Origin of the sequence: Methylobacterium sp. yr668 (genome assembly GCF_900116245.1) — a bacterium.
Classification (GTDB): Bacteria; Pseudomonadota; Alphaproteobacteria; order Rhizobiales; family Beijerinckiaceae; genus Methylobacterium.
Map to the genome: position 1 here is coordinate 1 of NZ_FOZY01000002.1, position 111,464 is coordinate 111,464.

A 111,464-nucleotide genomic window follows, 5' to 3' on the forward strand; every position below is an offset into this window, starting at 1 on the left:
CGAAGGTCTCGTTGACCGGCGCGCGGTTGCCGCCGGCGGCGGCGATGACGTCGAGGATGCGGTCGCCGTGGCCCGAGAGCGGCAGGCGGGCGCCGGCGGCGCCCTCGCCGGTGACGGTGACGGCCTGGGAGATCGGGCGGGTGACCGAGACCAGCACCTGGGGCTGGATGGCCTTGCCGGCGAGCTCGTTCTCGATGAGCGCCTGGACGTCCTGGGTGCGGCGGCCGGCGACCTTGATGCGGCCGGCATAGGGCACCGAGATGGCGCCGTCGCGCCCGACGGGCTGCTCGGGGATGAGGGCGGACTTGGATCCGGCGGAGAAGCGGTCGGCGACCAGCGGCCCGGAGAACAGGCCGCCGGATCCGGCCTCCCAGATGGAGACCGAGACCATGTCGCCGATGCCGATCACCGGCTCGGAGGAGGGGCGATGGTCGCCGAAGGAGGCGAGCAGGCTGTCGAGGGGGCGGCCGCGCAGGGCCTCGACCACGGAGGGGGTGACGTCGATGATCTCGTAGCGGGCAAGGATCCCGCCGTCGGCCGTGGCGACCTCGGCCCCGGCCTGGATCGCGCTCGCCGTCGGACCCGCCGCGGGCATGTACGTGCAGCCGCCGGCAGATCCAGCCGCGAGGGCGGCCATCAGGGCGGTGCACGCCGTCTTACGCAGCATCACAAAGATTTCTCCTCGCCGAGCCCGCGCCATCGCTGGCCCGGGCCGGGATACCCAGTTTGACCGCCAAACGCTGCGATCGCTTTAACGACCGCGCCGGTGCGGCGGCCGCCGTGCGGACGGTCGCGCTATCCGCGGGCAATGCGTCACCAGCGTGGCACGGCCACGCTTATGCCGCGCAAGCTTAACCGTATCATGTCCCCGCGGCGATGTCCGCAGGTGCCGTCGCGAGGGCCCCGCGGAGCGCCCGACCGAGCTCGTCGGCGGCGATGTCGGCGCGGCGCGGGACCGCCTGCGGGCGGCCGAAGCGGAACAGGGCGTACTCGGTCGTCCGCCCGCCGAAGCCCGGCTTGCAGCTCGGCAGCGACGGTGCGTGGTCGCCGAACACGCAGAGCGTGATGGTCTGGCCGCGTTCGCGGGCGACGGCGTCCAGGCCCGCGACGAGATCCTCGACCATCCGCCCGGTATTGGCGACGTGATGGAGGTACTGCGCCTGCGGATCGTCGATGCCCGGCAGCCGCCCGGGCTTCCAGGGGCCGTGGTTCTCCATGGTCACGCAGAACAGGAACAGCGGCGCGCGCCGGGACCGGACTTCCGCGAGGAGGCGCGCGCCGAGGGCGACGTCCCCGACATAGGGCCCGACGCGCGGCGCCTCCGCGAACGCCTCGCCCATCACGAGATCGGCGAAGCCGAAGGCCTCCATCACCCGCGCCCGGCGGAAGAAGTCGCGGTGGAACGGGTGCAGGAACAGGGTCCCGAAGCCCCGACTCCCGGCGAGCCGGGCGAGGCTCGTCGGCTCGTCGCCGCTGCGGGACGTGTAGGGGTCGTAGCGGCCGAAGCCGAGGCTCTCGGACGGACGGCCTGTGAGCACCGCGTGCTCGCTGCGCATCGTGTAGGCGCCGTGCGCCGGAACCCGCAGGCGCCCGTACTGCGCGGCCCGGGTTCGGAACAGGTCCATCGCCGGCAGTTTCGCGCCGCCGAGCCGCTCCGGATCGACGAAGGATTCGAGCTGGATCACCACGACGACATCGTCGCCCGGGCCCTCCGGCAGCGCCGGCGCCGCGGGCACCGGCACGCCGCCCGCCATCGCGCGGGCGGTGTAGCCGAGGAGGCTCGCCGGGAGGCCGACCCGGGTCACGTCGGCCTCCAGGTCGGGCTCGGGGAACCAGCGGGCGATCAGCCGGGCGAGCGGCGGCCGCGGGGCGGCCTTGACCAGCAGCCAGAGCGCGAGCGGGAGGCCGAGCATCGCCAGCACCCGCGGCAGGGTCGCGGCGGGCAGCACGCTCGGCTCGATCCAGTACCACAGCGCGGTGAACGCCGCGGTGAGCAGGACCGGCACGGAGATGCGCGGGTCCCACAGGGGCGGGATGTAGTAGAGCTGCGGATGCCGCGGCACCTGGGGCAGCAGGGCGAAATCGCTGAACAGCAGCGGCTCGCCGATCACCGAGCGCTTCGCGCGGCTGACGACGATCAGGATCGCCACGGTGATCACGCAGGTCAGCCCGGCGAGCCAGGGCCGCCAGGAGAACTCGAACCAGAACAGCAGGATCAGCAGGTAGCCGAGCAGCCGCAGGCCGAGATCCCGGGGCGCGAGGCTCGCCCGCGTGATCGAGTCGCCCGCGAACGCCTCCAGGGCGAGGCACACGGCGAGCGCGAGACCGGTGGCGATGAGGAACGTCGTCAAGACACGGGCACTCGGCGTGGGGCGGGCCTGCTCGCCGCCGGCATCCGGTCCGGCAGGAAACAGCGCGCGGGAGCAAGGGCTTGCGAGCCGTTCCTGATCCGGAATGATCGGAAACGGTCCCGGGGCGGGCGGTTGCGGGCGGACTCTAGCAGCGCGCGCTATCGCTTTGGTGTCACATCAGGGTCTCGCGGAACCGGATTCGCGCCGCGCGCCGCGCCCTAGCGCGGTCCGCCGCCGGCCTCGCGGCCGACGCCGCGCCGGCTGCGCAGGGCCCGCACGACGGGATTGAGGAGGCCGTAGCGGGCACGCATCACCAGGTGGGCCGTCCGGCCGAGGGAGAGGGCGTTGCGCGGCGCCGCCGCCCGGGCCGCGCTGAGGCGGTCGAGGAGCTGTTCCGGCGTGCACGGCTTCATCGCCACCGGGTCGAGGTAGCGCGCGTAGAGGATCATGGCGCCGGCCACCAGCTCATCGAGGCTCAGCCGGCGGCCGCGGTCGGCGCCCGGCGCGAGATCCTCCGACAGGCCCCAGCCGGAGTAGAACGGCCGGCCGTGGGTCGCCACGGTGAGGCCGCGGATCAGGGCCTCGAACCCGGCGAGGGACGTCATGGTCTCGACGTGATGCACCCGGTCGAGGAGGTCGACGATGCTGATGCCGCCCACGATCCGGTCGGCCAGGGTCAGGGCCTCCGCCTCCGGGATGATGCCGGGACGGAACCCGGCCTCCACGTCGGGATGCGGCTTGTAGAGCAGGAACGCGTCCGGGTTGCGCCGCCGCGCCGCCTCCAGCAGCGCCCGGTTCGAGCGGACCAGCGGCGAGCCGTGGCGCACCGAGGCGTCGTCCTCCACCTGGCCGGGCACGAGCACGATCCGCCGGCCGGCCGGCCAGTCGAGCGCGGCGGCGTCGAGGCCGACATTGTACTTGCTGAGCCGGCGCGCCACGACCTCCTCGCGCAGGCGCCGCGCCCGGGCGACGAGGTCCGGCGTGAAGTCGGCCTCGGCGAGCAGCCGCTGCAGGCGGCTCTCCCGGCGCGGGTCGTAGTAGATGCCGAGGTCGTCCACCACGATGGAGGCGCCGGGCTGCAGGCTGGCGCCGAGCCCCACGGAGCGCAGGAACCCGTCCTCCACGCGGGCCAGCGGCAGGCCGGCCCGCGCGCAGGCTTCCTCGAGCTGACCGGGCGCCCGCGTCGCCCAGGCGAGGAGGCGGCCGCCGTGGCGCTGTCCCGCGGCGATCGCGGCCTCGGTAGTCATGGTGTGGATCGGCCGTCCGGCGGGGCCCGCGCCCAGGACGTCGAGGGCGGGCCGCTTCCAGCGCGACATCCCGACATAGACCACCCGCCGGTCGTTCTCGGCGAAGCGCGTGGCGAGCCACGCCACCCGCTCGGCGCAGGTCGCGCGGTCGATCGGCGCCCCGGTCCAGGGGTCGAGGTAATGGACGCCGCCCTCCCCGCCGAGAGGCGCCCCGTCGAGGGTGATCCGCAGGGAGGCGAAGCCGGACTCCGGCGAGTCGTAGGGGCTCAGGAGCGGCCCGGGCGCGACCACGAGCCGGCGCCGCCCCGTCAGCGCCAGCAGGCGCCCGGCGAGGCCCCCCGCGCCCCAGGTCGCGCCGACGGCGCCGGGGCGCGCCGGACCGAAGGCGAGGCCCGTCGCGGCCTCGATCTCCGCCCGCAGGCGGCGGATCGTGCGGCCGGTCGCGTAGAGCGACGGGGTCGGGTCTGCGGGCATGGTCGGTGCGTCCGGCTCCGGTCGGGTGAGGTGCGGAACAGGCCTGTAGCGCATTTTCGCCGGCATGGGATGGTGATGCAACGCGGGGACAACCTGAGCGCGCGTCGCCGTCGCCACGTCCTGGAAAGGATTTGGACATATCGTCGCCGCGATTGCCCGCCTATTCCGGAGGCTAGGCCGCAGACGCGGGACCGTTGCAGACGGGCCACGCCGGCGCGGAAACGCCATGCCGCGGCATGGCTTCGGATTGCGGGCTCGCCGGGCACCGTGCCACCTCAAGAGTCTCTCGCCGGTTCTGTTCATCCGGCCCAGGGTCAAGGACAGAAGCGCCGCGGAATGCAACAGCCCGCCCCCGACGCCCTCCGCGACCGCCCCGCGACCTTCCTCTTCCTGCAGGGCATCGCGACGCCGTTCTTCTCCGATCTCGGACAGGCGCTGCGCGCGCGGGGACACTCTGTCCGGCGCATCAATCTCTGCCCCGGCGACTGGCTGTTCTGGAGCGGCGAGGCCGATAATTACCGCGGTCGCCGCGAGACCTGGGGCGAGTATCTCGACGCCTATCTCGACCGCGAGGGCGTGACCGACATCGTGCTGTTCGGCGATTGCCGGCCGTTCCACAAGGCGGCCCGCATGATCGCCGAGTATCGCGGCCTGCGGGTGCACGTGTTCGAGGAGGGCTATATCCGCCCGAACTGGATCACCTGCGAGCTGGGCGGCGTGAACGGCTTCTCGTCCCTCCCCCGGACGGCCGCCGAGATCCGCGCCCTGGCGCGGCGCCTGCCGCAACCCGGCCGGGCGATGCCCTCCACGGGCGACATGGCCCGGCGCAGCGTCTGGGACGTCGGCTACAACCTCGCCAACGTCCTGTTCCCCTACCTCTTCCCCCATTTCCGCAGCCACCGGCCGACCCATATCGCGGCCGAGTATGCGGGCTGGATCAAGAAGTTCGCCCGCCGCGCGCATACCCGCCGCGAGGCGGCGCGCTGCGACGAGATCTACCGCGCGGTCGGCTGCGACTACTTCCTGCTGCCGCTGCAGCTCGACAGCGACTACCAGATCCGGGTCCACTCGCCGTTCCTCGGCGTCGAGGGCTTCATGGACCGGGTGATCAAGTCGTTCGCGGACGGCTCGTCGGCGCCGACCCGGCTGCTGGTGAAGCTGCACCCGCTCGACAGCGGCCTGATCAACTGGCGGAAGTTCGCCCGCGCCTCGGCCCGGCGCCACGGCGTCAGCGACCGGCTGGACTTCATCGACGGCGGCGACCTGCCGGCCCTGATCAAGGGCGCCCGCGGCGTGGTCATCGTCAACTCGACGGTGGGGATGCTGTCCCTGGAGATGGGCTGCCCGACCCACGCGGTCGGCACCGCGATCTACAACATGGCCGGCCTGACCCATCAGGGCGACCTCGACAGCTTCTGGAAGAATCCGACGCCGCCGGAGACGGACCTGATGGCGGATTTCCGCCGCGTGGTCCTGCACCGGACCCAGGTCAACGGCGGCTTCTTCTCCAAGGAGGCGATCGACCGCGCGGTGGCCGGCTCGGTACCGCGGATGGAGGCCGCCCTCCCCGACGCGATGCTGGCGGCGGCGCGGGCGGTGAGTGAGGCGGCCGAGCGCGACGGCGAGCTCGCGCCGGTCTACTGACCGGGCTCGCCCGGCTCCCGAGCCGTCGCCATTCGGCGGCCTTTGAAGCGCGTTTAACCGCCGGTGAGCCGTTCCCGGCCTTGATCTTTCCCCGCGCGGCGGCGTAACCCGCCCCATGCCCCGCATTCTGATCACCGGCGCGTCGAGCGGCATCGGCGCCGCGCTGGCGCGCCACTACGCGCAAACCGGCGCGAGCCTCATCCTCGTCGGCCGCAACGCCGAGCGGCTGGAGGCGGTCGCCCGGGACTGCCGCGCCAGCGGCGCCGCCGTCGAGACCGCCCGCCTCGACACCCGCGACCGGGCCGCCACCGTGGCGCTGGTCCACCGGTCGGATGCCGAGGCCCCCCTCGACCTCGTCATCGCCAACGCGGCGGTGAACGGCGGCAACCAGGAAGGGCAGGTGGAGGCCGAGGACGTGGCCTTCGAGACCGCCGACATCAATTACACCGGCACGCTCAACGTGATCCTGCCCGCCCTGACGCTGATGCTCCAGCGCGGGCGCGGCCAGATCGTGCTGCTGTCGTCGCTCGCGGCCTACGCGCCGCTCCAGGACGCGCCGGCCTATAGCGGTGCCAAGGCCGCGCTCGTCGCCCACGGTCTCGCCCTGCGCCAGAAGGTCGCGCCCCGCGGCGTGAAGGTCAACGTCGTCACCCCGGGCTACGTGAAGACGCCGATGGGCGGCGAGCTCAAGGGTTGGCGGCCGCTCGAGATCAGCGCCGAGGAGGCGGCCGTGCGGATCGCCAAGGGCATCGCGGCCAACCGCGACGTGATCGCGTTCCCGTTCATCCTCACGGCGCTCGCCCGCACCGTGCTGCTCCTGCCCGAGAACGTCCGCAAGGCCGGCCTCTACGCCTTCCGTTTCCAGCGCCGGAAGCGGCGCTGATGGCGCAACCCCGGATCGCGCTGTTCGTTCTGGAGGCGCTGCCGAACGCCCGCGCGGTGCGCCGGCTCGTCGCCGATCTCCGGGCCGACATCGCGCTGGTCGGGCTTTCCAACGCCGAGCGGCCGTCGAGCGGCGGCCTCACGGGACAGATCCGGCGGCACCTCGCGCGCTCGGGCCCCGGGATCCTGCCCTACCTCGCGGTCAATTTCGGCCTGCCGGACCTGCTGCGGCCCCTGGCGCCCCTGACCCAGGCGGCGTCGAGAAGCGGCGACGCGCCGGAGGCGACGCCGCTCAGGACCCTGTGCCGCCGCCTCGGCGTCCCGACCCTGACGGTCGACGACGTCAACGGTCCCGACGTCGCGCGGGCCCTCCGGGACGCGGCGCCGGACCTGATCCTCACCTACCATTTCGACCAGATCCTGAAGCCCGAGACCATCGGGCTGGCGCGGCTCGGCGGGATCAACGGGCATCCCGGCCTGCTGCCCCGCCACCGGGGCCCGGTGCCGACGATCCACGCGCTGGCCGACGGGCCCGGGCAGTTCGGCATGACCCTGCACCGGCTGGCCGCCGCGATCGACACCGGCGCGATCCTCGCCCAGGAGGCGCTGGCGCTGCCCGAGGGTACCACCGCGACCCGGGCCTCGGTGGCGCTCCACGCCCACGGGCGCGGGATGCTCGACCGGTTGCTCGAGGACGTCACCCGGAGCGGAACCCTGCCGGAGGGGCGGTCCGAGCCCGTTCTGCCCTACTGCCCGTTCCCCGACCGCGCGATGCTGGCCGCGCTGCGCCGCCGCGGCCTTCGCCTGACCGACGGGCAGGATCTTCGGGACGCGCTGAGCCTCTCCGCGCGGGCGTCTTAACCCCCGGTTAAGGCTGTTCGGCAAGGATTCGGTCAGATCCTCGCCGTCGACAGGGCCCGCGCATGCCGGATACCAGCGCCCTCAACTCGGCCGCTGGCGCCCTGGCCGCCGGCCGGCAGGTGCAGAGCGGGCGGATCCGCGCGATCTCCGAGAACCTCGCCAACGCCGATTCGGTCCCGACCACCCCGGGCGGTGCCCCCTACGCCCGCAAGATCGCGGTGTTCGCCCCGGTGGCGGCCGACAGCCCCCGCGACCCGGTCGGCCGGATCGTCCGCGACACCACCGGCTTCCGCACCCGCTACGACCCGACCAATCCCGGGGCCGACCCGACCGGCTATGTCCGTCTGCCGAACGTCAACGTCGCGGTCGAATCGGCCGACCTCCAGCGGGTGGTCCGGAACTACGAATTGAGCCTGAGCGCCTCGGCCTCGATCAAGACGCTCGCGCAGGCCACCATCAACCTGATCAGCTGAGCCGGCCGTGCTGCCGGCCGTAGCCGGCGTAGATCGCGAGGCCGATCGCCAGCCAGACCGCGAGGCGGATCCAGGTGTCGGCCGGGAGCGACGCCATCAGCGTGACGCAGGACAGGATCCCCAGTCCGGCGATGAGGGTCACCGCCGGCACGCGGAACGGGCGCGCCCGGTCCGGATCGGTCCGGCGCAGGATCAGCACCGTCGCGCAGACGAGGCAGAAGGCCAGGAGCGTGCCGATACTGACGATCTCGCCCAGGACGTCGATGGGCACGAGCCCCGCCACGGCCGCCGTGAACAGGCCGATCACCAGCTGGCTCGCCACGGGCACCCGCGTCACCGGATGGACCCGGCAGAAGATCCCCGGGAGGAGCCCGTCGCGGGCGATGGCGAAGAAGATCCGGCTCTGCCCGTAGAGGGCGGTCAGTGCCGAGGTGGTCAGGCCGATCAGGGCGCCGGCCTTGATGATCGTGGCGAAGCCAGTCAGGCCGATCACGTCGACCGCCTTGGCGACCGGGTCGGCGACGTCCAGGTTGCGATAGGGCACGAGTCCCGTGAGGACGGCCGCCATGGCCACGTACAGGATCGTGGTGATCAGCAGCGACCCGATCAGGCCGACCGGCGCGTCGCGCTGCGGCGCCCGGCACTCGCCCGCGGCCGTCGCCACGGTCTCGAAGCCCACGAAGGCGAAGAACACCACCGCGGCGCCGCGGAACACGCCGCTCCAGCCGTAGGCGCCGAAGGTCCCGGCATTCTCCGGCACGAACGGGTGCCAGAGTTCGGGCCGCAGATGGGCCACGCCGACACCCACGAAAGCCAGGATGATCGCGACCTTGCAGGCGACCAGCAGGCCGTTGACCAGGGAGGCTTCCGCGGTGGCGCGCATCAGCAAGGCGCTGAGCAGCAGCACGATCCCGGCCGCCGGGAGGTTGACGAGGCCGCCGGCGCCGGGCGCCCCGGCCAGGGCCGGCGGCAGATGTAGGCCGAACTCCGCCGCGAGGGACTGCGCGTAGCCCGACCAGCCCACCGCCACGGTCGCCGCCGCCACGGCGAACTCGAGGACGAGGTCCCAGCCGATGATCCAGGCGGGAAGCCGCCCGAGGCTCGCGCGGGTGTAGGTGTAGGTCGATCCCGGCTCGGGGATCATGGCGGCCAGCTCGGCGTAGCACAGGCCGACGAGGCCGCAGGCGACGCCGCCGATCACGAAGGAGAGGCTGAGCGCCGGGCCCGCGTACTGCGCCGCCGCCGTCCCGGTGAGCACGAAGATGCCGGCGCCGATCGTGGCGCCGAGGCCGATGGCGACGAGGCCCGGCGCGGTGAGGCTCCGGGCGAGTCCGCGCCCCGCGCCCGCCCGTTCACCCGTGGTCACCGCGGACTCCGCCATCGCGTCCGTTCTCCCTCGCCCAGATCGTCACCCGGCACTTTTCATGCCCGGACGGCGGCCTCCGCGGAACCGCCCGGACCGGCGCCGCACCGTCCTCATCCCGAGTCGATACAGCCTACCGCCGCACCGCGCCCACGGGATCGGGTTCAGGGGCCCCGCCGCGCGCTTCCGGGTCGCCCCCGCCGGGCGGGGACGGTGCGGCGGCGATCATCCGGGTGTCGGTCCGGAACGCCCGGGCGACGAGGCCGCAGAAGCGGATGAAGGCGCTGCCCTGCGGGGTAATGACGTAGCCGTCACCCGCTCGCGCGACGTTGCCGGAGGCCTGCTGCTCGGCCAAGCGCCGCTCCATCTGCCGGAACTCGCCGAGATAGACCCGCTCGAACACCGCCCGCGCGCGCTCAGGCGTGAAGCGCTCCCCGGGATGGGCAGCCATCTGGCCGAGCAGGAACACGCTGATCGACCGGTCGACCGTCACCGGCAGGATCACGAAGGCGCTGAGGTTCAGGGACAGCGACAGGACGCAGGCGCCGAGGGCGTCCCGTCGGCGCAATCCCCAGGCCCGGCCGAGCCCGGCCAGCGCCGCCGTGACCGCCAGGGTCAGCAGGAAGGCCACCGCGAGCAGGATCAGTCCGCGGTAGAACAGGATCGTCACGCCGGACCACAGATCCGTCTGGAACAGCAGCACGAAGCAGGCGAAGCCGACGACGACGGCGCCGGCCTGCAGCAGCGCCTGGGCGCAGAGCCAGCGCAGGACCTGCCCGGCGCGCGGGTGGGTGGGTGCCGCGGGACTGGGTTCAGTCACGGAGATCCTCCACGGAGATCTTGGACCCGCAGGATCCGGACGAGCGGATCGGCGTAGACCGCGGGGCTGCGCCAGACCCAGGAATCGGGGCTGCTCCAGGGGGCGTCCTGCGCGGTGACGACCAGGGCGCCGATCCCGGCCGAATCGGCGCGCCGCCGCACCTCGGCGCCGTCCAGGCGGTCGCGGAAGACCGGCGCGACGTCGGCGAGCCGCGACGCCACGGCGTCCGGCGGGGCGCCGAACAGCCGCGCCTCCGCGTCGGCCACCCCCGTCGGCTGGAGGCCGTAGAGCCCGAAATCGAACACCCGGTGCGGCACCGGCGACTGCTGCAGCACCAGGTCGTGGGGCATGTGCGTGCCCGCCCAGGCGTAGGCCGCGCGCAGCGCCCGGTCGATATCGGGACGGCCGGCGAGGCGGGCGAAGGCGGGCCGGTCGGAGGCGGGATAGGCGCGCATCCCGACGAAGCCGTAGAGGGTCGTCGCGTAGCCGAGGATCAGCAGCGCGGCGAGGAGGCCGGGGAACCGGAGCCGCCGCGCCTCGCTCAGGCGGGTCAGCGCCACCACGGTCCAGACCAGGGTCGCGACCTGCGCGAGCAGGACCACGCGCGCGCCGAGGTCGTTGTTGAGGATCGCCGAGCGCAGGAAACCGCCGAGGAGCAGGCTCGCCGCGGCGCAGAGCGTGAGCAGGCGCCCGGCTTCGCGCCCGTGCGCCTCCCGGCGCGGCACGAGGCGCCAGAACAGCAGCGCACCGGCGGCGCAGACCCCCAGGGCCGTGTAGTAGTTCAGCGGCAGGAGGATCAGGCGGAGCGCGCTCAGGGCCGGCTCGTCGACGAGGCCGTCGAGCGGCCCGAATCGCCGGATCGAGAACCGGATCGGCGCGCCGCCGTCGGTCCGGTTGGCCAGGACGCTCAGCAGATAAGGGGCGGCCAGCGCGGCGCTGAGCAGGCCGGCAACCGCCAGCCGGGCCGCGGCGCGCCAGCGGCGCTCCAAGCCGAGCAGCACCAGCCAGGCACCGGCCGCACCCGCCGTGCCGAGGCAGACCCAGACGGACAGGCCCGCGCAGGCCGCGAAGGCCAGTGCCGCGACGCCGATCGCCGCCGCCTCCGCGCGCCTGTCCGGTCGCGCCCGGTCCGCGACCTCCGCCAGGGCCAGGAGTCCGAGCCACCCGGCGACGGCGCCGGCGACGTGGTGCGGCACCCAGACCAGCGAGGCCGGCCAGTTGAGGACCTGCTCGTTCAGCCATTCCGGGACCGGCAGCCAAGTCCCGGACGTCGTCCGGTCGGCGAGGACCAGCAGGATGTCGAGGCTTCCGGCCGGCAGCAGCAGCAGCACCGCGCGGCGCACGAGCCGGGGCACGGCGTCCGCGACGAGTCCGGTCGCGGCGAGGAGACGGTCGATCAGGCCGAGGAGCGCGAGGCCGGTCCAGAAGGCGAGGCCCGCGAAGGCGGTCCGCCCGTCGACCAGCCGTCCGCCCGCCCAGTCGACCAGGGCGGTGAGCGTGTAGAAGCCGTAATAGTAGCCCGCCCGCTCGGGCCGGGCGAAGAACGGGTCCACCGGCGGCAATCCGTGCTCCACGATCGCGCGGGTCAGGGCGGCGTGCTTGACGAGGTCGATGATCGTCACGGGCCGGTAGAGGGCGGTGCCGGTATCGACGTCGATCAGCGCGTAGGCCACGACGCCGAGCCAGAGCAGCGCGAGGGCGAGCGCCGCCCGGTCGAGGGACGCGCGCAGGCTCCGCGCGACCGGCCGCAGCGCGGCGAGTCCGAGGGTCCCGGTCGCGAGGGCCGCGACCGGGACGCCGCCCGCCTGGATCAGCAGGCTGTCGAGGGCCGGCAGCAGCCCGATCCCGAGGAGCGCCCCGCACAGGAGGCGGTCGCCGGGCGCGAGCGTGCGGAACCCGAGGATGCCGGTCAAGCCGCCCAGGGCGTAGCCCGGCAGGAGAACGAGGGGGATACCGAGCAGCGTCGCGACGGCGACGCCGCACGCATCCGAGAAGGTGCCGTTCATCGCCGGGCCGCGTCGCGTGAGCGGTTCCGGGTAGCACGGCGGCCTTAACCGTTCTTTGGACGGGCCCGGACAGCCGCGACGCGCCACCGCTGCGGCCCGCCCGGCTCGGGACTGGCATAACCGTCGGTTTCGTGTATGGATCGCGCGGCCTCGACCCGGGTTGCCGGGCGGGGCTTGAGCCGCTTGGCGCTGTGACCGTGCTGGACGACATCCCGGCACCGGCCGAACGCCGAGCCCGCGCGCGCCCGTTTGGGGCGCCGCATCCGACCAGCACAACCCGAAAGGCACGCGATGTCGATCACGGCAGAGCGCAAGACCGCGCTCATCAAGGAACACCGCAAGGACGCCAAGGACACCGGGTCCCCCGAGGTCCAGGTGGCGATCCTCACCGAGCGGATCACCAACCTGACCGGCCACTTCAAGACCCACGGCAAGGACAACCATTCCCGCCGCGGCCTCCTGAAGCTGGTCTCGCAGCGCCGCTCGCTGCTCGACTACGTCAAGCGCAAGGATGAGGCCCGCTACCGCGCCCTCATCGAGCGTCTCGGCATCCGCCGCTAAGGCACCCTCGCGCGGTTCCGGGCCCGGCCCGGGGCCGCGTTTCACCATCGCGGGCTGCCGGAATGGGTCCGGCCTCCCGACAAACGGGCCGCTTCGAGGCGCCAGCGTCGGGGCAGGATCGCGAGACACTTCGCCGAGGATGTTCCGGCGCAGTGTCTCGCCGTCTTGCCCCCGGGCGGCGCCGGGCTTGGGCCCGCCGCAGGCAAGGAAGAGATTGAGAATGTTCGACGTTCAACGCGAAGAGCTGATGTGGGGCGACCGCAAGCTCGTCCTGGAGACCGGCAAGGTCGCGCGCCAGGCCGACGGCGCCGTCATCGCCACCTACGGTGAGACCTCGGTGCTCGCGACCGTGGTCGCCGCCAAGGAGCCGAAGCCCGGCATCGACTTCATGCCGCTCACCGTGAACTACCAGGAGCGCGCCTACGCCGCCGGCCGCATCCCGGGCGGCTACTTCAAGCGCGAGGGCCGTCCCTCCGAGAAGGAGACTCTGGTCTCCCGCCTGATCGACCGCCCGATCCGCCCGCTCTTCATCGACGGCTGGCGCAACGACACGCAGGTCGTCGTCACCGTCCTGACCCACGATCTCGAGAACGATCCCGACATCGTCGCGATGGTCGCGGCCTCCGCGGCCCTGACCATCTCGGGCGTGCCGTTCATGGGCCCGATCGGCGGCGCCCGCGTCGGCTACATCAACGGCGGCTACCGGCTGAACCCGCTGGTCACCGAGACCAAGGAAGAGTCGAGCCTCGACCTCGTCGTCGCCGGCACGCAGGACGCGGTGCTGATGGTCGAGTCGGAGGCCAAGGAGCTCTCCGAGGAGGTGATGCTCGGCGCCGTGATGTTCGGCCACAAGCACTTCCAGCCGGTGATCGAGGCGATCATCCGCCTCGCCGAGAAGGCCGCCAAGGAGCCGCGCGACTTCAAGGCCCCCGAGAACGCCGACGTCGAGAAGGCCGTCCTGGAGGTCTGCGAGGCGGAGCTCCGCGCCGCCTACACCAAGACCGTCAAGCAGGAGCGCTACGCCGCCGTCGACGCCGTGAAGGCGAAGGTGATGGCCGCCCTCTGCCCGGAGGGCGCCGAGAAGTTCCCGGCCGAGAAGGTCAAGGCCGCCTTCAAGGAGGCCCAGTCGAAGGTGGTCCGCTGGAACATCCTCGACAGCGGCGCCCGCATCGACGGCCGCGACGTGAAGACGGTCCGCTCGATCCTCTCCGAGGTCGGCGTGCTGCCCCGCGCCCACGGCTCGGCCCTGTTCACCCGCGGCGAGACCCAGGCTCTCGTGGTCGCCACCCTCGGCACCGGCGAGGATGAGCAGTTCATCGACGCGCTGGAAGGCACCTACAAGGAGCGCTTCCTGCTCCACTACAACTTTCCTCCCTACAGCGTCGGCGAGACTGGCCGGATGGGCTCGCCGGGCCGCCGCGAGATCGGCCACGGCAAGCTCGCTTGGCGGGCGATCCGCCCGGTCCTGCCGCCGGCCCACGAGTTCCCCTACACGATCCGCGTCGTGTCGGAGATCACCGAGTCCAACGGCTCGTCCTCGATGGCCTCGGTCTGCGGCGGCTCGCTGTCGCTGATGGATGCCGGCGTGCCGCTGCGCCGTCCGGTGGCGGGCATCGCCATGGGCCTCATCCTCGAGGGTGAGCGCTTCGCGGTCCTGTCCGACATCCTCGGCGACGAGGATCACCTCGGCGACATGGACTTCAAGGTGGCCGGCACGGACGAGGGCGTCACCTCGCTCCAGATGGACATCAAGATCGCCGGCATCACCGAGGAGATCATGAAGATCGCCCTCGCCCAGGCGAAGGACGGCCGCGCCCACATCCTGGCCGAGATGGCCAAGGCCCTGACGGCGGCCCGTCCGGAACTCGGCGAGTACGCCCCGCGCATCGAGACGATGCAGATCCCGACGGACAAGATCCGCGACGTGATCGGCACCGGCGGCAAGGTGATCCGCGAGATCGTCGAGAAGACCGGCGCCAAGATCAACATCGAGGACACGGGCGTCGTGAAGATCGCCTCGGCCGACGGCAAGGCGATCAAGGCGGCCTACAACTGGATCCGCTCGATCGTGGCGGAGCCGGAGGTCGGCGTGATCTACGACGGCACGATCGTGAAGTGCATGGAGTTCGGCGCCTTCGTGAACTTCTTCGGCGCCAAGGACGGCCTGGTCCACATCTCGGAGCTCGCCGCGAACCGGGTCGCCAAGGTGACGGACGTCGTCAAGGAAGGCGAGAAGGTCAAGGTGAAGTTCCTCGGTCAGGACGACCGCGGCAAGATCCGCCTGTCCATGAAGGTCGTCGACCAGCAGACCGGCGAGGACATCACCGAGAAGGTGAAGGCTCAGCGCGACGCCGACCGGGCCGAGCGCGGCGACGAGCCGCGCGAGCCCCGCGAGGGCGGCCGCCACCGTGGCGAGCGCCGCCGCGAGGCCGGCGAGTAAGCACGCGGGACGCCCGCGCCGGCCTCGGTCGGCAGGGATGTCTCAGACGGGCGCGGTCCTCCGGGGCCGCGCCCTTTTTGTTGCCCCGTCGAGGTCGGGTCACACCGGTCGTCGGCCGGGAACGGGGCGCCGGATGCCGCGTTCCCCCGCGACTTCCCAATCGGAGACCCTCATGGCCAACGACATGATGCACGACATCTTCAGCGGGCAGCCGAACCTGTCGACGACGGAGCGCGCCGTCTCGGTGGCGCTGGGCCTCGGCATCGCCGCCGCCGCCGCGCAGCCCCGTCCCAACAAGCTCCTGAGCCTGCTGGCCCTCGTGGTCGGCGTGGGCCTCGCCGTGCGCGGCGCCACCGGCCACTGCGCCGTGAAGGCCGCGTCCGAGCATCTCTGAGCCTCAGCCCTCGGAGGGCTTCGGCGCCTCCGTCTTTGCGAGCGCAGCGAAGCAATCCAGGCAGCGCGACGTCCGACCTCGTTGGGCTGGCCAGGGTCACGTCGCTGCGCTCGTGATGACGGAGGGCGCCCGAGTTGGCGCTCCCGACCGGAATGTGCAGACCGACAATGAGAAAGGGGCGCCCCGCGGGGCGCCCCTCGTCGTATCCGGACCTGTCGGACGGATCAGTAGGTGGTGGTGCGGCGGCCGGCGATCAGGCCGTAGATGAACAGCACGACCACGGCCCCCACGATGGCGCCGATGAAGCCCGCGCCCTGGTTCGGCCCGTACCAGCCGATCGCCTGGCCCAGGAAGGTCGCCACGAAGGCGCCGACGATGCCGAGGATCGTGGTCAGGATGAAGCCGGCGGGCTCGTTCGGGCCCGGCATGAGGAACTTGGCGATGACGCCGGCGAGAAACCCGATGATGATGGTCCAGAGAATACCCATGACTGACCCCAAGGCGTGATTGTCGATGGCGGCAGAACGCTTCGAGGCCCGCGACGGTTGCCCGCACCCCGACCGCCGATGACGATTTTCCTCGGGTTCCCGCGGCGCGTGCGCGCGCGGCCCTTTACGGCCGGGCCGGTGCGGCGGCAGATACGCCGGTTCTCGAGGATGTGGAGACGGGTATGGACATTCAGCGGATCGAGCCGGGCAAGCGGATGTCGCAGGCCGTCACCTTCGGCGACATGGTCTACCTCGCCGGGCAGGTCGCGTCCGACACGGTCGGCACCGGGGTCACGATCCAGACCCAGCAGATCCTGTCGGAGATCGACCGGCTACTCGCCGCGGCCGGCAGCGACAAGGCGCGGATCCTCTCGGCCACCATCTACCTCGCCGACATCGCGACGTTCGCGGAGATGAACGCCGCCTGGGACGCCTGGGTGTCTCCGGAGAACGCGCCGGCCCGCGCCACCGTCGAGGCCAAGCTCGCCGCGCCGGAGTACTTGGTCGAGATCGTGATCGTGGCCGCGAGGAGCCGGTGATCGGCCCGCGTCGGACCGTCCTGGCGGCGGCCGCGGCCGTCCTCGCGGGAGGGCTCCTGGCGGTCCTGCCCCTCGTGCGGCCGGCACCGGCCGCCGAGGAGCGGGTCGTCAACATCTACAACTGGTCGGACTATATCGACCCGCAGGTGCTCGAGGCCTTCACCCGCGAGACCGGGATCAAGGTCGTCTACGACACCTACGACAACAACGAGATCCTGGAGACCAAGCTGCTCGCCGGCCGGTCGGGCTACGACATCGTCGTGCCGTCGGGACCGTACCTGCAGCGGCTGATCCGGGCCGGCGCGTTCCTGCCCCTCGACAAGTCCAAGCTGAAGAACCTCGGCAACCTCTGGCCCGAGGTGACCAGCCGGCTGGCAGCCTACGATCCCGGCAACACCTACGCCGTCGACTACATGTGGGGCACGACCGGCATCGGCTACAACGTCGCCGCGGTGCGCGAGCGCCTGGGCGCCGGCGCGGCGGTCAATTCGTGGTCCGTCGTCCTCAATCCCGCTTCGGCCAACAAGCTGAAGGAGTGCGGGATCATGGTGCTCGACAGCCCCGAGGACCTGATCCCCAGCATGCTCCCGGCCTTCGGCGCCAAGGCGGATTCCAAGCGCTGGGACGACATGACCCTGGTGACCGACGCCCTCTACAAGGTGCGCGGCGCCGTGCGGAAGTTCCACTCGTCGGAATACATCCAGGCGCTGGCCAACGGCGATATCTGCCTGGCCGTCGGCTATTCGGGCGACATCATGCAGGCCAAGCGCCGCGCCGAGGAGGCCAAGAACGGGATCGACATCGCCTACGTCGTGCCGAAGGAAGGCGCGCTCATGTGGTTCGACACCTTCGCGATCCCGAAGGATGCCGCCCACCCGGCCGAGGCGCTGGCCTTCATCGACTACATGATGCGGCCCGAGGTGGCGGCGGCCAACACCAACTTCGTCTCCTACGCCAGCGGCAACCTCGCGGCGAAGAAGTTCGTGAAGCCCGAGATCCTGAGCAATCCCGGCATCTACCCGGACGAGGCGACGATGCAGCGCCTGTCCATCAACACCGCCTGGGACGACCGCACCCAGCGCTTCGTCACCCGCCTCTGGACCCGGGTCCGCACCGGGCGCTGACGCGGATCGGCGTCGGAGGGGGCCGTCAGCCTTCCGGATCCGCCGGCACGCCGCTGCGGGCGAGCCACGCGCGGACCGCAGCGCGGGTCTCGCGCCCGGAATCGTTCAGCAGGCGCTCGGGGGTGGTGAAGAAGTACGGCTGGAAGGTCTTTCGCTGCGCGTTGCGCAGGGTCGGGTCGATCCCGGCCTCGAGCAGCCTCAGCACCCAGGGATTGGCCGCGCCGACCTGCGCGGCCACGTGCAGCAGCGAGTTGCCGGTGGCGTCGACCCGGTTCAAGTCCGCACCGGCCCGCAGCAGCAGCGCGATCTGCGCCTCGCGCCGGTTCTGTACGGCGCGGAACAGCGGCGTCCACTGACCGCGCGGGCTCACCGGGTCGACCGGCGCGCCGTGGCGCAGCAGGATCTCCAGGTAGGTCGGATCCTCGACCATCGCCGCCATGTGCAGCGCGGTCTCCTGATCGAGCCCCGGCACAGACGGGTCCGCCCCCGCGTCGAGCAGGGCCGACACCGCGCGCGGCCGCGCGTTCCAGATCGCCCATTCGAGCAGGGTGAAGTTCCGGCCGCCGCGGACGGAGAGATCCAGGCCGGGCGCTAGCGCGGCGATGCGCGCGACGTCACCGCGGGCGACCGCCGTGGCGATCGCGGCGAGAGGGGACGCCTCGAAGGCGCCGCTGTGGTCCCCGGTCGGGGTCTCCATGACCGTTCGCTCCTCGGCGCCGCCTGATTCGGCGCTGCGCGACGCGGGCCATGTGACCGATAAACACGGAGGCGCCGCAAGGCCCCTTCCGCAAGTGTCGCCGCCGGGGCGCACCGCCGGCGCACGACGTGGTCAAGAAGCGATCTCGCCGCGGCGCCGGTCGAGACCGTCCGCGGCGAGCCTCGTCGATCCCGGAATCGATGACCTAGTGCTTCAGATCGTCCGGAACCTTGCCGCCGTTCTCGGCGAGCTTCTGCATGACCTGCTTGTGCAGCCAGATGTTCATGCTGGCCGAATCGTCCTTGTCGCCGGTGTAGTGGAGCTCGTCGGCGAGCTGCTTGCGCGCGGCGAGGCCGGAATCGAGGCCCAGCAGCTTCATCAGGTCGACGATCGAGTGCCGCCAGTCGAGCGTCTGCGGGTTCTTCTCGGCGAGGCCGGTGAGCACCGCCGCGACGTCCACGGGCTCGCTGCCGCCGGCCGAGCCGGGGGCCGACGTGGAGGGCGTGCTCGTGCCGGCCTGGCCGCCGGAGCCGGCGTTGGGCGCGGGCGCGGCGTCCGCGGTGCCGCCACCGAACGGATGGAGGATCTTGCTGACGATGCTGCCGAGGAGGCTCATGGATCCGCTCCGATAATCGAGGCCCGATCTCCGCGTCGGGCGGCCATTCAACTGGCTGTGAGCCTTGGCGTTCCGCGATTCGGCAGGCTCGGGACGGTCGGCGCGGCGCGGCCCGGAGCGATCACGACCTCGGCCAGAGGGCGAGGACGAGCGCGGCCCGCTCCTCCGCGAGCGTGCCGTCCGGGACCGGGCGGCCCGCGCGGGCGTACCAGTAGCGCGCGTTGCCGTCGTCGCCCTCGACCCGGTGGAGATGGGCGTGGACCCAGGCCGCGTCGGACCCGCCGGCGTCCTGGACGAGGCGGTGCGCCCGCTCCCAGGCGGCGGAGGCCGGGCCGGACGCGTCCCGGGCGAGCCACCAGAGCGCGGCGAGCGGGGCGTCCCAGACGCTCGGCGGCTCGGACGCGGCGAGTGTCGCGGCGAAGGCGGCGGGGAGGCTCTCGGTCACGGCTGTCTCCTTCCCGGGCGTTTCAGCGGCCGGCGGCGCGCTCCGGCTGCCAGCGCCCGCGGCGCTGCCGGGCCGACCACGCGTAGCGGGCATCGCCGTCGAGGCGGTCGAGATGGTCGGAGAGGCGGTTGCGCTCGAGCCACGACAGGGCCGCCTCCAGCTCCGGGAGGGTCATGGTCGCGCGGCCCTTGCCGAGCACGCGCTTGAGAACGGCGTTGTAGCGGTGGGCGAGATTGCCGCCGCGGGGCACGCGCAGCGAGGTCTCGTCCTCGACCGCCTGGGCGGCCACCGCGGCGGCGAGCCGCTGGCGCAGGGTCCGCTCGGTGACGGAGGGCGGTTCGGGCGCGGGCGCCGCGGCGACCGGTTCGGGGAGGCGCGGGCGCAGCAGGGCGTAGCGCATCCCGATCGCGTTGCTCTCCAGGGGCGTGATCCCGCCCGGCTCGTCGTCGCGCCAGCGGGTCCGCTCGGGCACGACGGCGCTCGCCGGCCGCTCGCGGGGCGGCCGGACGCTGCTGCCCTGCTCGGTCTCGAGTTCGAGGCGGAACCGCGCGAAGAGCGGGTCGTCGGGGTGGAAGATCAGCGCCTGCTGCCCGTTGTAGGGGCCGGCATGGGGATCGACCCGGGTGGCCCGGGCGAGCATCTGCTCGAGCCAGGGCCGGGAGCGGATATGGGTCAGGGCCGCGACCACCGCGACCTCCGGGGCGTCGAGCCCCTCGTACGCCATCGCCACCGTCACCAGCACGGCCGGTTCCGGCGTGAGCCGGAACGCTGCCAGAGCCGCGTGGGCGTCGCCTTGACCGGAGGTCGCGAGACGGACATCGCGCGCGCCCTGCCCGGCCGGCATCCAGTCGCGCAGGGTCGCGAGATAGGCCCGCGCGCTCGCCTGATCGGGCGCCACCACGAGGAGCTTGCCGAGCCCCCGGGCCGGTTCGCCGGGCGGGAGATCGCGCTCCGCCCGGCGCCGGGCGCGCAGGCGCTTCGTGGCGAAGAACGCCTCGCTCAGAAGGTCGCGGGCGAAGCCGGTCCGAAGGGCGGTGAACAGCGCCGGCCGGGTGGTGATCCGGACCGCGCCCGCGCCGAGCCGGTGCGGCCCGACGCGCGGGCTGTCGCCGGCGATCCGGCCGCCCTCCAGCCAGCTCGCCTCGCCGTCGAGGGCGCCGAACGTCACCGGCAGCACCGCCCGCTCGGCCAGCGCCTGCGCCCGCGAGTAGCCGATGACCGCGAGGCCGGTCGCGTCGAGGTCGAGTTCCGGCCCGCGGCCGGGTGCGGCGGGCTGGTAGGGCAGCCCGAGGATCCGCCGCCCGTCCGCCCGCTCCAGCGTCCCGGACAGGTACAGGCGCACGGTCGCCGCCTCCATGACGGGCAGCATCGCGCGGGACCACGCCCCCGCCTCGGCATCCTCCGCGGAGGCTTCGTCGGCGCCCGGGCGACCGGGGACCGGCAGGTGATGAACCTCGTCGACCACCAGCAGGGTGCGGTGCGCCCGCGCCTCCGCGAGGTGGAGCGCCGGGGCGGCGGCGACCGCCTGATAGGTGGTGACGTAGCCGGCCAGCCCCCGCGCCGGGTCGCGCTCGTTGTCGGCGGCCCGGACGCTGAGGGCGTGCCCGAAGGCCGCGCGCCACAGCGGGTCGGCGAAGGCCTCCTCGGCCTGCAGCCGCAGGGAATCCCGCGGTACCACCCAGACCACGCGCTCGACGAGCCCCGCCTCGATCAGCCGGTGCGCGGCGATGACCGGCAGCAGCGACTTGCCCCCGCCCGGCGTGACCGCGGCCAGGATCTTCCGGACATGGGCCGCCTCCCCGCTCGCCATGGCCGCGACCAGGGCCATCAGCGTGCGCTGGTGCGACCGCAGGGACGGGGCGGGACGGGTCAAGGGCCGGCGAAGCAGGGCGACATCGCCACACCGTGGCCGATCCGGATTCCTTTGTGAATCCCCGGAGTCGCGGAACGTTCGCGTTTTCGTCCCAATGGCGGAGCCGCGGGCACCGCGAGGCCGGAAGAGGGTCGACTCTGCAAGCGCGGCCGCCCGGATCGCGGCGACGCCGAGCGAAACCGTCCCGCTCTCCACGATTGCCGCGTCCGGCGAGGCGGATCGGTCCACCATAAGCGTTGACACCCGGCCCACCCCTCACCATAAGGGCGCCGCGGGCGATGCCCGCCTTGGGGGAATGTCCCGAGCGGCAAAGGGGGCGGACTGTAAATCCGCTGCGTAAGCTTCGTAGGTTCGAGTCCTACTTCCCCCACCAAGTTCTTCCCGATCCCGTCAGCCTTGTTTCGCCAGCGCGGCCTCGATACGCGCGGCCGCGGCGGCCGAGAAGCCCTTCCCCTCGAGCCCTTGTCCCGCGGCCGCCTGACCGGTGAGCGAGCGGCGCTTGCCCCCCGGTAGATGCGCCTGCCGCAGGGCGTGGGCGTCTCGGTGACTGGCATGGGTGATCGCGATGGCCAGCGCGTCGGCGGCGTCCGCGACGCGGAACTCGGCCTTCGGCAGAAGGAAGCGGACCATCGCCTGGATCTGCACCTTCTCGGCGTGGCCGGAGCCCGCGACGGTCTTCTTGATGAGGTTGGGGGCGTACTCGAACACCGGCAGTCCGGCGAGGGCCGGCACGAGCAGCGCCATCGCCCGCGCGTGGCCCAGCTTGAGCGTCGCCTGGGCGTCCTTGTTGACGAAGGTCTCCTCCACGGCGACCTCGTCGGGCCGAACGGCCTCGACGACGCGGCCGATCCCCTCGAACAGTTCCCGCAGCCGCAGGGCCAGCGGAAGCTCCCCGTCCGAAGTCACGACCCCGCAATCGCCGTAGGTGAGCTTCGTGCCCTGCGCGGTGATCAGGCCCCAGCCGGTGCGGCGGAGTCCGGGGTCGATCCCGAGAATGCGGACGGCGCTGGTCATGGGGCTCCACGGCTCGGTGAACGGCCCGAGGCTGCCGTACGTATCGTGAACGCTTGGTTTCACCAAGGTTCCGGGCGCGGAAGCGGTCGGCCGTGGCCGGCCCGGCACGGTGCCGGGTCGAACTCACCCCCGGCGACCGAGGAGGATCAGCGCCGTTCCGGCGAGGCAGACCGCGCTGCCCGCGAGGTCCCACCGGTCGGGCCGCTGACCCTCCGCGAGCCACAGCCACAGGACCGAGGCCGCGACGTAGACGCCGCCGTAGGCCGCGAAGGCGCGCCCCGCCGCGGGGCTGTCCACGAGGGTCAGGAGGGCCGCGAAGGCCGCCAGCGAGGCGAGGCCCGGCAGCGCCCACCAGGCCGACCGCCCGAGCCGCAGCCAGGCCCAGAACGCGAAGCAGCCGGCGATCTCGGCGAGGGCGGCGGCCGCGTAGGCGAGGAGGGTCATCGCGTCAGCTTGGCACGGCGCACCGCGCGGGACGAGTCCAGCGCCGGGGACGGACCGCGACCGGCATTAAGCTCCCGGCAAGGAGGATCCGGTCGAGTGTCGCCATGAGCACGCATGTGAGCACCCGCGAGACCCAGGGCGACCGGCTGCTGTTTCCGGGGGACGCCCGCCTCCGCGACGCCGTCCTCGCCTGGATCGAGGCGCTGGCGCGGGAGCGGCGGATGTCGTCCAACACCGTCGAGGCGTACGGGCGCGACCTCCGGCAGTTCCTCCACCACCTCGCGTCCCGTCAGGGGACGCCGACGATCCCGATGCTGATCGGCCTCAAGGTGCGGGACATCCGCGGCTTCATGGCCGCGCGCCGGGCCGACGAGGTCTCCGGGCGCTCGCTGATGCGCATGCTGGCGGGTCTGCGCTCCTTCGCGCGCTTCCTCGAGCGGGAGGGCTTCGGCACCGTCTCGGCCCTGGGCGGTGTGCGCTCGCCCAAGGTCCCGCGGCGGCTTCCCCGTCCCCTGCCCGTCTCCGCCGCGGTGGCGCTGACCGATACCGCGATCCGCGCCGGCGAGGAGCGGGAGCCCTGGGTCCTCGCCCGGGACGCCGCCGTGCTGGCGCTGCTCTACGGCGCGGGGCTGCGCATCTCCGAGGCCCTGGGCCTGACCCGCCGTGACGCACCCCTGCCCGGGGTCGATCAGGTCACCGTGCTCGGCAAGGGCGGCAAGCAGCGCATGGTGCCGATCCTGCCCGTCGTGGCGCAGGCCGTGGCGGACTACGTCGCCGCCTGTCCCCTGCCGCTGCCGCCGGAGGGACCGCTGTTTCTCGGTGCCCGGGGCGGCCCGCTCTCGCCGCGCATCATCCAGTACACGGTCGCGCGCGCCCGCGGCGCCCTGGGCCTGCCCGAGAGCGCCACACCGCACGCCCTGCGGCATTCCTTCGCAACCCATCTCCTGGCGCGCCAGGGCGAACTCCGGGCGATCCAGGAACTCCTGGGCCACGCCTCGCTCTCCACGACACAGCTCTACACGCAGGTCGACGCCGCCCGCCTCATGAGTGCCTACGCGGCGGCCCATCCGCGGGCTGGCCATTGAGCAAGATTGCTAAAAACTTCGACTTCGAGAGCCTTCATCATCGTCTATAGGCGCGTGTTCCGGTTCGCCCAGTGCAGAATCCCGCTCTTTAAGAGCTTCGTCACGATCTTCAGCCAATATGGGCAACGAACGGGATGGGGTTGGGCGGGCGTCATGGATCTTCAGGATGGGAGGGCGCCGGCACGTGTCGTAATCGCGGATTGCGATCCGGGCCGCCGCGTCTCCCTGAGAGAGATCGTCCTGCGATTCGATCCCAGCGCGGTGATCGATGAGGCGACCTCGGGTCAGGCGCTCTGCGACATCCTCCTCCGCCACCGTCCCACCCTGGCCTTCGTGGGAATGCAGCTCGACGATCTCAGCGGCCCCGAAGCCGTCGCCGTCGCGCGCCGGGCGGGTGCGGAGCCCCCCTGCCTGGTGCTGGTGGCGACCCGCGTGCTGCCGCACTGGCAGGAGATCGCCACGAGCCTCGGCGCCTACGAAGTCCTGAAGACGCCCCTCGACCCGAGCCATATCGAGCCGCTGCTCCACGCGGATGCCCGCCGTCGCGCACCGACCCGGGCCCTGCTCGCCTGCTCGACTCCGGCCGGGCGGTCGGCCATCAGCCGCGTCGTGGCGCGCAGCGGGTTCGCGATCGAGCTCGACGAGACGGATGACGGCCGCCACGCCCTCAAGCAGCTGAAGCTCGCCGCCTACGACTTCGCCTTCATCGACGTGAAGCTCGGCGGCATCGACGGGCTCGAACTGGCCTGTCAGATCCAGCCCCTCGGCCTCCCGACCCGGATCACCCTGCTGACCACGTCCGAGCTGGAGCCCGTCGCTCAGGCCGGCCGCTACTTCGGCGTCGACGCCGTGCTGCGGATGCCGTTCTACGCCCGCGACATCGACCTCGCCCTGCACAACGCGCTGGGCCTGCGTCGGCCGTATCTGCTGAACGCCCTGACGGCCCCGCCCGCGCCGAGCGCGCTGCTGCGGATCGCCGACCTGCCGAATTCCAGGCGCAAGATCGCCTGACCCCGCGCCGGGCCGTCGCTCTGCGGGCCAGTCAGGTTCGAGGCGCGCGGTGTGTGACGGAACGCGAAGGCCCCTTTCCCGCACGGGAGAGGGGGCCTTCGCGCAGGCGGTCGAGCCCGCCGAGGTAGCAATCTGCGCAGCCGTGGGCCTTGGCCCGTCAGACGTGGATGGCGCGCTTGTTGACCGCCAGCGCGGCTTCCTTGACGGCCTCGGTCAGCGTCGGGTGCGCGTGGCAAGTGCGGGCGATGTCCTCCGACGAGGCGCCGAACTCCATCGCGACCGCCACCTCGGCGATCAGGTTGCCGGCATCCGCGCCCACGATGTGCACGCCGAGTACCCGGTCGGTCTGGGCGTCGGCCAGCACCTTCACGAACCCGTCGGTGGTGCCGTTCGCCTTGGCCCGGCCATTGGCCGTGAAGGGGAATTTGCCGGCGTTGTAGGCCACGCCGTCCTTCTTCAACTCCTCCTCGGTCTTGCCGACCGAGGCGACCTCCGGGAACGTGTAGACCACGTTCGGGATCACGCCGTAATTCACGTGGCCGGACTGGCCGGCCAGCATCTCGGCGATCGCCACGCCCTCGTCCTCGGCCTTGTGGGCGAGCATCGGGCCGGCAATCACGTCGCCGATGGCGTAGATGCCGGTGACGTTGGTGGCGTAGTGGGAATCGGTGAGGATCCGGCCCTTGTCGTCCCGCTGGACACCGACCGTGTCGAGGCCGAGGCCCTCCGTGTAGGGCGTCCGGCCGATGCAGACGAGGACCACGTCGGCCTGCAGCGTCTCCGCCGCGCCGCCCGCGGCCGGCTCGACCGTGACCGTCGCGCCGCCCTTCTTGCCGACCTCGACGCCCGTCACCTTGGTGGACAGCCTGAAGGCGATGCCCTGCTTCGTCAGGATCCGCTGGAACTGCTTGCCGACCTCGCCGTCCATGCCCGGCAGCACCCGGTCGAGATACTCGACCACGGTCACCTCGGAACCGAGCCGGCGCCAGACGGAACCCAGCTCCAGCCCGATCACGCCGGCGCCGATGACGAGGAGCTTCTTCGGCACCCGGTCGAGTTCCAGGGCGCCGGTGGAGGAGACCACGACCTTCTCGTCGATGGTGACGCCGGGCAGGCGCGCCACGTCCGAGCCGGTCGCGATGACGATGCTCTTCGTCTCGAGCATCTGGTTGCCGCCGTCCTCGGCGATGACCTCGACGCGGCCGGCGCCGGCGATCCGGCCGGTGCCGTGGAAGGTGTCGACCTTGTTCTTCTTGAGCAGGAACTCGACGCCCTTGGTGTTGCCGGCGACGCCCTCGGCCTTGAAGGCCATCATCTTCTTGAGGTCGAGCTTCGGCGTGCCGACGTCGATGCCGAGATCGGCGAAGTGCGTGTTGGCCTCCTCGAAGGCCTCGGACGCGTGCAGCAGGGCCTTGGACGGGATGCAGCCGACATTGAGGCAGGTGCCGCCGTGCGTCGCGCGCTTCTCGACCACCGCGGTCCGCAGGCCGAGCTGCGCCGCGCGGATCGCGCAGACGTAGCCGCCGGGGCCGGTGCCGATGACGACGAGATCGTAGGACATGAGGCTTCGCTTCCGCTCGGTCGTGCCGCGTGCGAGACGGGCAGGGAATGTCAGGTGGGGCTTGGCCTCAGCGGCCGCCGCCGATGTCGAGGATGGCGCCCGTGGTGTAGGAGGCCTCGTCCGAGAGGAGCCACACGATCGGTGCGGCCACCTCCTCGGCGGTGCCGGCCCGCTTCATCGGGACGCCGGGGCCGAGACGCTCGACCCGGTCCGGCTCGCCGCCGCTGGCGTGGATCTCGGTGGCGATGATGCCGGGCGCCACCGCGTTGACGCGGATGCCGTCGGCGGCGACCTCGCGGGAAAGCCCGATCGTCAGCGAGTCGATGGCGCCCTTGGAGGCCGCGTAGTCCACGAACTGGCCGGGGCCGCCGAGGCGCGCCGCCACCGAGGACAGGTTGACGATCGCGCCCCCTGCCCCGCCGCGCTTGATCGACATGCGCCGCACCGCCTCCCGCGCGCACAGGAAGCTGCCGACCACGTTGGTGGTCATCATGCGCTGCAAGCGGGCGACGCTCATGTCGGCGACGTCAGACTTCACGTCGACCACGCCGGCATTGTTGACGAGCGCCGCGAGGCGGCCGAGGCCGTCGGCCGCCTTGAACAGGGCGATGACGTCGGCCTCGTTGCCGACGTCGCCCTTCACGGCGAGCGCCCGTCCGCCCTTGGCCGCGATCGCGTCCACCACGCCCTGCGCGGCGGCGGCGTCCGACACGTAGCTCAGGCAGACGGCGTAGCCGCGCTCCGCCAGGAGGAGCGCCACCGCGCGGCCGATGCCGCGGCTACCACCCGTGACGATCGCGACCCTGTTCTCAGCGCTCGACATGGCTGCCTCAGAGGTCCAGCACGAGGCGCGCCGGATCCTCCAGCGCCTCCTTGACCCGCACCAGGAAGGTCACGGCCTCCTTACCGTCGACGATGCGATGGTCGTACGACAGGGCGAGGTACATCATCGGCCGCGCCTCGATCTTGCCGGCGCGGACCACCGGGCGCTCCTCGATGCGGTGCATGCCGAGGATGCCGGATTGCGGCGCGTTGAGGATCGGCGTCGACATCAGCGAGCCGTAGATGCCGCCGTTGGTGATCGTGAAGGTGCCGCCCTGCATCTCCTCGATGGAGAGCTTGCCGTCGCGGGCCTTCTTGCCGAAGCCGGCGATCTTCTTCTCGATGCCGGCGATCGACAGGTCGTCGGCGTCGCGCACCACCGGCACGACGAGGCCCTTATCGGTGCCGACCGCGATGCCGATGTGGTAGTAGTTCTTGTAGACGAGGTCCTGCCCGTCGATCTCGGCGTTGACCGCCGGCACGTCCTTGAGGGCGCCGATCACCGCCTTGGTGAAGAAGCCCATGAAGCCGAGCTTCGTGCCGTGCTTCTTCTCGAAGATGTCCTTGTACTGGCTGCGCATCGCCATCACGGCCGACATGTCGACGTCGTTGAACGTCGTCAGCATCGCCGCGGTGTCCTGCGCGTCCTTCAGGCGGCGCGCGATGGTCTGGCGCAGCTTCGTCATGCGCACGCGCTCCTCGCGCGCGGCGTCGTCCGGCGCCGAGGGGGCGCGCGGCAGGGTCGGACGGGCCTCCTTGGCGGGCGCCGACGGGGCCGACCCCTTGGCGATGGCGCCGAGCATGTCGCCCTTCGTGACGCGGCCGTCCTTGCCGGACCCGCTCACCGACGACGGGTCGACACCCGATTCCCGGGCGAGCTTGGCCACCGCCGGGCCGTTGTCTCCGACCGGGCGCTGCTGGGCCGCGGGGGCGGCGGCATCGCCGTGGTTGCCGTAGCCGGCGGACGATTCCTGGGCCGGGGCCTCGGCCTTCGCGGGCGCGGCGGCCTTCGGGGCCTCGCTCCGGCTCTCGGCCTTGGTCTCGGCGGTCTCCTTCGGGGCGGCCTTCTTGGCCGTGCCGCCGCCGGCTCCGGCCTCGACGATCGAGCCGAGCAGGGCACCGGGCTCCACGGTCTCGCCGTCCTTGACCAGGATCTCGCCGAGCTCGCCGGCCGCCGGGGCGTTCACCTCCAGGGTGACCTTGTCGGTCTCGAGCTCGACGATCGGCTCGTCGGCCGCGACCGTGTCGCCGGGCTTCTTGAACCAGCGGCCGATCGTGGCCTCGCTCACGGATTCGCCGAGGGTCGGGACGAGGATGTCGGTTGCCATGCTCTCTTCTGCCCCGCGGGGGGCCTCCTCTGGATGTCGGGCCGCGACGTCAGCGCCGCAGGATCAGGGATGGAACGGGCGAGACGGTGTACCGGAAGCCTGCCTGCGCCATCAGGACGGGATCTGCTTCGCCGAGCGCCTCGGCCCGGGCCGCGTCGTCGGCCTCGACCAGGGCGAGGCCCCAGGTGCCGCCGGACTCGAAGACGGGTCCGACCGCGATGGCGGTGCCGGCGGCCGCCTGCTCCATCCAGTAGCCAGAATGCGCCGAGAACAGCGCCTTCTCGGCCTCCGTCGCGTCGAACGGGAAGCTCGGGCGGGGTGGTTCCAGGCGGAGCAGGAAGTAGGCCATGGCCGGACGATCAGACCGCCAGGGCCTCGTTGAGGAAGGCCTGGAGCTGCGCCTGGTGCTTCGACATCTGGCCGACCGCCGTGGAGGCGGAGGCCGGACGGCCGACGTAGCGGGCGCGCTTCACCGCGGAGCCGGCCTGGCCGAGCACCCACTCGAGGTAGGGCTCGACGAAGGACCAGGCGCCCATGTTCTTGGGCTCCTCCTGGCACCAGATCACGTCGGCGTTGCGGAACCGGGCCATCTCGTTGGCCAGCGCCTTCAGGGGGAACGGGTAGAGCTGCTCGACGCGCATCAGGTAGATGTCGTTGAGGCCGCGCTTCTCCCGCTCCTCCAGCAGGTCGTAGTAGACCTTGCCGGAGCACAGCACGACGCGGCGGATCTTGTCGTCGCGCACGAGCTTGTTCTGCGCCCCCTCCTCCTCGGCGTCGTCCCAGAGGACGCGGTGGAAGGTCGAGCCCTCGGCGAGCGCGTCGAGGTTCGACACGGCGCGCTTGTGGCGCAGCAGCGACTTCGGCGTCATCAGGACCAGCGGCTTGCGGAAGTCGCGCTTCAACTGCCGACGCAGGATGTGGAAGTAGTTCGCCGGCGTCGTGACGTTGGCGACCTGCATGTTGTCCTCGGCGCAGGCCTGGAGGTAGCGCTCCAGGCGGGCCGAGGAGTGCTCGGGCCCCTGGCCCTCGTAGCCGTGCGGCAGCAGCAGCACGAGGCCCGACATGCGCAGCCACTTGCGCTCGCCGGACGCGATGAACTGGTCGATCACCACCTGGGCGCCGTTGGCGAAGTCGCCGAACTGGGCCTCCCAGAGGACCAGGGCGTTCGGCTCGGCGAGCGAGTAGCCGTACTCGAAGCCGAGCACCGCTTCCTCGGAGAGCATCGAGTTGATGATCTCGATCGCGGCCTGCCCCTCGCGGATGGCGTTGAGCGGCGTGAAGCGCTGCTCGTTCTCCTGGTCGATCACCACCGCGTGGCGCTGCGAGAACGTGCCGCGCTCCACGTCCTGACCCGACAGGCGGACCCGGTTGCCGTCGAGGAGCGTCGCCCCGAAGGCCAGGGCCTCGGCGGACGCCCAGTCGATGCCGACCCCCGTCTCCACCGCCTTGGCGCGGTTGTCCATGAAGCGCTGGATCGTGCGGTGCAGGTGGAAGCCGGGCGGCGCCTGCGTGATCCTGCGCCCGATCTCCTGCAGGGTCCCGGCCGGCACGGCGGTGCGGCCGCGGCGCGGGTCGTCCACGTCCTCGTGCACGGCCTTCACGCCGGACCAGCGGCCGTCGAGCCAGTCGGCCTTGTTGGCCTTGTAGTTGTTGGCGACGTCGAGCTCGCTGTCGAGCATCCCGCGGAACTCGGCCTTGCGGGCGTCGAGCGCCTCCTGGGTCACCGAGCCGTTCTCGACGAGCTTGCGGCCGTAGCTCTCCAGCACCGACGGATGCTTGCGGATCCGCTGGTACATCTTCGGCTGGGTGAAGGCCGGCTCGTCGCCCTCGTTGTGGCCGAAGCGGCGGTAGCACAGCATGTCGATCACGACCGGCTTGCCGAACTTCTGCCGGTACTCCACCGCGACCTTGGCGGCGAAGGTGACGGCTTCCGGATCGTCGCCGTTGCAGTGGAAGATCGGCGCCTCGACCATCTTGGCGACGTCGGACGGGTAGGGTGAGGAGCGCGAGAAGCGCGGATCGGTCGTGAAGCCGATCTGGTTGTTGATGATGAAGTGCACCGAGCCGCCGGTGCGGTGGCCCTTCAGGCCCGACAGGCCGAAGCACTCCGCCACCACGCCCTGGCCCGCGAAGGCGGCGTCGCCGTGGATCAGGAGCGGCAGCACCGTGCGGCGCTCGATGTTGGGCTTGGCCCACTGGTCCTGCTTGGCGCGGACCTTGCCGAGCACCACCGGGTCGACGATCTCGAGGTGGGACGGGTTGGCGGTGAGCGACAGGTGGACGTTGTTGCCGTCGAAGGCGCGGTCCGAGGACGCGCCCAGGTGGTACTTCACGTCGCCCGAGCCCTCGACCTCGGCCGGGGAGGCCGAGCCGCCCTTGAACTCGTGGAACACCGCCCGGAAGGGCTTGGCCATCACGTTGGTGAGCACGTTGAGCCGGCCGCGATGGGCCATGCCGAGCACGATCTCGCGCACGCCGAGCGCGCCGCCGCGCTTGATGATCTGCTCCAGCGCCGGGATCATCGCCTCGCTGCCGTCGAGGCCGAAGCGCTTGGTGCCGGTGTACTTGAGGTCGAGGAACTTCTCGAAGCCCTCGGCCTCGATCAGCTTGTTGAGGATCGCGCGGCGCCCCTCGGGGGTGAAGGAGATCTCCTTGTCCTTGCCCTCGATGCGCTCCTGGATCCACGCCTTCTCGGCGGGATCCGAGATGTGCATGAACTCGACGCCGAGGGTCTGGCAGTAGGTCCGCTCCAGGATGCCGACGATCTCGCGGATCGTGCCGAACTGCAGGCCGAGGACGTTGTCGAGGAAGATCGGACGGTCCCAGTCGGCCTCCTCGGTGAAGCCGTAATGCTGCGGGTGCAGCTCCTCGTGATCGCCCCGCGGCGCGAGCCCCAGCGGGTCCAGCTTGGCGTGCAGGTGGCCGCGCATCCGGTAGGAGCGGATCAGCATGATCGCCCGCACCGAATCCTTGGTCGCCTGCTCCACCGACACGCCGGTGGTGGCGGTGACGCTGTCCTGCGGCTTGCCGGGCTTGGGCTCCTTGGCTTCCCGCGCGACGATCTTGTCGCCGATCGCCTTCTCCAGGGCGCCCCAGTTGCCGTCGAGCGCCGAGACCAGCTCGCCGTTGAGCGGCACCGGCCAGTGCGGCTTCTCCCAGGAGGCGCCGGCGGCGTTCTTCTCGACCAGGGTCTCGTCCTCGCCGAGCCCCTTGAAGAAGGTCTGCCACTCCGGATCCACCGAGGACGGGTTGCGGGCGTAGGCCGCCTGCAATTCCTCGATGTAGGCGGCGTTGGCGCCGTACAGGAACGAGGTTTCGAGGAGCGCTTCGTTCACGTCCTGGCGTGCCATGGTGCGTCCATCCTGATCGCGCGGGCAGGCTCCCCTGCCCTCCGGGCTCCCCGTCAGCGCGGCGGAGCGCCCTCGAACCGAAACGGGGCGGGTGACCGCCCCGCTGAGATCGTCTGCACGCCCGATATGGGCGTCGCGGCCCTGCGATGGCCGCGACGCAGGCGCGCGGGCCTTTAGCCCTTCAGCACTTCGACGAGCGTCGAGCCCAGCCGGGCCGGCGACGGCGACACGCGGATGCCCGCGGCCTCCATGGCGGCGATCTTGTCCTCGGCGCCGCCCTTGCCCCCCGAGATGATCGCGCCGGCATGGCCCATGCGGCGGCCCGGAGGCGCCGTGCGGCCGGCGATGAAGCCGACCATCGGCTTCTTGCGCCCGCGCTTGGCCTCGTCCTTGAGGAACTGCGCCGCCTCCTCCTCGGCCGAGCCGCCGATCTCGCCGATCATCACGATCGACTCGGTCTTCGGGTCGGCGAGGAACAGCTCCAGCACGTCGATGAACTCGGTGCCCTTCACCGGGTCGCCGCCGATGCCCACCGCCGTGGTCTGGCCGAGGCCGGCATTGGAGGTCTGGAACACCGCCTCGTAGGTCAGCGTGCCCGAGCGGGACACGATGCCGACCGAGCCCGGCCGGAAGATGTTGGCCGGCATGATGCCGATCTTCGATTCGCCCGCCGTGACGATGCCCGGGCAGTTCGGCCCGACGAGGCGCGACTTCGAGCCCGTCAGCGCCCGCTTCACCCGCACCATGTCGAGCACCGGGATGCCCTCCGTGATGCAGACGATCAGCGGCACCTCGGCGCTGATCGCCTCGCAGATCGCGTCGGCGGCGCCCGGCGGCGGCACGTAGACCACCGAGGCCTCGGCGCCGGTGGCGTCGCGCGCCTCCGCGACCGTGTCGAAGACCGGCAGGCCGAGATGGCTGGAGCCGCCCTTACCGGGGCTCGTGCCGCCGACCATCTTGGTGCCGTAGGCGATGGCCTGCTCGGAGTGGAAGGTCCCGTTCTTGCCGGTGAAGCCCTGGCAGATGACCTTGGTGTTGGCGTCGATCATCACCGACATGATCAGGCTCCCTTCACGGCGGCGACGATCTTCTGGGCGGCGTCGTCGAGGTCGTCCGCCGGGATGACGTTGAGGCCGGAATTGCGGATGATCGCCTTGCCCTGCTCGACGTTGGTGCCCTCGAGGCGCACCACCAGCGGCACCTGCAGGCCCACCGCCTTCACGGCCGCGATCACGCCGTTGGCGATCACGTCGCACTTCATGATCCCGCCGAAGATGTTGACGAGGATCCCCTTCACGTTCGGGTCGGCGGTGATGATCTTGAACGCCGCCGTGACCTTCTCCTCCGAGGCGCCGCCGCCGACATCGAGGAAGTTCGCCGGCTCCTCGCCGTAGAGCTTGATGATGTCGAGCGTCGCCATGGCGAGGCCGGCGCCGTTGACCATGCAGCCGATCGTGCCGTCGAGCGCGATGTAGGCGAGGTCGTATTTGGACGCCTCGATCTCCTTGGCGTCCTCCTCGGTCTCGTCGCGGAGCGCCATGATGTCCGCGTGCCGGTAGAGGGCGTTCGAATCGAAGGCCATCTTGGCGTCGAGGCACTTGAGGTGCCCATCGGCGGTCAGCACCAGCGGATTGATCTCCAGAAGGCTCATGTCCTTGGCCACGAAGGCCGCGTAGAGCTTCTCGGTCAGCGCGGCCGCTTCCTTGGCCTGGGCGCCGGACAGGCCCAGCGCCTTGGCGACGGCGCGGCCGTGGTGGGGCATAACGCCGGTGGCCGGGTCGACCGCGATCGTGTGGATCTTCTCGGGCGTGTCGTGGGCGACCGCCTCGATGTCCATGCCACCCTCGGTGGAGACCACGAAGGCGACGCCGCCCGTGGCGCGGTCGACCAGCATCGAGAGGTAGAACTCCTCGGCGATCTGGGCGCCCTCCTCGATGTAGAGGCGGTTGACCTGCTTGCCGGCCGGGCCGGTCTGGATGGTCACCAGCGTCTGGCCGAGCATCTCGCCGGCGAACTGCTTGACCTCGTCGATCGACTTGGTGACGCGCACGCCGCCTTTGGCGCCCTCGGGCGCGCCCTTGAAGGTGCCCTTGCCGCGTCCGCCCGCGTGGATCTGGCTCTTGACGACCCAGACGGGGCCGCCGAGCTCCTTGGCGGCGGCCTCGGCCTCCGACGGGTTGAAGATGGCCACGCCGCGGGAGACGGGCAGGCCGAACTCCTTCAGCACGGCCTTGGCCTGATATTCGTGGATATTCATCGGAGCCTCGTAAGGAGGAGCGAATAGGTGGCAGCGGGCGGCGCGTAGAGAAATCGAGTGATCGAGATGCGAATCTCCGACCGCTACGCGCTGCCCGGTATCCGCTTACCGGTCAGGCGAGGCTGCTGTCGACGCCCTTGCAGGCCTCGATGAGTCCCGTCACCGAGGCGACCGACTTGTCGAACATGGTCTTCTCGGCCGCGTCGAAGGTCACCTCGAGCACGCGCTCCACGCCGTTGGCACCGATCACGATCGGCACGCCGATGAACATGCCCTTCACGCCGTACTGGCCGTCGAGGTAGGCGGCGCAGGGCAGGACCCGCTTCTTGTCGCGCAGGTAGCTCTCGGCCATGGCGATGGCGGAGGCGGCGGGCGCGTAGAAGGCCGAGCCGGTCTTGAGCAGGTTGACGATCTCGCCGCCGCCCTTGCGGGTGCGGTCGACCATGGCGTCGAGCTTCTCCTGGGTGGTCCAGCCGAGCTTGACGAGGTCGGTCAGCGGCACGCCCGCCACCGTCGAGTAGCGGGTCAGCGGCACCATGTCGTCGCCGTGGCCGCCGAGCACGAAGGCCGTGACGTCCTCCACCGACACCTTGAACTCCTCGGCGAGGAAGTGGCGGAAGCGCGCCGAATCCAGCACGCCGGCCATGCCGACGATCTTGTTGGTCGGGACGCCCGAGAACTTCTGCAGCGCCCACACCATGGCGTCGAGCGGGTTGGTGATGCAGATCACGAAGGCGTCCGGCGCGTGGGTCTTGATGCCCTCGCCGACGGCCTGCATGACCTTGAGGTTGATGCCGATCAGGTCGTCGCGGCTCATGCCGGGCTTGCGCGGCACGCCGGCGGTCACGATCACCACGTCGGCGCCCTTGATGGCGGCGTAGTCGCTGGCACCCGCGTAGGTCGCGTCGAAGCCCTCGACCGGGGCGGCCTCGGCGATGTCCAGCGCCTTGCCCTGCGGCACGCCGTCGACGATGTCGAACAGCACCACGTCCCCGAGATCCTTGAGGCCGGCCAGAAGGGCCAGGGTGCCGCCGATCTGGCCGGCGCCGATGAGCGCGATCTTGTTGCGAGCCATGTCGGATGTGTCTCCGCTGCGTTCGACTTCGGTGATGCGTTGCGCGAGGCCGGAGCTCCTCGTCCGTCAGGGTCCGAGGCCGGATTCGCCACTCTGAAATCTGCGCGGCTGTGTGGCCGAAAAGCACCGTGGCTTCAACCCGATGAGGGCCGCGCGGGCGGCGTGTCCAGGCCGTCGGATCGCCCTCGAGCGTCCCGACGGTGCCTCCGAAACGTCAACGTCGCGAGTGTTTTAGGTGCAGTGCACCCTGGCGCGGGACGGTCGCGAAGCCGCGATGACAGATCTGGAATCCTGTCATTTCGGGTCGCGGCGGGCGGCGTGCGGCGCGGGAGGGCGCACGAACGACGAAGGCCCGGACAGTCTGTCCGGGCCTTCGAGAGAGCCTGTGGGTGCGCGCCGGATCAGAGGATGCCGGAGCGCAGGACCCGCTGGATCGCGTGGATGACGGCCCCGAACCGGGCCTCGATCAGGTCGCGCGGCACCTCGGCATCGTGCTGGATCGCCAGCGGATGCGTGAAGCGGTAGCTCGCGTCGAAGATGTAGGCGATCGCCCGTTCCCGGTCCCGGGCCGAGAAGATCCCGGAGGTGATGCCCTCCTCGACCACGCGCTCGACGAGGCTGCGCAGCCGCACGCGGTGCCGCCGGGCAATCGGCCGTGCCGAGACGGTGGCGTCGAGATGGACCGCGAACAGGTTCGGCTCGTCGAACAGGGCGTCCCGCTGGACCGTCGCGAGGGCGGTCAGGAGCCGCTCGATCTTGTCATCGGCGGGATCGGGCGCGTCGGCGATGCCGGCTAGCCGGGCTTCGACCTCGCGCAGCCAGCGGCCCGCCACCGCGTCGAGGAGCGCGTCCTTCGACGGGAAGTAGCGGTACACGTTCGCGTGCGTCATGCCGGCCTCGGCGGCGACGGCCACGACCGTCACGCGCTTGGGCCCGAGCCGCGAGAGGTGCTCGGTGGCGATCCCGAGGAGCCGCACGTCGGCCGCGACCGGCGCCCGCGGGCGGGCGGGACTGGCCGCCTCACCGCTCTCGCGGAGTGTGCCGGATTCGGCGTCGGCGACGGTGATCTTGGCCTTGGCGCTGAGCGCCTCCTCCTTGGACCCGTCGGACTCTGGCTTGAGGAAAGGAAGCGGAAGGCGGGAAGTGGACAGGTGGTAGGGCGAGACGGACCCCCATCATACCGGCTGAAGCGTCCCGGCGCTTCGCGTTGACGTTACGGCTTCCCCCCGGGAGCCCGGTTACCTGAGCGGATTAGGACCGCTTAAACACCCCTATGTGTCAGTTTGCCTTGAGAAGGCAACAAATTTTTCTCGTTATCACCTGCGTCAGAAGCGGTTCTTCCACGCCCGCAAGGCGACGAACACCGCTTCGGGATCGCTTTCCGGCGGAAGGTCGACGGATCGCGCCAGGGCCGGCTGCCCGCTGCGCAGGAACGGGTTGGTCGCCCGCTCCGCACCCATGGTCGAAGGGATGAGGAACCGCCCCTCCGCCTGGGCGCGCTCGGCCTCGGCGAGGCGCTTCCTCAGCTCCGGGTTGTCCGGATCGGCCGCCAGGGCGAAGCGCGCGTTGGAGAGTACGTAGTCGTGGCCGCTGAAGACCTGCGTGGCGTCGGGCAGGTCGTCGAAGCGCCGCAGGGAGCGGTAGAGGGTCTCGGGCGGGCTCTCCATCACGCGCCCGCAGCCGAGGGTGAACAGGGTGTCGCCGGCGCAGACGAGGCCGGCTTTCGCGAACCAGTAGGTCACGTGGTCGGCGCAGTGGCCCGGCGTCTCCCAGACCTGCGCCTCTAGGCTGCCGACCGTGACCGTGTCGCCCTCCCGCACGGTCACGTCCACCTGTGGGACCGCGTCGCCGGCCCTGGCGGGGGCGACCACCCGGGCGCCGGTCGCCCGCTTCACCTCCGGGATGCCCTCGACATGGTCGGCGTGCCGGTGGGTCACGAGGATGTCGGTCAGCCGCCAGCCGGTCTCGTCGAGGGCCCGGAGGACCGGTCCGGCCTCCGGCACGTCGATCGCCGCGCAGGCGCCGGTCTGCGGATCGCGGATCAGCACGCCGATGTTGTCGCTGCGGCAGAGGAAGGTGCGAATCTCGGTCTCGGCGGCCATCGGACGGGGTCTCCCAAGAACGCGAACGGGCGCGAAGCGGCGCGAAATCTGTTGCCGTGAACAGGTGATGGTCCGGCGAGGTTCCTCCGGCGCTTGCCGCGCGGCGCGCGGCTCACCATTGAGTACGACGACCGTTCCGTCCGCGATCTCCTGTCCCTCCATGCGCCTCGACGTCAACGGCTTGCGGGCCTTCTACGCCAGCCCTCTGGGCCGCACGACGCACCGCGTGGTCGGCCGCGCGCTCCACGACTTCCTCGGCTCGGTCTCGGGGCTGCGCGTCCTCGGGATCGGCTACGCGACGCCGTATCTCGGGCCGGTCCACTGCATCGCCGAGCGCACCCTCGCCTTCATGCCGGCCTCGCAGGGCGTGGTGAACTGGCCGGGCACCGGGCGCTCCTGCGCAGCGCTCGCCGATCCCACCATGATGCCGCTGCCGGAGGCCGCCATCGACCGGGTCATCCTGGTCCACGCCCTCGAATCGGTGGAGAGCCCGACGGAGCTGCTGCAGGAGGTCTGGCGCACCCTGACGCCGGGCGGCCGCATGATCCTCGTCGTGCCCAACCGCCGGGGCGTCTGGGCCCGCCGGGAGGCGACGCCCTTCGGCCACGGCCAGCCCTACAGCCGCTCGCAGCTCGGTCGGCTCATGCGCGACACGCTGTTCTCACCGGTGAGCTGGGCCGAGACCCTGTACATGCCGCCGGCCCGCTCGCGCCTGATGCTGCGCACCGGGCCCGCCTGGGAGTGGCTCGGCACCGGCCTGTCCCTGCCCTTCGCGGGCCTGCACGTGGTCGACGCGACGAAGCAGCTCTACCGGCCGGTGGCCGTCCAGCAGGTGCGTCGCGCCCGCCGCCTCGCGCCGGCCCGGGTGCTGGTGCCGGCCCCCTCCCCGGGTTGACCCCGATGAGCCTCGACTTCACCACCCAGCAGTTCCTGCTCGCCCTGTCGGCGCTGTTCTCGATCGTGAACCCGGTCGGGGGCGCCTTCATCTTCGCGCAGGTGGCGGGCGCCTTCAGCCACGCCGAGCGCGTGCTGCTGTCGCGCCGGATCGGCGTCTACGCCGCCCTGGTGATGCTCGGCGCCCTCTGGGCGGGCACGCCGATCCTGAACTTCTTCGGCGTCACCCTGGGTGCGCTGCGCATCGCCGGCGGCCTCGTGGTCATGTCGTCGGCCTGGACCCAGCTGAACCGGCCCGAGGCCCGGGAGGCGCGCAAGCAGGCCGAGGCCTCCGGGTCGGCGGGTCGCGGCCCGGCCCCCGCGGAGCCGCCGGGCGACCCGGCCCCCGGCCCCCTCGCCGACATCGCCTTCTTCCCCCTGACGCTCCCGTTCACCACCGGGCCGGGGACGATCGCGGTCGCCATCACCCTGGGGGCCAACCGGCCGGAGGCCTACGCGGAGCGCTTCGGCTTCTACATCGGCGTCACGCTGGCGGCCCTCGCGGTCGCCGCCACGGTCGCGGTTCTCTACGCCTCCGCCGACCGGGTCGTCGCCTTCATCGGCCCGGCCCGCGCCCGGGTGATGGGCCGCCTCTTCGCCTTCCTGCTCCTGTGCGTCGGGACCCAGATCCTGGTGAACGGCCTCATCGACGTGTTCGCGTCCCTCGCCGCGGCGCGGTGACGACCGGGTCACCGCCGACAGGGCAGGGCAAGGCCCGCGGCCCAGATGACCCGCGCGGATTCCGGCCGGCCGAATCGATCGAATTGCGGACGATGTCCGGGATGTTGTGTGTTCATCCAGATATAATAGTCGTACTTCGCTCATCATTGCATATTTTATAAATATAAATCTTCATTAACGATCTCATTCTAGAGCATTCGTCGAGGAGAGATCCGATTTTTCGAGGCTTGCGTCCTCCCTAGGTCCGAGCATGATCATGCATGGCCCTCGGCCGCGGCGAGGAAGACTTGCGGCCGGAGCCGTCGGCGAAGCGGATCCAGCAACGGAGTGCAGATCGTGGCGACGGACGTCATCGCGGAACCCGAGCGTCGGCCGTCCACATCCGGGCCACGAGCACGAGGCGGCCGCGCCTCTGCCGACCCGTGCACGACCGGATCCCGCGCGTGATGCGACCGGCATCCCGGGCGCGCCGTCGAGCCGGCGCGCGCCGCGTCCCGCCCACGCGGGCCGTGCGGCCCGGCCCGAGCCCGTGAACCCCCGAGATCCCGCAGCCCGGTGCCGCGCGCGGAGCGCGCGTCCGGCGGCCACCCCGCGCGTATCAGCAAGGAGACACCGCATGACCGACACGACGCAGAGCAAGGTTCCGGCCTGGTACAGCCCGGACGAGATCCAGGACATCCAGCGCGATCTCCTGGGCGCCGCCGCGAAGGTTCTCGTGCTCTGCCTCGGCGGCAAGGGCGGCGTCGGCAAGACGACCATCGCCCTCCAAGTGGCCGATCTCTGCGCGGAGGTCGGTCCGGTGCTGGCAATCGACACCGACCCGGCCAACCGGCACTTCCACACGGCGCTCATGCAGGAGACCACGCCCGGCAGCGACAACTTCGTCCCGCGCCGTCCCGGTATCACCGCCATCCGGCAGCGGCTGCGCGCCGAGGACAGCACGGGCTGCGTCGACCCGACCCTGTGCCAGGACCTGATCGAGCGCGTGACCGAGGCGGCCGAGCGCCTCGTCGTGGTCGACTTCCCGGCCGGCGACACCGAGACGACCCGTCGGTGCACCGAGATCATCGTGGAGAGCTGCCGGGAGGCGAATGTCCGCCTCGCCGTGGTCGTCGCGGCCGGCGCGGTGGATCCCACAGCCCTGGAGGTCCTGCGCGAGCTCCGGCCCATGCTGATCGAGTGCGACCGGGCGATCCTGGCGAAGAACACCGCCCAGGCGACCAATTTCGACTATCTCGAATCGTCCGATCTCGTGCGATCCCTGCGGAAGCAGTCGAACTTTCGCGTCATCGAGATCGAGCGGATCGGCGAGCGGCTGATCGAGGCCCTGCGGGTGCAGAACACGACCTGGCAGGCCTTGGCGAACAGCGCGCCGATGCGCCTGCGGGTCGAGGGCCGCCGCCTGCGGCGCAACTTTCACACGGCGTGGCGGGATGCCCTCCGGCCGTGACCAACCTCGAGCGGTTCTACCGGTCGGTCCACGGCCGCGATCTCCAGCCCTGGGAGCGTCAGCTCGCCGTGCGGATCGCGGCCGCCCTCAACACCACGACGGACGACGACTTCGTCGTCCACCTGCTGCTGGTGTACATGTCCACCAACGCCATCACGAACATGTACAACGAGCTGGTGGCGGCGCGGAACGGTCTCGCCGAACACAACCGGGACCTCATCGGGTCGCTGACGGCGGACCTGCGGCGCAACAGGCTGATCACCGCCGTTCTGCTCGGCGCGGCCGCCCTCGGCGTGCTCGTGAGCGTCGGGATCCTCTCCACTGTCCTCAACCTGTCTTACGGGTCCGCGGCCAGCGCGGCGCGCCTCGCCGCGGCGCTGGAATCCTGCGAGGCGCGCGGCCCGGCCGGCGCCCAGCGCGGCCTCGGGATCGGCCGCTGAGCCGAGGGAACCCGCCGTCGGCTCACTCGAGGCGGACGGACACGCTGTCGGTGGCGCCGGTCGTGTCCAGGACCGAGATCCGCGCGAAGCCGGCGCCCCCCGGGGCCCACTCGGCCTTCCGCCGCGGCGTCTGCACGACCGGCTGACCGTCGACCAGCCAAGTGAGCGGCGGCACGCCGCCCAGGGCCTTGAGGGCGAGACCCGGGCCGCCCGCCGCGGCGCCGTGCCGGTCCGCCGCGAGGCCGAGATCGATCCGCGCCCCGTCCGGCGGATAGGCGATCCGCAGCGACGGTCCCGCCGCCTCGGCCGCCTCGCGCCGCAGGTGCCGCAGCGGCGGCGGCAGGCCCGCCGTCCCGACCACCAGCGCGTCCCGCGGCTGGGGCACCGGCTCGGTCTCGATCCCGAGGCGCGCGAAGGCGTCGAACAGGATCGGCGCCGCGACGGTGCGGCCCACCAGCCCCGGCACCGCGGCACCGTCCGGGCGCCCGGCCCAGACGACGATCGTCGCGTGGCGGTCGAAGCCGGCGGCCCAGGCGTCGCGGTACCCGTAGGAGGTGCCGGTCTTGTAGGCGATGCGGTTCGGAAGGGCGTTCTCCGGCGGCGGTGTCCCGCGCAGGATGTCGGCGATGTACCAGGCCGCCACGGGCTCGGCGACGCGGTGCCGGGATTCGGCCGCGACCCCGTCGGCGCGGCGCAGCAGGTCCGGAACCGCGCCGCCGCGGGCGAGCCCCGCGTAGAGCCGAGCGAGGTCGGTGACCGTGATGCCGAGGCCGCCCAGCGCGACCGGCAGCCCCGGGGCCGCCTCCCGCGGGAGCTGGATCCCGGCCCCGGCGGCGCGCAGCCGGGCGATGAAGCGGGCGGGACCGACCGCGTCCATCAGCTCGACCGCCGGCACGTTCAGCGAGAACTGCAGGGCCCGCCGGGCCGTGACCGTGCCCTGGAAGGTCAGGTCGAAATTCTCCGGCGCGTAGCTCGCCGAGAAGCGCGCCGGGCGATCCTCCAGCAGGGTCTCGGGATGCGCGAGACCGTCCGCGAAGGCCATGGCGTAGACGAAGGGCTTCAGCGCGGAGCCGGGCGAGCGCACCGCCAGGGTCATGTCGATGGCGCCGCGCCGGGCGGGGTCCAGGTAGCCGGCGCTGCCGACCTGGGCGAGCACCCGGCCGTCGCGGTTGTCGAGGACGAGGATCGCGGCCGAGAGGTCCGGGCCGGCGGCGGCGGCGCGCTCGGCCGCCAGGGTTTCCAGCCGCTCCTGCAGGCGCCCGTCGATCGCGAGGCGGATCGTGGCGGCACCGGGATCGGCCGCCACCGCCTCCTCGGCGGCGTGCGCCGCGAGCATCGGGAACGGCTTGCGCGCCGTCGGCACCGGCTCGGCCCGGGCGGCCTCGGCCTCCGCCGCCGTGAGGATGCCCCGCGCGACGGCCACCGCCAGGACCCGGTCGCGGGCGGCGCGGGCGCGCTCGGGGAACCTGTCCGGACGGCGGGTCTCGGGCGATTGCGGCAGGGCGACGAGCAGGGCCGCCTGCGCGGCGGTCAGCCGGACCGGCTCGCGCCCGAAATACGCGACGCTCGCCGCGCGCACGCCCTCCAGCGGGCCGCCGTAGGGGGCCAGCGCCAGGTAGAGGTCGAGCAGCCCGGCCTTGCCGAGGCGCCGCTCCAGCGCGACCGCCCGCACCATCTGGCGGAGCTTGGCCTCGAGCGACCGCTCGCGCCGCGGCTCGACGAGGCGCGCCACCTGCATCGACAGGGTGGAGGCGCCGGACACGATGCGGCCGCGCGTCAGCCACTGGCCGGCGGCGCGCAGCACCGCGGCCGGGTCGATGCCGGGATGCGCGGCGAAGCGGCGATCCTCGTAGGCGAGCAGCATCGCCCGGTAGCGCGGATCGACCGCCTCCGCGGTGACCGGCAGGCGCCAGCGCCCGTCCGTGGTCGCGAAGGGGCGCAGCAGCGTGCCGGACCGATCCAGCACCACCGTCGAGCGTGATTCGGCCGCGGCCAGGTCGAGGGGCGGCAGCGCGTCGGCGTAGCGCCAGAGCGCGGCGGTGCCGGCCCCCAGGAGGCCGAGACCGAGCGCCGTCGCCCCGAGCGCCGCGCGCAGGCCCCTCGCCCGCTTCCGGGGAGGCGCCGACGCGCGCGGATCCGACCCGTCGTGCGGCACGCATCCTCCCGGTCTCGGCTCCGACGGCGCAGGATCCCGTGTTCCCGCGCGCCCGGCAAGCCCCCGGCGGAGCCGGCCTCTAGGCCGTGCCGACGCCTCGCAGGTCCTCGAAGGCGGGTCGATCCGGCCGATTCATCCGGATCGGGAACGGCACGACGTTGGAGGGCATCGCGGCTGCCGGTGTCTCAGGGGGCTGCGCCGCCTTGCGCGCCTTGCCGGGCTTCGCCCAGCGCTCGATCCGCTTGAAGTAGGTCCGCCTCGCCAGCCAAGCCGGAACTCGCCTGCCCTTCCGCATGATCTGTCCCTCGCCGTTGCGTACCGAGTCCCCCTCAGACCCGCGCCCCGAACGCGTCAAGCGGTTCGAATCACGGCTGTATTCACGATACGAGCGGATCCCGGGGAGCACCGCATCCCCCGTTTGGGTGACGCGGGAGGCCCGGCCGCGACCGTCAGGCCGCCGCGTTCTCCTTCGCCCGCTCCAGCGCGAGCTTCGTGACGGCCACTTGGTCGACCTTGCCGGTGCCGAGCATCGGGATCGCGTCCAGCACCACCACCTCGGCGGGGATCGCGACGTCGGAGGCGCCGCGGCCCTTGGCGAAGCTCTGGTAGGCGGCCCGGGTCGCGCCCTTCTCCTGCGTGAACAGGATCAGCCGCTCGCCCTTGCGGGCGTCCGGCACCGCCGCGACGGCGCTCGGGCGGTCGGGCCAGAGTTCGGCGGCCAGGGACTCGATCCCGGCGAGCGACACCATCTCGCCGGCGATCTTCGCGAAGCGCTTGGCCCGACCCTTGATGGTGACGAAGCCCATCGGGTCGATCGCCACGATGTCGCCGGTGTCGTGCCAGCCGCCCGGCGGCGGCTCCAGCACGCCGGGCTTCTCGGCGCGCAGGTAGCCCAGCATGATGTTCGGCCCGCGCAGGGACAGGCGGCCGCCCTCGTCGATTCCCGGCACCGGCTCGAGGCGGGTCTCGATGCCGGGCAGGATCCGCCCGACTGTGCCGAACCGGTTGAACATCGGCGTGTTGAGGGCGACGACTGGCCCGCACTCGGTGACGCCGTAGCCCTCCAGGATGCGCAGCCCGAACTTCTCCGCCCAGGTCTTCCGGGTGGTCTCCTTCACGGCCTCGGCGCCGGCCACGACGTAGCGCAGGGAGCGCAGGTCGTAGGAATGGGCCGACCGGGCGTAGCCCGTGAGGAACGTGTCGGTCCCGAACAGGACGGTGCTGTTCGAGCCGTAGATCAGCTCCGGCACGATCCGGTAGTGCAGCGGCGACGGGTAGAGGTAGACCGGCACCCCCGAGACCAGGGGCAGGACCAGCCCGGCCGTGAGCCCGAAGGCGTGGAACACCGGCAGGACGTTGAACACCTTGTCCATCGGGCCGAAATCGATCCGGGCCGCCACCTGCGCCACGTTGGCGAGCATGCAGCGGTTGGCGAGCACCACGCCCTTCGGCGTGCCCTCGCTGCCCGAGGTGAACAGCACCGCCCCCGGATCCTCACCGGCGCGCGCCACCAGGGGGCGGCGCGGCGCTAGGAGGCCGCGGATCTTGTCCCCCGTCGTGATGCCGGCCCGCACGTCCTCCAGGTAGATCAACTCGACCGAGCCGCGGATCGCCTCGACGAGCGGGCCCAGCCGTCCCTTCTCGATGAAGGCCCGGGAGGTCAGGATCTTGCTGACCTCCGCCGCCCGGCAGGCCGAGAGCACGTTGGCGGGCCCGGCTGAGAAATTGATCATCGCCGGCACCCGGCCCGCGGAGGCGAGGGCAAACAGCGTCACCGCGGCGCCGTTGGCGTTCGGCAGCATGACGCCGATCCGGCCGCCCACGGGCGCCAGCGGCATCAGCTTGCGGCCGAGGATATTGGCGCCCATCACGAGCCGGCTGTAGCTGAGGCGGCCGCCGACCGGATCCTCCAGGGCGTTGCGGCCCCAGCCGTGGCGCTCGCCCGCCTCGATCAGCGCCGCCATCAGGCCGCGGTCGATGTCGGCGGTGCGGAACACGAGGTCCGACATGATCCCGTAGAGGGCGGCGCCCGCCGCCTGCCGCCGCGCCTTGCCCTTGAGCGCGGGGTCCACGATCAGCCGCACCGGCGGCATCACCGTCACGGTCACCTTGGGCCACCAGCGGCGGCGCACCTGCCCGCGCGACAGCCGCGAGAAGACGGTGCGTTCCAGGCCGTCGAGCTTCACCGGGACGACCATCGCGCCCGACTTGTCGCCGATCAGCCCGGCGCCGTCGTAGACCTTCATCAGGCTGCCGGTGACCGTGAGCCGGCCCTCGGGGAAGATGATCAGGGTCTCGCCGCTCTTGACCGCGTTGATCAGCGTCCGGGTGGCGAGCGGCCGGGTCGGGTCGAGCGGCATCGCCTTGGTGATGCGCAGGAACGGGCGCACCCACCAGCGCTGCGCGATCCCGCTGTCGATGGCGAAGACCGGCTCCTGCTCGAGGAGCGACAGCGCGAGCGGCGCGTCGAGGAACGAGACGTGGTTGAGGGCGATGATGGCGTTCGGGCCGGCCGCCGCGAGGTTGTCGAAGCCGCGAACCTCCAGCCGGTAGAAGGCCCGGAACAGGATCGACAGGAAGTCGCGGAACGGGCTCGTCGGCAAAGTCGCGAACACGAGCGCGCCGACGATCAGGTTCAGCACCGCCACCACCGCCAGGAGGCTCGCGATCGTGAGGCCAGCGCCCTGCAGCGCCGCGAGCGCCAGGGTGCCGGCGACCATGAAGGCCGCCGTCATGACGTTGACCGCGCCGATGATCCGGGCACGCATCGCCTTCTCGGCCCAGGCCTGCACGGCCGCGAAGGACGGGACGATGTAGAGGCCGCCGGAGATCGCCAGCCCGAGGAAGTCGATCCCGGTGCGCAGGCCGTGGCCGGTCTGCAGGAAGCCGAGGGGGCCGATCGGCTCGGCGGGCGGGGCCGGCAGGTGGCCGATCGTCCACGCGAGGTCGAGGCCGAACAGGCCCATCAGCACCGCGCCGACCGGCGTCGGCAGCAGCACGATCCGTCCGCTGGCGAGCCACGAGGCGAGGCCGGAGCCGACCGCGATGCCGATCGAGAACAGCGCCAGCAGCAGCGTGATCACCGTCTCGGTGCCGTTGAAGGCGCCGCGCACCAGCACCGGCAGCAGCGACAGCACCACCACGCCGACCAGCCAGAACCAGCTCACCGTGAGCGAGCCGCGCCACAGCCGCGTGTCGGCCCAGAGGTCGCGCAGCAGCGCGTAGGTCGAGCGGGCGACGTTCGGGTCGACGCGCAGGTCCGGGGCGCCCTCGCCGGTCGCCGGGATCATCCGGGCCGAGAGCCAGCACAGGACGGCGAAGCCCATCACCAGGACGCCGAACACGAGTCCCGAGCCGCCCATCGCCGAGGCCGCGCCGGCCGCGATCGTGCCGAGCAGGATCGCCAGGAAGGTCGCCGCCTCCACGAGGGCGTTGCCGGCGGGCAGCTCCTCGCGCCGGAGATGGTCCGGCAGGATCCCGTACTTGATCGGGCCGAACAGCGCCGCGATCGTCCCGAACAGGCCGAGCGCCACGAACAGAACCGGGATCGAGTGCAGGAGGAAGCCGAGCACGGCGGTGCCGGCCGCGAAGATCTCGGCGAACTTGAGCCGCCGCGCCATCAGCGCCTTGTCGTAGCGGTCGGCCCACTGGCCGCCGAGACCCGACAGGATGAAGAACGGCCCGATGAACACGGCGCTCGCGAGTGTCACGAGGACGCCGGCATGGGCGTCCGCCTGGCCGCCGATCCCGAACAGGATCAGGAAGGCGAGCGCGTTCTTCAGGAAATTGTCGTTGAACGCCGAGAAGAACTGGCACCAGAACAGCGGCGCGAAGCGCCGCGCAGACATCAGGGTACGGAACATGGCGATCTCTCGGTTCCGAACCTGACTGGCCCACGAGAGACCGTCAGGTCAAATCGGACCGAGGCGAACGCACAGGGATCGCGGGGGCCGCGCGGCCGGGCCGTGTGGACCGGCACGGCTCAACGCCGCCCGGCCGTCGATCCGCTCCCGCGCGTCAGGCCTTGTGGACGAGCCGGCCGCGCCGCGCGACGGCGGCCCCGGCATGCCGGGCGATGAACGCGTGGAGGGAGGCGCCGAGATCGTAGGACCAGTACACGTGGGCCGCGAGCGTCGTGAACACGAGGAGCGCGGCCCCGACCGCGCAGGCCGGCACGAGCAGCAGGCCGGTCAGGACCATCCCGACGGCGGTCCGCTCGGCCAGGGACGCCTGCGGCCAGGGATCGATCGGGAGCGAGAAGAGGGAGAAGCGTCGTCCAGTGCGCATGGCTGCGACCCTCGATGGTTCGGCATGACGCGGTACAGGCAGTCAACAGCGGCCGCGGTCGGACGTTGCGTCCCGGTCCGCGAAATCGGCGTCGCGATCGGTATCCCCGTGACGTTCCGGCCCAATCGGGCGGCGCAACCGAGCGCGCCGCACCGTGTTGCCGGTTCGGTCTGTCGCGGATGAGGTCGGTATGGCACGGGTTGCGGTCGTTACGGGGGGCACGGCCGGAATCGGGCTCGCCACCGCGCATGAATTCGCCGCGCGCGGCTGGTCGGTCGCGGTGATCGCGCGGGATCCCGGCCGTCTCTCCGCGGCCGAGCGGGCGCTCGCCGCCTACGGCCAGCCGGTGCTGGCGATCGGCGCGGACGTCGCCGACCCGGAGGCCGTGGACGCGGCCGCCGAGCGGGTCGAGCGCGAGCTCGGCCCGATCCGCGCGTGGGTGAACAATGCCATGTCGACGGTGGTGAACCCGGCCGACCGAATCACCCCGGACGAGTACCGGCGGGTGACCGAGACCACCTATCTCAGCCAGGTCTACGGGACGCTCGCCGCCCTGCGCCGCATGAAGCGGCGCGACCGCGGCGCGATCATCCAGGTCTCGTCGGGCCTCGCGATACGGGCGGCGCCCCTGCAGGCGCCCTACTGCGCGGCCAAGTTCGCGGTCTCGGGCTTCACCGACGCCCTGCGCTGCGAGCTGCTGCACGACCGGGTCAATGTCAGCCTCAGCGTGATCTACCTGCCGGCGGTCAACACGCCGCAGTTCAACTGGGCGCGCAACCGCACCGGCCACCGCCAGTACGCGCCGGACCCGGTCTTCGACCCGCGGCTCTGCGCCGACGCGATCCTGTACGCGGTCGAGCACCCGCGCCGGGAGGTCTGGGTCGGCCGGTCCTCGGTGATGATGGCGGCCGCCCAGGCGCTGGCGCCGGCGCTCGCCGACCGCAAGGCCGCCTCCATGTGGTCGGCCCAGCTCTCCGAAGAGACCATCCCCGAGATGGCGGGCAATCTCGAGGCCCCCGTGCCCGGCCCGGCCGGGATCGACGGGCGCTTCTCCGGTCGGACCAAGGCGAGCCGCGCCGAGTTCGTCACGAGCCGCACCCGCGACGTCGTGGTCGGCGGCCTCCTCGGCTTGGCCCTCGTCGGCCTCGCCGGCACCGTCCACGCCGCCCGGTCGGCGCGCCGCCTGCCCGGGCGGACCTGACGGCTGCCGAGCCCGATCCCGTCGACAGGCCTGCCACCGTCATTGCGAGCGGAGCGAAGCAATCCACGGTGACGCCCTGCCCGGAGAACGCCCTCTGCCCTGGGTCGCTTCGCTGCGCTCGCGATGACGGGGACGGCGAGTTCAACTAGGGCCGTATCGCACGCACCGCCCCCGAGGAAGGTCCCAGACGATGCCCGGCTATCTGCCCTTCGCGGGCGCCCTGAAGCTGCCCGCCTACACCTGCGACAATTGCGGGTTCTGGCAGCGGCACTTCGAGACGCCGGCCGCCTGCCCGATGTGCCTCGACGCCCGCCACGTCGTGCCGCAGGACGGCTGGCGCTTCCGCACCGCCCGCGAGGCGCAGGACGCCTTTCCCTGCCACTGGCAGGAGCTCGAGCCGGGCGTCTGGCGCTTCTGGAACGAGCCGGTCTCCGGCATCGGGCCGTCCGCCTACCTAATCCAGACCGAGCACGGGAACATGGGCTTCGAGGGCTGCCCGGTCTTCAGCGAGGCCGCCCTCGACCAGATCGAGCGGCTCGGCGGGATGGCTGTGCTCTCGGCCTCGCACCCGCATTCCTACGGGGCGCTGACGCAGCTCCAGGACCGGTTCGACCCGGAACTCTGCCTGCCGGCGGCCGACTTCACGTGGAGCGCGGCGCTGCAGGTGAGCTGGCCCTACGACGATTTCCTCGAGCCGTTGCCGGGGCTGGAGCTGCACCGCACCGCCGGCCATTTCGATGGCCACGCGATCCTGTACGACCGCGGGCGGAAGATCTGCTTCTGCGGCGACGCCCTGAAGTTCGAGCTCGACCCGGCGGATTTCCGACGCGCCACCACGATCTCGGCCCACAAGGCCTTCGTGCGCGGGGTGCCGCTCACGCCGAGCGAGCTGCGCCGCTACCGCGACGTGTTCGAGCGCCTCGACTTCACCCAGACCTGGACGCCGTTCGAGCCCGCCCGCAATTGCGGGCGGGCCGAGGTTCTGGCCCTGCTCGACCAGCTGATGAGCGGCCGATCGCACGCCGCGCCGGTGCCGCTCGACAGCCTGCGGGCTCAGGGCCGGTAGAGCGGGTCGTTCTCCAGGCGGATCGGCTGGCCGTGGGGCGTGGCCTCCGCGGCCCGCAGGAAGGCCTCGGTCCGCGCCGCGACGCTCTCGGGCCCCGCCACGCCCCGCTCGGCCAGGAGCGCTTCCAGCGTCGCGAGCCACGCGCCGTAATCGGCCGCCTGCTCGGGGGCCTCGGTGGGGCGGATCTGGCGGCCGAGGCGGTCCGCCCATTCCGACCACGTGAACAGCCCGGATTCGCGCAGGGAGACCACCAGGGCGAAGACCTGCGCCTCCCAGGGCGCCGCGAAGGGGCTGGGCGACGGCGCGGTCACGAGGGGTCCAGGTACGGTTCGAAGGCCGCCACCGTGACGACTCCGCCCGGGTCGCCGCTCTCGCCCCACAGCTCCTGCGCGGTGAAGGCGACCGTGTAGAGCCAGGTCGGGTTCTCACCCGACCCGTAGGCGTTGGTGTCGGGGAAGACGTAGACCCCGTCGACGCGCACGATCCGGCCGCGCTTGCCGCGCACGTAGCGGGGCAGCCGCGTGTGGCCGGTCGGGTGGCTGTTGCGCGCCAGGACGGCGTCGCCGACCGCGAAGCGCGCCGGGGCATCGGCGGCGCGGCTGCTCGGGAAGCCGGCCCGGAAGCGCTGCTCCAGGCCCTCGCGGGCCAGGACCCGCGCGACGGGCTTGGCCTTCTCCGCGGATCGGCCGCTCGCCAGTTCGGCCGGCGTCACCAGCCCGGTGCCGACGACCTGCTTCTCCAGCGCCCTGAGCCAGATCTCGTAGTAGCTCGACGCGAGATATTCCGCCGGCGGCAGGGATTCGCGGTTGGCCCGGCTGCCGTCGAGGTTCCAGGCGCCCGTGTAGCCCATGGCCATGGCCAGCGCGAAGACGCGGCGCTCCCACGCGGCGTGGAAGACTGGCTCGTCCGGCTCCGGCACCACCGGCCCGAAGCCGTGCGCCCCGCCGAGATCCTGGGCTCCGTTCATACCGGCATCTCCGCGGGCGCGACCGGGATCGCCCTGGGCAGGCCCGTACCGATCATGGAATCGCGGGTGACGAGGGCGGCCAGGGCCTCCTCGGAGAAGCCCTCGGTCTCGGCCGGGCGCATCGGCAGGACCATGTAGCGGGTCTCGGCCGTCGAGTCCCAGACGGTGATGCGGGTGGTTTCCGGCAGCGTCACCCCGAACTCGGCGAGCACGCCGCGCGGGTCGATCACCGCCCGCGCCCGGTAGGGCGGCGCCTTGTACCAGACCGGGGGCAGGCCGAGCACCGGCCACGGGTAGCAGGAGCACAGGGTGCAGACGACGAGGTTGTGGATCTCCGGCGTATTCTCGACCACCACCATGTGCTCGCCGCCGCGGCCGCCGATATCCAACTCGGCGATGGCCGGCGTGGCGTCGGCCAGGAGCCGCGCCCGGAAGGCGGGATCTGTCCAGGCCCGGGCCACGACCCGGGCCCCCGCGTGGGGGCCGACCTTGGTCTCGTAGAGCTCGACCAGGGCATCGAGGGCCGCCGGGTCGACGTAGCCCTTCTCGGTGAGCAGCGATTCCAGGGCGCGCACCCGGGCCTCGACCGGCGACAGGTCGCTGCCGTGGTGATGATCGTGGTGGTGATCGTCGTGGCCATGCGCGTGCTGCGCGTGATCGTGGGTCATCCCGCTCTCCTGACGCTGCGCACTCTGCATCGACCGGCCCGCCGCTGCCAGCCCGGGGGGCCGGATCCGGCCGCCGTTGTCACCCCGGTCACCATGCTTAAATTCCCTGTCACAATTGGGAGCGTTTGGCATCGGTTCAGGATTCCACCGCTACCGACGTTAGAGCTATTCCAGTATACCAGCGTTGGAGGCGGAACCGTTCATGACTGAGGACGCTGCGGACCGGCCAGACGGAGGCGCGGGCACCCGGGACGGGGCCGGCTACGCCGCTTCCATCGGCCAGCACCTCGCCCTGCCGATCCGGGAGTATTTCAAGGTCGTGGAGCTGGAGCCCCTGCCGGCGCAGCTCGCGGCCCTGGTGTCCCGCTTCGAGGCGGCGGTCACGGCGCACGGCGAGACGGTCCCCTTCGACTTCCGCGGCGACATCATCAAGGCCCTGCCGGCCCTGCGCACCTTCGCCCTGTCGCTCGTGGGCGACGTGAGCCGCGCCGACGACCTGGTGCAGGAGACCTTCGTGAAGGCCTGGGCCAACCAGCAGCGGTTCCGGCCCGGCACCAACTTCACCGCGTGGCTGTTCACGATCCTGCGCAACCAGTTCTACACCGACCTGCGCAAGACGCGGCGGGAGGTGGAGGACGTGGACGGGACGCATGCCGGGCAGATGACCAGCCCGTCCGACCAGGAGGATGCCAGCACCCTCAAGGTCGTTTGGGAGCGTCTCGGAGACCTGCCCTCCGCGCAGCGCCAGGCGCTGCTGCTGGTGGGTGCCGAGGGCCACACTTACGAGGAGGCCGCGGTCATGCTCGGCTGCCAGGTCGGCACCGTGAAGAGCCGGGTCAGCCGTGCCCGGTCGTCGCTCCTCGACACGCTCGGCGTCGTCGTAGCCGGGCAGGTTCCGGCCGCGTGATCGATCCGTCCCCGAACGGCGCAGCCTGACACGGCCGCGCTCCAGCACCGCCGCACGCAGGATGTGGATCCGCCGCCGGGCCCGCGCCGATCCTGTGCGCGTCGTCACGAGAACCGGACGCCGCGGCCCTTATGGTCGATGTCAGTCATCGATTCGGGGGCGCACATGCAGCACGTGTCCGCAGACAACGACAGGGTGGCGCAGTGGTGCGCGGCGCATCCCGTCCTTCTCGCCTTCGGCCTGTGCGCGTTCGGCCTCGCCGTCGTCGCCGCGGTCTGGGGATTCGGGATCCTCACGCCGGCCACGGCCACGGTCATCGCCTTCATCTATGTGGCCTGCCTGGGCGGCTTCCTCATGGAGTACCTCGGGATCAATGAACTCATCAGAGGCTTGAGATTCCTCTGGTTCATTCTGACGGGCGTCTGGTGGCTGTTGACCTTCTGGCGGGCGTGACGGGGCCGTGGATCCCGTCTCCGCGTCTCCGGATCGCCCGCGGTCTCCCGCAGGATGGGGGCGTCGGCAGGTCCGCTGCCGAACGCCGGAGGCGCCGAGACTCCGCGGGTCTCACACCGGCGGCCGGCGCAGGTGCCAGTCGGTCGCGCGCTGGTAGGCCTGTCCGATCCGCAGCGCCGTCGTCTCCTCGTAGCCGCGGCAGACGATCTGCAGCGAGAGCGGCAGCCCGGACGCGGTGAAGCCGTTCGGCAGCGCCAGGGCACAGAGATCGAGCAGGTTGCCGAAACGGGTGAAGCGCGACGGGAGGTGCGCCTCGTCGACGGCGTCGAGCGCGACGGCCGCGCTCTCCGTGGTCGGCGTCAGGAGGGCGTCGATGCCCGCGAGGGCGGCGTCGTACTGCTGCTTCATTGTGGCCCGGCGGTGGAGCGTGCCGAGATACTCCTGGGCCGAGACGTTCGCGCCGGCCAGGATCCGGGCCCGGACGGCGTCGCCGAGCTGGGCGGACGGATCCTCCGCCAAATCCCCGTTGACGAAGTAGGCCTCCGCGTTGGTGATCTGGCTCATGGCCACGCAGTCGCTGAACCGGAACGGCAGGACGACGTCGACGATCTCGGCGCCCTGCCGGGCCAGGAGGTCGAGGGCCGCGTCGTAGGCGGCCAGCATGTCGGGGGCGACCCCGTCCCGCTCCGAGGCCGGCATCCGGCCGAGGCGCAGGCCGCGGACCCCGCGGTTCAGCGCCGGCCAGGGCGCGTCCGGTGCGACCCCGCGGGTCGTCGGATCGCGGGGATCGGGGCCGGAGATCGCCTCGTAGAGCAGCGCCGTGTCCTCCACGGTGCGGGCCAGCGGTCCGGGCGTGTCGAGGGTCATCGAGAGGGGCACGATCCCCCAGGTCGAGACGCGCCCGACCGTCACCTTGAGGCCCGTCAGCCCGCAGAAGGAGGCCGGCAGGCGCACCGAGCCGCCGGTATCGGTGCCGATGCCCCAGGGCGCCATCCGGGCCGCCACCGACACGCCGGTGCCGCTGCTCGACCCGCCGGGGGTGCGCGGCGTCTCGGCGTCCCAGGGATTCCACGGCGTGCCGAGATGCTGGTTCGTGCCCCAGCCGCCGTAGGCGAACTCCACCGTGTGGGTCTTGCCGAGCACGATCATGCCTTGGCCGATGAGGCGCCGGGCGATCGTCGCGGTGCGCGCGGCCCGGCGCGCCCGGTGAGCGGCCGAGCCGCCCATGGTGATCCGGCCCTCCAGGTCGATCAGGTCCTTGAGCACGACCGGGACGCCGTGGAGCGGCCCCACGGCGTGGCCGGACCGGATCGCCCGGTCGGCCCCCTCGGCGGCGAGGCGGGCATCGGCGGCGAAGACCTCCGTGAAGGCCTGGAGCTTCGGCTCCAGCCGGTCGATCCGGCCGAGGAGGGCGTCGACGGCGTCGACCGGCGAGAGGGTCCGCGCCTGGATCGCGCGGCCGAGCTCGGCCGCGGAGGCGTGTACGGGATCGATGTCGGGCATAGGGTCACTGCACGCTGACGAGGGTGAGGTCGACGAACCAGGATTGCGGCGAGACGAAACCCTGGACCTTCTTGGACATCCCGCGGGGATTGAGGTCGTGGACGACGAACAGCCAGGGCGGATTGTCCACGAGGCGCTCGTGGGCGACCTTGGTCTGGGCGTCGATCACCTTGGCGTCGGTGGTCTCGGCGAGCGCCTTGAGGGCCGCGTCGAACGCGTCGTCCTTCCAGTTGGGGAAGTTAAAGCCGGCCGGCGGGAACCGGTCCCCCGCGAAATAGCGCGCCATCACGGCGGCGTCCGAGGAGGGCGAGGAGACGTTGAGCGCCATCGCGCCCTGGAGGCTCTGCGCATCCGGCAGCGCCCGGCTGGAATTCAGCAGCACCTGCCACTCGACCACGTTGAAGCTCAGATCGACGTTGCAGGCCTGCTTCAGATTTTCCTGCAGGTACTCGTTCATCGGCATGGGCAGCATCTGGCCCGAGCCTGAGGAGGAGATCATCACCTTAAGCTTCAAGGGCTTGGCATCGGTGAAGCCCGCATCGGCGAGCAGCGCCTTTCCCTTGGCGGCATCGAACGTGTAGCGATTCTTCGGGGACCCGAAATTCGGGTCCTTGTCGTTGAGCCAGCCCGAGGCCGGCTCGGCCGTGCCGTTCAGCAATTCGACGATGCCGGCGCGGTCGACGCAGTAGTTCAGCGCCTGCCGGACGCGGACGTCCTTCAGCGGGCTGTCCTTCGCACCGATATTGTAGATGTACGGCCAGACATGCGGGTACGAGCCCGTGGTGATGGTGAAGCCCGCCTGCTTCATCGACGGGATCGCGTCGGGCGCCGGCACCTCGATCCAGTCGACCTGGCCGGCCCGCAGGGCGGCGACGCGGGCATTCGCCTCCGGGATCGGCAGCAGCCGGACCTTGTCGACCTTGGCCATCCGGTTCGGGTCCCAGTAGCCGTCGAACTTGGCGAGATCGACCGCCTCCCGCGGGGCGACGCGGGTGATCCTGAACGGGCCGGTGCCGGCCGCCGGCAGGGCCGCGACCTTGCTCCAGTCGCGCCCGGCCTTCTCGAAGGAGGCGGGCGAGGTGAAGAGCAGGTAGACCACCATGTAGGGGAAGTACGAGGCGACCTGGGTGGTGGTGATCTGCACGGTCGACTCGTCGATCTTCCTGTAGCTCCCGACCAGCGGCGCCCGCGCCCGGGAGATGCCCGCGCCCTGCGGCTCGAATTGCGGGCTGTCGTTCTTGAAGTAGCGGTCGAGGTTCCAGATCACCGCGTCGGCGTTGAACGGCGTCCCGTCGTGGAACTTCACGCCCTGGCGCAGGTGGAAGGTCCAGACCGCCTTGTCGTTCGGGTCCTGCTCCCAGCGCTCGGCCAGCGCCGGGACGATGCCGGCGAGCTTGGTGGTGCTCTTGAGGTCCCACTGCACCAGCCCCTCGAAGATCGGGTAGCCGAGGAAGCGCATCCCCTCGAAACCGTTGTTGGGCATGCCCGTCGTGGTGGGGATGTCGCTCGCCGTCATGGCGATGCGCAGGACGCTCTCGGCGCTGGCCGATCCCGTCAGGGCCACGGTACCCGCCAGGGCGGCGGCAATCAGGCGGCGAAATGTCATCCGGATCCCAATCGTCGAAGTTGCGGCGCGCCGGGCGCAATTCCCGCGCCACGCTCAGGCTTAGGCCCTGCGTCCGGCGAACAGAAGATGCCGGACGTCGCCCCTTGCGCGTGGCGCCCGCTGCGCCACGATAATAAAAAATGCGAGTCGCCAGCCCGGACGGCCGGCCCCCGAAGGAGACGCCCGTGACCGACGAGACGCCGCGCGCCATGAACGGGGCCGAGAGCTTGGTCCGGACCCTCGTGGAGGGCGGGGTCGAGGTCTGCTTCACCAATCCCGGCACCTCCGAGATGCACTTCGTCGCCGCCCTCGACCGGGTCGAGGGCATGCGCTGCGTCCTGTTCCTGTTCGAGGGCGGGGCGACCGGCGCCGCCGACGGGTACGCCCGCATGGCCGACAAGCCGGCCTCGACCCTGCTCCATCTCGGGCCCGGCCTCGCCAACGGGCTGGCCAACCTCCACAACGCCAAGAAGGCGCGCACCCCCGTCGTCAACATCGTCGGTGAGCACGCCACCTACCACCGCGAGTACAACGCGCCGCTCACCTCGGACATTGAGGGGCTGGCCCACCCGATGTCCTCCTGGGTGCGGACGGGCATGAGCGCGACCGAGATCGGCTCCGACGGCGCCGCCGCCATCGCGGCCGCCCGGACCGCCCCGGGACAGGTCGCGACCCTGATCCTGCCGGCCAACACCGCCTGGGATCCCGGCGCCGGCCCCGCGCCGGTGCCGCCGATCCCCGAGCGGGCGCGGGCCGGCGACGACGCAATCGCGGCGGCCATGAAGGCCCTCCAGAGCGGCGAGCCGGTGCTCCTGCATCTCGGCGACCGGGCCGTGCGGGGCGAGGGCCGGGTCATCGCCGATCGGATCGCCCGCAAGACCGGCGCCCGGCTGATGGCGATGACCTCCAACGCCCGGATCGATCGCGGCGCCGGCACCGTGCCGATCGAGCGCCTCCCCTACCCGATCGACCAGGGCATCGACGCCCTGAAGGGCTTCCGCCACATCATCCTGATCGGCGCGACCCCGCCGGTGGGCTTCTTCGCCTACCCGGGCAAGCCGAGCCTCCTGGCGCCGGAGGGCAGCACCACGATCACGCTGGCCACACCCGAGGAGGACCAGATCGACGCCCTCGAGCGGCTCGCCGAGGCCGTCGCGGCCCCGCCGGCCGAGCCGGTCGCCGTCGGGCCGCGCCCGAAGCTCCCGACCTCCGGTCCCCTCGACCAGGACACGATCGGACAGGTGCTCGGCGCGCTGATCCCGGAAGGTGCGGTGATCTGCGACGAGTCGATCACCACGGGCCGCAACTTCTTCGCCCTGACCCAGGACGCCGCGCCCCACACCTGGCTGCAGCTCAGCGGCGGCTCGATCGGCCTCGGCATCCCGATGGCGACCGGCGCCGCGGTGGCCTGCCCCGACCGCAAGGTCATCAACCTGCAGGCCGACGGCAGCGGGCTCTACACGGTGCAGGCGCTCTGGACCCAGGCCCGCGAGCACCTCGACGTGGTGACGCTCGTCTGGTCGAACCGCTCCTACGCGATCCTGCGGGCGGAACTCACCAATGTCGGCGCGCTCAATCCCGGTCCGAAGGCGCTGGGCATGCTCAGCCTCGACGATCCGGCCATCGACTGGGTGAGCCTCGCCCGCGGCTTCGGCGTCGCGGGGCGGCGGGTCGAGACCCTGCCGGACTTCATCGAGGCGTTCCAGCACGCGCTCGCCAGCAAGGGGCCGCACCTCATCGAAGTGGCTCTGTGAGCGGGACGGCCTACGCCCTCCCCGGCCTCGACGGGCCGGCGGAGATCCGCGTCGACCGCTGGGGGCTGGCGCATATCCGCGCCGGCACCGCGCTCGACGCGTTCCGCGCGCAGGGGTTCAACGCCGCCCGGGACCGGCTCTGGCAGCTCGACCTCTGGCGCAAGCGCGGCCTCGGCCTGCTGGCGGCGGATTTCGGACCCGGCTACCTCGCCCAGGACCGGGCCGCCCGGCTGTTCCTTTACCGCGGCGACATGGCGGCCGAGTGGGCGGCCTACGGGCCGCAGGACACGCGGGCGATCGTCACCGCCTTCGTAGCGGGGATCAACGCCTACGTCGCCCTCACCGAGGCGCGGCCCAACCTGCGCCCGCCGGAGTTCGCCGTGACGGACACGCGCCCGGCGCTGTGGCAGCCGGAGGACGTGGTGCGCATCCGCAGCCACGCGCTGATCCGCAATGTCCTCTCCGAGGTCGCCCGCGCGCGGGTGCTCGCCCGGGCTCGGAGCCCGGCGGACGGGCTGGCCGTCGACGACCTGCGCAAGCGGATCAGCCCGCCCCACCAGCCGGTCATCCCGGACGGGCTCGACGCCGCCGACTGGCCCGACGACCTCCTCGACGCCTTCCGGCTGGCCACGGCGACGGTGGGGTTCAGCCCGGAGCGGATGGCGGCGTCCCGCGCGGAGGCCTGGGACTGGTCGAAGGTCGACGCGCACGGGACCGTCACCCGCGGCCCCCGCGGCGCGCCGAAGGAGCCGGCCGAGGGTTCGAACAACTGGGTGGTCGGGCCAACCCGCACCGCCACCGGCCGGCCGATCCTGGCGAGCGACCCGCACCGGGTCTACCTGCAGCCCTCGCTGCGCTACGCCGTTCACCTGACCGCGCCGGGGCTCGACGTGATCGGGGCCGGCGAGCCGGCCCTGCCCGGCATCTCCATCGGCCATAACGGCCGCGCCGCCTTCAGCCTCACGATCGCGCCGATCGATCAGGAGGACCTGTTCGTCTGCGAGACCGACCCGGCCGATCCCGACCGCTACCGCTACCGCTCCGGCGACGGCTGGGCCCCGATCGCGCGCGTCGCCGAGCGGATCCCGGTACGCGGCGGCCCGGACGAGACCGTGATCCTCGGCTTCACCCGGCACGGGCCGGTCCTCCGCGAGGAGAGGGGCCGCGCCTTCGCGCTGCGGACCGTCTGGTCGGAGCCCGGCGCTGCCGCCTATCTCGGCAGCCTCGCCTATCTCGGCGCCACGACGCCCGAGGGCTTCGGCGAGGCCCTGCGCCACTGGTCGGCGCCCTCGGTGAACCAGCTCTACGCCGACGCGTCGGGGCGGATCGCGTGGTTCATGGCCGGCAAGGCGCCGGTGCGGCCCGGCCACGACGGGTTGCTGCCGGCGCCGGGCGACGGCCGCTACGACTGGGCCGGCTTCCACGATCCCGCCGCCCTGCCCCGGAGCGTCGATCCGGAAGCGGGCTGGCTCGCCACCGCCAACGAGATGAACCTGCCGCCGGACTATCCCGCGGAGGACCGGAGGGTCGGGTTCGAGTGGGCCGAGCCCTGGCGCGCCCGCCGCATCCGGGCGGTCCTCGGCGGGCAGGACCGGCACAGCCTCGCGGATTCGCGGGCGCTCCAGGGCGACGTGGTCTCCGAGCCGGCCCGGCGGCTGGCCGACCTGATGCGCGCCCTGCCGGCGGCGGACGATCCCGACGCCGCCGCGGCCCAGGCCCTGCTGGCCGCGTTCGACGGCGCGCTGCACCACGGCTCCGCGGCGGCCGCCCTCATCGAGGTGGTCTGGGTGCGGCACCTCCGCCCGGCCCTGGTCGCGGCGCTCGTGCCCGATGCCGGGACGCGCCGCCTCCTCCCGCCCGGCGACACGCAGAGCCTGATCGAGCGGCTGGAGACCGGTCTCGACCCGGCGACCCGCGCGTCCCTGCTCACCGACGCCCTCGGCGCCGGCCTTCGCACCTGCCGGGAGCGGATGGGCACCGATGCCGCGGGCTGGTCCTGGGGCCGCCTGCACCACGCGCTGTTCGCGCACCCGCTGACGGCCCTGGCGCCCGGATCCGGCTGGGACGTTGGCCCGCTGCCCGTGGGCGGCGCCGCGGCATCGGTCATGCACGCGGAGTACCGGACCGACACGTTCCGGCTCACCCACGGCGCCTCGTTCCGCATGGTCGTGGACGTGGGCGACTGGGACTGCTCGGTCTTCATCAACGTGCCGGGCCAGTCGGGGGACCCGGGCAGTCCGCACTACGCCGACCTGGCCCCGGTCTGGGGGCGCCAGGACTACGTGCCGATGCTCTACGGCCGCGCGGCCGTGGACGCGGCGACCGAGACGGTCATCACGCTCACCCCGAGCCCCGCCTGACCCGGCGGCCGGGACGGATTGGGACAGGACCTTGAAGATCTTCATCGCCGGCCTCGCCACCGAGACCAACACCTTCGCGCCGCTGCCCACCGGACGGTCGGCGTTCCACGCCGACTACGCCCGCCGGGACGGCAGCCGGAACCCGCCGAGCCTCAGCAATATCGGCCTCAAGGCCTGGCGCGCGCTGGCCGAGGCGGACGGGCACACCGTCGTCGAGAGCCTCTCGACCTTCGCGCAGCCCGGCGGGATCACCCTGCGGGCCGTCTACGAGGAGCTGCGCGACGCCCTGCTGGAGGACCTGGAGGCCGCGATGCCGGTCGACGCCGTGCTGCTGTTCATGCACGGCGCCATGGTGGCCGAGGGCTACGACGACTGCGAGGGCGACACCCTGGAGCGGGTCCGCGCCATCGTGGGGCCGGAGGCCACGATCGGCGTCGAGCTCGACCTCCACTGCCACCTCACCGAGACGATGCGGGCCAGCGCAGACGTCATCGTGATCTACAAGGAATACCCCCACACCGACATCGTCGACCGCGCCCGCGACCTGTACCCCCTGGTCGTCCGGACCGTGGCGAAGGACATCCGGCCGGTAATGGCCTACGCCGACTGCCGGATCGTCAACATGTGGCGCACCAGCCGCGAGCCGGTCGCGGGCTTCGTTCGCCGGATGGAGGCGCTGGAGGGGCGCGACGGCATCCTGTCGGTCTCCTTCGGGCACGGCTTTCCCTGGGGCGACGTGGCCGACGTCGGCGCCAAGATGCTGGTCGTGGCCGACGGCGATGCTGGCAAGGCGCAGGCGCTGGCCGACGAGCTGGCCGGCGCCGTCTGGGCGATGCGCGAGGAGGCGGCGAGCCACTGCGACACGATCGACGCGGCCATCGACCGGGCGCTCGCCTCCGGCGACCCGCGCCCGATGGTGCTCGCCGACTTCGCCGACAATGCCGGCGCGGGCGCACCCTCCGACAACACCGCGATCCTCGCCCGCCTCGCCGAGCGAGGCATCGCGGACGTGGCGCTCGGCCTGATCTGGGATCCCGGCGCGGTCGGCATCTGCCACGAGGCCGGCCTCGGGGCGACCTTCACCCTCCGGATCGGCGGCAAGTGCGGCGTGACCTCCGGGAACCCGGTGGACCTGCGCGTCACGGTCCGCGGCCTGTCGGACGACCACAGCCAGACCGGCCTCAGCGGCGGCCGGGCCCAACTCGGCCCCGCGGCCTGGGTGGAGGCGGACGGGATCCACGTGGTGCTGACCCACAAGCGCCAGCAGGCCTTCGCGCCCGACGCGTTCACGGGCCTCGGCCTGGGCCTCGACGACAAGCGGATCGTCGTGGTGAAGTCGATGCAGCACTTCTACGCCGCCTTCGCGCCGATCGCGAGCGAGGTCCGCTACGTCGCGGCGCCCGGCGCCGTGCCGCCGGATTACGGCGCGATCCCTTACACCAAGCGGTCCGGCCTCTACTGGCCGCGCGTCGCCGATCCGTTCGCCGAGGAGAACGCCCGATGATCCCGGACCTGTCCTTCGACGCGCGCGAGATCCTCGCGACCCTGCAGCCCTGGGTGCTGTGCGAGAGCCCCACCCACGACGCGGCGGCGGTCAATCGCATGATGGGCGTCGCCGCCCGCGACCTCGCGCTTCTCGGGGCGACCGTCGAGACGATCCCGGGCCGCATGGGCCTGAGCGACTGCGTCCGCGCCCGGTTCCCGCACCGGGACCGCGACGCGCCCGGCATCCTGGTGCTCGGCCACCTCGACACGGTGCATCCGGTCGGCACCCTCGGGAGCCTGCCGTGGCGGATCGAGGGCGACCGCGCCTACGGTCCCGGCATCCTCGACATGAAGGGCGGCAACGTCATCGCGCTCGCGGCGATCCGCGCCCTGGCGGCGGCCGGGATCGAGACGCCGCTGCCGGTGACCGTCCTGTTCACCGGCGACGAGGAGATCGGCAGCCCCTCCACCCGCGACCTGATCGAGGCGGAGGCCGCCCGCCACGCCGTCGTGCTGGTGCCCGAACCCGGCCAGCCCGAGAACGGGGTCGTCACCGGCCGCTACGCCATCGCCCGCTTCGACCTCGAGGCCCTGGGCCGCCCGAGCCACGCCGGCGCCTCGCCCCACGAGGGGCGCTCGGCGATCCGCGCGATGGCGCGGAAGATCCTCGCCATCGACGCGCTGTCGGATGCCGACTGCACCGTCTCGACCGGGATCGTCTCGGGCGGGCAGTGGGTGAACTGCGTCCCGACCGTCTGCCGCGGGCAGGCGCTCAGCATGGCCAAGCGCCAGGCCGACCTCGACCGCGGCGTCGCGCGGATGCTGGCCCTGTCGGGCGAGGAGGACGGCGTCCGCTTCAGCGTAACCCGCGGCGTGACCCGGCCGGTCTGGGAGCCGGATGCCGGCTGCATGGCGCTCTACGAGCAGGCGCGCGCGCTGAGCGAGGCGCTCGGCCAGCCCCTGCCCCATCGCAGCGCCGGCGGCGGCTCGGACGGCAACTTCACCGGCGCCAACGGCATCCCGACCCTCGACGGGCTCGGACCGCTGGGCCAGGGCTACCACACCCTGGAGGAGCACGTGCTGATCGCGACCCTGCCGCAGCGGGCCCGGCTCTTCGCAGCCCTGCTCGCCAACCTCGGCGCCGCCGGCCGGCCCTGAGGCCGGCCGCGCCGCGATCAGGCGCGACCCCGGCCGAGGGCCGCGACCGCCAGTGCGCCCAGCAGGCCGCCGGCCGTGCCGCCGCCGAAGAAGCCCGCCAGGGCGAGGAGCGGTCCCGACGACGCGGTCAGGAGACAGAGCAGGGTGCTTCCGAGGCACCCGCCGGTGGCGATCATCGACATGCCGCGCCTTATGCAACCAATGGTTGTAGAAGCGGGGCGGCGACGGTTCGGTTCCGGCGGACGCAGTTGCGCCTCAGGCCGGGTCGACCGGCATATCCGGCACGCCGCCGGCCTCGATCGCCGCGCCGGCCGCGAGGCAGAGGTCTTCCCTGTAGCGGGCGGCGACCAGCTGCACGCCGACGGGGGTCCGCCCGACGAGGCCGGTCGTCACCGTGAGCGCCGGGACGCCGATCGGCGCCAGCCCGACCTGCAGCAGGTTCGCCTCGAAGGCCCGGGCGATCCCGGCATCGCCGGTGCGGTCGAGGCCGTCCGGGAAGGGCAACTCCCCCGAGACCGGGACCAGCAGCACGGGGTTCTCGGCCAGGAACAGCGCCCAGTCCCGCGCCAGCGTCGCGCGCCGGGTCAGAGCCCGGGCGATGGCGTCGGGCGCCATCGCCTCGGCCCGCGGCCGGAAGCTCTCCAGGAGGCCGATCGCCGCCGGATCCCCTTCCTGCTCGGCCGCGGCCCGGACCGCCGCGTAGCCGTCGCCGAGCCAGAGCTGGAGCTGCAGCTCGCACGCCTCCCGGATCGGCGGGGTGTCGGCGATCTCCGTGACCGCCCACCCGGCCTCGCTCAGGCGCCGCGCGGCCTCGCGCAGGGCGGCCTCGACCTCCGGTGCGGTGGCGAGCCCCCCGGGCCGCACGCAGAGCGCGACCTCGCGCGCGACGGGCGGTCCTTCGAGCGGTGCCGGCACCCACCACGGGTCGCGCGGGTCGGGCGCCGCCATGACCTCGAGGCCGAGGCGCACGTCGGCGATGCTGCGGGCGAGCGGGCCCGAGACCGCCATCAGCTGGGGGCCGATGCCGCGCTCGGGCGAGGACGCGTTCCAGGCCGGGATCCGGCCCAGGCTCGGCCGCAGCCCGTGCACCCCGCAGGCATAGGCCGGGTAGCGCACCGAGCCGGCGATGTCGGTGCCGTGCGCGATTGCCCCGATCCCGGCCGCCACCGCGGCGCCGGCGCCGCCGGACGAGCCGCCGGGCGTCAGCGCCGGGTCGCGGGGATTCTTGGTATCGCCGTGGAGCTGGTTGGTGGTGAACCAGCGCAGCGAGAAGGCCGGCGTGTTGGTCCGCCCGAGGAGCACGGCGCCGGCCCGGCGCAGGTTGGCGACGACGGGATTGTCGTCCGTCGCCACGAGATCGCGCTGGAGGCGCAGCCCGTTCGTCGTCGCGAAGCCGCGCTGGTCGGCGTTGACCTTGACGGTGACCGGCACGCCCGCCAGCGGACCGGGGGCCTCGCCGCGCGCCCGGGCGGCGTCCACCGCGTCCGCCTGCGCCAGCACGTCCTCGGGCCGGTGCTCGACCACGGCGTTGATCCGCCCGTTGACCGCGTCGAGCCGGTCGAGGGCATCCCGCGCCACCTCCCGGGCCGAGACCTGGCCGGAGCGGATCAGGGCCGCGAGGTCGGTCGCCGTCAGACGCCAGAGCTGCATGGGGTGTCCTTTCGCGCCCGGATGGGCGGGATCCATCCTACGATTCGCACCGCCCGGGCGGCTCCCGGCCGGCCCGCGCAGCATATTCAAAATGCAAGACGGCGGCCGCTTTTTTGCGCACCCGCGGATCGCGAGGCCGGCCAAGGCTTTGCCGCATTGCAGCAGAAGGACCTAAGCATTTCGACGTATACGACCCTTGCCACCTTTGGAACGACTGATAACCTCGCCCTCGTTCGCGCGTTCGACCGGCCAATCCAGCGAGAAGGGACGATTTCCTCAGACGAAAGCAGGCAACCTCCAGCATAAGGCAGGCTCCCATGGCAGAGGTGATTCGCGTCAGGCCGACTCACGACGGCACCTATACCGTGTATCGCGGGACACTCGCGTTGATATGCGGTCTCACCCGCCTCCAGGCCGAGCGCTACGAAGCAAGTCTCAGCCGACAGCAGCGCGCCGACCTCGCGGTCGCCGGCATCTGAACCGCATCGTTGCCGATCATGGGGCCGGCGCCGCCGTCACGACGGCCGTGCCGGCTCACGCCCTCAGGCTCCGCCCGGCGCGCCGAGGTCGAGCGTGCCGAGATCGCCCACGGTGCCCGACGCGTCGAGGCCCCGCCGACGGGCCGTGACCGAGAACCCCTGGTCCGCCCGGCCGATCTCGAACAGCAGGTAAGAGGCCCGGCGCGACGCGATCGCGCCGTGACCGTCCGCGCGCGCCGAGGCGGAGGGGGCTCCGATGACCGGGACGGTCCGCCCGTCCGGCCCCGCGATCCGGGCAGTGCTGGTGACGTGATTGTGACCGTGCAGGATCAGGTCCGCGCCGGCCCGCCCGATCATCGCGGTGAACGCCGCCGCGTCCTTGAGCTCGCGCCCCGGTGAGGCGCCGCCGGGCTGCGGCGGATGGTGGATCATCACCACACGGAACGGCCGACCGGGCTCGGTGGCCAGGGCGCGGAGCAGGGTCTCGGCCGCGGCGAGCTGCGACGCGCCGAGGCGGCCGGTCGCCACGAAGGGCTTCGTCGGGATCGCGCTGGACAGGCCGACCAGGGCCAGCGGGCCGCGGCGCCGCAGGTACGGGAAGTGGCCCCAGGAGCCCGAATCGTCCCCCGTGTAGCGGCCGCAGGCGGCGAGCAGGCCTTCCAGGGAGCCGCGGACATAGGCGTCGTGGTTGCCCGGCACGAAGCTCACCGCTTCGGGGGATCCGAGGGCTTCCAGGAAGGTGCGGGCGGTCTCCCACTCGCTGGGCAGGCCGATGTTGCACAGGTCGCCCGTGCAGGCGACGTGCGCGGCCTCCTGCGCCTTCAGATCGGTGACCAGGGCCTCCAGCACGGTCATATCGTGGCTGCGCGAGCGCCCTCGCCGCCAGTTGGCGTAGCCGGTGGCGCGCTTGCCGAGGAGCTGGCGGAGGCGCACCGGCCCGAGGGGCCCGACATGCGGATCGCTGAGATGGGCGAGGCGGAAGGTCAACGCCGGTGGTCACCCTCGACACGGGGAAAGGCGCCCCGCATCGCGGGCGCGGCGCGTCCCGTCAAGCGCTTCCGATCAGCATCCCGACCACCAGCACCAGCGCGCCGCCGAGCATGACCTGCAGGGCCGCGCGCCAGAACGGCGTCGCCATGAAGCGCGTGCGGATCGCCGCGATGACCGCGAGCTCCACGATCACCACCAGAACCGCGAGGCTCGTGGCCAGGACGAACGGGTTCGGCCAGCCGGCCGGGAGCGTGTCGGGGATCGCGTAGGGCAGCGTGTGGCCGAGGCCGCCCAGCGTGGTCATCGCCCCGCAGACCAGGCCGCGCAGCCACGGATCGCCACGGCCGGTGACGGCGCCGTCGTCCGACAGGGCCTCGGTGAACCCCATGCTGATGCCGGCCCCGACCGAGGCTGCGAGCCCCACCAGGAAGGTCGCGCCGTTGTGACCCGTGGCGAAGGCCGCCGCGAAGATCGGCGCGAGGGTCGAGACCGAGCCGTCGATCAGGCCGGCAAGGCCGGGCTGCACGTAGCGCAGCACGAAGGCGCGGCGCGCCTCGGCGTGCAGGTCGGCGGCGCTGTCGAGAGCGGCGGCCATGCGAATCTCCTTCTTTGGATCCATTCCAATCTATAGTCTGGAATTGATCTAAACAAGACCCGCTGCCGTGTTTTCGCCGCGCCGCGGGAGCATCCGCGGCATCGGAACGCCCGCCGATCCCGGCGGCCTAACCGTGTGGTTGTGGACGAGGCCGATTGTCTCGTCTCCGGAGCGGGAGCTAGACCATGCGCGGTCGAATTCGATCCGGACCTGATCGGGCGGCGGCACGCCGGCCCGCCCCAAGCGTGACATGAGCCTCGGTAAGCGTCTCCTTCGTAACCCCCCCGTGCAGCGCCTCCTCGGCCGTCTCGCGGCGACCTATCTGCGGCTCGTGCGCCTCACCAACCGCTTCGAGATCCACGCGGGCGAGGCGTCCACGGGCGCGGTGGACGGGTGGATCGACGCGCGCACGCCGCTGATCCTCGGCATGTGGCACGGCCAGCACATCATGATGCCGCTCCTGCGCCGGCCGGGCGACCGCGTGGCGACGATCATCTCGCGGAACCCGGACGGGAACATCAACACCATCGCGCTGGAGCGCTTCGGCGTCCGCGTGATGCGCGCCTCCGGCGCCCGCGGCCGCGGCCGCGCCACCGATCAGCGCGCCAAGGGCGGCGCGGAGGGCTTGCGGGCGATGCTGCGGGCGCTGAAGGCCGGCGAATCCGTGGCCTTCAGCGCCGACGTGCCGAAGGTCTCTCGCCGATGCGATGCCGGGATTCTCACCCTCGCGCGTTTCTCCGGCCGGCCGATCGTCCCGGCGGCCGTGGTGACGAGCCGGCACCTGCGCTTCAGTTCGTGGGACCGGGCCTGCCTCGGGCTGCCCTTCGGCCACGGCGCGATCGTGCTGGGCGACCCGATCTACGTCCCGCGGGACTGCGAGGGCGAGGCGTTCGAGACGCTCCGCCGCTTCGTCGAGGCCGAGATGAACCGGGTCCATGCCCGTGCCTACGCGCTCGTCGGGCGCGCCGACCGGGCGGCGCTCTACCGCGACCAGCTCCCCGAGATCGGGCAGGCGCCGGTGGGAGACCTCGCGTGAGGCGCCCCTCCGTGACCCTGCCGCTGCAGGCCTACCGGGCCGGCCTGCGCATCGGCGAGCCGGCCCTGACCGGCCTGCTCGCGTGGCGCGCGCAGCGCGGCAAGGAGGATCCGCGCCGGCTCCCGGAGCGGCGGGGCCTGCCGGGGCGGGCCCGGCCGGTCGGGCCGCTCGCCTGGATGCACGGCGCGAGCGTCGGCGAGGCCCTGTCGCTGATCGGGCTCGTCAAGGGCATGATCGCCCGCGGCTTCTCGGTCCTCGTCACCACCGGCACGCGCGCGGCCGCCGAGCTGGTCGGCGTCCGCCTGCCCCCGGGCGCGGTGCATCAGTACATGCCCCTGGACGCCCCGCGCTGGGTCGGACGGTTCCTCGATCACTGGCAGCCGGACCTCGCGGTGATCGCCGAGTCGGAGATCTGGCCGAACACGATCCTGGCGCTCGACGAGCGCGAGATCCCGCTGATCCTGGTCAACGGGCGCATGTCGGAGCGCTCGTTCCGGGGCTGGGAGCGCTGCCCGCGCACCGCGAAGGCGCTCCTGGCGCGGATCGCGATCTGCCTCACGCAGACCCAGGAGGACGGCGAGCGCTTCGCCAAGCTCGGCGCGCCGCGGGTGAGCATCGCCGGCAACCTGAAATTCGACGCCTCGGTGCCGCCGGCCGACGCGCAGCAGCTCGCCTATCTGGGATCCATGGTGGCCGGCCGGCCGGTCTGGGTCGCGGCGAGCACGCATTCCGGCGAGGAGGCCATGGTCGCCTACGCGCACGCGATGCTCAAGGCGCAGTTCCCCCAGCTCCTGACCATCATCGCCCCGCGCCACCCGGCCCGGGGGGGCGAGGCCGTCGCCTGCGCGAACGCCGTCGGCCTGCGCAGCGCGCTGCGGTCCACCGGCGGGCGGCCCCATCCCTCGATCGAGGTCTACGTCGCCGACACGATCGGCGAGCTGGGGCTGTTCTACCGCCTCAGCCCCCTGGTGTTCCTCGGCGGCTCCCTGGTTCCGCGGGGCGGCCAGAACCCGATCGAGCCGCTGCGTCTCGAATCGGCGGTGCTGCACGGGCCGCACACCGAGAATTTCGGCATGATCTACCACGCCCTCGACCGCGCCGGCGGCGCCATGCCGGTGCGCGACGGCGTCGAGCTGGCGGCGGTCGCCGCCGAGCTCCTCGGCGACCGGGAGCGCCTCGCCGAAATGGCCCGCGCCGGGCAGCGTGCCCTGGAGCCGTTCGAGGGGGCGGTGGCGCGCACGCTCGCGGTCCTCGACCCGTTCGTGGCGCAGATGAAGCTCCAGCGCCTCGATCGCGGCAGCCCCGCGCGCCCGCTCGCGCGGGCCTGATGCGACCGCCGGCCTTCTGGGCCGCGGGGCCGGATCACCCGGCCGCGCGCGCGCTGGCGCCGGTCGGCGCGGCCTACGGGGCGCTCGTGGCGCGGCGGATGGACCGCCCCGGCGCGCGGGCCGGCTGCCCGGTCCTGTGCCTGGGCAACTTCACCCTCGGCGGTGCCGGCAAGACGCCGGCCGCCCTGGCGGTCGCGGGCCTCGTCGCCGAACTCGGCGCCGCGCCGGCCTTCCTGTCGCGCGGGTACGGCGGCCGGCTCGCGGGCCCGGTGCGGGTCGATCCCGCGCACCACGCCGCCGCCGATGTCGGCGACGAGCCGCTGCTCCTCGCCCGCCTCGCGCCCGCGATCGTCGCCCGCGACCGCCCGGTCGGGGCCGCCCTGTGCCGGAGCCTCGGCGCCGACGTCGTCGTGATGGATGACGGCCTCCAGAACCCGAGCCTCGCCAAGGACCTCAGCCTCGCTGTGGTCGACGGCCCCGCCGGCCTCGGCAACGGCCTGCCGTTCCCGGCGGGGCCGCTGCGCGCGCCGCTCGCCCGGCAGTGGCCGCATGTCGGCGGCCTGATCGTGATCGGCGACGGAGCCGGGGGCGAGGCGGTCGCCCTGGCGGCCGCGCGGCGCGGCCTGCCCGTCCACCGGGCGCGCCTCGTCCCGGAGACGGACGACCTGGCCGGCCGCCGCTGCCTCGCCTTCGCGGGGATCGGCCGCCCGGAGAAGTTCTTCGCGACCCTGGCCGAGGCGGGGGCGGTGATCGTCGGGACGCGCCCCTACCCCGACCATCATTCCTACCGGGCGCGCGAGCTGGCGGCGCTTTCCGAGGCGGCCCGGCGCCTCGACGCCGCGCTCGTCACCACCGAGAAGGACGCGGTGCGCCTGCCGCCGGCCTTCGCGGCGGGCGTGCGGGTGCTGCGCGTCCGCCTCGCGCTCGACGACGCGGCCGCCCTGCGCCGGCAGATCCGCGGCGCGCTCGGCGCGCCGTGACCGTCAGGGGCGGCCGGTTTCCTTGAGCCGCCTGAGGATCGCCTCGGGGGAGACGTAGGCCTCCTGGCGGGCGGCGCTCCAGTAGCGCAGGGCGTCCAGCGGGATCGGCTCGCCGGTCACCGCGCAGCGCACGAAGCTGCCGGGCTTGACCACCCGCATGGTGCCGTCGCCGTACTCGACGACCGCCTCGCCATTGTTCGCGCGCTCGTAACGACCCAGCACGTCCGCCTCCTGCTCGATGGTGCCTTCTACACGATCCGCGCGCGCCGCGATGCCCGCGGGGCTCAGGTCAGCATCGACGGGGTCTCATCCCGCGCCAGCATGGTCCGGGCCGCGGCCGCGTCGACATGCATCCGCTCGACCAGCGCCTCGGCGCTGGCGAACCGCTCCTCGCCGCGGATGTACCCGACGAACTCCACAGCGATGTCCTGCCCGTAGAGATCGCCGGAGAAGTCGAACAGGTAGGTCTCCAGCAACGGTGCGCCGTCGTCGAAGGTCGGGCGGCGGCCGTAGCTCGCCACGCCGTCGCGGAACGCGCCCGAGGCCAGGCGGACCCGCACCGCGTAGATGCCGTGCGCGAGCCCGCAATCGGGCAGCATCACGTTGGCGGTGGGGAAACCCAGCTGGCGGCCGCGCTTGTCGCCGTGGCGGACCGCGCCGAGGACGAACCAGCGGTAGCCGAGCAGCGCGTTGGCGCGGGCGACATCGCCGGCCGCGAGGGCCGCGCGGATCGCGCTCGAGGAGACCGGCTCGGTCTCGCCGCCGAGGGCGACCGGCGCCACGATGCGGCAGCTCATCCCCGCTTCCCGGCACAGGTCGGCCAGGATCACGGGCGTGCCCTCGCGGCCGCGGCCGAAATGGAAATCGTGTCCGACGACCACGCCGGACAGGCCCAGCGCCCCCTTCAGGAAGTCGAGCACGAAGGCGCGGGCGCCGGTCTCGGCCAGGACCCCGTCGAAGCGGCGCACGATCAGCCCGTCGAGGCCGAGATGCGCGAACACGATCTCCTTGGCGGCGAGGCCGGTCAGCCGGAACATGGGCGCGTCGGGCAAGAAGTAGGCCCGCGGGTGCGGCTCGAAGGTCAGGATCGCGGCCGGCCGGCCGGCCGCGCGGGCGGCGGCGCGCACGCTGTCGACGAGCATCCGGTGCCCGAGATGGACGCCGTCGAAGTTGCCGATCGCCGCCACGGCCCCGGCCAGGGCCGGCGGGACGGGGGCGTCGGCGCGGCAGATCGTGAAGGGTCGCGCGGCCGTGTCGTCGCCTGTGGCCATCGGTTCGGGTCGAGTGCTCGGAAGGGTCGGATAGGGTCGCCTGACATGTCCGCGAGGGGCCCGACGCGGCCGGACCCTGCCGAAAGGCGCCCGGAGGGTCAAGCGAGGCGACGCCGCGCGGGCGGCCATGCGCCGCCCGCGCCGATTAACGGCTTCGCAATGCGCATGCCCTATTTGAAATGCTGTGCGGCGCAGCTAAATTGCAGCGTTAGCGAAGCGTTAATCTATCCGGGAGCCGCCGCGGCTTCCCGCCGGGCAATACGGAGCAGTTGTTCGATGGCTCTCGACCTGAGCATGCCGATCCTCGTTGTCGACGATTACCAGACGATGGTCCGCATTATTCGCAATCTACTGAAGCAGCTCGGCTTCGAGGAGGTCGACGACGCTTCCGACGGGACCGAGGCGCTCGCACGACTGAAGGGTCGCAAGTACGGGCTCGTCATCTCCGACTGGAACATGGAGCCGATGACCGGCTACGAGCTGCTCCGTCACGTGCGCGCCGACGAAAATCTTCGGACGACGCCGTTCATCATGGTGACGGCCGAATCGAAGACCGAGAACGTGATCGCGGCCAAGAAGGCCGGCGTGAACAACTACATCGTCAAGCCCTTCAACGCGGCCACGCTGAAGTCGAAGATCGAGGCGGTCTGCGGCAGCTGACCGGCCTCCCGTCTTCGACCACCGCGCGTCCGGACGGATCGCTCCCGCGCCGCCGGACGCCGAGACGTGGCGTGGCCGGCGAGGACGGCCACAGATCCGAGGAGGAGAGCATGTCGTCAGCCGCCGCACGGCAGACCGATCTGCGGCTTCGCGAGCCGCAGACCGTGATCTCCGAGCTGATCGAGATCGCGGATTACATCGCCCATCTCCGCGAGGAGATCGGGGCGCTGCGCGCGAACGAGATGAGTCGCGACCGGATCCCCATGGCGCACGAGGAGCTCGGCAGCGTCGTGGAGGCGACCGCCGGCGCCACCAACACCATCATGGAGGCCGCCGAGGCGATGCTCGGTCTGCCCGACGGGCCGGGCTACCGCGACGCGGTCGAGGAGCGGATCAACACGATCTTCGAGGCCTGCGCGTTCCAGGACATCACCGGCCAGCGGATCGCCAAGGTGGTCGAGTCGCTGCGCCTGTTCGAGCAGCGCCTCGCCCGCTTCGTCGGCGCCGTGAAGGCCCGCGACGCGGCCTCCATGGATCCCGCCGAGCGTGCCCGGCGGACCCGGGCCGAGGACCTCATGCTGAACGGCCCGCAGGCCGTGGACGCCACGCCCTCCCAGGACGACATCGACGCGCTGTTCGCCTGACGCGATCCGGGCCGGCGGGGGACCGGTTGTCTGAGGAAGGATCGCCGGCGCGACGGTCGACTCGGCGCCGGCCTGCCGGCTAGATCGCCTTCCGGACCCGCCGCATGCGGGGCGGGCGGAGGCCGCGGCAGAGATGACGGCGCAGTTCTGGTCCGAGCTGACCACCGAAGACTTCACCCAACGGGACATAGGTCGCGCGATCGCCGTCCTGCCGGTGGCCGCCGTCGAGCAGCACGGTCCCCACCTCCCCCTCGCGACCGACACCGTGATCGCCGAGGGTTACCTCGCCCGGGTGCGCGACGGCGTGCCGGCGGATCTCGACGTGCTGCTGCTGCCAGTCCAGCCGGTGGGCAAGTCCGACGAGCACGACGCGTTTCCCGGCACACTCTCCCTGGATACCGGGACGGCGCTGGCCGCCTGGACGGGGATCGGCGCGGCCGTCCACCGCGCCGGCTGCCGCAAGCTGGTGATCGTCACGAGCCACGGCGGCAACAGCGCGCTCATCGATCTCGTGGCGGGCGAGCTGCGCGCCCGGTTCGGCATGGTCGCGGTCACGACATCCTGGGCGCGGTTCGGCTATCCCGAGGGTCTGTTCCCGGCGGACGAGATCGCCCACGGCATCCACGCCGGCGGCATCGAGACGGCGCTGATGCTGGCCCTGCGGCCGGACCTCGTCCGGACCGACCGAGTCGCGGATTTCCCGCCGCGCACGCTGTCGATGATCCGCGACTTCACCCACCTGCGCGCCGGCCGCCCCGCCGCCTTCGCGTGGAAGGCCGGCGATCTCCAGGCTTCGGGCGCCATGGGCGACGCGCGGCTCGGCACGGCCGAGGCGGGCCGCGCGGCGCTCGACCACGGCGCCCGGGCCTTCGTCGCCCTGCTGCGCGACGTCGACGCCTTCGAGCTCGCGCCCCCGGTGTAACCGCCGCCGCGCCGCCGCCGAAGGAGACGGTACGCCGGGTCCGAACCGCCGGCGTGCGGGAGTTCCGGCCATGCGCCCTGCCCTCTTGATCGCCGCCGCCCTGCTGTGCGGCAGCCTCTACCCGGCCGCCGCGGCGGAGCGCCCCGTCGTCGTCGAGCTGTTCACCTCGCAGAGCTGCTCCTCCTGCCCGCCCGCGGAGGCGCTGATCGGCCGCCTCGCCCGCGAGCCGGCGGGGGCGCAGGGCGATGTCCTGCCGCTCGCGTTCCACGTCACCTACTGGAACCATCTCGACTGGCGCGATCGCTACGCCCTGCCGGCCGCCACCGCCCGCCAGGAGGCCTACGCGGCCCGTCTCGGCGGACCCACCTACACGCCGCAGGCGGTGATCGACGGGCAGGTCGGGCTGGTCGGCTCCGACGAGGCCGGCCTGCGCGCCGCGATCGCGCGCGCCCGGCAGGCCGGGCCCGGCATTCCCGTGACGCTGGCCCGCGACGGCGAGCAGGTCGTCGCGCAGATCGGTGCCGGGGCCGGCGGCGCCGCGGGCCGCGTCCTCCTGATCGGGTACGATCCGAGCCACACCACCCGCGTGCTGCGCGGCGAGAATGCCGGGCGCACCATCGAGCAGGCCAACATCGTCCGGTCGGTGCGCGACCTCGGGCGCTGGTCCGGCTCCGCCGCGACCTTCGCGTCGGCGCGTCCCGAGGGCGAGACGGCGGCCCTGCTGCTCCAATCCGAGGACGGGCGGATCCTGGGCGCCGCGCGCCTCGCCGCGTCTCCCGCAACGTCGCCCGCCGCGACGGTCCGGGAGGCCGTGCGATGATCCTCGCCGTCCCGGGCGGGATGCCCGCGCGCGGCTGGGTGCTGGCGTCGGGATCGGACCGTGGGTTAGACACGCCGCGTGCCGGGGGACGGAACGACGGCGGAGCCCGGATGGCGCTCGAACAGGAACTGGTGACCCTGATGGCGGCGGCCCAGAGCGGCGACGCGGCCGCCTATCGCGCGCTGCTGAAGGCCTGTCTGCCCGTGGTCTCGGCGATCGCGCGGGCGCAGGGCGTGCGCGGCGAGGCGGTGGACGACGTCGTGCAGGACGCGCTGATGACCGTCCACCGGGCTCGGGCGAGCTACGATCCGGCCCGGCCGTTCCTGCCCTGGCTGCGCGCCATCACCCAGCGGCGGGCGATCGACCGGCTGCGCCGCGCCGGGCGGCGCCCGCGGGAGGTCAACGACCCGCTGGCCTACGAGGCGGAGGTCGATCCGGGGCCGGCCCCCGGCCACGGGCTGGAGGCGCGGGACCGGGCCGCCGCCCTGGCCAGGGCGGTGGCGGCCCTGCCCGACGGCCAGCGGCAGGCGGTCGAGCACCTGGGCCTGCGCGAGCTGTCGCTCGACGAGACCGCCGCCCTTACCGGCCGCAGCAAGGGGGCCCTCAAGGTGAACCTGCACCGGGCGCTGAAGGCGCTCCGGGCCAGCCTGACGCAGGAGCGGGAGTGATGCCCGGAGAGGGGAGCAACTGGGCCGGCGGCGACCTGTCCCGCCACGAGCGGCTGGTCGAGGAACTCGCGGTCGGGCTCGAACCCGTGCGGCCGCTGCCGGCCCCGGAGGCCCGCGCGGCCCTCTGGCTCGGCGTGGCGCTGGTGGTCGGCGTGGTCCTCGCCGCCTGGGTCGGGACCGGCGGCTTCATGCTGCGCATGCATGTGCCGGATCTGGCCCTCGCGGCGGTGGGCGCGGTGCTGACGGCGATCACGGCCGCCTACGCGGCCTTCGCCACCAGCGTGCCGGGACGGTCCGGCCGCTGGGCGCTGCTGCCGCTGCCGCCCCTCGCCCTCTGGGTCGGGGCGAGCGGCCTGGGCTGCCTGCGCGACTGGATCGCGCCGGGGGCCGACCTGCCCGGCGAGCACGCGATCACGGGCTGCTTCAGCTTCCTGATCTGCGTCTCGGTGCCGCTGTCCGTGCTGATCGTCGTGATGCTGCGGCGCGCCTGCCCGCTGCGGCCGAACCTCACGGCCGCTCTCGGGGGGCTGGCGGTGGCGGCAGCGGCGGCGACGCTGCTGATGCCGGTCCACCCGCACGACGCCACCGCCACGGACCTGCTGTTCCACGCGGCGGCGGTCGCCATCGTGATCGCGGCGAACGGATTGGCCGGAGGCCGGCTGCTCGGCCGGCACGCCGGGGCCGGCTAGGGCGTACCGACCGAGGCTCGCGAGCTCGGCCGATCGCTCGAGGGGACGTCCGGTGCGGTCGCTTCACACCGCGCCGGGATCGAGGCCCGGCCAAGCCACGATCCGGTCCGGCAACTCGTCCTCCGAGAACTCCTCCTCGTTGCCGGCGAGCCGGCCGCGGACCGAGATGCCCGCCTCGTGCACGCTCGCGGCCCGGCCCGAGACCAGGGGGTGCCACGGGTAGAGCGGCTGCCCGTCGCGCACGAGCCGGTACGCGCAGGTCGGCGGCAGCCAGGCGATCGACCGCACCGCCTCCGGCGTCAGGCGCACGCAGTCGGGCACCCGCTTCTGCCGCCGCGCGTAGTCGCGGCACCGGCAGGTGAGGCCGTCGAGCAGGGTGCACCCGATATCGGTGTGGTGGACCTCGCCGGTATCCTCGTCCTCGAGCTTCATCAGGCAGCACCGGCCGCAGCCGTCGCACAGGCTCTCCCACTCGGACGGGGTCATGGCTTCGAGCGTCTTGGTCCGCCAGAACGGCTCGACCGCCCCGCGGCGCGGCGCCTCGGGCTTGGGCATCGGGAAAGTCTCTCGGATGGGAAGCCGCCTCTCTGCCCGAGGCGCGGCACCGCTGCAAGCGTGGCAGCCGAGTGTCGCCGACGGCCGCCCTGCGATTGCCATGCGACCGGATCGCCCCGTCGTGCGTTAAGGCCAAGCTCGTCCGCGGCGAATCACGAGACTGCGCAGAGCCTCGCCGCCGGTTCCGGATCCTGCTATGGACGTCGGATGCCGTGCGGTGGCGCCGGCGCAGGGTTCGTGTCCGCGGCGCGGGCGCCCGACCATCCGCCGCCAGGTTCCGCCGCAGAGGCGCTCGACAAGCCGGGTTCGACATCGTGCGCCTGCCGACGTTCACCGAGATCAAGGTCCGCCTCGAACGCGCCGCCCTCGCCTTCGACGCCTGGGTCAACGCGAGCCTGTACGACGGCGGCCAGTCGACGGGTCAGGCCTACGAGCGCTTCCAGCGCGTCATGAGCCGCTTCGCGGTGCGCGGCTGGAAGCGCGTCGCCCTCGACCTGACGAGCGAGGGAGTGACGATCGGGACCGGCGGCGCCATCCTGATGCTCGCGCTGGCGCAGCCCGCCTTCCAGCTCACTAGCGAGAACTGGCTGAAGCAGCAGGATCTCGCCGTCACCTTCCTCGACCGCTACGGCACCGAGGTCGGGCGGCGCGGCATCAAGCACGACGACTCGCTGAAGCTCGACGACTTTCCCGACATCATGATCAAGGCGCTGGTCTCCACCGAGGACCGGCGCTTCTACGAGCACTGGGGCATCGACCCGATCGGCACGCTGCGGGCGCTGGTGAACAACTCCCGCGGCGGCAGCGGCACGCAGGGCGGGTCCTCGATCACCCAGCAGCTCGCCAAGAACCTGTTCCTGACGAACGAGCGCTCCCTGGAGCGGAAGGTCAACGAGGCGTTCCTGGCCCTGTGGCTCGAGAGCCATCTCACCAAGAACGAGATCCTGAAGCTCTACCTCGACCGCGCCTACATGGGCGGCGGCACCTTCGGCGCGGTGGCGGCGGCGGACTACTATTTCGGCAAGCCGCTCAAGGACATCAGCCTCGCCGAGGCCGCCATGCTGGCGGGCCTGTTCAAGGCGCCGACCAAGTACGCCCCGCACGTCAACCTGCCGGCGGCGCGCGCGCGGGCGGCGGACGTGCTGCACAACATGGTGGAGGCGGGCTTCGTCACCGAGGGCCAGATCCAGACGGCGCTCCGCAACCCGGCGACGCCGGTGACCCGCACCCGCGACATCACCGCCGACTACTACCTCGACTGGGCCTTCGGCGAGATCAAGGCGATGGCCGACGCGGGCAAGCTGCGCAACGACCGCGTGCTGACCGTGAAGACGCCGCTGGACCTCGCGATCCAGAAGCGGGCCGACGAGGCGGTGGCCGACATCCTGCGCAAATCCGGCGACGCCTACGACGTGGACGAGGCCGCCATGGTGATCCTCGATCCCGACGGGGCGCTGCGCGCCATGGTGGGCGGCGCGGATTACGGCGAGAGCCAGTTCAACCGCGCCACCGACGCGCTGCGCCAGCCCGGCTCCTCGTTCAAGCCCTACGTCTACTCGGCCGCGCTCGCCTCCGGGCTGTTCAAGCCCGACACGACGGTGGTCGACAGCCCCGTCTGCATCGGCAACTGGTGCCCGCAGAATTACGGCCGCTCCTATGCCGGCCGGGTTCCGATGTGGCTCGCGGTGGCGAAGTCGATCAACACGATCCCGATCAAGATCTCCATCGCCCTCGGCAAGGCGATGGGCATCAGCCATGAGGCCAAGGCCGCCAAGGCGGGCCGCGCGAAGATCACGGAACTCGCCCACAAGATGGGCATCACCTCGAACCTGATCGACACGGTCTCGATGCCGATCGGCTCGGACGAGGTGACGGTCATCGACCAGGCGGCGGGCTACGCGGTGTTCGCCAACGGCGGCTTCCGCGCCAAGCCCTACGCTGCCATCGAGGTGAAGAACTCGTCCGGCGAGGTGATCTACCGCCACGCCGACGAGGCGCCCGAGCGGGTTCTCTCGCCCCAGGTCGTGGCGGACATGAACTTCATGCTCAACAAGGTGGTCGAGGAGGGCACCGGCAAGCGGGCCCAGCTCGAGGGCGTGAAGGTGGCGGGCAAGTCCGGCACGACGAACGCCTACCGGGACGCGTGGTTCGTCGGCTACACCGGCAATTACGTCGGCGCCGTCTGGTTCGGCAACGACGACCACACCTCGACCAACAAGCTCACCGGCGGCTCCCTCCCGGCCCAGCTCTGGCACGACGTCATGGAGCCGGCCCACCAGGGCATCGAGATCAAGGGCCTGCCCGGCCTGAAGGAGAGCCCCCGCGCCGCCCAGCAGCAGGCCTCCGGCGGCCCGACCGCGCCGACCGATCCCAATGCCAGCGCCTACGGCAAGCTCTCGCGCCGCTCCTTCGAGGTGATCAGCGGCCTCAACGGCCTGTTCCGCACCGTCGAGCGCGCGCCCGGCTCGGCCGCGGACGCGCCTGCCGGCGCCGGAAGCGCGCCGAGGACCGGCCGGAAGCCCGGCGATCGGGCGGCGGCGCCGCCGTCGGGTCAGCTGCGCGAGGTCGCCGAGGGCGCCCGCCCGGTCGGCGGCTTCACCGAGGTGCGGTGAGCGCATGAAGCTCACGATCCCCGAGGCGCTCGGCCGGACCTCCGTGTTCGCCGGCGCCCCACGCAACGGCGCTGCGCGCTTCGTCCTGCGCCTCTGGCGCAAGAGCTCGATCGCCGGCCTCGCCGCCTACACCCTGGCGCTGGGCGCCGTCCTGGGACTCGCCAGCGCCGACTGGGCCACGAGCGGCGGCTACCCGTTCGGCGGCGTGCAGGTCGGAGCCTGGACCGCGTGGCCGCGGGCCGGCGCGGCGAATGCCGATCCCTACACCCGCGCCGTCAACGCGCGCCGCGGCGAGATCCCTCTGGCGGTCGGTGAGGGCCTGCTTCTGACCGCGGCGGTCGACGATTCCGGTCAGGCGCTCGACGCGACCTGCACGTACCGGATCGGGGGCGCGACGCCGCCCGCCCGCGCCTGGACCGTCACGGTCGCCGGGCGCGGCGCGCGCGAACCCGGCCGCGCGCCGCTGCGCGAGGGCTTCACCTCCACGGAAGTGCTGCGCACGGCCGACGGGCGCTTCACGATCACGCTCGCGCCGGATGTCCAGCCGGGCAACTGGCTCCCGAGCCCGCGGGCGAGCGGGCCGGTCCGCCTCGCCCTGCGCCTGTACGATACGCCGGTCGCCGCCAGCGTCGGGTCCCTCGACCGAAGTGCCGTGCCGGCCATCACCCGCGTGGGGTGCGCCCCGTGAGCCTGCGCTTCGTCTACGCCACGCTGATCGGCCTCGTGCTCGCCGGGATCGTCCACATCGCGGCGGTCCTGGCGATCCCCGCCCTGTCGGAGGCCGACGCGGTCTCGCGCGCCCGCACCAGCGAGAACCTGGACCATCCGCAATCGATCTACGCGGTCGCGACCGGCGACGACCCCTCCCCGCCCGAGGCGTGGCTGCCGATCCCGGATCCGGCGGTCGCCGTGGGCGTCTGCGCCTACAACCTCGCGGACGGGCCCATGCGCGTCTCGGCCCGCACCGGTCCGCTGTCGCTCTCGCTCGCCGCGCATGCCCGCCGCGGGGCGTTCTACGCGGTGACCGATCAGGCCGCGGTCCGCGGGGCCCTGGATCTCGTGATCCTGACCCGGGCGCAGTACGACGAGGCGCTGGCCGACGACGACGAGAACGATCCGAGCCGCGACGTGCGCATCGTCGCGCCCGACGCGCGCGGCTTCGTGGTGGTGCGGGTGATCGCCGGTCTCCCGAGCCAGAGGCCCGCCGCCAACGCCGCCGTCCAGGCCGTCTCCTGCACCACCGACACGCCGACGGACGATGCGTCCGCGGGCAAGGACACGCCCGGCAAGGACGCGTCGGGCAAGGATGTGTCGGGCAAGGGAGCGGGACGCTGAGCGAGGACGCCGCACGGGTCCGCGGCGCCGGTCGGCCGGTGCCGAGCCCCCGCGGCCCCGCCTTGTCCCGGGTGGCGGAGCCGGCCTCGCCGACGCGATGACCGCAGCCGCCGCGACGATGCCGTCCTCGGCCGCCGGGATCACGCGATCCGCCCTCGATCTGATCGGCAACACGCCGCTCGTCGCCCTCGACCGCGTCCATCCCGGTCCGGGCCGCATCCTCGCGAAGGCCGAGTTCATGCAGCCCGGCGGCAGCGTCAAGGACCGCGCCGCCCGCGCCATCCTGTTGGCCGCGCGCGCGGACGGCCGCCTCGCCGCGGGGGCGCCCGTGGTGGAGATGACCAGCGGCAACATGGGGGCCGGCCTCGCGGTGGCCTGCGCGGCCCTGGGGCACCCGCTCGTGGTCACGATGTCGGCCGGGAACAGTCTCCAGCGCGTGCGGATGCTCGAGGCGCTCGGTGCCGAGGTCGTGCGGGTGCCGCAGGTGGACGGCGTCCCGGGGCAGGTCACCGGCGCCGACGTGCGGGCGGCCGCGGACGCGGCGGAGCGCGTCGCGACCGAGCGGGGCGGCTTCTACATCGACCAGTTCCATGCGCCGGAGGGCGTGCGCGCGCATCGCGACACGACCGGACCGGAGATCTGGGCGCAATCGTCCGGCCGGGTCGATGCCTGGGTGGCGGCCGTGGGCACGGGCGCGACCTTCCTCGGCGTGGCCGCGGCCCTGCGCGCGCGCAACCCGTCCCTGTTCTGCGCCGCGGTCGAGCCGGCGGGCTGTCAGCCCCTCGGCGGATCGCCGGTCACGAAGCACCGGCACCTGATCCAGGGCACCGGCTACGGCAGCGTCCCGCCGCACTGGACGGCCGGCCTGATGGACCTGTCCATCCCGGTGACCGACGCGGCGGCCGAGGAGTGGCGGCGGGCCCTGGCGACGCGGGAGGGCCTGCATGTCGGCTACTCGGCGGCGGCCAACGTCGCGGCGACGGTCGCGCTGCTGTCGTCCGGGCGCCTCCCCAGCGACGCGACCGCCGTGACCGTCCTCTGCGACACCGGACTGAAGTACTAGGGCCGGCGGGGTCCGGCCTCCGGCCATCCGCGCGGCACGACCTTCATCCTCGGGCGGCCTCGAGCGCTCAGTATTTGACCACCAGCGGTTCCGCCTGCGCGACCGGTGGGGGCGGCAGCGGAAGCGGCCCGAGGCCGCACCGGGCCGCGGCGTCCGGCGGCAGGAGCGGGTCGAGCAGGTTGCGGCGCGCGGCCAGCATCAGGATAGACCGCTCGGCCGAGACCGATTCCGGTGCCGGCGCGGCCGCGAACAGGTGCTCCAGCGCGAACCGGTAGCGGGCGAGCCGCAGGCCGGCCTCGAAGCGCACCCAGGCGATCAGACAGCGGTTCTCGGCGACCCGCTGGACGGCATCCCGCACGGCGGCGTCGTCGAGGGTCTTGGCGAAGGGCAGGCTGCGCAGGCGAGCGGCATCCGCGTCGATGACGCGGGCGGCCAGCGCCACGAAGAGCGGGATCAGCCGCGCGTCGGCGGTCGCGTCGTCGCTGAGCTTCCGATAGCGGGAGACTGGGGAGCGGGACGGCTCCGCCGTCAGGGCCTCGTAATAGGCGCCGACTTCCTCGTAGCGCCACGTCGGCGGGAGCGCGTGGGCGCTGGCGAGGCCGAACACCGTGTCTTGGAAGGCCGTGAAGTTGCTGGCCGGCGCGACGAACCGCCACGCGCGGTCGCGCAGGGTCAGTTCGTCGTCGGTGAGGCCGGAATCGAGCAGGAGGCGCCCGCGATCCCGGGTGCTGAAGCTGCCTGTCGTGTCGATGAGCCCGTTCCAAACCCCCGTACGCGGCCGGCCGAAATCGCCGCTCTGGGTGCAGGCCGCGAGCAGGGCGAGCGCGGCGCCGGCGGGGGCGAGGCGCAGCGCGGTGCGCGCGCGGTCGGGCTGCCGGCGATCCGGGGCTGACATGGGAGAACCGTCGGTGGTGTCGCGCGGCCGGGCTGACATGCGCGGGGACGTCCTCAGGACGCGAGGCGCTCGTAGCGCACGCCGAGGAATAGGAGGATCTCGCCGCGCCGCTCGCCGGAGCGCGGGATCCGGCAGGTCCGCCGCGCCTCCGCGCCCGGGAACGGGATCAGGGTGGCGGACGGGGCCTGCGCGGCTCTGCGCGCCGGATCGGCGACGGGCTTCGACGAACGGGCTTCGCCGGTCTCCAGCGGCTTGATAAGGGTCATGGTCTCCGGCTCCTGTCGGCGGTCCGAGCATCTGGCCCGGGCCCTTCGGAGGGCGTCGGCAAGGGCTACCGAAACAATCCAGCACGACGTGGTTAACGGAGTCTTTCCGGGCTCCGGCCGGGAATCGCGGTGCTGGCAGGAGTTGGCCCGTGAATTGCGTGGGTGTTCGCGCCCATGGCGGGCGTTTCCTCCCTTCGACTTGAGGCCCTGTCCGATCCGGACGGGGCCTTCTTATGTGCGGACGGCCCGCCGGGCGGCGGCGCTGTGCGACCCGCGCGCCACACCGCGGCGAAGCGTGGCCGCGACGTTGCCGCGCGGAACCCGTCGGGACCCTCGACGCTTGCCTACCGCCCGGCCCGACCGATATGCCGGGCACGGGCGATGGCGGGACCGCCGTGTCGGCTCTCCGCCCGATCGAGATTGAGGACACCGCTGAATGCGACTGGTTCCGGAACGATCCCTGCGCGCCTTCCGCCGCCGCGGCTTGGCTACTGCGGCGCTGGCGCTGTTCGCGCTGACCGCCGGCCCCGCCTACGCCCAGCGGGAGGATCAGGGCCTGCAGCTCGGCTGCGCGAACGACTATTTCCGCCTCTGCGCGGGCGTCGATCCGAACAGCCAGGACGCGGATCGCTGCATGATGCGCAACCGCAAGCGCCTGTCCCCGGAATGCCGGGCGGCGATCGGCGACTACGACAAGCGCACCGGCAGCAAATCCCTGTCCGACGATTGAGACGGGACCCGGTCGAGTTGCCCGCCGTTGGCGAGGGGCGTTTGGTATGAGCCTGACCGTCGCGGTCCAGATGGACCCGATCCAGAACATCCGGATCGCGGGTGACACCACCTTCGCCCTGCTGCTGGAGGCCCAGCGGCGGGGGCACGCGCTCGTCTACTACACGCCCGACCGGCTCTCGATGCAGGGCCGGCGCGTGACGGCCCGCGTCGAGCGGCTGAGAGTGCAGGACGTCGAGGGCGCGCACTTCACCCTGGCGCCGCCGGAGCGGATCGACCTCGCCGAGGCGGACGTGGTGCTGATGCGCCAGGACCCGCCCTTCGACATGGCCTACATCACGGCCACCCACATGCTCGAGCGGATCCATCCGGAGACCCTCGTGGTCAACGATCCCTTCGAGGTGCGCAACGCGCCCGAGAAGCTGTTCGTCCTCGACTTCCCCGAGCTGATGCCGCCGACGCTGATCAGCCGCGACAAGGCGGAGATCGAGGCCTTCCGGCTGGAGCACGGGACCGTGGCGATGAAGCCGCTGCACGGGCACGGCGGCGCGGCCGTGTTCAAGGTCACCGAGAAAGACCCGAATTTCGGCTCGATGTTCGACCTGTTCGCCACGACCTTCCGGGAGGCCTGGGTCGTGCAGCGCTACCTCGACCGGGTCACCGAGGGCGACAAGCGCATCATCCTGGTCGACGGCGTCCCGATGGGGGCGGTCAACCGCGTGCCGGCCGCGAACGATATCCGCTCCAACATGGTGCGCGGCGGCGCCGCCTCCGCCTCCGAGCTCACCGACCGCGAGCGCGAGATCTGCGCCACGATCGGCCCGGAATTGGCGCGGCGGGGCCTGATCCTGGTGGGCATCGACGTGATCGACGGGCACCTCACCGAGATCAACGTCACCTCCCCTACCGGCATCCGGGCGATCCAGCGACTCGGGGGCCCCGACTTGTCGGTCGCGGTCTGGGACGCGATCGAGGCCCGGATCGCGGCGCGCAAGGGCGTCTGACGGGGCGCGCTCAGGTCTCCGCGCGCGGGGTCGCGCTGAGCTCGGCCCAGTCGAATTCCTCCTCCAGCAGGTAGTAGGCGTCGTCGCCGATCCGCCCCTGGCGGCGCAGGGCGAGCACCGCGTCGCGGGCGGCCTCGACGGCGCGCCGCCGCGCGGCATCCGCCGGCAGGCTCTCCGGCGCCAAGCCCTCGTCGTGCGCCTCGGCCTCCGCGAGGGCCGCGCGGAACTCGGCGCGCAGGGCGTCGGTCGCCGGCTCGTTCTCGGCGTCGGCGAGGCTCTCCAGGGCGGCCTCGTAGGCAGCCGCGCGGGCCCGACCGGTCTCCCGGCCCACCGGATCATCGTCCTCCAGCCGCAGACGGGCGAGCAGTGGCCGCAGGGTCAGGCCCTGGATAATCAGGGTGCCGAGCACCGTGACGAAGGCGGTGACCACCACGAGATCCCGGTGCGGGAACTCGGCGGGCAGTGCCAGGGCGGCCGCCACGGTGACGATCCCGCGCATGCCCGCCCACGACAGGGCGATCCCCGGGCCCAGCCGCGCCGGGGCGCCGGCCTGCCGGAGGCCGAACCCGCGGATCCCTGTGGTCGGCATCACCCAGGCGAGGCGGGTCAGGACCACGGTGGCGAAGGTCGCGCCCGCGAGGATCAGCGCCTGCCACGCGTCCGCGCCGCTCAATCGGTCCCGGATCGGGTCGATCTGGATGCCGATCAGCACGAAGGCCAGGACGTTGAGCACGAACACCGCCGTGTCCCAGACCGCGTAGGAGATCACCCGGGCGCGGGGCGCGGTGACGCCGGGTGCCCGGCGTGCGACCGTCACCGCGAAGGTCACGATGGTCAGGACCCCCGACAGCTCCAGCCGCTCCGCGGCGAGCCAGATCCCGAAGGCAGCGACGAACTGGAGCACGATCGCGCTCGCCGGATCGGTCACGCGCCGGGTCACGGCCACGAACAGCAGGCCGAGGCAGGGGCCGACGACGAGGCTCGCGACCACGCCCAGGAGGAAGGCCGGCGCCACCTCCGCCGGGTGGAAGGTGCCGGCCATCGCGGCCGTCACGCCGAGTCGGTAGATCAGCAGTGAGGCCGCGTCGTTGAGCAGGCTCTCGCCGCGCAGGATCGTGGCGAGCCGGTGCGGCATCGGCGCGTGCTTGAGCACCGCCAGCGCCGCCACGGCGTCGGGCGGCGCGACCACGGCGCCGAGCACGATGCAGGCGGAGAGCGGCATGTCCGGCACGACGAGCCGCGCCACGACCGCGACCGCGACGGTCGTCACCGCCACGGCCCCGACCGCGAGCCCGAGCACCGCGCGCCAGTTCTCCTTCAGGTCCCGCACCGAGGCATCGAACCCGGCATCGAGCAGGACCGGGGCCAGGAACAGGGCGAGCGCCAGTTCGGGATCGAGCCGCAGGTTCGGGACGCCGGGCACGAAGGCGAGGCCGACGCCGCCCAGCGCCAGGAAGGCGGGATACGGCGCACCGAGCCGGCGCGCGACGCCGGCCAGGAGGACGGCGCCGAACAGGACGCCGACGACCCACTCGAAAATCAACATGCTGCTGAAAGAGGCGGAGGCCCGGGAGCGTTCCGGGTGCCGCGGTCGCAGCCCGGCTCAGTACTGCACGGTCGCGCGCAGGCCGAGCACCGCCGCGTTGCGCAGCCGGCGCCCGTCCGGACCGGCGATGCCGGCACCGGGCCGGATGACGTACTGCGCGTCGGGCTGCACCGTGAAGCCCGGCACGACCACCGCCTGATAGGTCGCCTCGATCACCGCCTCGGCGCGGCGGCGCGGCATCGGCATGCCGGTGTAGAGGATCGTGTCCCGGTCGGCCCGCTGGGCGTCGTCGCCGATGCGGGCGTAGGCGAAGCTGAGTCCGACGGTGTCGTCGTCGCGCCCCTCGAACAGGCCCTTGTAGGCGAGGCCGGTATCCACGTAGGCGTCGATCAGGCTCGAACGCGTGGGCGACCACGCCGCGCGCACGAAGAAGCCCAGGCCCTCGTCGTCCTTGCCGGATTCCCGGTAGAGGGTCTGGTCGTAGATCGCGTAGAGGCCGGCATTGCCGCGCACCGGCCGGCCGATCCCGGTGGCGTTCGGGTCGGCCAGCGGCACGCCGGTGATGTCGAAGCGCAGGCTGTCGAACCGGCCGAAATGCTGCCAGCCGCCGAGGGTGATGTCCCCGGGCAATCCCCGGGCGCCGGGCGCGATGTTGTACGCGTAGGTGGCCTCGGCGATGACCAGGGCCGGATCGCGCAAGCGGAAATTCGTGCCCGTCCGGTCGAGGCGCTGCGCCTCCGGATCCCGACCGGGGCGGTTCGCGCCGGCCGGATCGCCGTCGTAGAGGCCGACCTGCAGGGAGAAGCCATTGCCCGGCACGTACTTGGCCCGGATCGCCGGCGCCGCGAGCGGGTAGGCCGGGCCGCCGCTCGGCAGGTCGAGCCCGGTGATGGCCGGCCAGCCGAAGGTCGAGTTCACGAACAGGGTCGCGGTCTGGCTGACGAAGAACTCGGTATCGGCGGCCTGCTGGCCGATCCTGATCCCGAGCTTTCCGTCCATCAGGCTCTGGTCGAGCCAGAGAACGTAGAGCCGCGTCGACGGCAGCGCCTCGATGACACTCGTCGTGAGCAGGTTGCCGACGTAGTAGCGCGACAGGCCGGTGCCGTGGATGAAGTAGGCGTTGGCGTGGACCGTCGCGCCCTGCCAGCCCGCGAGCTTGTCGAGGTCAAGGTTGAGGCGCAGGTTGAGGCGGTCCTCGACGATCGCGCCCTGCCGCAGGCCGCCGACCGGGTTGCCGAGCACGTCGACGATGTAGGTCAGGCTGTACTCGATGCCCCGCTCCTTCAGAACCGGGCGGATCCCCAGCGGATCGCCGAGCGGGCCGAGCGAGGGTTCGACCGAGCGGATGTAGCCGCCGGAGGCCTGGCTGGTGGTCTCCGGCTGGGAGACCGAGACGCGCGGATCGGCGCCCGCGCCCTCGAAGACCGAGGGCACGTGCTGCTGGGCCGCGGCGGGCACGGCCGACAGGGCCAGGGCAAACGAGGCTATGAGCTTCCGGACCATGGGCCGCTAGTCGGCGACAGTACGGGCCGCAGAATAGCACGGCGTGCTGGTCGAACACGCTCGACCTTTGCAGGAGCCGCGCGCTCGCCTAACCCTGCGGCCGGTACACCACAGGACCGTCGATGCCCGAGACCCCCGTCTTCACGTCCGCCGCCGTCGCCGCGCCCCACAGCCTCGCCGCCCAGGCGGGGCAGACTGTCCTGGCGCAGGGCGGCAACGCCATCGAGGCGATGGTGGCGATGGCCGCCTCCATCGCGGTGGTCTACCCGCATATGAACGGAATCGGCGGCGACGGCTTCTGGCTCGTGCGCGAGCGTGGCGGGCGGGTGCGCGGCATCGAGGCCTGCGGTCCGGCCGGGCGCCTCGCCACGATCCCGCGCTACCGCGAGAAGGGCTACGACGCGATCCCCGCCCGCGGCCCCGACGCGATGGTGACGGTCGCCGGCGCGGTGGGCGGTTGGCGCCTCGCCCTGGAGTTGGCGCGGGCGCTGGGCGGCCGCCTCCCGCTGGAGACCCTGCTGACCGACGCGATCGCGCAGGCGCGGGCCGGCGTCCCGGTCTCCCCGTCGGAGGCGCGCTACGTGCCCCAGGAACTCGACACCCTCCACGACGCCCCGAACTTCGCGCGGACGTTCCTGAAGGACGGCAAGCCGTTCCCGGCCGGCGAGACCCGGAGCCTCCCGCTGCTCGCCGCCACCCTGGAGCAGCTCGCCCATGCGGGCCTCGGCGACTTCTACCGCGGCGATATCGGCCGGGAGATCGCCGCCGACCTGGAGCGCCTCGGCGCGCCGGTCACCCGGGCGGATCTGGAATCCTTCGCGGCGGTCGAGCGGGCGCCCCTGTCGATCCGCCGCCGCGACGCGACGCTCTACAACTTCCCGCCGCCGACCCAGGGGCTCTCGGCGCTCCTGATCCTCGGGATCTTCGACTGTCTCAACATCGCCGAGCCCGAGACCACGGCCCATTACCACGGGCTGATCGAGGCGACGAAGCGGGCCTTCGCGATCCGCGACCGGGTGGTCACCGATTTCGCCCGCCTGCGGCACGATCCCGCCACCTTCCTGACCCCGGACCGGCTCGCCCGCGAGGCCGCGCTCGTCGACATGGGCCGCGCCGCCCGGGTGCCCCTGCCCGATCCCGGTCACGGCGACACGGTCTGGATGGGCGCCATCGACAAGGACGGCCTCGCCGTCTCCTACATCCAGTCGGTCTACTGGGAGTACGGCTCCGGGACGGTCCTGCCCGCCACCGGCATCTGCTGGCAGAACCGGGGCATGTCGTTCTCCCTCGACCCGAAGGCCGTGAATCCCCTGGAGCCGGGCCGGCGCCCGTTCCACACGCTGATCCCGGCGCTCGCCGCCTTCGACGACGGGCGGGTGATGAGCTACGGCAGCATGGGCGGCGACGGGCAGCCGCAGTTCCAGGCCCAGATCTTCACCCGCTACGCCGATTACGGGATGTCGGTGGCGGACGCGGTCGACGCGCCGCGCCTGCTCTACGGGCGCACCTGGGGCGCGCCCTCCCTCAGCGTGAAGGTGGAGGATCGGTTCGATCCGGCCTGCATCGCGGCCCTCGGCCGACTCGGCCACGAGATCGAGGAACTCGGCGGCTCCTACATCGACTCGCTCGGCCATGCCGGCATGCTGGTCCGCCATCCCCGGAACGGGCGGATCGAGGCGACCCACGACCCGCGCTCGGACGGCGGCGCGCTGGGTCTCTGATACCGTTTCCGATCGACCCTTCGGCGGCCGTCGCGCCGTTCGTCATCACGCGCGCAGCGCAGTGACCCAGGGCAGCGGGACGCCCGGGGTCGTCGCGCGGGCTGGATCGCTTCGCTCCGCTCGCGAAGACGGTGAGAGCGAGCAGCGGCGCGGAACCTATCCCGCCTGGACGAGCCAGCAGGCGGCGCGCAGGCGCACGGCGCCGCCCGCCGCGTGCCGCCGGAGGGCCTCCGCCACGGCCGCCTCGGCGCGCACCCGAAGATCCGGCGCGGCCTCGCGGACGAGATGGGAGCTCGGCCCGAGGTTCAGGGCGACGTGGGTGGCCGCCGCGACCGCCGCCGCGTCGGTCTCGCCCTGCCCGAGGACGATGTCCCGGTCGAGGGCATCGCAGGTGACGGCGTCGAACCCGGCCCCGCGCAGGAGCGCGACGAGCGGGTCGGCGTCGGCGAAGCGGAACGGACCCGGCGTGTCGGGCTGCGGCGGCGGCACCTCCGGCAGGAGCGGCAGCACCGCGTCGCGCGGCACGCCGACCCACAGGTTCTCGGCGAGGGGCCGCCAGCACAGGAAGGTCATCCGGTCGCCCGGCCGAAGCATCCGGCGCACGTTGGCGAAGGCGCGGGCGGAATCCGCGAAGAACATCACGCCGAACCGCGACACGACGTGGTCGAACCGGCCGAGATCGGCCGTCTCGACATCGGCCTCGACGAACCGGAGCGACGCGCTCCCGGGGGGCTCCGCCTCGGCGCGCTCCCGCCCCACGGCGAGGAGCGGCGCCGAGATGTCGGCGCCCGTCACGCTCCCGGCGGGCCCGACCCGGCGCGCGGCCTCCAGGGTCGTGGCGCCCGCGCCGCAGCCGATGTCGAGCACCGTGTCGCCCGGGGCGAGCCCCGCGCGGGCGAAGAGCGCCTCCGTCAGCGGGACGAACATCGCGTCGAGGACGGCCTGATTGCGCGCCCAGCGCGTCCCGACCTCGCCGTTCCAGTACTCGGCCTGGGTGATGCCGTCCGCCATGGTGCGCTCCGTCAGGCCGTCGTCGCGGCGACCGACAGTTCCGGCTTGTGGTTGAGGGTCTGGAACACGACGCAGTAGCGCTCGGTCAGCTTCAGGAGCTGCGCGAGCTTGTCCTCCGGCGCGTCGGTGTCGAGCTCGAAGAACAGGCGGATGCTGCGGAAGCCCACCGGCGCCTCCTTGTCCACCCCGAGGGTGCCACGAAAATCGAGGTCGCCCTCGGCGCTGACCGTGCCGGCGCGCAGCGGGATCTCCAGGGCGGTCGCCACCGCCTTGAGCGTCACGCCCGCGCAGGCGACCAGCGCCTCAAGTAGCATGTCGCCCGAGCACAGCTCCGCGCCCGAGCCGCCCGTGGCCGGATGCAGCCCGGCCTCCGCGATGGCGCGGCCCGTCTCGACCTTGCAGGCGATCTTGGTGTCGTCCAGCGTGCCCCTGGCCTTCAAGGTGATGACCGCCGCGTCCGGCGCGGTGCGGTACTTGTCCTTGATCGGAGCCTGGAGGGTTCGCAGCGCGGTGGCGTCCATGGCGTCGTCCTCTCGATGATGTCGCCCGACCTCGGGCGGCCGGATCGGGTTCTCGATGCGCGAAACGCCTTAGCAGGTTGTCGCGACGCCCTCACCGTCTTTGCGAGCGCAGCGAAGCAATCCAGCGTGGCGCCACGATCCCAGGGGTCGTGCCGCCCCGCCTAGCTTCGCTGCGCTCGCAGAGACGAACGGTGTCCGCAGCCGCTTGTTCGGCTCGCAGATATGAGTATTGGCGCGATCACCGAGAAGCGCCCGCGCTCAACCGATCAGGGCGGCCACGGCCTCCGCGAGGGCGTCGACCTGGGCCTCGTCGTGGGCGGCCGAGAATGCGACCCGCAGCCGCGCGGTGCCGGCCGGCACGGTCGGCGGGCGGATCGCCACCACGAGGTAGCCCTGCGCCTCCAACGCCGCCGAGATGTCGAGCGCCGCCTGCGCCTCGCCGACCAGGACCGGCACGACCGCGCTCTCGGCCTCCGGCAGGCACAGGCGGGCGGTGAAGCGCCGGGCGAGGGCGAGGGGACGGGCCCGGCGCTCGGGCTCCGCCTCCAAGATCGCCAGCGCCTCCAGGGCCGCGGCGGCCGAGGCCGGTGGCAGGCCGGTGGTGTAGACGAAGCTGCGGGCGCGGCTCGTCATCAGGTCGATGACTGGGCGCGAGGCGCAGAGATAGCCGCCGTACGAGCCGAGCGCCTTCGACAGGGTGCCCATCTCCAGGGGCGCCCGCGGTCCGTCCTCGACCACGCCGATGCCGTGGGCGTCGTCCACGAGCGTCCAGGCGTCGAAGGATTCGGCGATGCCCAGGATGTCGCCGAGGGGCGCCCGGTCGCCGTCCATGCTGAACACGCGCTCGGTCAGCACGAGGGCGCGCCCGTGGTGCGGCCGGTGCTCAGCGAGCCGCGCCGCGAGGTCGCCGGGATCGTTGTGGCGGAAGGTCAGGACCCGCGCGCCCGAGAGCCGCGCGCCCGCCCACATGCAGGCGTGGGACAGCTCGTCGAGCAGGACGAGGTCGCCCCGCCCGGCGAGCGCCGGGGTGATGCCGAGATTGGCGAGGTAGCCGCTGCCGAAGACCAGGGCGGCCTCCGTGCCCTTGTGGCGCGCGAGGCCGGCTTCCAGGGCGCCGAGATAGGGGTGGTCGCCGGTCACGAGCCGCGACCCGCCCGCCCCCGCGCCGTGGCTCGCGACCGCGGCCTGGGCCGCCGCGATCACCCGCGGGTGATGCGAGAGGCCGAGATAGTCGTTGCACGAGAAGGAGACGAGCGCCCGTCCCCGCCGCGCCGCCGCGGCGCCGGCGCCGCGCTCCGTCGGCACCAGCTTGCGGCGCAGGCTGCCGGCCTCGAGGGCGTCGAGTTTCCCGGTGGCGAAGGCGTCGAGGCTGTCCATGGGGACGGGGATGGGCGGTGCCGCGCGGACAATGTCAAGCGGCGGGTGCCGGTCCTTGACCCCCGGCCGAGGCCACATCATGCCAGGCGCATGACCCTCGCAACGCCCGCAGGCCATCTCTGGCGGCCCTACACGCAGATGCGCCGCGCGGCGCCGCCCCTGGAGGCGGTCGCGACCCAGGGCACCCGCATCCGCCTCGCCGACGGGCGCGAGCTCGTGGACGGCATCGCCTCCTGGTGGACTGCGGTGCACGGCTACAATCACCCACACATAGCGGGCGCGGTGGCCGACCAGCTCGCGCGCATGCCCCACGTGATGTTCGGCGGCCTCACCCACGCGCCGGCGGAGGCCCTGGCCCGGCGGCTCGCCGCCCTGCTGCCGGGCGATCTCGACCACGTCTTCCTCAGCGATTCGGGCTCGGTCGCCGTGGAGGTCGCGCTCAAGATGGCGGCGCAGATGTGGATCAACCGCGGCGTGAGCGGGCGGACGAAGGTCCTCGCGTTCCGCGGCGGCTACCACGGCGACACGATGGGGGCGATGTCGGTCTGCGACCCCGAGGAGGGCATGCATCGCCGCTTCGGTGCCTACCTGCCGAGCCAGATCTTCTGCGACCTGCCGCGCAGCGCGGCCGAGACCGCGGCGCTCGACGCGGCCCTGGCGGCCCATCGCGACACCCTGGCGGCGGTGATCGTCGAGCCGCTGGTGCAGGGGGCCGGCGGGATGCGGACCCACCCGCCGGAGGTGCTGGCGACGGTCGCCGGGCTGGCGCGCCGCCACGGGCTGCCGCTCATCGCCGACGAGATCTTCACCGGCTTCGGGCGCACCGGCAGCCTGTTCGCCTGCGAGCAGGCGGGGATCGTGCCCGACATCCTGTGCCTGTCGAAGGCGCTCACGGGCGGCACGATGGCGCTCGCCGCCACGGTCGCCCGCACGGAGGTGTTCGCGGCGTTCTGGTCCGAGGATCCGGCGGCGGCGCTGATGCACGGCCCGACCTTCATGGCCAACCCCCTCGCCTGCGCGGCGGCCAATGCCAGCCTCGACCTGTTCGAGACCGAGCCGCGCCTGAGCCAGGCCCGCGCCATCGCGGAGCGCCTCGCCGCGGGGCTGGAGCCGCTGCGGCGTGTGCCCGGCGTGGCCGATGTCCGGGTCCTCGGGGCCATCGGCGCGGTCCAGTTCGCGCGGGCGCCCGATCTGGCCGTCCTGAAGGCGGAACTGCTCGCCCGCGGCGTCTGGGTGCGGCCCTTCGGCGACATCGTCTACCTCACCCCCGCGCTCACGATCGGTGCGGCGGATCTCGACCGGCTCGTCGAGGCCGTCGCCGGGGTGGTGACCGAGCTGGCGCCGGCATCGACATGAGGGCCGCGCGTTCCACTTTCCCGTGACGAGCCCCGGTGCCGGCCTGCAACCCGGGACCGTTTCTGCCGTTGGGCCTACGGCTGGAGATGCGTGCGGCGGCCCGCGCGGCCGGGTGCTGCCGAAGGGAGTACACAGTGGCGAGCGAGCAGACGGGTTCGAGCGGCGATCGGCCGGTAATCCTCCTCGTCGAGGACGAGGCGCTGACGATCATGGACCTCGGGGACGTGCTGGAGGAAGGCGGCTACGACACCGTCCAGTGCGCCTCGGCCGAGCGGGCGCTCAGCATCCTGCAGGCGCGCCCGGACATCTGCGGGCTGGTCACGGACGTGCAGCTCTCGGGCAAGACCGACGGCTTCGACCTCGCGAGCTCCGTGGCCGAGGCGCGGCCGCAACTGCCGATCCTGATCGTGTCCGGGCGCGCGGCCCCGGACCCGGCCCGCATGCCCGAGCATGCCGAGTTCATCGCCCGTCCCTGCACCGGCGAGGACATCCTGGACCGTCTCCAGCGTCTCATGCACTGCTGAGCGGGCCTCCGCGCCAGCCCCGTCATCGCACCGTCACCGGTCGGCGCCACAGGGACCGGGGCGGCCGCTTGATGGGGGTGGACGGTGCAGATTCAGGATCGTCCGGCGGCCGCCGGCTCTAATTCGGGCGCTCCGGTGGGCGACAAGCAGAAGCGCGATCATCAGGACGAGGCCGCGGTGCTCGGACTCCCGTCCAAGAAGCTGAGGCCGCCCGGCGTGCGCAGCGTCGGCTGGGCGCTGGTGCAGGCGGCGCGCCTGCACCGGGCACGGACCGGCGACCGTCTGGCCAAGCTCGGCCTGTTCGCCGGCCAGGAGCAGGTGGTGCAGGCGCTCGCCGCGGCCGGCACGATGACGATGGGCGATCTCGCCGCCCTGCTGCGCGTCCGGCCGCCCACCGCCTCCAAGACCGTCACGCGGCTCGCGGCCCTCGGCATCGTCGAGCGCCGGGCCGAATCGGGCGACGGCCGTGTGGTGCGGGTCCAGCTCACGGAGACCGGCAGGGCCAAGGCCGAGGCCATCGAGCGGATCCAGGAGGAGGTCGAGGCCGAGTTGCTCGACTACCTCGACAAGACCGACCGCCGCCGCCTCCGGAAGCTCCTGCGCAAGGCGGCCCGCGGCCTCGCGGAGGCGGCCGGCGCATCCGGTCAGACGACCGAGGCGGATGCTGAGATCGAAGCCGAGGACGAGGCAGAGGCGCTGGCCACCTGACCGTCGCCCTCAGGCCGCGCGGCGCCAGGCCGGGAACGGATCCGGCAGGCCGCGATAGGGCGCGGGATCGAACGGCGCCCGGTCCGCGCCGGTCTCGATCAGGCAGGCGTCCAGCGCTGCCGTGAGCGCCGCGGCGTCCATGTCGGTGCCGATGAAGACCAGCTCCTGGCGCCGGTCGCCCCAGACCTCGCTCCAGACGTCCCGGAGCCGCGCCTGGAACTCGGGCGCCTCCGGCCAGCGCCGCCGCGGCACGGCCGACCACCAGAATCCCATCGCCGAGACCCGGGCCACGGCGCCCGCCAGGGAGAACTCGCCGACCCAGTCCGGCCGGGTCGCGAGCCAGAAGTGGCCCTTCGCGCGGATCAGGCCCGGCCACGTAGCGTTGACGAAGGCGTTGAAGCGCTCCGGGTCGAAGGGCCGCCGGGCCCGGTAGACGAAGGAGGCGATGCCGTACTCCTCGGTCTCCGGCACGTGCGCGTGGGCGCCGTAGAGTTCCTTGAACCAGAGCGGGTGCTGCTGCGCCTTCTCCTCGTCGAAGAGGCCGGTGTCGAGGATCTCGGCGAGCGGCGCGCGCCCGTGATCGGTCTCGAGGATGCGGGCATCGGCGTTCAGGCCGCGCACGACGGAGCGCACCAGCGCGAGGTGCTCGGCCGGCACGTCGCGCGCCTTGTTGATGACCACCACGTCGGCGAACTCGATCTGCTCCACGAGCAGGTCCACGAGCGTGCGCGTGTCCTCGGCGCCCGCCGTCTCGCCGCGCTCGCGCAGGAAGGCGGCCGAGCCGTAATCCTTCAGCAGATTCACCGCGTCGACCACGGTCACCATCGTGTCGAGGCGGGCGAGATCCGAGAGCGACCGGCCGGCCTCGTCGCGGAACGAGAAGGTCGAGGCGACCGGCAACGGCTCGGCGATGCCGGTTCCCTCGATCAGCAGGTAGTCGAACCGCCCCGTCTCCGACAGCCGCCGGACCTCGGCGAGCAGGTCGTCGCGCAGGGTGCAGCAGATGCAGCCGTTGGTCATCTCGACCAGGGTCTCGTCGGTCCGGGACAGGTCGGCGCCCCCGGCGCGGACCAGATCGGCGTCGATGTTCACCTCGCTCATGTCGTTCACGATGACCGCGACGCGGCGGCCGTCGCGATTGTTGAGCACGTGATTGAGCAGGGTCGTCTTCCCGGCCCCGAGGAAGCCGGACAGGACGGTGACGGGAAGGCGGGTGTCGCGCTGGGTCATGACGGCATCAAAATGTTATAACGTTTCAAAGTCAATCCGCATCGAGGGATCTCGCCGAAGCGCCACCTGGGCGGCTGTTGCAACGATGTAACGTTTCTCGACCGTGTCCGACGGGCGCGGGATTAACGCTTGCACTGATCCGACGAGCCGCAACAATGAAATGATATAACACTGTGTGAGTCTCGATGCTTCCCTCGCGCCGCTTCGGCTTCCTCGCCAGCACGGTCCTGTCCTCGACCGTCTGCGCCGGCCTCCTCACGCCCTCCGCCGCGCGGGCGCAGCAGGCCGTCGCCCTCGACGAGATCAGCGTCACCAGCCCGAGCCCGATCCAGCCGTCGCGCGGCGCGGTCGCGGCGGATGCGGCGGTGCCGATCGGCGTCCTGCCGGTGGCGACCAACACGTTCTCACCGGTGACGGTGGTGACCCAGGACCAGATCGCGCGCGACCAGCCCCGGACCCTGGGCGACGCCCTGTTCGACCGGCCGGGCATCTCGGGCACGACCTACGCGCCGGGTGCGGCCTCGCGACCGATCATCCGCGGCCTCGACAATGCCCGGGTGCGGATCCAGGAGAACGGCATCGTCAACGGCGGCGTGTCCGACCTCGGCGAGGACCACGCCGTACCGGTGAACCCGCTGGTCTCCGACCGGATCGAGGTGATCCGCGGTCCCGCGACCCTGCGCTACGGCTCGGGGGCCATCGGCGGCGTCGTCTCGGCCGACAACAACCGGGTCCCGACCTTCATCCCGGCGAACGGGGTGCAGGGGCAGGTCACCAGCGGCTTCTCCAGCGTGGATAACGGCCGGCTCGGGGCCGCCACGGTGGACGCCGGCGGCGACGGCATCGCGGTCCACGCCGACGGCTTCAAGACCGCCAACGACAGCTACGCGATCCCCGGCGGGATCCAGCGCAACTCGTACAACGAGTCGCAGGGCGGCGCGGTCGGCATCTCGGCGATCGGCGACCGCGGCTTCGTGGGCATCTCCTTCAGCCACTACGACGCGGTCTACGCGATCCCCGGCGGCGTCGCCGAGCAGGACCGGACCCGCCTGACCCCGAACCAGGACCGGGTCCTGTCGCGGGGCGAGTACCGTCCGCTCGACGGGCCCTTCGAGGTGATCCGCTACTGGGCGGGCTACTCGGTCTACCGCCACAACGAGGTCGGGATCGGCGACGACGGGATCGAGGGCGTCCAGGCGATCTTCAAGAACCGCGAGGCCGAGGGACGCCTGGAACTCCAGCACGTCCCGGTCATCACCGAGTTCGGCAGGCTCACCGGCGCTCTGGGCTTCCAGTCGGACCGGCGCGTGATCAACACGCAGCTCGAATCGTTCCTGCCGAAGACGGAGTCGCGCGCGAACGCGGTCTACCTCTTCGAGGAGCTGGAACTGCGCCCGGGCACGCGGCTGCAGGCGGCCGGGCGCTACGAGGTCGACCGGCTCTCGAGCACGGCGGCGCAGTTCCCCGCCGACTACGTGCCGGTCGACGGACAGGAGCCGTTCCAGTACGCGCGCACCCGGCGCTTCGCCCCGAAGAGTGCCAGCATCGGCGCCCTGCAGGACCTACCCTACGGCTTCGTGGCGAGCCTCACCGGCTCCTACGTCGAGCGCGGTCCCACGGGCTACGAGCTGTTCTCGCAGGGACCGCACGACGCCACCGCGACCTTCGAGATCGGCAACCCGAACCTCAAGAAGGAGCGCGCCCGGACTGTCGAGGCCAGCATCCGGCGGGCCGAGGGGCCCTTCCGCCTGGACGCCACCGGCTACTTCACCCGCTACACCGGCTTTATCTACCGGAACTACACGGGCCTGACCTGCGACGACGACTTCGCGTCCTGCGGCGTCGGCACCGACAACCGGCAGATCGTCTACCAGCAGCAGAACGCGACCTTCTACGGCGCCGAGATCATCGGCCAGTACGACCTCGTGCCGGTGGGCAACGGCTTCGCCGGCGTCGAGGCGCAGTTCGACTTCGTCCGCGCCCAGTTCGACAACGGCGCGAACGTGCCGCGCATCCCGCCCTACCGGCTCGGCGGCGGCGTCTACCTGCGGGCCGACGGGTGGTTCGCGCGGGTGAACCTGCTCCACGCCTTCAGCCACGACGCCACGGCCGTGTACGAGACGCCGACCCCCGGCTACGACGACCTGCGCGCCGAACTGAGCTACACCAAGGCCGTCGATCCTGCGGTCTACGGGGCGAGCGCGATCACCCTCGGCCTCCAGGGCCGCAACCTCCTGAACGACGATATCCGCAATTCGACCTCGTTCAAGAAGGACGAGATCCTGCTGCCGGGGCGGAACGTGCGGCTGTTCCTGACGGCGCGGTTCTAGGGTCGGACATCAGGCCGCGTGATCGTGATGATGCTCGAGAGGGATGGATCATCGCCGGTCCGCTTCCGGACGGCGCTGTTTGGCCGGGCGCCGCTGCTCCGCCCCTGGTCCCCCGTCTGCCTGTTGTGAAAGTAGATTATATACAATAACTGCCTGGGTTCCCGATCTTCGCCACTGGGTGGCGACAGGGGTGCCCAGGCGGCGGATGCAACCGTTTTTCTCGACAGACGGGATTCATCCCAGAAACGCGGTCCGCCAATGGCGGGAACTGGTCTGCGAGCGGCTCGTGCCTGCCGAGATCGAGACGCCGGACGGTCTCCCGTTCCAGGGACGGCTGGACGTGACGTGTATCGGCGCGATGCCGATCTCGCATTTCTGGCACACAACCGTGCGGACCAGAATCACGGACGCCGAAGCGCGACGCCGCGGGAACCCCGATCGGGTTTTCGTGCTCCTGAAGCTGTCCGGACGGGACACAATCCAGCAGCTTGACCGGGAGGCGAAGACCAAGCCGGGCGACCTCATCTTGCTCGACTCGAGTTCATCCGTGATGGAGGCGGAGACCGGCGACTCCTTGGTCATCGATCTGCCGCGCCAGCGTTTCGAGACCGTTCTGGGCCCGTCCCGACTCTACACCGCGCTCACGGCCGCAGCGGACCTCGCCTCGACGACCCTGACGGGCTCGTACCTTCAGGAACTCGTCCGGGTCAGCGATCGCCTCACTCCTGACGCGGCCGAGCGCATGGCATCGATCGGCGTCGACCTGATCGTGGCGAGCCTCGCCGAACGGATGGCGCAGGAGGCGCCGCGTTCCATCCATGGCAACGTCACGGTCCAGCGCGCCAAAGCCTATGTCGAGGCGAACCTGAGCGATCCGAACCTGGACCCGCCCCGGCTCGCCGCCGCGATGGGCGTGTCGTTGCGGCGGCTGCAGGAGCTGTTTCATGAGCGCGGCCGGCACATCTCCGACTACATCTGGGGACGCCGACTGGAGGTGGCAGCCAAGCGCCTGACCGACCCGGCCTGCGCCACCCTATCGATCGGCCTGTTGGCTTATGGCTGTGGCTTCAGCAGCCAGGCGCATTTCGCGCGCCGCTTCAAGGATCGCTACGACGTGAGCCCCCGTGAATACCGACAGGCGCACAGGCCGGACGTGGAGGTATTTGCGTCCGCCTCCGGTCTGTCGTCCTGATGCGCAGCACGACCGGATCGGAAGCCACCGCCGGGCCGATCTCGACCGCTCGACAGCACACGCTGAAACCGACCTCAGGCGGACAGCATCCGACGCAGCCTGCGCCAGCCCGCCACGATCCCGGTGACCGCGATGCCCGCCGCCAGGAGATTCAGGACCCACTGGGCCGTATCGTGCAGGGGGCGGTTGCCGGTGAGCCCCGGCAGGTCGAGCCGGTGCGCGGCGTCGAACAGCCAGCGGTTGATCCGGCCCGAGCGGTCCAGGCGCTGGAGGATCGTGCCGTCCCGGGGATCGACGTGGAGCCACGTGGCGGCCGCGTCGCCGAAGCGCAGGCGCAGCACCGGAAGCGGCCGTGGGTCGGCCCCGTGGGGATACCAGTAGGCGTCGTAGGCGTATAACGGGCGGATCGACCGGAGGGGACCGTCCGCGAAACCGTCGGCCGCGGCCGTCGCGATGCTGCGCGCGTCGAGGGCGGTCGCGCCGTCCGCTGCGACCGTCCGGAGGCCGTCCGCCGTCTCGGCGACGATCCACCAGCGTCCGCCGATGGCGGCGAAGCGCAGGGTGCGCGTATCCGGCACGGCGCCATCGCGGAGCCGGTGCGGATCGAGGCCGAGCGCCGGCGGGGTTCCGGCATAGGCGGCGCGCAGCGCTACCGGCGGGCTGGTCGCGCTGAACCAGCGGTTCGGGTTCATGGAGATCCAGCCGCTGACGATGAACGTGCTCAAGCCGAGGCCCCCCGCGAGGCCGAGCAGGTGGTGCCAGCGCGCCAGCCCGCGATAGGGCGTGACCGCCCCGGCCGCGTAGCGCCGCCGAAGGCGCAGGCGCCAGATCCCGATCGCGCCTCCACTCAGCGCGCCGAGGGCGGCGAAACCGGAGAGCCACAACAGGATCGTCCGCCACAGCTCCGGCCGGGCCCGCAGCGGCGTGAGGTAGATCCAGTGCGCCACCGAACCCACCCAGTTCCAGCCCCGCTCGAAGCGTGTCGTGTCGAGGGCGATCTCGCCGGTCACCGCAGACACGTAGAGCTCGGTCCCCGCGGCGTCGCCGAGGGCCACCTTCAGGAAGGGCCGGAGCGGGTCGTAGCGGGCCGTGACGGTCCACTGGTCGCGCGCGACCTGCTCGGCCTGCGCAGCCGGAGCACCACCGGCCGCGACACGCAGCGCGTCTGCGGGTGTCAGCGGGCCGAGCCGCGCGCTGGTCCGTGCCGAGACCGTCACCCGGGCGCCGTCGTGGCCGGCGATCCGGTAGACCGGCTCGTCGCCCCGCATCTCCAGGCCGAAGGCGGCCGGCACGCCGGCGAGCCCGCCGGCCCGCAGCGCCGCGTCCGGCGCGACCGCGACCTGATCCCAGGCGATCGGGGCGAGCCGCGACAGCCGCTCGGCCTCGGTGAGAGCCGGGAACGGCACGTAGAGCATCACCAGCCCGGAGCTGATCCACAGCGCGAAGAACAGCCCCGCGGCGATCCCGGCCCAGCGGTGGAACAGGAGCAGCCAGCGCCGTCCCGCCTTGCCGAGCCGGCGCGGCAGGCTCACCACGTCACCGTGTAGGCGACCTCGACCGAGCGCGGGCGCCCGAGCAGCCAGTTGGTGCCGACCCCGTTCACGGCGTTGCCGGAGATCGCGTAGACCTTGTCGAACAGGTTGTAGACCCGCACGGACAGGCGCGAATCCGCCGTCACCTGATGGTCCAGGACCGCGTTGACGAGGTTGTAGGCGGGGCGCCGCGCCGTGTTGCCGAAGTCGCTGTAGACCTGCCCGACGTTCTGCAGTCCGACCCGCGCGGTCCAGTCGCGGGTGACGTCCCAGGTCAGCCAGAGGTTGGCCACGCGCTCGGGCACGTCGATCGGCTGGTTGCCGGCATACGAGACGGTGGCGCCGTTCACCGTCTGGTCGAACCGGTCGTACTGCGCGTGGAGGAGCGCGAGGTTGCCGTCGAGCCGCCAGCCCGGCGCGAAGCGCCAGCCGAGCGCCAGCTCGAAGCCCTGCGAGGACTGGCTCCCCACCTGCGTGGACAGCGTCGGCTGGCCGGGGATCGCCGAGATCAGGTTGTCCTTGACGATCCGGTAGCCCGCGACGGTCCATTCGAGGGCGCCGTCGAAGGCCAGACCCTTGGCGCCGATCTCGACCTGATCGCCGGTCGCGAGCTTGAAGCCCGCCAGCGACTGCGACAGCGTGATCAGGCTGTTCACCGGGTCTGTGGCGAAGCTGTACTGGGCGTAGAGCGCGCTGTCCGGCGTCGGGTTGTAGACGAGGCCGAACCGGTAGCCGAGCGCCCGATAGGTCTTCTCGAACCGCGATCCCGTCTGCAGGTCCTCGCGGTTCAGCGTCGGCACGTCGAGGCGCACGCCGGTGAGGAACGACAGCTTCTCCGACAGGATCACCCGGTCCTCGGCGAAGACCGAGGCCTGGCTCGTCTGTGTCGCGTAGGCCGGGCGCGCCCGGCCGTTCTGTGGGAACAGGCCCGGATCGTAGCCGGTGAGCGGCACGCTCGTGGTCTGGTCGAAGTAGAAGTTGTTGGTGTGGCGGAAGTCGATGTGATTCACGTCGAAGCCGGCCACGAACTGGTTCGGCAGCCCGAACAGGCTGCCCCGGAACGTCGCGTCGAGGCGGTCTCCGACCTGCTCCTGGCTGTGGTAGATCTCCAGGTAGTCGCCCCGGTCCACGAGCCCGGTGCCGCGGTTGTAGCTGTACTGCTCGACGTCGAGCCAGTGGCGCCGGCTGGTCAGCCGGTAGGCGGTGTTGCGGATCGTGATGTCGGCCGAGGGGGACCACTCGGTCTTGAGCTGGGTCCAGTTGTCGGCCCAGGTGATCTTCGCGTCGCGGACGTTGTAGTTGTTGAACCGGATGAGATCCGGGATCCGTCCCTCGACCAGCGGGGTGCCCCAGTAGCGGGCGGGCTCCTGGTAGCCGAGATCGTGGCTCAGGGTGAAGGCGAGGTCGGCGCTCGGCCGGAACAGCAGGGCGGCGGAGACCGCGAGGTTGCGGAAATCGCCCTCCGGCCGCATCCAGCCGTCGGCGCGGTTGCCGCTGACGTTGAGGCGGTACGCGAAGGTGTCGCCGTACTCAGCCTGGCCCAGCGGGCCGCCGGAATCGAGGGCGAGCCGCGCGACCCCGTCGGTGCCGATCACCGCGCGGGCGGCGTTGATCGGCACGAAGACCGGCTTCTTGGGCACCACGTTGATGACGCCGCCGATGGCGCCGTCGCCGTAGAGCACCGAGGACGGCCCGCGCAGCACCTCGATCCGCTCGACGTTCCACGTGTCGAACGGGAAGGTCACGGTGTTGGCGCCGACGTAGAAGCGGGTGCCGTCGTAGAGCTGCTGGATCGAGTTCGGGCCGGCGAAGCCGCGGGACGTGAACGCGCCGTTGCCGTTGCCGGGCGCCGCGATGGTGGTGATGCCGGTCGCGTCCTGAGTCACGGCCTCGGCGATCGTGTCCTGGCCGCGCAGCCGCGCGGTCTCGCCCGACACGATGTCGAGGCTGGCCGGCGTCTCCAGCGGCGTCAGGCCGAGGCGGCTCGCGGTCCGGTCGGGGGTGCGCAGGTTGAGGCCATTCGGCGGCAGGCGGCTCGGGTCGCCGCCCGCGCCGGCGACGGACAGCTCATCCAGCGTGACCGCCTCCTGGGCAGCGGTCGGACTGGCGAGGAGCGCGAGGAGAACGCCGCAGAGCGGGGCCCGCCCGCCGGGGCGGGAGCGATGGGTCGATGGAGACATGGGGAAAGCGGTCCGTGCACGGCGCGCGCCGGCCCCCGCGTCCTACAAGCATTGTAATAACATTACAATGCGCTCGCTGTCCGGTAGCCTCTGCCCGTGCGGGCGCGCGACGGCGTCCTGCGACAGGGCTCGAGGGGTTCGAGACGGCGGAGACGGGCATGGGGAACGGCGTCGCGGGCGCGCTTGCTGTGGCACGTCACCGCGAACGAGGCCTCGGCGGCCGCCTCCCCTCGGGACTGGCGGCGCCTCGACACCCGCCAGGACACCCCGCCCGGCGCGTTTCGCGTGTGACCACGGCTGACGGCAGGTCTCCTGGCTCGCGGGTCGCCGCCCTCGCACCGTCTTCCCGGGGTGACCCAGTGACGTGGTGGTGAAGGGCTCGCCGCTTACAGTTGCGGGGGCAGCCGCGGCTTCGGGGCGAACCCCTCACCGCGTTCCCTTTTGATCCCCGAGGGGAACCGTCGAACACAGCTTGGCCGTAGCGGGGGCGGGCGTCAACCGTGTGTCCGGTTGTTGCCGTGGATCGGCGCGCTGTGCGCCGGTCCGTTGCGGCCTCGCCGACGACGGGCTAGCACCTGCGGGATGACGGTCTGGCGGCCCCCTGCGGAGATTCGCGTGAAGGCGCTGGGTCTGCCCCGGCGCGGCAACAGCCTGCTCGTGGCCGAGGTCCGCGCGGATGACGGGCGGCTGAAAGGCGTCCGGCCGCTCGGCGGCAGCGTCGCGTTCGGCGAGCGGGTCGAGGACGCCCTGATCCGGGAGTTCCGGGAGGAGCTCGGCGTCACCGTCTCGGTGCTCGGCGGCCCCCCGCGTCGTGGAGAACATCTTCACGCACGAGGGGCAGGTCGGGCACGAGGTGCTGTTCCTGTTCCCCGTCGCCCTGCCGCCGGGGCGGTTCGACGGGCAGGAGCGCTTCGTCTTCCACGAGGATTCCGGCACCGCCTGCGTGGCGCGGTGGTGCGATCTGGACGGGCTCGACGTGCCGGGCGGTCCCGACCTCTTCCCCGCCGGCCTGAAGGCCCGCCTCCGCGACGCCTGGCGCGCGGAGCCCTGACGGACCGGGCCGGCCCACCGCCTTTGCCGCTCGGCGCGGGCGATGCTACAGCCGGGCAATCCCATCGGTCCGGACGTCCGCGACGCCGCGGCCCATGCGCCCGGACGCTCCGTCCGACGCGGAGACGGGTGCCGGCGGAAGCATGACGATACGACCTCCCAGAAGCGGCGGGCCGACGGGGCGCAAGCCTCAGGCCGGCAAGTCCAGCGCCAGCAAGTTCAGGGGCGGCAAGGCCCAGGCCGACGGCCGCGCCCGCACGGGCCCGCGCACCAGCGCCCGCGACGCCGCCGAGCGCGCGGCCCGCAACCGCGGCGAGGATGCCGGCACCCGCGATCCCTGGGGCGCGCAGGCCGCTGCGGCCCCGGCGCCGGCCCGGCCGCCGAAGCCGCGCCGCGACGCCGCCGCACCGCGCGACGCCGCGGCGGGCAAGCCCGGCGGCCGGCCGCCGGCCAAGCGCTCGGCGGCCCCCTCCCCGGCCCTCGCCTCTGCCCCCGCGCCCGGTCCGACCCGGCGCGAGCAGCGCGCCGCCGCCTCCGCGACCCTCGCCTCCGGCGTGCAGACCCTGACCGTCGAGCCGGACGAGGCCGGGATGCGGATCGACCGCTTCCTCACCGCCCGCTTCCCGCTCCTGCCCTTCACCCGCGTGCAGACCATCGTCCGCAAGGGCGAGTTGCGGGTCGACGGCAAGCGCGCCAAGCCGAACGACCGGCTGGAGCCGGGCATGAGCGTGCGCATGCCGCCGCTGCGCCTCGACCAGCCCACCGAGCGGCCGCGCAGCGCCGCCCGCGAGCAGGACGACGCCGCCTTCATCCGGTCGCTGATCCTCTACGAGGATGCCGACATGATGATCCTCAACAAGCCCTTCGGCCTCGCGGTCCAGGGCGGTTCGGGGACGGTCCGGCACGTGGACGGCCTGCTCGCCGCCCTCACGGGTCCGGACGGCCAGAAGCCGCGCCTCGTCCACCGGCTGGACAAGGACACGGCCGGGTGCCTGATCATCGCCAAGACCCGGCTCGCCGCCGCGACGCTGGCCAAGAGCTTCCGGTCCCGGGCGGCGCGGAAGATCTACTGGGCGCTCACCGCGGGCGTGCCGCGGGTCCGGCAGGGGCGCGTCTCGACCTACCTCGCCAAGGAGGAGCCCACCGACGCAGACGCGCGGATGCGGGTCGCCAAGCACGGCGACGAGGGCGCGAGCCACGCGCTGACCTACTACGCGATGGTCGATCAGGCGGCCCAGAAGCTGTCCTGGCTGTCGTTCAAGCCGGTCACCGGCCGCACGCACCAGCTGCGCGCCCACGCTGCCCATATCGGCCACCCGATCGTGGGCGACCCGAAATACTTCTCCGTCGAGAACTGGGAGCTGCCGGGCGGCATCCAGAACCGCCTCCACCTGCTCGCCCGGCGGATCGTCATCCCGCACCCGCGGACCGGCAAGCCGGTCGACGTGAGCGCGCCGCTCCCGCCCCACATGGCGCAGAGCTGGAACCTCCTGGGCTTCGACGCCGCCCGCTACGACCCGATCGTCGAGGCTCCGGAGGCCTGAGCCCGCAGCCAGGGCACGATCGCGTCCGCCAGCGCGTCCGGGGCCTCGAGCGGCAGCATGTGGCCCGACCCGTCGATCACCCTCAGCGTCGCGCCCGGGATGCCGTCGCGGAGCTCCCGCGCCTCGTCGAGGCTGCGCAGGGCGTCCTGGGCCGCCGCCACGACCAGGGTCGGGCAGCCGATCGCGCCGAGGCGGTCGCCATCGGATTCGCGCGCCTGCCCGGCCTGGCGCAGGAAGACCTCTCCGCCGAGCCGGTCGCCCATCTGCCGGATCCGGCTCAGGAGGGCGCCGTCGCCGGCGCGGTCCGGGTGCACCGACTGGAGGATCGCCGACCGGCTGAGGCCCCGGTAGCCCTGCTGGCGGATATGGGCGACCGCGGCGGCCTTCCGGCGCGCCTGGGCCGGCGTGTCGGCCCGCGACGAGGTGGCGACGAGGACCAGCGCCTCCATTCGGTCCGGCACGAGCCGGGCGACCGCGCGGGCGACGTAGCCGCCCATGGAGAAGCCGACGAGCCCGAAGCGCGGCGGCGCCTCCGCGACGACGCGGCGCGCCATGTCGGCGATGGCGGCGTCCCGCGCGAGGTCGCCGTGCGTGATCGGACCCACCTCGGCGAGGCGCGCGACCACGTCCGACCAGAGGTCGGCATCGGTCATGAAGCCGGGCAGCAGCACGAGGTTCATCGCCGGATCACCCTTGCCGTCCCCCCAGATAACCGTCACGCGAGCGCCCGTCAGGGCCGCGGCATCTCCGGTGAAAGTCGGGTGCGGTCCGGGCGTCCCGCACGGCGCATGCCTTGGCAACCGGCCGCGCCGCCTCATATGCTGCCCCGCGCCCCGCCGATCCGCCGCGGGGCCTGTTCCCGGCGGTTCGAGACCCTGACACATGAAGCTCGCGATGCTGGCCTGCCTCGCCGCCCTGTGCCTCACCGGGCCGATCGCGCATGCCGCGCCGGGCGAGACGACCAGGGCGGCGCCGACGGCGAACGGCACCCACCCCCCCGAGACGGCGACCCCGCATCCGGCCCCGGCGCCCGCCCCGGGCGCGGCGCCCGCGCAGGCCGCCCCGCGCACCGCCAACAGTGCCCGCGCGGAGCGCCGGCGGCGCTCCTACGCGGCCTGCAACCGCGCCTCGCATCAGCGCGGGTTGCGCGGCGGCAAGCGCCGGCGCTTCCTGATCCGGTGCCGGCTCGGCTACGAGCGGACCCGGATCCCCGGCGGCCAGCCCGCCGCGGCCGCGCCGGCCCAGCCGGGCCGGAAGCCGTGACGGGGACCCGCCTCCTTTCACCCGTGCCGTCGGGGCGGCTCGCGGCGCGACTTCCGGCGCGACTTCCGGCGCGTCGGTCGCGATGAGGCTCGTCGTCTTCGACGTCGACGGCACCCTCGTCGACAGCCAGCACCTGATCGTGGCGGCCCAGGAGGTGGCGTTCGCGGAGAACGGTCTGCCGGCGCCCGGGCGGCGGGAGGCCCTTTCGGTGGTCGGCCTGTCGCTGCCGCAGGCCTTCCGGCGCCTCGTCGGCGAGGACGGCCCGGTCGCGGAACTCTCGGAGAGCTACAAGCAGGCCTACAACCGCCTGCGGCTCGACCCCGCCCACGAGGAGCCCCTGTTCCCCGGCATGGCCGACCTGCTGACCCGGCTGCACGGGCGCTCCGACGTGCTGATCGGCCTCGCCACCGGGAAGTCGCGGCGCGGTGTCGACCGGCTGATCGCGCATTACGGCTGGGCGGACTGGTTCGCCACGACCCAGAGCGCCGACGACGCGCCGTCGAAGCCGGATCCGACCATGCTGCAGCAGGCGATCCGCGAGGCCGGCTGCGAGCCCGAGGCCACCGTGATGGTCGGCGACACCACCTTCGACATCGCCATGGGCGTGGCGGCCGGTGCAACGGCCGTCGGGGTCGCCTGGGGCTACCATCCGCCGGACGCGCTCTACGGGGCCGGGGCCGTGACGGTGGTCCCGAGTGCCGCCGCGCTGGAGGCGCTGCTCCTCGAGGGGCTCGCGACCGGCTCCTGATCGCGGGAGGCTCGCGCGCGGGGCCGGAAGCGCCTATCTCGCCTCCATGAGCGATCAGACGACAGACTGGCTCGGGCAACCGAGCGCCGGTGACAGGCCCGATCCGGTCCGGGCCGCCCGCGGCCACGCCAAGCCGGCCCTGCCCCACCGCTTCTACAAGGAAGCCGGCTTCTCCGAGGATGCCGACGGGTTCCGGCTGACCCTTGACGGACGTCCGGCCAACACGCCGGCCCGCAACCCGCTGCGTCTCCCCAGCCGGACCCTGGCCGAGCGTGTCGCGGCGGAGTGGCAGGCCCAGGACACGGCGATCGACCCCGCGCGGATGCCCCTGACCCGGTTGGCCAACACGGCGATCGACGGCGTCACGCCCCGCCTCGCCGAGGTCGCGGCGGATCTCTGCGCCTACGCGGGCACCGATCTCGTGGCCTACCGCGCCGGGGATCCGGAGCGCCTCGTGGCGGCCCAGGCGGAGGCCTGGGATCCGATCCTCGCCTGGGCACGGGACGCGTTCGGTGCGCGGGTGATCCTGAGCGAGGGCGTCATGCACGTCGCGCAGCCGGCCGACACGATCCAGGCGCTCTCCGCTGCGGTGAACGCGGTGACCGACCCGTTCCGGCTGGCGGGCCTGCACACCCTGACGACGCTGACCGGCTCCCTGCTGATCGCCCTGGCGGTTCTCGAGGGCCGGCTGACACCGGCCGAGGCTTGGTCCGCGGCCCACGTGGACGAGACCTATCAGGCAGCCGTCTGGGGGCGCGACGCCGAGGCGGAGGCCCGCCTCGAGGCGCGCCGGACGGAGTTCGAGGCGGCCGCCGCGTTCGTCGCGGCCGGCGGCTGAGCCCGGGCCGCGGTCCGGCGCGGTCGCGCAGATGCAATTGCGCAACAATCCCGCATTCGCGGCGCCCGCCCCGCGTCGGCGGCTGACAAAGCGCGAACACTGTTTTAGGGTTCGACGCACATTGTGTTCGAGTCGACGATGCGTTCCGATCAGCCTGTCCGTTGCAGTTTTGAAGGCGAACTGGCCAATCTGATTGCGTCGAAACAGTTTTCCCGCGATCTCGACGGGCGCTACGCGCTGTTCGACGCCCTCTCGGACCTCGAGCGCCGAGCACAGGGCGCCGGAGCGCCCGATCTGACCTTGCGCAAGATTGCCGAGATCCGGTTCCTGGCGGGGATCCTGCGCGAGTCGGTGCGCCCGTTCCCGATCGTGCCCCTGCGGACGGTGCTGCGCGTGCGCGAACGGATCGACGCGCGCCGCGCGGTCTCCGCCGAGGCCGCGGATCTCGACGCGGTCTGACGCGGGCGCGGCTCAGGCTGGCTCGGCCAGGGCAGCCTGGATCTTCGCCTCCAGGGCCGCGGGCTTCGTCCCGGGTGCGAACCGGGCGATGACCCGGCCGTCGCGTCCGACCAGGAACTTGGTGAAGTTCCACTTGACCGCCCGCGTGCCGAACAGCCCTGTCCGGGCCCGGGTGAGATGGGCGTAGAGCGGATCGGCGCCCGACCCGTTCACCGCGACCTTGGCGAGTACCGGGAAGCTCACGTCGTAGCGCAGCGCGCAGAAGCTCGCGATCTCGGCGGCGTCGCCCGGCTCCTGCGCGCCGAACTGGTTGCAGGGAAATCCCAGGATCGTCAGGCCCGCATCCCGGTGCCGGCGCCAGAGCGCCTCGAGCCCCTCGTATTGCGGGGTGAAACCGCAGCGGGAGGCCGTGTTCACGATGAGCAGCACCTGACCGCGATGCTGCGCGAGCGGGTACGGCGTTCCGTCGGCCGCGGAGACGCTGAAATCGTGAACGGTCGTCATGGCCGATCACTCGGGCAAACCGGCCGGATGCGCAAGGCTCGCGCGTCGCGACATGGCGTCGGCGCCGCGACGCGGCTCGGCGATCCCGGCCGCGACTCTAACCCCGTATATGGCCGAGCCGGCGGGCGTGGCGTAACGGGTCCGTCAATCGCGGCGACGGGACTCGGCACGGCCGCGAGTGAGGGGTACCCGCATCCCCCGCCTGGACCCGACCGGGACGTGTGGATGCCGCGCTATCACTTCAACATACACGACGGATCCACGATCCTGGACGGCGCGGGAACGGAGCTGCCGGACTGGCAATCCGCCCGGCTCGAAGCCGTCCGGCGCGCCGGCGACATCCTGAAGCAGGACGCCCAGCGCGTCGCCCTCGGCGAGGATTGGCGGATCGAGGTGACGGACCAGACGGGGCTGATCCTGTTCCAGATGACGTTCCTGGTGGTCGAATCCCCGGTCATGCGGCGGCATTCCGGCACCGAGCGCTGAGCCGGCCCCGGGTCCGGCCGGTCGCCCGGTTCAGGCCGGCACTTTCCGGACGTCGAAGCTCGGGCCCTGGGGCGTCATCCGGTCGGTGGTGACGATGCGCTCGTCGGCGCCGACGATCCCGAGGCTGACGTCGCGGTCCGGCAGGATGACGGTGGTGCTCTTGTTGACGTGGACCAGCACGTGCCGGCGCAGGGGCACCGAGGCCACGGCCCAGCGCCTGAGCTGCCCGTAATAGGGTTCGCGCCGCCACGCGTTCGCCTGTCCGGGATCGACCTGCACGTTCATGTTGCGGGTGAGCGGATCGAGGCTCAGCACCATCTTGGCGCGGTCCGGCTTCCATTCCGGGCCGAGCCATCCCTCCGTCATCCAGAGGCAGTGGAAGGCCCGGCAATGGTCCGGGCGGGTGGCGTGGATGGCGCAGCCCTGGCCGGCCTTCGTATGGCGGCACCACTGGCCCGCGACGCTCTCGACCGCGGGCACGTCGTAGACCTTGCAGCACAGCGTGCAGGCGCCGCAGGCGCGGCCGGGGGCGGGTTGGGCGACGTAGGCTTCCGGGTTGAGCATCGGTCGGGCGCGGCGAGGGGCGGTGCTGGAGTAGCGCTGGCGGCATGCGTCCGGCAACGGCCGGACGCGGTTCCTCCGGGCTACCTGACGGGGCATCGGGTCGGTAGTGTGGCGGCGGTCACCCGCGCACGAGGACCTTGCGAACCATGCTCTCGAACCTCGCGACCCGCGACGTCGAAACCCTCCTCCATCCCTACACCAACCTGTCGACGCACCGACAGACCGGCCCGCTGGTGCTGGAACGGGGCGAGGGCGTGCACGTCTACGACACCGAGGGACGCTCCTACATCGAGGGCATGTCCGGCCTGTGGTGCACGGCGCTGGGCTACTCCAACGCGGAGCTCGTGGAGGCGGCCCGGGCGCAGATGGCGCGCATGCCCTTCACGCACCTGTTCTCCGGCCGCAGCCACGATCCGGGCATCGAGCTCGCCGAGACGCTGAAGGAGCTGATGCCGGTCCCGACCTCGAAGATCTTCTTCACCTCCTCGGGGTCGGAGGCCAACGACACGCAGGTCAAGCTGACCTGGTACTACAACAACGCCCTGGGGCGGCCGCAGAAGAAGAAGATCATCGCCCGCCAGAAGGGCTACCACGGCGTCACGGTCGCGAGCGCCTCGATGACCGGGCTCGCCGCGAACCACGCCGACTGGGACCTGCCGCTGCCGGGCTTCCTGCACGTCTCGCCCGCGCACCACTACCGGGGCGCCGAGCCGGGCGAGACCGAGGAGGCCTACTCGGCGCGCCTCGCCGCCGAGCTGGAGGAGACGATCCTGCGCGAGGGGCCGGAGACGGTCGCGGCCTTCATCGCCGAGCCGGTGATGGGCGCGGGCGGCGCGATCGTGCCGCCGCGGGGGTACTTCGCGGCGATCCAGGCGGTGCTGGCCAAGTACGACGTCCGCTTCATCGCCGACGAGGTGATCTGCGGCTTCGGCCGGCTCGGCACGTGGTTCGGCAGCGAGGCGCTGGGGGCCCGGCCCGATTCGATCTCCTTCGCCAAGGCCCTGACCTCGGCCTACATGCCGCTCGGCGGCGTGAGCATCGACGAACCGCTCTACGAGGCGCTGATCGGCCAGAGCGAGAAGATCGGCACCTTCGGCCACGGCACCACCTATTCCGGGCACCCGGTGGCCGCCGCGGTGGCCCTGAAGGCGATCGAGATCTACCGCCGCGACCGGGTGATCGAGGGCGCGGCCGAGAAGGCGCCGCAGTTCCAGCGCCGCCTGGCGGCGCTCGCCGGGCACGACATCGTGGGCGAGGCCGGCGGCCTCGGGCTGATCGGCGGCCTGGAGATCGTCGCCGACAAGGCCAGCAAGCGGCAGTACGACCCGAAGAAGGGCGTGGCCGCCCGCTGCGTCGCCTTCGCGCAGGGCGAGGGGCTGATCGTGCGGGCGCTCGCCGGGGACCGCGTCGCCGTCTGCCCGCCGCTGATCATCGCGCCGGACGAGATCGACGCCCTGTTCGACCGGCTCGGACGGGCCCTGGACCGGACCCGCGACTGGATCCGCGCCGAGGGGCTGGAGGCGATGCCGGGCTGAGGACCGCCCCGCGCGCGTCGCGGCGCGGGCGCGGACCCTGGCCGCGGCGGTCGCCTGCCGCCGTCACACCGCGTCGCGCGACGCGTCCGGCAGCGCGGCCGCCTGGAGCCCCGCCGCGGTCAGCGGCGTG

At 72.4% G+C, this 111,464-nt stretch carries 104 protein-coding genes, 1 tRNA gene, 2 pseudogenes and 1 riboswitch (1 of these 108 running past the window's edge); of the genes and pseudogenes, 54 read left to right on the forward strand and 53 right to left on the reverse strand.

Translation table 11 applies throughout. The annotated features are described in order from the left end of the window. The 3 genes from BM419_RS02525 to BM419_RS02535 form a co-directional block, all read right to left on the reverse strand. On the reverse strand, positions 1–667 hold a 667-nt coding region (locus tag BM419_RS02525; protein ID WP_175556261.1), incomplete at its 3' end, for a polysaccharide biosynthesis/export family protein. Positions 668–860: 193 nt separating this feature from the next. After that, positions 861–2,351 (reverse strand): LTA synthase family protein, encoded by a 1,491-nt coding sequence (locus BM419_RS02530; RefSeq protein ID WP_091924815.1) that lies wholly within the window; start codon positions 2,349–2,351, stop codon positions 861–863. A 218-nt stretch (positions 2,352–2,569) separates the two neighbouring features. Further along, the gene (locus tag BM419_RS02535) at positions 2,570–4,072 is read right to left on the reverse strand and encodes a capsular polysaccharide export protein, LipB/KpsS family (RefSeq protein WP_091924817.1); all 1,503 of its coding nucleotides are present in this window, start codon (positions 4,070–4,072) and stop codon (positions 2,570–2,572) included. Between the two features lie 336 nt (positions 4,073–4,408). Between BM419_RS02535 and BM419_RS02540 the strand changes: the two genes are divergently transcribed. From BM419_RS02540 to BM419_RS02555, 4 genes are all read left to right on the forward strand, one after another. Next, positions 4,409–5,716, forward strand: coding sequence for a capsule biosynthesis protein (locus BM419_RS02540; protein WP_091681229.1), 1,308 nt, complete (start codon positions 4,409–4,411; stop codon positions 5,714–5,716). 115 nt (positions 5,717–5,831) lie between these two features. Then, positions 5,832–6,599, forward strand: coding sequence for an SDR family NAD(P)-dependent oxidoreductase (locus tag BM419_RS02545; protein ID WP_020093749.1), 768 nt, complete (start codon positions 5,832–5,834; stop codon positions 6,597–6,599). Continuing rightward, positions 6,599–7,459 carry a formyltransferase family protein gene (locus tag BM419_RS02550; protein WP_091924819.1) on the forward strand — a complete coding sequence of 287 codons (861 nt, stop codon included), beginning with the start codon at positions 6,599–6,601 and terminating at the stop codon, positions 7,457–7,459. The genes BM419_RS02545 and BM419_RS02550 overlap by 1 nt, the downstream gene beginning before the upstream one ends. Positions 7,460–7,521: 62 nt before the next feature. Then, positions 7,522–7,932 (forward strand): flagellar basal body rod protein FlgC, encoded by a 411-nt coding sequence (locus tag BM419_RS02555; protein WP_020093747.1) that lies wholly within the window; start codon positions 7,522–7,524, stop codon positions 7,930–7,932. Here BM419_RS02555 and BM419_RS02560 read toward each other — a convergent pair. From BM419_RS02560 to BM419_RS02570, 3 genes are all read right to left on the reverse strand, one after another. Then, entirely contained in the window at positions 7,925–9,313 is a 1,389-nt protein-coding gene (locus BM419_RS02560; RefSeq protein WP_091924821.1) for an amino acid permease, read from the reverse strand. The two genes, BM419_RS02555 and BM419_RS02560, sit on opposite strands and share 8 nt — an antisense overlap. A gap of 115 nt (positions 9,314–9,428) precedes the next feature. Continuing rightward, complete coding sequence (locus BM419_RS02565; RefSeq protein ID WP_091924823.1) at positions 9,429–10,115, reverse strand: hypothetical protein; 687 nt, start codon at positions 10,113–10,115, stop codon at positions 9,429–9,431. Continuing rightward, a complete protein-coding gene (locus tag BM419_RS02570) occupies positions 10,112–12,121 on the reverse strand; it encodes a hypothetical protein (protein WP_091924825.1) in 2,010 nt (669 codons plus the stop codon). Before BM419_RS02570 ends, BM419_RS02565 begins: the two co-directional genes overlap by 4 nt. Positions 12,122–12,412: 291 nt before the next feature. On the opposite strand from BM419_RS02570, the gene rpsO reads away from it, so the two are divergent. From rpsO to BM419_RS02585, 3 genes are all read left to right on the forward strand, one after another. Next, positions 12,413–12,682, forward strand: coding sequence for a 30S ribosomal protein S15 (gene rpsO / locus BM419_RS02575; RefSeq protein ID WP_012317943.1), 270 nt, complete (start codon positions 12,413–12,415; stop codon positions 12,680–12,682). 220 nt (positions 12,683–12,902) lie between these two features. Then, positions 12,903–15,122, forward strand: coding sequence for a polyribonucleotide nucleotidyltransferase (gene pnp / locus BM419_RS02580; protein ID WP_091681238.1), 2,220 nt, complete (start codon positions 12,903–12,905; stop codon positions 15,120–15,122). Between the two features lie 172 nt (positions 15,123–15,294). After that, a complete protein-coding gene (locus BM419_RS02585) occupies positions 15,295–15,516 on the forward strand; it encodes a YgaP-like transmembrane domain (RefSeq protein WP_020093742.1) in 222 nt (73 codons plus the stop codon). Between the two features lie 224 nt (positions 15,517–15,740). Here the strand turns inward: BM419_RS02585 and BM419_RS02590 are convergent, their stop codons facing one another. Next, the gene (locus BM419_RS02590) at positions 15,741–16,004 is read right to left on the reverse strand and encodes a GlsB/YeaQ/YmgE family stress response membrane protein (RefSeq protein ID WP_012317940.1); all 264 of its coding nucleotides are present in this window, start codon (positions 16,002–16,004) and stop codon (positions 15,741–15,743) included. 182 nt (positions 16,005–16,186) lie between these two features. Here BM419_RS02590 and BM419_RS02595 point away from each other — a divergent pair, with 182 nt between their 5' ends. Together BM419_RS02595 and BM419_RS02600 are read left to right on the forward strand one after the other, a co-directional pair. Continuing rightward, positions 16,187–16,543 (forward strand): RidA family protein, encoded by a 357-nt coding sequence (locus BM419_RS02595; RefSeq protein WP_020093741.1) that lies wholly within the window; start codon positions 16,187–16,189, stop codon positions 16,541–16,543. Then, positions 16,540–17,667: a polyamine ABC transporter substrate-binding protein gene (locus BM419_RS02600; protein ID WP_020093740.1), complete on the forward strand. Its 1,128-nt coding sequence runs from the start codon at positions 16,540–16,542 to the stop codon at positions 17,665–17,667. The genes BM419_RS02595 and BM419_RS02600 overlap by 4 nt, the downstream gene beginning before the upstream one ends. Before the next feature lie 25 nt (positions 17,668–17,692). Here the strand turns inward: BM419_RS02600 and BM419_RS02605 are convergent, their stop codons facing one another. The 4 genes from BM419_RS02605 to BM419_RS02620 form a co-directional block, all read right to left on the reverse strand. Further along, positions 17,693–18,364, reverse strand: a complete 672-nt coding sequence (locus BM419_RS02605; protein WP_175556262.1) for an ankyrin repeat domain-containing protein — start codon at positions 18,362–18,364, stop codon at positions 17,693–17,695. A 205-nt stretch (positions 18,365–18,569) separates the two neighbouring features. After that, positions 18,570–18,980, reverse strand: a complete 411-nt coding sequence (locus BM419_RS02610) for a DUF3597 domain-containing protein (RefSeq protein ID WP_091681242.1) — start codon at positions 18,978–18,980, stop codon at positions 18,570–18,572. A gap of 121 nt (positions 18,981–19,101) precedes the next feature. After that, positions 19,102–19,425: a hypothetical protein gene (locus BM419_RS02615; RefSeq protein WP_042671911.1), complete on the reverse strand. Its 324-nt coding sequence runs from the start codon at positions 19,423–19,425 to the stop codon at positions 19,102–19,104. A gap of 22 nt (positions 19,426–19,447) precedes the next feature. Next, entirely contained in the window at positions 19,448–21,298 is a 1,851-nt protein-coding gene (locus BM419_RS02620) for a DEAD/DEAH box helicase (RefSeq protein ID WP_091681243.1), read from the reverse strand. Positions 21,299–21,587: 289 nt separating this feature from the next. On the opposite strand from BM419_RS02620, the gene BM419_RS02625 reads away from it, so the two are divergent. Beyond that, positions 21,588–21,671, forward strand: a tRNA-Tyr gene (locus BM419_RS02625). Positions 21,672–21,688: 17 nt separating this feature from the next. Here BM419_RS02625 and ruvC read toward each other — a convergent pair. Together ruvC and BM419_RS02635 are read right to left on the reverse strand one after the other, a co-directional pair. Then, positions 21,689–22,312, reverse strand: a complete 624-nt coding sequence (ruvC, locus tag BM419_RS02630; RefSeq protein WP_020093735.1) for a crossover junction endodeoxyribonuclease RuvC — start codon at positions 22,310–22,312, stop codon at positions 21,689–21,691. Between the two features lie 123 nt (positions 22,313–22,435). Further along, complete coding sequence (locus BM419_RS02635; RefSeq protein WP_020093734.1) at positions 22,436–22,756, reverse strand: YnfA family protein; 321 nt, start codon at positions 22,754–22,756, stop codon at positions 22,436–22,438. A gap of 104 nt (positions 22,757–22,860) precedes the next feature. On the opposite strand from BM419_RS02635, the gene BM419_RS02640 reads away from it, so the two are divergent. Both BM419_RS02640 and BM419_RS02645 read left to right on the forward strand, forming a co-directional pair. Next, positions 22,861–23,841, forward strand: a complete 981-nt coding sequence (locus BM419_RS02640; RefSeq protein WP_091681245.1) for a tyrosine recombinase XerC — start codon at positions 22,861–22,863, stop codon at positions 23,839–23,841. 261 nt (positions 23,842–24,102) lie between these two features. Continuing rightward, positions 24,103–24,852 carry a response regulator gene (locus tag BM419_RS02645; RefSeq protein ID WP_020093732.1) on the forward strand — a complete coding sequence of 250 codons (750 nt, stop codon included), beginning with the start codon at positions 24,103–24,105 and terminating at the stop codon, positions 24,850–24,852. A gap of 157 nt (positions 24,853–25,009) precedes the next feature. On the opposite strand, the gene lpdA is transcribed toward BM419_RS02645, so the two are convergent. The 10 genes from lpdA to gloB form a co-directional block, all read right to left on the reverse strand. Beyond that, complete coding sequence (gene lpdA, locus BM419_RS02650) at positions 25,010–26,413, reverse strand: dihydrolipoyl dehydrogenase (RefSeq protein WP_091681247.1); 1,404 nt, start codon at positions 26,411–26,413, stop codon at positions 25,010–25,012. A 67-nt stretch (positions 26,414–26,480) separates the two neighbouring features. Further along, complete coding sequence (locus BM419_RS02655; protein WP_020093730.1) at positions 26,481–27,236, reverse strand: SDR family oxidoreductase; 756 nt, start codon at positions 27,234–27,236, stop codon at positions 26,481–26,483. Positions 27,237–27,243: 7 nt separating this feature from the next. Beyond that, entirely contained in the window at positions 27,244–28,563 is a 1,320-nt protein-coding gene (odhB, locus tag BM419_RS02660) for a 2-oxoglutarate dehydrogenase complex dihydrolipoyllysine-residue succinyltransferase (protein ID WP_091681248.1), read from the reverse strand. Between the two features lie 49 nt (positions 28,564–28,612). Beyond that, positions 28,613–28,912 (reverse strand): YciI family protein, encoded by a 300-nt coding sequence (locus tag BM419_RS02665; RefSeq protein ID WP_042671905.1) that lies wholly within the window; start codon positions 28,910–28,912, stop codon positions 28,613–28,615. Between the two features lie 10 nt (positions 28,913–28,922). Beyond that, complete coding sequence (locus BM419_RS02670) at positions 28,923–31,913, reverse strand: 2-oxoglutarate dehydrogenase E1 component (protein ID WP_091681250.1); 2,991 nt, start codon at positions 31,911–31,913, stop codon at positions 28,923–28,925. Between the two features lie 173 nt (positions 31,914–32,086). Next, positions 32,087–32,971 carry a succinate--CoA ligase subunit alpha gene (sucD, locus tag BM419_RS02675; protein ID WP_091924831.1) on the reverse strand — a complete coding sequence of 295 codons (885 nt, stop codon included), beginning with the start codon at positions 32,969–32,971 and terminating at the stop codon, positions 32,087–32,089. A 2-nt stretch (positions 32,972–32,973) separates the two neighbouring features. Beyond that, positions 32,974–34,170, reverse strand: coding sequence for an ADP-forming succinate--CoA ligase subunit beta (sucC, locus tag BM419_RS02680; protein WP_020093726.1), 1,197 nt, complete (start codon positions 34,168–34,170; stop codon positions 32,974–32,976). Between the two features lie 112 nt (positions 34,171–34,282). Next, positions 34,283–35,245, reverse strand: coding sequence for a malate dehydrogenase (gene mdh, locus BM419_RS02685; RefSeq protein WP_042671902.1), 963 nt, complete (start codon positions 35,243–35,245; stop codon positions 34,283–34,285). A 401-nt stretch (positions 35,246–35,646) separates the two neighbouring features. Further along, positions 35,647–36,222, reverse strand: a complete 576-nt coding sequence (locus BM419_RS02690) for a TetR family transcriptional regulator (protein ID WP_012317921.1) — start codon at positions 36,220–36,222, stop codon at positions 35,647–35,649. Positions 36,223–36,570: 348 nt separating this feature from the next. Beyond that, a complete protein-coding gene (gloB, locus tag BM419_RS02695) occupies positions 36,571–37,347 on the reverse strand; it encodes a hydroxyacylglutathione hydrolase (RefSeq protein ID WP_091681252.1) in 777 nt (258 codons plus the stop codon). 160 nt (positions 37,348–37,507) lie between these two features. On the opposite strand from gloB, the gene BM419_RS02700 reads away from it, so the two are divergent. The 4 genes from BM419_RS02700 (at position 37,508) to BM419_RS02715 (ending at position 40,851) form a co-directional block, all read left to right on the forward strand. Continuing rightward, complete coding sequence (locus BM419_RS02700; RefSeq protein ID WP_042671901.1) at positions 37,508–38,242, forward strand: class I SAM-dependent methyltransferase; 735 nt, start codon at positions 37,508–37,510, stop codon at positions 38,240–38,242. A 5-nt stretch (positions 38,243–38,247) separates the two neighbouring features. Further along, positions 38,248–38,961: a MarC family protein gene (locus tag BM419_RS02705; RefSeq protein WP_091681254.1), complete on the forward strand. Its 714-nt coding sequence runs from the start codon at positions 38,248–38,250 to the stop codon at positions 38,959–38,961. A 616-nt stretch (positions 38,962–39,577) separates the two neighbouring features. Further along, positions 39,578–40,411 carry a nucleotide-binding protein gene (locus BM419_RS02710; protein ID WP_091924833.1) on the forward strand — a complete coding sequence of 278 codons (834 nt, stop codon included), beginning with the start codon at positions 39,578–39,580 and terminating at the stop codon, positions 40,409–40,411. After that, complete coding sequence (locus BM419_RS02715; RefSeq protein WP_091681258.1) at positions 40,408–40,851, forward strand: hypothetical protein; 444 nt, start codon at positions 40,408–40,410, stop codon at positions 40,849–40,851. Before BM419_RS02710 ends, BM419_RS02715 begins: the two co-directional genes overlap by 4 nt. Positions 40,852–40,873: 22 nt before the next feature. Here the strand turns inward: BM419_RS02715 and pbpC are convergent, their stop codons facing one another. The 4 genes from pbpC to BM419_RS02735 all read right to left on the reverse strand — a co-directional run bounded on the left by pbpC (position 40,874) and on the right by BM419_RS02735 (position 47,293). Beyond that, positions 40,874–42,946 carry a penicillin-binding protein 1C gene (gene pbpC, locus BM419_RS02720; protein WP_244526981.1) on the reverse strand — a complete coding sequence of 691 codons (2,073 nt, stop codon included), beginning with the start codon at positions 42,944–42,946 and terminating at the stop codon, positions 40,874–40,876. Positions 42,947–43,085: 139 nt separating this feature from the next. Next, positions 43,086–43,301 carry a hypothetical protein gene (locus tag BM419_RS02725; RefSeq protein WP_020093718.1) on the reverse strand — a complete coding sequence of 72 codons (216 nt, stop codon included), beginning with the start codon at positions 43,299–43,301 and terminating at the stop codon, positions 43,086–43,088. 154 nt (positions 43,302–43,455) lie between these two features. Continuing rightward, on the reverse strand, positions 43,456–46,869 hold the full coding sequence (locus tag BM419_RS02730; RefSeq protein ID WP_091924836.1) for an acyl-[ACP]--phospholipid O-acyltransferase: 3,414 nt from the start codon (positions 46,867–46,869) through the stop codon (positions 43,456–43,458). A gap of 154 nt (positions 46,870–47,023) precedes the next feature. Beyond that, the gene (locus BM419_RS02735; RefSeq protein ID WP_020093716.1) at positions 47,024–47,293 is read right to left on the reverse strand and encodes a hypothetical protein; all 270 of its coding nucleotides are present in this window, start codon (positions 47,291–47,293) and stop codon (positions 47,024–47,026) included. A gap of 190 nt (positions 47,294–47,483) precedes the next feature. Here BM419_RS02735 and BM419_RS02740 point away from each other — a divergent pair, with 190 nt between their 5' ends. After that, positions 47,484–48,494, forward strand: coding sequence for an SDR family oxidoreductase (locus BM419_RS02740; protein ID WP_091681262.1), 1,011 nt, complete (start codon positions 47,484–47,486; stop codon positions 48,492–48,494). 190 nt (positions 48,495–48,684) lie between these two features. After that, positions 48,685–49,560 (forward strand): MBL fold metallo-hydrolase, encoded by an 876-nt coding sequence (locus BM419_RS02745; RefSeq protein ID WP_091681264.1) that lies wholly within the window; start codon positions 48,685–48,687, stop codon positions 49,558–49,560. Here BM419_RS02745 and BM419_RS02750 read toward each other — a convergent pair. Genes BM419_RS02750 through nthA form a run of 3 tightly spaced genes read right to left on the reverse strand, consistent with a single transcriptional unit; the run spans position 49,548 to position 51,195 of the window. Next, complete coding sequence (locus BM419_RS02750) at positions 49,548–49,871, reverse strand: nitrile hydratase accessory protein (protein WP_056525624.1); 324 nt, start codon at positions 49,869–49,871, stop codon at positions 49,548–49,550. The two genes, BM419_RS02745 and BM419_RS02750, sit on opposite strands and share 13 nt — an antisense overlap. Continuing rightward, entirely contained in the window at positions 49,868–50,527 is a 660-nt protein-coding gene (gene nthB / locus BM419_RS02755) for a nitrile hydratase subunit beta (RefSeq protein ID WP_091681265.1), read from the reverse strand. The genes BM419_RS02750 and nthB overlap by 4 nt, the downstream gene beginning before the upstream one ends. Beyond that, positions 50,524–51,195: a nitrile hydratase subunit alpha gene (gene nthA / locus BM419_RS02760; RefSeq protein WP_091681267.1), complete on the reverse strand. Its 672-nt coding sequence runs from the start codon at positions 51,193–51,195 to the stop codon at positions 50,524–50,526. The genes nthB and nthA overlap by 4 nt, the downstream gene beginning before the upstream one ends. Before the next feature lie 202 nt (positions 51,196–51,397). On the opposite strand from nthA, the gene BM419_RS02765 reads away from it, so the two are divergent. Together BM419_RS02765 and BM419_RS02770 are read left to right on the forward strand one after the other, a co-directional pair. After that, on the forward strand, positions 51,398–52,102 hold the full coding sequence (locus BM419_RS02765; protein ID WP_091924839.1) for a sigma-70 family RNA polymerase sigma factor: 705 nt from the start codon (positions 51,398–51,400) through the stop codon (positions 52,100–52,102). Between the two features lie 165 nt (positions 52,103–52,267). Beyond that, a complete protein-coding gene (locus BM419_RS02770) occupies positions 52,268–52,555 on the forward strand; it encodes a hypothetical protein (RefSeq protein ID WP_244526978.1) in 288 nt (95 codons plus the stop codon). A gap of 111 nt (positions 52,556–52,666) precedes the next feature. Here the strand turns inward: BM419_RS02770 and BM419_RS02775 are convergent, their stop codons facing one another. Next, positions 52,667–54,058, reverse strand: a complete 1,392-nt coding sequence (locus tag BM419_RS02775; RefSeq protein WP_056525612.1) for an amidase — start codon at positions 54,056–54,058, stop codon at positions 52,667–52,669. Between the two features lie 4 nt (positions 54,059–54,062). After that, positions 54,063–55,664, reverse strand: a complete 1,602-nt coding sequence (locus BM419_RS02780) for an ABC transporter substrate-binding protein (RefSeq protein WP_091681273.1) — start codon at positions 55,662–55,664, stop codon at positions 54,063–54,065. A gap of 209 nt (positions 55,665–55,873) precedes the next feature. Here BM419_RS02780 and BM419_RS02785 point away from each other — a divergent pair, with 209 nt between their 5' ends. Genes BM419_RS02785 through BM419_RS02800 form a run of 4 tightly spaced genes read left to right on the forward strand, consistent with a single transcriptional unit; the run spans position 55,874 to position 62,421 of the window. Continuing rightward, complete coding sequence (locus BM419_RS02785) at positions 55,874–57,418, forward strand: acetolactate synthase large subunit (RefSeq protein ID WP_175556265.1); 1,545 nt, start codon at positions 55,874–55,876, stop codon at positions 57,416–57,418. Then, a complete protein-coding gene (locus BM419_RS02790) occupies positions 57,415–59,778 on the forward strand; it encodes a penicillin acylase family protein (RefSeq protein WP_091924845.1) in 2,364 nt (787 codons plus the stop codon). The genes BM419_RS02785 and BM419_RS02790 overlap by 4 nt, the downstream gene beginning before the upstream one ends. Positions 59,779–59,809: 31 nt before the next feature. Beyond that, positions 59,810–61,282, forward strand: a complete 1,473-nt coding sequence (locus BM419_RS02795) for a M81 family metallopeptidase (RefSeq protein WP_091681278.1) — start codon at positions 59,810–59,812, stop codon at positions 61,280–61,282. Next, positions 61,279–62,421, forward strand: coding sequence for a M20/M25/M40 family metallo-hydrolase (locus BM419_RS02800; RefSeq protein ID WP_091681280.1), 1,143 nt, complete (start codon positions 61,279–61,281; stop codon positions 62,419–62,421). The genes BM419_RS02795 and BM419_RS02800 overlap by 4 nt, the downstream gene beginning before the upstream one ends. Positions 62,422–62,438: 17 nt before the next feature. Here the strand turns inward: BM419_RS02800 and BM419_RS32250 are convergent, their stop codons facing one another. Next, on the reverse strand, positions 62,439–62,603 hold the full coding sequence (locus tag BM419_RS32250; RefSeq protein ID WP_165923085.1) for a hypothetical protein: 165 nt from the start codon (positions 62,601–62,603) through the stop codon (positions 62,439–62,441). A gap of 73 nt (positions 62,604–62,676) precedes the next feature. Further along, a complete protein-coding gene (locus BM419_RS02805) occupies positions 62,677–64,071 on the reverse strand; it encodes an amidase family protein (RefSeq protein WP_091681282.1) in 1,395 nt (464 codons plus the stop codon). Between the two features lie 317 nt (positions 64,072–64,388). Between BM419_RS02805 and BM419_RS32255 the strand changes: the two genes are divergently transcribed. Beyond that, positions 64,389–64,550: a hypothetical protein gene (locus BM419_RS32255; protein WP_012317896.1), complete on the forward strand. Its 162-nt coding sequence runs from the start codon at positions 64,389–64,391 to the stop codon at positions 64,548–64,550. 63 nt (positions 64,551–64,613) lie between these two features. Here the strand turns inward: BM419_RS32255 and BM419_RS02810 are convergent, their stop codons facing one another. Both BM419_RS02810 and BM419_RS02815 read right to left on the reverse strand, forming a co-directional pair. Further along, positions 64,614–65,537 (reverse strand): metallophosphoesterase family protein, encoded by a 924-nt coding sequence (locus BM419_RS02810; RefSeq protein WP_042674390.1) that lies wholly within the window; start codon positions 65,535–65,537, stop codon positions 64,614–64,616. 61 nt (positions 65,538–65,598) lie between these two features. Beyond that, positions 65,599–66,090, reverse strand: a pseudogene (locus BM419_RS02815) (VIT1/CCC1 transporter family protein); the annotation flags it as partial. A 295-nt stretch (positions 66,091–66,385) separates the two neighbouring features. On the opposite strand from BM419_RS02815, the gene BM419_RS02820 reads away from it, so the two are divergent. The 3 genes from BM419_RS02820 to lpxK are packed head-to-tail and all read left to right on the forward strand — an operon-like array spanning position 66,386 to position 69,479. Then, positions 66,386–67,171 carry a lysophospholipid acyltransferase family protein gene (locus tag BM419_RS02820; protein ID WP_091681287.1) on the forward strand — a complete coding sequence of 262 codons (786 nt, stop codon included), beginning with the start codon at positions 66,386–66,388 and terminating at the stop codon, positions 67,169–67,171. Continuing rightward, on the forward strand, positions 67,168–68,499 hold the full coding sequence (locus BM419_RS02825; RefSeq protein ID WP_091681289.1) for a 3-deoxy-D-manno-octulosonic acid transferase: 1,332 nt from the start codon (positions 67,168–67,170) through the stop codon (positions 68,497–68,499). The genes BM419_RS02820 and BM419_RS02825 overlap by 4 nt, the downstream gene beginning before the upstream one ends. Continuing rightward, positions 68,499–69,479, forward strand: coding sequence for a tetraacyldisaccharide 4'-kinase (gene lpxK / locus BM419_RS02830; protein WP_091681291.1), 981 nt, complete (start codon positions 68,499–68,501; stop codon positions 69,477–69,479). Before BM419_RS02825 ends, lpxK begins: the two co-directional genes overlap by 1 nt. Before the next feature lie 3 nt (positions 69,480–69,482). On the opposite strand, the gene BM419_RS02835 is transcribed toward lpxK, so the two are convergent. Further along, positions 69,483–69,701: a DUF2093 domain-containing protein gene (locus tag BM419_RS02835; protein ID WP_020093695.1), complete on the reverse strand. Its 219-nt coding sequence runs from the start codon at positions 69,699–69,701 to the stop codon at positions 69,483–69,485. Positions 69,702–69,763: 62 nt separating this feature from the next. Then, positions 69,764–70,750: a bifunctional riboflavin kinase/FAD synthetase gene (locus BM419_RS02840; RefSeq protein ID WP_091681293.1), complete on the reverse strand. Its 987-nt coding sequence runs from the start codon at positions 70,748–70,750 to the stop codon at positions 69,764–69,766. 276 nt (positions 70,751–71,026) lie between these two features. Here BM419_RS02840 and BM419_RS02845 point away from each other — a divergent pair, with 276 nt between their 5' ends. The 6 genes from BM419_RS02845 (at position 71,027) to BM419_RS02870 (ending at position 75,153) form a co-directional block, all read left to right on the forward strand. Then, positions 71,027–71,410: a response regulator gene (locus BM419_RS02845; protein WP_012317888.1), complete on the forward strand. Its 384-nt coding sequence runs from the start codon at positions 71,027–71,029 to the stop codon at positions 71,408–71,410. A gap of 110 nt (positions 71,411–71,520) precedes the next feature. Further along, positions 71,521–72,054: a protein phosphatase CheZ gene (locus BM419_RS02850; RefSeq protein WP_020093693.1), complete on the forward strand. Its 534-nt coding sequence runs from the start codon at positions 71,521–71,523 to the stop codon at positions 72,052–72,054. Between the two features lie 133 nt (positions 72,055–72,187). Further along, on the forward strand, positions 72,188–72,976 hold the full coding sequence (locus tag BM419_RS02855; protein ID WP_091924848.1) for a creatininase family protein: 789 nt from the start codon (positions 72,188–72,190) through the stop codon (positions 72,974–72,976). Positions 72,977–73,046: 70 nt separating this feature from the next. Further along, the gene (locus BM419_RS02860; protein ID WP_091681296.1) at positions 73,047–73,796 is read left to right on the forward strand and encodes a DUF1223 domain-containing protein; all 750 of its coding nucleotides are present in this window, start codon (positions 73,047–73,049) and stop codon (positions 73,794–73,796) included. Between the two features lie 110 nt (positions 73,797–73,906). Further along, entirely contained in the window at positions 73,907–74,464 is a 558-nt protein-coding gene (locus tag BM419_RS02865; RefSeq protein ID WP_091681298.1) for an RNA polymerase sigma factor, read from the forward strand. Continuing rightward, positions 74,464–75,153 carry an NrsF family protein gene (locus tag BM419_RS02870; RefSeq protein WP_091924851.1) on the forward strand — a complete coding sequence of 230 codons (690 nt, stop codon included), beginning with the start codon at positions 74,464–74,466 and terminating at the stop codon, positions 75,151–75,153. Before BM419_RS02865 ends, BM419_RS02870 begins: the two co-directional genes overlap by 1 nt. A gap of 63 nt (positions 75,154–75,216) precedes the next feature. On the opposite strand, the gene BM419_RS02875 is transcribed toward BM419_RS02870, so the two are convergent. Continuing rightward, positions 75,217–75,708, reverse strand: coding sequence for a YcgN family cysteine cluster protein (locus BM419_RS02875; RefSeq protein ID WP_020093688.1), 492 nt, complete (start codon positions 75,706–75,708; stop codon positions 75,217–75,219). A gap of 314 nt (positions 75,709–76,022) precedes the next feature. On the opposite strand from BM419_RS02875, the gene BM419_RS02880 reads away from it, so the two are divergent. The 4 genes from BM419_RS02880 (at position 76,023) to BM419_RS02895 (ending at position 80,718) form a co-directional block, all read left to right on the forward strand. Next, on the forward strand, positions 76,023–78,320 hold the full coding sequence (locus BM419_RS02880; RefSeq protein WP_020093687.1) for a transglycosylase domain-containing protein: 2,298 nt from the start codon (positions 76,023–76,025) through the stop codon (positions 78,318–78,320). Between the two features lie 4 nt (positions 78,321–78,324). Next, entirely contained in the window at positions 78,325–79,008 is a 684-nt protein-coding gene (locus tag BM419_RS02885; protein WP_020093686.1) for a DUF1214 domain-containing protein, read from the forward strand. Then, on the forward strand, positions 78,996–79,655 hold the full coding sequence (locus BM419_RS02890) for a DUF1254 domain-containing protein (RefSeq protein WP_091681302.1): 660 nt from the start codon (positions 78,996–78,998) through the stop codon (positions 79,653–79,655). Before BM419_RS02885 ends, BM419_RS02890 begins: the two co-directional genes overlap by 13 nt. 97 nt (positions 79,656–79,752) lie before the next feature. Further along, a complete protein-coding gene (locus BM419_RS02895; protein ID WP_091681304.1) occupies positions 79,753–80,718 on the forward strand; it encodes a PLP-dependent cysteine synthase family protein in 966 nt (321 codons plus the stop codon). 67 nt (positions 80,719–80,785) lie between these two features. Here the strand turns inward: BM419_RS02895 and BM419_RS02900 are convergent, their stop codons facing one another. Together BM419_RS02900 and BM419_RS02905 are read right to left on the reverse strand one after the other, a co-directional pair. Next, entirely contained in the window at positions 80,786–81,613 is an 828-nt protein-coding gene (locus BM419_RS02900) for a hypothetical protein (protein ID WP_091924854.1), read from the reverse strand. A gap of 53 nt (positions 81,614–81,666) precedes the next feature. Then, positions 81,667–81,879, reverse strand: coding sequence for a hypothetical protein (locus BM419_RS02905; RefSeq protein ID WP_042674087.1), 213 nt, complete (start codon positions 81,877–81,879; stop codon positions 81,667–81,669). 436 nt (positions 81,880–82,315) lie between these two features. Between BM419_RS02905 and BM419_RS02910 the strand changes: the two genes are divergently transcribed. Continuing rightward, positions 82,316–82,609, forward strand: coding sequence for a hypothetical protein (locus BM419_RS02910; protein WP_020093681.1), 294 nt, complete (start codon positions 82,316–82,318; stop codon positions 82,607–82,609). 46 nt (positions 82,610–82,655) lie between these two features. Beyond that, positions 82,656–83,612 carry a glutathione synthase gene (gene gshB / locus BM419_RS02915; RefSeq protein ID WP_020093680.1) on the forward strand — a complete coding sequence of 319 codons (957 nt, stop codon included), beginning with the start codon at positions 82,656–82,658 and terminating at the stop codon, positions 83,610–83,612. A 10-nt stretch (positions 83,613–83,622) separates the two neighbouring features. Here the strand turns inward: gshB and BM419_RS02920 are convergent, their stop codons facing one another. Both BM419_RS02920 and BM419_RS02925 read right to left on the reverse strand, forming a co-directional pair. After that, the gene (locus BM419_RS02920) at positions 83,623–85,158 is read right to left on the reverse strand and encodes a cation:proton antiporter (protein ID WP_020093679.1); all 1,536 of its coding nucleotides are present in this window, start codon (positions 85,156–85,158) and stop codon (positions 83,623–83,625) included. A gap of 57 nt (positions 85,159–85,215) precedes the next feature. After that, the gene (locus BM419_RS02925) at positions 85,216–86,661 is read right to left on the reverse strand and encodes a carbohydrate porin (protein ID WP_091924857.1); all 1,446 of its coding nucleotides are present in this window, start codon (positions 86,659–86,661) and stop codon (positions 85,216–85,218) included. Between the two features lie 122 nt (positions 86,662–86,783). On the opposite strand from BM419_RS02925, the gene BM419_RS02930 reads away from it, so the two are divergent. After that, complete coding sequence (locus tag BM419_RS02930) at positions 86,784–88,382, forward strand: gamma-glutamyltransferase family protein (RefSeq protein WP_091924860.1); 1,599 nt, start codon at positions 86,784–86,786, stop codon at positions 88,380–88,382. A 156-nt stretch (positions 88,383–88,538) separates the two neighbouring features. Here BM419_RS02930 and BM419_RS02935 read toward each other — a convergent pair whose 3' ends face one another. The 3 genes from BM419_RS02935 to BM419_RS02945 form a co-directional block, all read right to left on the reverse strand. After that, on the reverse strand, positions 88,539–89,393 hold the full coding sequence (locus tag BM419_RS02935; protein WP_091924863.1) for a class I SAM-dependent methyltransferase: 855 nt from the start codon (positions 89,391–89,393) through the stop codon (positions 88,539–88,541). Between the two features lie 11 nt (positions 89,394–89,404). Further along, positions 89,405–89,914 (reverse strand): OsmC family protein, encoded by a 510-nt coding sequence (locus BM419_RS02940; protein ID WP_091924866.1) that lies wholly within the window; start codon positions 89,912–89,914, stop codon positions 89,405–89,407. A gap of 258 nt (positions 89,915–90,172) precedes the next feature. Further along, positions 90,173–91,291, reverse strand: a complete 1,119-nt coding sequence (locus tag BM419_RS02945) for an aminotransferase class I/II-fold pyridoxal phosphate-dependent enzyme (protein WP_091924869.1) — start codon at positions 91,289–91,291, stop codon at positions 90,173–90,175. Positions 91,292–91,381: 90 nt separating this feature from the next. Between BM419_RS02945 and BM419_RS02950 the strand changes: the two genes are divergently transcribed. The 3 genes from BM419_RS02950 to BM419_RS02960 all read left to right on the forward strand — a co-directional run bounded on the left by BM419_RS02950 (position 91,382) and on the right by BM419_RS02960 (position 93,879). Beyond that, complete coding sequence (locus BM419_RS02950; protein WP_091924872.1) at positions 91,382–92,647, forward strand: adenosylmethionine--8-amino-7-oxononanoate transaminase; 1,266 nt, start codon at positions 91,382–91,384, stop codon at positions 92,645–92,647. A 134-nt stretch (positions 92,648–92,781) separates the two neighbouring features. Beyond that, entirely contained in the window at positions 92,782–93,171 is a 390-nt protein-coding gene (locus BM419_RS02955) for a response regulator (RefSeq protein WP_020093672.1), read from the forward strand. A 135-nt stretch (positions 93,172–93,306) separates the two neighbouring features. Continuing rightward, the gene (locus tag BM419_RS02960; RefSeq protein ID WP_244540691.1) at positions 93,307–93,879 is read left to right on the forward strand and encodes a MarR family winged helix-turn-helix transcriptional regulator; all 573 of its coding nucleotides are present in this window, start codon (positions 93,307–93,309) and stop codon (positions 93,877–93,879) included. A 9-nt stretch (positions 93,880–93,888) separates the two neighbouring features. Here the strand turns inward: BM419_RS02960 and zigA are convergent, their stop codons facing one another. Beyond that, on the reverse strand, positions 93,889–95,109 hold the full coding sequence (gene zigA / locus BM419_RS02965) for a zinc metallochaperone GTPase ZigA (RefSeq protein ID WP_091924877.1): 1,221 nt from the start codon (positions 95,107–95,109) through the stop codon (positions 93,889–93,891). Positions 95,110–95,294: 185 nt separating this feature from the next. Between zigA and BM419_RS02970 the strand changes: the two genes are divergently transcribed. Both BM419_RS02970 and BM419_RS02975 read left to right on the forward strand, forming a co-directional pair. Further along, positions 95,295–97,439 (forward strand): TonB-dependent receptor, encoded by a 2,145-nt coding sequence (locus BM419_RS02970; protein WP_170868143.1) that lies wholly within the window; start codon positions 95,295–95,297, stop codon positions 97,437–97,439. A 205-nt stretch (positions 97,440–97,644) separates the two neighbouring features. Continuing rightward, a complete protein-coding gene (locus tag BM419_RS02975) occupies positions 97,645–98,631 on the forward strand; it encodes a helix-turn-helix domain-containing protein (protein ID WP_091924998.1) in 987 nt (328 codons plus the stop codon). A gap of 74 nt (positions 98,632–98,705) precedes the next feature. Here the strand turns inward: BM419_RS02975 and BM419_RS02980 are convergent, their stop codons facing one another. After that, positions 98,706–100,166 (reverse strand): peptidase, encoded by a 1,461-nt coding sequence (locus BM419_RS02980; RefSeq protein WP_091924880.1) that lies wholly within the window; start codon positions 100,164–100,166, stop codon positions 98,706–98,708. Further along, positions 100,160–102,343 (reverse strand): TonB-dependent receptor, encoded by a 2,184-nt coding sequence (locus BM419_RS02985; RefSeq protein WP_091924883.1) that lies wholly within the window; start codon positions 102,341–102,343, stop codon positions 100,160–100,162. Before BM419_RS02985 ends, BM419_RS02980 begins: the two co-directional genes overlap by 7 nt. A 284-nt stretch (positions 102,344–102,627) precedes the next feature. Continuing rightward, positions 102,628–102,821: riboswitch (cobalamin riboswitch) on the reverse strand. A gap of 104 nt (positions 102,822–102,925) precedes the next feature. Between BM419_RS02985 and BM419_RS02990 the strand changes: the two are divergent. Both BM419_RS02990 and BM419_RS02995 read left to right on the forward strand, forming a co-directional pair. Beyond that, a pseudogene (locus BM419_RS02990) lies at positions 102,926–103,394 on the forward strand (NUDIX domain-containing protein). Between the two features lie 142 nt (positions 103,395–103,536). After that, positions 103,537–104,937 (forward strand): RluA family pseudouridine synthase, encoded by a 1,401-nt coding sequence (locus BM419_RS02995; RefSeq protein ID WP_091925000.1) that lies wholly within the window; start codon positions 103,537–103,539, stop codon positions 104,935–104,937. Here BM419_RS02995 and BM419_RS03000 read toward each other — a convergent pair. Continuing rightward, positions 104,904–105,617 (reverse strand): alpha/beta fold hydrolase, encoded by a 714-nt coding sequence (locus BM419_RS03000; RefSeq protein WP_091924886.1) that lies wholly within the window; start codon positions 105,615–105,617, stop codon positions 104,904–104,906. The genes BM419_RS02995 and BM419_RS03000 overlap by 34 nt on opposite strands. 202 nt (positions 105,618–105,819) lie before the next feature. Between BM419_RS03000 and BM419_RS03005 the strand changes: the two genes are divergently transcribed. From BM419_RS03005 to BM419_RS31860, 4 genes are all read left to right on the forward strand, one after another. Further along, positions 105,820–106,200: a hypothetical protein gene (locus tag BM419_RS03005; RefSeq protein ID WP_020093661.1), complete on the forward strand. Its 381-nt coding sequence runs from the start codon at positions 105,820–105,822 to the stop codon at positions 106,198–106,200. Between the two features lie 82 nt (positions 106,201–106,282). Then, positions 106,283–106,948 carry an HAD-IA family hydrolase gene (locus tag BM419_RS03010; protein WP_020093660.1) on the forward strand — a complete coding sequence of 222 codons (666 nt, stop codon included), beginning with the start codon at positions 106,283–106,285 and terminating at the stop codon, positions 106,946–106,948. Positions 106,949–106,994: 46 nt separating this feature from the next. Next, positions 106,995–107,786 (forward strand): ATP12 family chaperone protein, encoded by a 792-nt coding sequence (locus tag BM419_RS03015; protein WP_091924889.1) that lies wholly within the window; start codon positions 106,995–106,997, stop codon positions 107,784–107,786. Between the two features lie 138 nt (positions 107,787–107,924). After that, positions 107,925–108,245, forward strand: coding sequence for a hypothetical protein (locus BM419_RS31860; RefSeq protein WP_139257046.1), 321 nt, complete (start codon positions 107,925–107,927; stop codon positions 108,243–108,245). 12 nt (positions 108,246–108,257) lie between these two features. Here the strand turns inward: BM419_RS31860 and BM419_RS03020 are convergent, their stop codons facing one another. Further along, entirely contained in the window at positions 108,258–108,749 is a 492-nt protein-coding gene (locus BM419_RS03020; protein WP_091681331.1) for a glutathione peroxidase, read from the reverse strand. A 225-nt stretch (positions 108,750–108,974) separates the two neighbouring features. On the opposite strand from BM419_RS03020, the gene BM419_RS03025 reads away from it, so the two are divergent. Beyond that, positions 108,975–109,235, forward strand: coding sequence for a DUF6894 family protein (locus BM419_RS03025; RefSeq protein WP_091924892.1), 261 nt, complete (start codon positions 108,975–108,977; stop codon positions 109,233–109,235). 30 nt (positions 109,236–109,265) lie between these two features. Here the strand turns inward: BM419_RS03025 and BM419_RS03030 are convergent, their stop codons facing one another. After that, positions 109,266–109,799, reverse strand: coding sequence for a hypothetical protein (locus BM419_RS03030; RefSeq protein WP_042671766.1), 534 nt, complete (start codon positions 109,797–109,799; stop codon positions 109,266–109,268). 146 nt (positions 109,800–109,945) lie between these two features. Between BM419_RS03030 and BM419_RS03035 the strand changes: the two genes are divergently transcribed. Continuing rightward, the gene (locus tag BM419_RS03035) at positions 109,946–111,334 is read left to right on the forward strand and encodes an aminotransferase (RefSeq protein ID WP_091681337.1); all 1,389 of its coding nucleotides are present in this window, start codon (positions 109,946–109,948) and stop codon (positions 111,332–111,334) included. 63 nt (positions 111,335–111,397) lie between these two features. On the opposite strand, the gene BM419_RS03040 is transcribed toward BM419_RS03035, so the two are convergent. Beyond that, positions 111,398–111,464, reverse strand: partial view of an HlyC/CorC family transporter gene (locus tag BM419_RS03040; protein WP_020093653.1) — the 3' end only. Its footprint extends 1,256 nt past the window's final position; 67 of the gene's 1,323 nt are visible here — the last part of the coding sequence; its start codon lies beyond the right edge, outside the window; its stop codon occupies positions 111,398–111,400.

What these genes read in the sequence shown, in the direction of transcription:
- BM419_RS02540 (WP_091681229.1), top strand. Translation starts at nt 4,409, where the DNA reads ATGCAACAGCCCGCCCCCGACGCCCTCCGCGACCGCCCCGCGACCTTC.
- BM419_RS02550 (WP_091924819.1), top strand. Translation starts at nt 6,599, where the DNA reads ATGGCGCAACCCCGGATCGCGCTGTTCGTTCTGGAGGCGCTGCCGAAC.
- BM419_RS32250 (WP_165923085.1), bottom strand. Translation starts at nt 62,603, where the DNA reads ATGTCGATGATCGCCACCGGCGGGTGCCTCGGAAGCACCCTGCTCTGT.
- BM419_RS02780 (WP_091681273.1), bottom strand. Translation starts at nt 55,664, where the DNA reads ATGACATTTCGCCGCCTGATTGCCGCCGCCCTGGCGGGTACCGTGGCC.
- BM419_RS03025 (WP_091924892.1), top strand. Translation starts at nt 108,975, where the DNA reads ATGCCGCGCTATCACTTCAACATACACGACGGATCCACGATCCTGGAC.
- BM419_RS02895 (WP_091681304.1), top strand. Translation starts at nt 79,753, where the DNA reads ATGACCGCAGCCGCCGCGACGATGCCGTCCTCGGCCGCCGGGATCACG.
- BM419_RS02585 (WP_020093742.1), top strand. Translation starts at nt 15,295, where the DNA reads ATGGCCAACGACATGATGCACGACATCTTCAGCGGGCAGCCGAACCTG.
- BM419_RS02740 (WP_091681262.1), top strand. Translation starts at nt 47,484, where the DNA reads ATGGCACGGGTTGCGGTCGTTACGGGGGGCACGGCCGGAATCGGGCTC.
- BM419_RS02560 (WP_091924821.1), bottom strand. Translation starts at nt 9,313, where the DNA reads ATGGCGGAGTCCGCGGTGACCACGGGTGAACGGGCGGGCGCGGGGCGC.
- BM419_RS02705 (WP_091681254.1), top strand. Translation starts at nt 38,248, where the DNA reads ATGAGCCTCGACTTCACCACCCAGCAGTTCCTGCTCGCCCTGTCGGCG.
- BM419_RS02665 (WP_042671905.1), bottom strand. Translation starts at nt 28,912, where the DNA reads ATGGCCTACTTCCTGCTCCGCCTGGAACCACCCCGCCCGAGCTTCCCG.
- BM419_RS02855 (WP_091924848.1), top strand. Translation starts at nt 72,188, where the DNA reads ATGACGGCGCAGTTCTGGTCCGAGCTGACCACCGAAGACTTCACCCAA.
- gshB (WP_020093680.1), top strand. Translation starts at nt 82,656, where the DNA reads ATGAGCCTGACCGTCGCGGTCCAGATGGACCCGATCCAGAACATCCGG.
- BM419_RS02590 (WP_012317940.1), bottom strand. Translation starts at nt 16,004, where the DNA reads ATGGGTATTCTCTGGACCATCATCATCGGGTTTCTCGCCGGCGTCATC.
- BM419_RS02745 (WP_091681264.1), top strand. Translation starts at nt 48,685, where the DNA reads ATGCCCGGCTATCTGCCCTTCGCGGGCGCCCTGAAGCTGCCCGCCTAC.
- BM419_RS02655 (WP_020093730.1), bottom strand. Translation starts at nt 27,236, where the DNA reads ATGTCGAGCGCTGAGAACAGGGTCGCGATCGTCACGGGTGGTAGCCGC.
- BM419_RS03000 (WP_091924886.1), bottom strand. Translation starts at nt 105,617, where the DNA reads ATGAACCTCGTGCTGCTGCCCGGCTTCATGACCGATGCCGACCTCTGG.
- BM419_RS32255 (WP_012317896.1), top strand. Translation starts at nt 64,389, where the DNA reads ATGGCAGAGGTGATTCGCGTCAGGCCGACTCACGACGGCACCTATACC.
- BM419_RS02785 (WP_175556265.1), top strand. Translation starts at nt 55,874, where the DNA reads ATGAACGGGGCCGAGAGCTTGGTCCGGACCCTCGTGGAGGGCGGGGTC.
- rpsO (WP_012317943.1), top strand. Translation starts at nt 12,413, where the DNA reads ATGTCGATCACGGCAGAGCGCAAGACCGCGCTCATCAAGGAACACCGC.
- BM419_RS02970 (WP_170868143.1), top strand. Translation starts at nt 95,295, where the DNA reads ATGCTTCCCTCGCGCCGCTTCGGCTTCCTCGCCAGCACGGTCCTGTCC.
- BM419_RS03010 (WP_020093660.1), top strand. Translation starts at nt 106,283, where the DNA reads ATGAGGCTCGTCGTCTTCGACGTCGACGGCACCCTCGTCGACAGCCAG.
- BM419_RS02775 (WP_056525612.1), bottom strand. Translation starts at nt 54,058, where the DNA reads ATGCCCGACATCGATCCCGTACACGCCTCCGCGGCCGAGCTCGGCCGC.
- BM419_RS02555 (WP_020093747.1), top strand. Translation starts at nt 7,522, where the DNA reads ATGCCGGATACCAGCGCCCTCAACTCGGCCGCTGGCGCCCTGGCCGCC.
- mdh (WP_042671902.1), bottom strand. Translation starts at nt 35,245, where the DNA reads ATGGCTCGCAACAAGATCGCGCTCATCGGCGCCGGCCAGATCGGCGGC.
- gloB (WP_091681252.1), bottom strand. Translation starts at nt 37,347, where the DNA reads ATGGCCGCCGAGACCGAGATTCGCACCTTCCTCTGCCGCAGCGACAAC.
- BM419_RS02885 (WP_020093686.1), top strand. Translation starts at nt 78,325, where the DNA reads ATGAAGCTCACGATCCCCGAGGCGCTCGGCCGGACCTCCGTGTTCGCC.
- BM419_RS02935 (WP_091924863.1), bottom strand. Translation starts at nt 89,393, where the DNA reads ATGGCGGACGGCATCACCCAGGCCGAGTACTGGAACGGCGAGGTCGGG.
- BM419_RS02640 (WP_091681245.1), top strand. Translation starts at nt 22,861, where the DNA reads ATGAGCACGCATGTGAGCACCCGCGAGACCCAGGGCGACCGGCTGCTG.
- BM419_RS03030 (WP_042671766.1), bottom strand. Translation starts at nt 109,799, where the DNA reads ATGCTCAACCCGGAAGCCTACGTCGCCCAACCCGCCCCCGGCCGCGCC.
- BM419_RS02875 (WP_020093688.1), bottom strand. Translation starts at nt 75,708, where the DNA reads ATGCCCAAGCCCGAGGCGCCGCGCCGCGGGGCGGTCGAGCCGTTCTGG.
- BM419_RS02595 (WP_020093741.1), top strand. Translation starts at nt 16,187, where the DNA reads ATGGACATTCAGCGGATCGAGCCGGGCAAGCGGATGTCGCAGGCCGTC.
- BM419_RS02995 (WP_091925000.1), top strand. Translation starts at nt 103,537, where the DNA reads ATGACGATACGACCTCCCAGAAGCGGCGGGCCGACGGGGCGCAAGCCT.
- odhB (WP_091681248.1), bottom strand. Translation starts at nt 28,563, where the DNA reads ATGGCAACCGACATCCTCGTCCCGACCCTCGGCGAATCCGTGAGCGAG.
- BM419_RS02610 (WP_091681242.1), bottom strand. Translation starts at nt 18,980, where the DNA reads ATGAGCCTCCTCGGCAGCATCGTCAGCAAGATCCTCCATCCGTTCGGT.
- BM419_RS31860 (WP_139257046.1), top strand. Translation starts at nt 107,925, where the DNA reads ATGCGTTCCGATCAGCCTGTCCGTTGCAGTTTTGAAGGCGAACTGGCC.
- BM419_RS02860 (WP_091681296.1), top strand. Translation starts at nt 73,047, where the DNA reads ATGCGCCCTGCCCTCTTGATCGCCGCCGCCCTGCTGTGCGGCAGCCTC.
- nthB (WP_091681265.1), bottom strand. Translation starts at nt 50,527, where the DNA reads ATGAACGGAGCCCAGGATCTCGGCGGGGCGCACGGCTTCGGGCCGGTG.
- BM419_RS02730 (WP_091924836.1), bottom strand. Translation starts at nt 46,869, where the DNA reads ATGTTCCGTACCCTGATGTCTGCGCGGCGCTTCGCGCCGCTGTTCTGG.
- BM419_RS02710 (WP_091924833.1), top strand. Translation starts at nt 39,578, where the DNA reads ATGACCGACACGACGCAGAGCAAGGTTCCGGCCTGGTACAGCCCGGAC.
- BM419_RS02930 (WP_091924860.1), top strand. Translation starts at nt 86,784, where the DNA reads ATGCCCGAGACCCCCGTCTTCACGTCCGCCGCCGTCGCCGCGCCCCAC.
- ruvC (WP_020093735.1), bottom strand. Translation starts at nt 22,312, where the DNA reads ATGACCAGCGCCGTCCGCATTCTCGGGATCGACCCCGGACTCCGCCGC.
- BM419_RS02950 (WP_091924872.1), top strand. Translation starts at nt 91,382, where the DNA reads ATGACCCTCGCAACGCCCGCAGGCCATCTCTGGCGGCCCTACACGCAG.
- BM419_RS02805 (WP_091681282.1), bottom strand. Translation starts at nt 64,071, where the DNA reads ATGCAGCTCTGGCGTCTGACGGCGACCGACCTCGCGGCCCTGATCCGC.
- zigA (WP_091924877.1), bottom strand. Translation starts at nt 95,109, where the DNA reads ATGACCCAGCGCGACACCCGCCTTCCCGTCACCGTCCTGTCCGGCTTC.
- BM419_RS02635 (WP_020093734.1), bottom strand. Translation starts at nt 22,756, where the DNA reads ATGACCCTCCTCGCCTACGCGGCCGCCGCCCTCGCCGAGATCGCCGGC.
- BM419_RS02900 (WP_091924854.1), bottom strand. Translation starts at nt 81,613, where the DNA reads ATGTCAGCCCCGGATCGCCGGCAGCCCGACCGCGCGCGCACCGCGCTG.
- BM419_RS02850 (WP_020093693.1), top strand. Translation starts at nt 71,521, where the DNA reads ATGTCGTCAGCCGCCGCACGGCAGACCGATCTGCGGCTTCGCGAGCCG.
- BM419_RS02840 (WP_091681293.1), bottom strand. Translation starts at nt 70,750, where the DNA reads ATGGCCACAGGCGACGACACGGCCGCGCGACCCTTCACGATCTGCCGC.
- BM419_RS02800 (WP_091681280.1), top strand. Translation starts at nt 61,279, where the DNA reads ATGATCCCGGACCTGTCCTTCGACGCGCGCGAGATCCTCGCGACCCTG.
- BM419_RS02820 (WP_091681287.1), top strand. Translation starts at nt 66,386, where the DNA reads ATGAGCCTCGGTAAGCGTCTCCTTCGTAACCCCCCCGTGCAGCGCCTC.
- BM419_RS02870 (WP_091924851.1), top strand. Translation starts at nt 74,464, where the DNA reads ATGCCCGGAGAGGGGAGCAACTGGGCCGGCGGCGACCTGTCCCGCCAC.
- BM419_RS03005 (WP_020093661.1), top strand. Translation starts at nt 105,820, where the DNA reads ATGAAGCTCGCGATGCTGGCCTGCCTCGCCGCCCTGTGCCTCACCGGG.
- lpdA (WP_091681247.1), bottom strand. Translation starts at nt 26,413, where the DNA reads ATGTCCTACGATCTCGTCGTCATCGGCACCGGCCCCGGCGGCTACGTC.
- BM419_RS02940 (WP_091924866.1), bottom strand. Translation starts at nt 89,914, where the DNA reads ATGGACGCCACCGCGCTGCGAACCCTCCAGGCTCCGATCAAGGACAAG.
- BM419_RS02735 (WP_020093716.1), bottom strand. Translation starts at nt 47,293, where the DNA reads ATGCGCACTGGACGACGCTTCTCCCTCTTCTCGCTCCCGATCGATCCC.
- BM419_RS02975 (WP_091924998.1), top strand. Translation starts at nt 97,645, where the DNA reads ATGCAACCGTTTTTCTCGACAGACGGGATTCATCCCAGAAACGCGGTC.
- sucC (WP_020093726.1), bottom strand. Translation starts at nt 34,170, where the DNA reads ATGAATATCCACGAATATCAGGCCAAGGCCGTGCTGAAGGAGTTCGGC.
- BM419_RS02910 (WP_020093681.1), top strand. Translation starts at nt 82,316, where the DNA reads ATGCGACTGGTTCCGGAACGATCCCTGCGCGCCTTCCGCCGCCGCGGC.
- pnp (WP_091681238.1), top strand. Translation starts at nt 12,903, where the DNA reads ATGTTCGACGTTCAACGCGAAGAGCTGATGTGGGGCGACCGCAAGCTC.
- BM419_RS03035 (WP_091681337.1), top strand. Translation starts at nt 109,946, where the DNA reads ATGCTCTCGAACCTCGCGACCCGCGACGTCGAAACCCTCCTCCATCCC.
- BM419_RS02765 (WP_091924839.1), top strand. Translation starts at nt 51,398, where the DNA reads ATGACTGAGGACGCTGCGGACCGGCCAGACGGAGGCGCGGGCACCCGG.
- BM419_RS02845 (WP_012317888.1), top strand. Translation starts at nt 71,027, where the DNA reads ATGGCTCTCGACCTGAGCATGCCGATCCTCGTTGTCGACGATTACCAG.
- nthA (WP_091681267.1), bottom strand. Translation starts at nt 51,195, where the DNA reads ATGACCCACGATCACGCGCAGCACGCGCATGGCCACGACGATCACCAC.
- BM419_RS02545 (WP_020093749.1), top strand. Translation starts at nt 5,832, where the DNA reads ATGCCCCGCATTCTGATCACCGGCGCGTCGAGCGGCATCGGCGCCGCG.
- BM419_RS02945 (WP_091924869.1), bottom strand. Translation starts at nt 91,291, where the DNA reads ATGGACAGCCTCGACGCCTTCGCCACCGGGAAACTCGACGCCCTCGAG.
- BM419_RS02700 (WP_042671901.1), top strand. Translation starts at nt 37,508, where the DNA reads ATGCGCCTCGACGTCAACGGCTTGCGGGCCTTCTACGCCAGCCCTCTG.
- lpxK (WP_091681291.1), top strand. Translation starts at nt 68,499, where the DNA reads ATGCGACCGCCGGCCTTCTGGGCCGCGGGGCCGGATCACCCGGCCGCG.
- BM419_RS02570 (WP_091924825.1), bottom strand. Translation starts at nt 12,121, where the DNA reads ATGAACGGCACCTTCTCGGATGCGTGCGGCGTCGCCGTCGCGACGCTG.
- sucD (WP_091924831.1), bottom strand. Translation starts at nt 32,971, where the DNA reads ATGTCGGTGATGATCGACGCCAACACCAAGGTCATCTGCCAGGGCTTC.
- BM419_RS02605 (WP_175556262.1), bottom strand. Translation starts at nt 18,364, where the DNA reads ATGGAGACCCCGACCGGGGACCACAGCGGCGCCTTCGAGGCGTCCCCT.
- BM419_RS02865 (WP_091681298.1), top strand. Translation starts at nt 73,907, where the DNA reads ATGGCGCTCGAACAGGAACTGGTGACCCTGATGGCGGCGGCCCAGAGC.
- BM419_RS02725 (WP_020093718.1), bottom strand. Translation starts at nt 43,301, where the DNA reads ATGCGGAAGGGCAGGCGAGTTCCGGCTTGGCTGGCGAGGCGGACCTAC.
- BM419_RS02925 (WP_091924857.1), bottom strand. Translation starts at nt 86,661, where the DNA reads ATGGTCCGGAAGCTCATAGCCTCGTTTGCCCTGGCCCTGTCGGCCGTG.
- BM419_RS02535 (WP_091924817.1), bottom strand. Translation starts at nt 4,072, where the DNA reads ATGCCCGCAGACCCGACCCCGTCGCTCTACGCGACCGGCCGCACGATC.
- BM419_RS02985 (WP_091924883.1), bottom strand. Translation starts at nt 102,343, where the DNA reads ATGTCTCCATCGACCCATCGCTCCCGCCCCGGCGGGCGGGCCCCGCTC.
- BM419_RS02905 (WP_042674087.1), bottom strand. Translation starts at nt 81,879, where the DNA reads ATGACCCTTATCAAGCCGCTGGAGACCGGCGAAGCCCGTTCGTCGAAG.
- BM419_RS02920 (WP_020093679.1), bottom strand. Translation starts at nt 85,158, where the DNA reads ATGTTGATTTTCGAGTGGGTCGTCGGCGTCCTGTTCGGCGCCGTCCTC.
- BM419_RS03015 (WP_091924889.1), top strand. Translation starts at nt 106,995, where the DNA reads ATGAGCGATCAGACGACAGACTGGCTCGGGCAACCGAGCGCCGGTGAC.
- BM419_RS03020 (WP_091681331.1), bottom strand. Translation starts at nt 108,749, where the DNA reads ATGACGACCGTTCACGATTTCAGCGTCTCCGCGGCCGACGGAACGCCG.
- BM419_RS02770 (WP_244526978.1), top strand. Translation starts at nt 52,268, where the DNA reads ATGCAGCACGTGTCCGCAGACAACGACAGGGTGGCGCAGTGGTGCGCG.
- BM419_RS02670 (WP_091681250.1), bottom strand. Translation starts at nt 31,913, where the DNA reads ATGGCACGCCAGGACGTGAACGAAGCGCTCCTCGAAACCTCGTTCCTG.